General features: G+C 73.8%; 95 protein-coding genes (2 of these 95 running past the window's edge). 44 read left to right on the top strand and 51 right to left on the bottom strand.

The window, feature by feature from the left end:
* Window positions 1-69, top strand: partial view of a ScbA/BarX family gamma-butyrolactone biosynthesis protein gene (locus tag OG294_RS31550; RefSeq protein WP_327069963.1) — the 3' portion only. It extends 855 nt beyond the left edge of the window; only the last 69 of its 924 coding nucleotides appear in the window; its start codon lies off the left edge, out of view; it ends in the stop codon at window positions 67-69.
* 261 nt (window positions 70-330) lie between these two features.
* Here the strand turns inward: OG294_RS31550 and OG294_RS31545 are convergent, their stop codons facing one another.
* Window positions 331-1,419, bottom strand: a complete 1,089-nt coding sequence (locus OG294_RS31545) for a polyprenyl synthetase family protein (protein WP_327069962.1) — start codon at window positions 1,417-1,419, stop codon at window positions 331-333.
* Between the two features lie 181 nt (window positions 1,420-1,600).
* Between OG294_RS31545 and OG294_RS31540 the strand changes: the two genes are divergently transcribed.
* Window positions 1,601-1,852 carry a Smr/MutS family protein gene (locus OG294_RS31540; protein WP_327069961.1) on the top strand — a complete coding sequence of 84 codons (252 nt, stop codon included), beginning with the start codon at window positions 1,601-1,603 and terminating at the stop codon, window positions 1,850-1,852.
* Between the two features lie 86 nt (window positions 1,853-1,938).
* On the opposite strand, the gene OG294_RS31535 is transcribed toward OG294_RS31540, so the two are convergent.
* Window positions 1,939-2,817: an SURF1 family cytochrome oxidase biogenesis protein gene (locus OG294_RS31535; RefSeq protein ID WP_327069960.1), complete on the bottom strand. Its 879-nt coding sequence runs from the start codon at window positions 2,815-2,817 to the stop codon at window positions 1,939-1,941.
* Window positions 2,818-3,030: 213 nt separating this feature from the next.
* Here OG294_RS31535 and OG294_RS31530 point away from each other — a divergent pair, with 213 nt between their 5' ends.
* Window positions 3,031-4,068 carry a GlxA family transcriptional regulator gene (locus tag OG294_RS31530; RefSeq protein ID WP_327069959.1) on the top strand — a complete coding sequence of 346 codons (1,038 nt, stop codon included), beginning with the start codon at window positions 3,031-3,033 and terminating at the stop codon, window positions 4,066-4,068.
* Between the two features lie 5 nt (window positions 4,069-4,073).
* Window positions 4,074-5,465: an MFS transporter gene (locus OG294_RS31525; RefSeq protein WP_327069958.1), complete on the top strand. Its 1,392-nt coding sequence runs from the start codon at window positions 4,074-4,076 to the stop codon at window positions 5,463-5,465.
* A gap of 67 nt (window positions 5,466-5,532) precedes the next feature.
* Here the strand turns inward: OG294_RS31525 and pntB are convergent, their stop codons facing one another.
* Together pntB and OG294_RS31515 are read right to left on the bottom strand one after the other, a co-directional pair.
* Window positions 5,533-6,969, bottom strand: a complete 1,437-nt coding sequence (gene pntB / locus OG294_RS31520) for a Re/Si-specific NAD(P)(+) transhydrogenase subunit beta (protein WP_327069957.1) — start codon at window positions 6,967-6,969, stop codon at window positions 5,533-5,535.
* A 6-nt stretch (window positions 6,970-6,975) separates the two neighbouring features.
* A complete protein-coding gene (locus tag OG294_RS31515; RefSeq protein WP_327069956.1) occupies window positions 6,976-8,556 on the bottom strand; it encodes a Re/Si-specific NAD(P)(+) transhydrogenase subunit alpha in 1,581 nt (526 codons plus the stop codon).
* Between the two features lie 696 nt (window positions 8,557-9,252).
* Here OG294_RS31515 and OG294_RS31510 point away from each other — a divergent pair.
* The 6 genes from OG294_RS31510 (at window position 9,253) to OG294_RS31485 (ending at window position 17,986) form a co-directional block, all read left to right on the top strand.
* Window positions 9,253-11,028 (top strand): NAD(P)/FAD-dependent oxidoreductase, encoded by a 1,776-nt coding sequence (locus OG294_RS31510; RefSeq protein WP_327069955.1) that lies wholly within the window; start codon window positions 9,253-9,255, stop codon window positions 11,026-11,028.
* A 4-nt stretch (window positions 11,029-11,032) separates the two neighbouring features.
* Window positions 11,033-12,073, top strand: a complete 1,041-nt coding sequence (locus tag OG294_RS31505) for a lysine-2,3-aminomutase-like protein (protein ID WP_327069954.1) — start codon at window positions 11,033-11,035, stop codon at window positions 12,071-12,073.
* A gap of 53 nt (window positions 12,074-12,126) precedes the next feature.
* Complete coding sequence (locus tag OG294_RS31500) at window positions 12,127-13,383, top strand: hypothetical protein (RefSeq protein WP_327069953.1); 1,257 nt, start codon at window positions 12,127-12,129, stop codon at window positions 13,381-13,383.
* 34 nt (window positions 13,384-13,417) lie between these two features.
* Window positions 13,418-14,380, top strand: coding sequence for a DMT family transporter (locus tag OG294_RS31495; protein WP_327069952.1), 963 nt, complete (start codon window positions 13,418-13,420; stop codon window positions 14,378-14,380).
* Entirely contained in the window at window positions 14,373-16,790 is a 2,418-nt protein-coding gene (locus OG294_RS31490; RefSeq protein ID WP_327069951.1) for a penicillin acylase family protein, read from the top strand. The genes OG294_RS31495 and OG294_RS31490 overlap by 8 nt, the downstream gene beginning before the upstream one ends.
* Window positions 16,791-16,855: 65 nt before the next feature.
* Window positions 16,856-17,986 carry a M24 family metallopeptidase gene (locus tag OG294_RS31485; RefSeq protein ID WP_327069950.1) on the top strand — a complete coding sequence of 377 codons (1,131 nt, stop codon included), beginning with the start codon at window positions 16,856-16,858 and terminating at the stop codon, window positions 17,984-17,986.
* 71 nt (window positions 17,987-18,057) lie between these two features.
* Here the strand turns inward: OG294_RS31485 and OG294_RS31480 are convergent, their stop codons facing one another.
* On the bottom strand, window positions 18,058-19,494 hold the full coding sequence (locus OG294_RS31480; protein ID WP_327071736.1) for a M1 family metallopeptidase: 1,437 nt from the start codon (window positions 19,492-19,494) through the stop codon (window positions 18,058-18,060).
* 256 nt (window positions 19,495-19,750) lie between these two features.
* Here OG294_RS31480 and OG294_RS31475 point away from each other — a divergent pair, with 256 nt between their 5' ends.
* Both OG294_RS31475 and OG294_RS31470 read left to right on the top strand, forming a co-directional pair.
* The gene (locus OG294_RS31475; RefSeq protein WP_327071735.1) at window positions 19,751-21,445 is read left to right on the top strand and encodes an ABC transporter ATP-binding protein; all 1,695 of its coding nucleotides are present in this window, start codon (window positions 19,751-19,753) and stop codon (window positions 21,443-21,445) included.
* Between the two features lie 14 nt (window positions 21,446-21,459).
* Complete coding sequence (locus tag OG294_RS31470) at window positions 21,460-23,199, top strand: ABC transporter ATP-binding protein (RefSeq protein WP_327071734.1); 1,740 nt, start codon at window positions 21,460-21,462, stop codon at window positions 23,197-23,199.
* 83 nt (window positions 23,200-23,282) lie between these two features.
* On the opposite strand, the gene OG294_RS31465 is transcribed toward OG294_RS31470, so the two are convergent.
* The 5 genes from OG294_RS31465 to OG294_RS31445 are packed head-to-tail and all read right to left on the bottom strand — an operon-like array spanning window position 23,283 to window position 35,884.
* On the bottom strand, window positions 23,283-25,199 hold the full coding sequence (locus OG294_RS31465; protein ID WP_327069949.1) for a hypothetical protein: 1,917 nt from the start codon (window positions 25,197-25,199) through the stop codon (window positions 23,283-23,285).
* A complete protein-coding gene (locus OG294_RS31460) occupies window positions 25,196-28,771 on the bottom strand; it encodes a vWA domain-containing protein (RefSeq protein ID WP_327069948.1) in 3,576 nt (1,191 codons plus the stop codon). The genes OG294_RS31465 and OG294_RS31460 overlap by 4 nt, the downstream gene beginning before the upstream one ends.
* On the bottom strand, window positions 28,768-30,018 hold the full coding sequence (locus tag OG294_RS31455; RefSeq protein WP_327069947.1) for an AAA family ATPase: 1,251 nt from the start codon (window positions 30,016-30,018) through the stop codon (window positions 28,768-28,770). Before OG294_RS31455 ends, OG294_RS31460 begins: the two co-directional genes overlap by 4 nt.
* Window positions 30,019-30,077: 59 nt before the next feature.
* Window positions 30,078-35,021: a DNA-binding protein gene (locus OG294_RS31450; RefSeq protein ID WP_327069946.1), complete on the bottom strand. Its 4,944-nt coding sequence runs from the start codon at window positions 35,019-35,021 to the stop codon at window positions 30,078-30,080.
* Window positions 35,018-35,884, bottom strand: a complete 867-nt coding sequence (locus tag OG294_RS31445) for a DUF4132 domain-containing protein (RefSeq protein WP_327069945.1) — start codon at window positions 35,882-35,884, stop codon at window positions 35,018-35,020. The genes OG294_RS31450 and OG294_RS31445 overlap by 4 nt, the downstream gene beginning before the upstream one ends.
* Window positions 35,885-36,235: 351 nt before the next feature.
* On the opposite strand from OG294_RS31445, the gene paaI reads away from it, so the two are divergent.
* The 6 genes from paaI (at window position 36,236) to OG294_RS31415 (ending at window position 41,846) form a co-directional block, all read left to right on the top strand.
* Window positions 36,236-36,736, top strand: coding sequence for a hydroxyphenylacetyl-CoA thioesterase PaaI (gene paaI, locus OG294_RS31440; RefSeq protein ID WP_327069944.1), 501 nt, complete (start codon window positions 36,236-36,238; stop codon window positions 36,734-36,736).
* Entirely contained in the window at window positions 36,733-38,088 is a 1,356-nt protein-coding gene (gene paaK / locus OG294_RS31435) for a phenylacetate--CoA ligase PaaK (RefSeq protein ID WP_327069943.1), read from the top strand. Before paaI ends, paaK begins: the two co-directional genes overlap by 4 nt.
* Window positions 38,089-38,338: 250 nt before the next feature.
* Window positions 38,339-39,874 carry an AMP-binding protein gene (locus OG294_RS31430; protein ID WP_442789253.1) on the top strand — a complete coding sequence of 512 codons (1,536 nt, stop codon included), beginning with the start codon at window positions 38,339-38,341 and terminating at the stop codon, window positions 39,872-39,874.
* Between the two features lie 134 nt (window positions 39,875-40,008).
* On the top strand, window positions 40,009-40,215 hold the full coding sequence (locus tag OG294_RS31425; protein WP_327069941.1) for a DUF4287 domain-containing protein: 207 nt from the start codon (window positions 40,009-40,011) through the stop codon (window positions 40,213-40,215).
* A 175-nt stretch (window positions 40,216-40,390) separates the two neighbouring features.
* Complete coding sequence (locus OG294_RS31420; protein WP_327069940.1) at window positions 40,391-40,597, top strand: MbtH family protein; 207 nt, start codon at window positions 40,391-40,393, stop codon at window positions 40,595-40,597.
* 139 nt (window positions 40,598-40,736) lie between these two features.
* A complete protein-coding gene (locus OG294_RS31415) occupies window positions 40,737-41,846 on the top strand; it encodes a PP2C family protein-serine/threonine phosphatase (protein WP_327069939.1) in 1,110 nt (369 codons plus the stop codon).
* Between the two features lie 122 nt (window positions 41,847-41,968).
* On the opposite strand, the gene OG294_RS31410 is transcribed toward OG294_RS31415, so the two are convergent.
* Window positions 41,969-43,267, bottom strand: coding sequence for a nucleotide disphospho-sugar-binding domain-containing protein (locus OG294_RS31410; protein WP_327069938.1), 1,299 nt, complete (start codon window positions 43,265-43,267; stop codon window positions 41,969-41,971).
* Window positions 43,268-43,344: 77 nt separating this feature from the next.
* Window positions 43,345-44,013, bottom strand: coding sequence for a rhomboid-like protein (locus OG294_RS31405; protein ID WP_327069937.1), 669 nt, complete (start codon window positions 44,011-44,013; stop codon window positions 43,345-43,347).
* Window positions 44,014-44,331: 318 nt separating this feature from the next.
* Between OG294_RS31405 and OG294_RS31400 the strand changes: the two genes are divergently transcribed.
* Window positions 44,332-45,108 (top strand): DUF427 domain-containing protein, encoded by a 777-nt coding sequence (locus OG294_RS31400; protein WP_327069936.1) that lies wholly within the window; start codon window positions 44,332-44,334, stop codon window positions 45,106-45,108.
* A gap of 46 nt (window positions 45,109-45,154) precedes the next feature.
* On the opposite strand, the gene OG294_RS31395 is transcribed toward OG294_RS31400, so the two are convergent.
* Both OG294_RS31395 and OG294_RS31390 read right to left on the bottom strand, forming a co-directional pair.
* Window positions 45,155-46,474 carry a cysteate synthase gene (locus OG294_RS31395; RefSeq protein ID WP_327069935.1) on the bottom strand — a complete coding sequence of 440 codons (1,320 nt, stop codon included), beginning with the start codon at window positions 46,472-46,474 and terminating at the stop codon, window positions 45,155-45,157.
* Between the two features lie 218 nt (window positions 46,475-46,692).
* Window positions 46,693-46,908 (bottom strand): MbtH family protein, encoded by a 216-nt coding sequence (locus OG294_RS31390; RefSeq protein ID WP_327069934.1) that lies wholly within the window; start codon window positions 46,906-46,908, stop codon window positions 46,693-46,695.
* 644 nt (window positions 46,909-47,552) lie between these two features.
* On the opposite strand from OG294_RS31390, the gene melC1 reads away from it, so the two are divergent.
* Window positions 47,553-47,957 carry an apotyrosinase chaperone MelC1 gene (melC1, locus tag OG294_RS31385; RefSeq protein ID WP_327069933.1) on the top strand — a complete coding sequence of 135 codons (405 nt, stop codon included), beginning with the start codon at window positions 47,553-47,555 and terminating at the stop codon, window positions 47,955-47,957.
* 58 nt (window positions 47,958-48,015) lie between these two features.
* Window positions 48,016-48,843, top strand: a complete 828-nt coding sequence (gene melC2 / locus OG294_RS31380) for a tyrosinase MelC2 (protein ID WP_327069932.1) — start codon at window positions 48,016-48,018, stop codon at window positions 48,841-48,843.
* A gap of 205 nt (window positions 48,844-49,048) precedes the next feature.
* Here the strand turns inward: melC2 and OG294_RS31375 are convergent, their stop codons facing one another.
* Complete coding sequence (locus OG294_RS31375; RefSeq protein WP_327069931.1) at window positions 49,049-51,043, bottom strand: translation factor GTPase family protein; 1,995 nt, start codon at window positions 51,041-51,043, stop codon at window positions 49,049-49,051.
* A 343-nt stretch (window positions 51,044-51,386) separates the two neighbouring features.
* On the opposite strand from OG294_RS31375, the gene OG294_RS31370 reads away from it, so the two are divergent.
* From OG294_RS31370 to OG294_RS31360, 3 genes are all read left to right on the top strand, one after another.
* Window positions 51,387-52,745, top strand: a complete 1,359-nt coding sequence (locus OG294_RS31370) for a glycoside hydrolase family 18 protein (protein ID WP_327069930.1) — start codon at window positions 51,387-51,389, stop codon at window positions 52,743-52,745.
* Window positions 52,746-52,922: 177 nt separating this feature from the next.
* Entirely contained in the window at window positions 52,923-53,318 is a 396-nt protein-coding gene (locus OG294_RS31365; RefSeq protein ID WP_327069929.1) for a nuclear transport factor 2 family protein, read from the top strand.
* A 123-nt stretch (window positions 53,319-53,441) separates the two neighbouring features.
* A complete protein-coding gene (locus tag OG294_RS31360) occupies window positions 53,442-54,248 on the top strand; it encodes an alpha/beta fold hydrolase (RefSeq protein ID WP_327069928.1) in 807 nt (268 codons plus the stop codon).
* A gap of 139 nt (window positions 54,249-54,387) precedes the next feature.
* Here the strand turns inward: OG294_RS31360 and hypE are convergent, their stop codons facing one another.
* The 20 genes from hypE to OG294_RS31265 all read right to left on the bottom strand — a co-directional run bounded on the left by hypE (window position 54,388) and on the right by OG294_RS31265 (window position 73,154).
* A complete protein-coding gene (gene hypE / locus OG294_RS31355) occupies window positions 54,388-55,374 on the bottom strand; it encodes a hydrogenase expression/formation protein HypE (protein WP_442789371.1) in 987 nt (328 codons plus the stop codon).
* Window positions 55,375-55,450: 76 nt separating this feature from the next.
* Window positions 55,451-56,623 (bottom strand): hydrogenase formation protein HypD, encoded by a 1,173-nt coding sequence (gene hypD, locus OG294_RS31350; RefSeq protein WP_327069926.1) that lies wholly within the window; start codon window positions 56,621-56,623, stop codon window positions 55,451-55,453.
* On the bottom strand, window positions 56,620-56,913 hold the full coding sequence (locus OG294_RS31345) for a HypC/HybG/HupF family hydrogenase formation chaperone (RefSeq protein ID WP_327069925.1): 294 nt from the start codon (window positions 56,911-56,913) through the stop codon (window positions 56,620-56,622). The genes hypD and OG294_RS31345 overlap by 4 nt, the downstream gene beginning before the upstream one ends.
* A 14-nt stretch (window positions 56,914-56,927) precedes the next feature.
* Window positions 56,928-59,249: a carbamoyltransferase HypF gene (gene hypF / locus OG294_RS31340; RefSeq protein WP_327069924.1), complete on the bottom strand. Its 2,322-nt coding sequence runs from the start codon at window positions 59,247-59,249 to the stop codon at window positions 56,928-56,930.
* Complete coding sequence (gene hypB, locus OG294_RS31335) at window positions 59,246-59,974, bottom strand: hydrogenase nickel incorporation protein HypB (protein ID WP_327069923.1); 729 nt, start codon at window positions 59,972-59,974, stop codon at window positions 59,246-59,248. Before hypB ends, hypF begins: the two co-directional genes overlap by 4 nt.
* Before the next feature lie 5 nt (window positions 59,975-59,979).
* Window positions 59,980-60,360 (bottom strand): hydrogenase maturation nickel metallochaperone HypA, encoded by a 381-nt coding sequence (gene hypA / locus OG294_RS31330; protein WP_327069922.1) that lies wholly within the window; start codon window positions 60,358-60,360, stop codon window positions 59,980-59,982.
* A 184-nt stretch (window positions 60,361-60,544) separates the two neighbouring features.
* Complete coding sequence (locus OG294_RS41220; protein WP_442789252.1) at window positions 60,545-60,649, bottom strand: DUF6893 family small protein; 105 nt, start codon at window positions 60,647-60,649, stop codon at window positions 60,545-60,547.
* A gap of 46 nt (window positions 60,650-60,695) precedes the next feature.
* Window positions 60,696-61,226 carry a hydrogenase maturation protease gene (locus OG294_RS31325; RefSeq protein WP_327069921.1) on the bottom strand — a complete coding sequence of 177 codons (531 nt, stop codon included), beginning with the start codon at window positions 61,224-61,226 and terminating at the stop codon, window positions 60,696-60,698.
* Entirely contained in the window at window positions 61,223-62,614 is a 1,392-nt protein-coding gene (locus OG294_RS31320; RefSeq protein WP_327069920.1) for a hypothetical protein, read from the bottom strand. Before OG294_RS31320 ends, OG294_RS31325 begins: the two co-directional genes overlap by 4 nt.
* The gene (locus OG294_RS31315) at window positions 62,611-63,273 is read right to left on the bottom strand and encodes a DUF6084 family protein (protein WP_327069919.1); all 663 of its coding nucleotides are present in this window, start codon (window positions 63,271-63,273) and stop codon (window positions 62,611-62,613) included. The genes OG294_RS31320 and OG294_RS31315 overlap by 4 nt, the downstream gene beginning before the upstream one ends.
* Window positions 63,270-63,911: a DUF5947 family protein gene (locus OG294_RS31310; protein ID WP_327069918.1), complete on the bottom strand. Its 642-nt coding sequence runs from the start codon at window positions 63,909-63,911 to the stop codon at window positions 63,270-63,272. Before OG294_RS31310 ends, OG294_RS31315 begins: the two co-directional genes overlap by 4 nt.
* 2 nt (window positions 63,912-63,913) lie before the next feature.
* Entirely contained in the window at window positions 63,914-64,384 is a 471-nt protein-coding gene (locus tag OG294_RS31305) for a hypothetical protein (RefSeq protein ID WP_327069917.1), read from the bottom strand.
* Window positions 64,381-66,165 carry a nickel-dependent hydrogenase large subunit gene (locus tag OG294_RS31300; RefSeq protein ID WP_327069916.1) on the bottom strand — a complete coding sequence of 595 codons (1,785 nt, stop codon included), beginning with the start codon at window positions 66,163-66,165 and terminating at the stop codon, window positions 64,381-64,383. Before OG294_RS31300 ends, OG294_RS31305 begins: the two co-directional genes overlap by 4 nt.
* Window positions 66,166-66,305: 140 nt before the next feature.
* Window positions 66,306-67,391, bottom strand: a complete 1,086-nt coding sequence (locus OG294_RS31295; protein ID WP_327069915.1) for a hydrogenase expression protein HypE — start codon at window positions 67,389-67,391, stop codon at window positions 66,306-66,308.
* Between the two features lie 254 nt (window positions 67,392-67,645).
* Complete coding sequence (locus OG294_RS31290) at window positions 67,646-67,870, bottom strand: hypothetical protein (protein WP_327069914.1); 225 nt, start codon at window positions 67,868-67,870, stop codon at window positions 67,646-67,648.
* A gap of 142 nt (window positions 67,871-68,012) precedes the next feature.
* On the bottom strand, window positions 68,013-69,281 hold the full coding sequence (locus tag OG294_RS31285) for an MBL fold metallo-hydrolase (RefSeq protein WP_327069913.1): 1,269 nt from the start codon (window positions 69,279-69,281) through the stop codon (window positions 68,013-68,015).
* Between the two features lie 9 nt (window positions 69,282-69,290).
* The gene (locus OG294_RS31280; protein ID WP_327069912.1) at window positions 69,291-70,013 is read right to left on the bottom strand and encodes an HAD family hydrolase; all 723 of its coding nucleotides are present in this window, start codon (window positions 70,011-70,013) and stop codon (window positions 69,291-69,293) included.
* Window positions 70,006-70,866 carry a carbohydrate ABC transporter permease gene (locus OG294_RS31275; protein WP_327069911.1) on the bottom strand — a complete coding sequence of 287 codons (861 nt, stop codon included), beginning with the start codon at window positions 70,864-70,866 and terminating at the stop codon, window positions 70,006-70,008. Before OG294_RS31275 ends, OG294_RS31280 begins: the two co-directional genes overlap by 8 nt.
* Window positions 70,863-72,176: an extracellular solute-binding protein gene (locus tag OG294_RS31270; protein WP_327069910.1), complete on the bottom strand. Its 1,314-nt coding sequence runs from the start codon at window positions 72,174-72,176 to the stop codon at window positions 70,863-70,865. Before OG294_RS31270 ends, OG294_RS31275 begins: the two co-directional genes overlap by 4 nt.
* A gap of 63 nt (window positions 72,177-72,239) precedes the next feature.
* The gene (locus OG294_RS31265) at window positions 72,240-73,154 is read right to left on the bottom strand and encodes a carbohydrate ABC transporter permease (RefSeq protein ID WP_327069909.1); all 915 of its coding nucleotides are present in this window, start codon (window positions 73,152-73,154) and stop codon (window positions 72,240-72,242) included.
* A gap of 356 nt (window positions 73,155-73,510) precedes the next feature.
* Between OG294_RS31265 and OG294_RS31260 the strand changes: the two genes are divergently transcribed.
* Genes OG294_RS31260 through OG294_RS31250 form a run of 3 tightly spaced genes read left to right on the top strand, consistent with a single transcriptional unit; the run spans window position 73,511 to window position 79,482 of the window.
* Window positions 73,511-74,818 (top strand): amidohydrolase family protein, encoded by a 1,308-nt coding sequence (locus tag OG294_RS31260; protein WP_327069908.1) that lies wholly within the window; start codon window positions 73,511-73,513, stop codon window positions 74,816-74,818.
* Window positions 74,818-76,317, top strand: coding sequence for a DHA2 family efflux MFS transporter permease subunit (locus tag OG294_RS31255; RefSeq protein ID WP_327069907.1), 1,500 nt, complete (start codon window positions 74,818-74,820; stop codon window positions 76,315-76,317). Before OG294_RS31260 ends, OG294_RS31255 begins: the two co-directional genes overlap by 1 nt.
* 57 nt (window positions 76,318-76,374) lie before the next feature.
* Window positions 76,375-79,482 carry a helix-turn-helix transcriptional regulator gene (locus OG294_RS31250; protein ID WP_327069906.1) on the top strand — a complete coding sequence of 1,036 codons (3,108 nt, stop codon included), beginning with the start codon at window positions 76,375-76,377 and terminating at the stop codon, window positions 79,480-79,482.
* Window positions 79,483-79,524: 42 nt separating this feature from the next.
* On the opposite strand, the gene OG294_RS31245 is transcribed toward OG294_RS31250, so the two are convergent.
* From OG294_RS31245 to OG294_RS31230, 4 genes are read right to left on the bottom strand one after another with little or no spacing between them, the layout of a single operon-like run.
* Window positions 79,525-80,742: a cytochrome P450 gene (locus OG294_RS31245; protein WP_327069905.1), complete on the bottom strand. Its 1,218-nt coding sequence runs from the start codon at window positions 80,740-80,742 to the stop codon at window positions 79,525-79,527.
* A complete protein-coding gene (locus OG294_RS31240) occupies window positions 80,739-82,409 on the bottom strand; it encodes an FAD-dependent monooxygenase (protein ID WP_327069904.1) in 1,671 nt (556 codons plus the stop codon). The genes OG294_RS31245 and OG294_RS31240 overlap by 4 nt, the downstream gene beginning before the upstream one ends.
* The gene (locus OG294_RS31235; protein WP_327069903.1) at window positions 82,406-85,726 is read right to left on the bottom strand and encodes a ferritin-like domain-containing protein; all 3,321 of its coding nucleotides are present in this window, start codon (window positions 85,724-85,726) and stop codon (window positions 82,406-82,408) included. The genes OG294_RS31240 and OG294_RS31235 overlap by 4 nt, the downstream gene beginning before the upstream one ends.
* A gap of 22 nt (window positions 85,727-85,748) precedes the next feature.
* A complete protein-coding gene (locus OG294_RS31230) occupies window positions 85,749-87,272 on the bottom strand; it encodes a flavin monoamine oxidase family protein (RefSeq protein ID WP_327069902.1) in 1,524 nt (507 codons plus the stop codon).
* Window positions 87,273-87,493: 221 nt separating this feature from the next.
* Between OG294_RS31230 and OG294_RS31225 the strand changes: the two genes are divergently transcribed.
* The 3 genes from OG294_RS31225 (at window position 87,494) to OG294_RS31215 (ending at window position 90,370) form a co-directional block, all read left to right on the top strand.
* Complete coding sequence (locus OG294_RS31225) at window positions 87,494-88,603, top strand: methyltransferase (RefSeq protein ID WP_327069901.1); 1,110 nt, start codon at window positions 87,494-87,496, stop codon at window positions 88,601-88,603.
* 3 nt (window positions 88,604-88,606) lie between these two features.
* Window positions 88,607-89,863: a tryptophan 2,3-dioxygenase family protein gene (locus OG294_RS31220; protein WP_327069900.1), complete on the top strand. Its 1,257-nt coding sequence runs from the start codon at window positions 88,607-88,609 to the stop codon at window positions 89,861-89,863.
* Between the two features lie 93 nt (window positions 89,864-89,956).
* Entirely contained in the window at window positions 89,957-90,370 is a 414-nt protein-coding gene (locus OG294_RS31215; RefSeq protein WP_327069899.1) for a GlcG/HbpS family heme-binding protein, read from the top strand.
* A gap of 123 nt (window positions 90,371-90,493) precedes the next feature.
* Here the strand turns inward: OG294_RS31215 and OG294_RS31210 are convergent, their stop codons facing one another.
* Window positions 90,494-92,578, bottom strand: coding sequence for a serine/threonine-protein kinase (locus OG294_RS31210; protein WP_327069898.1), 2,085 nt, complete (start codon window positions 92,576-92,578; stop codon window positions 90,494-90,496).
* Between the two features lie 149 nt (window positions 92,579-92,727).
* Window positions 92,728-92,868, bottom strand: a complete 141-nt coding sequence (locus OG294_RS31205) for a hypothetical protein (RefSeq protein WP_442789251.1) — start codon at window positions 92,866-92,868, stop codon at window positions 92,728-92,730.
* A gap of 29 nt (window positions 92,869-92,897) precedes the next feature.
* On the opposite strand from OG294_RS31205, the gene OG294_RS31200 reads away from it, so the two are divergent.
* From OG294_RS31200 to OG294_RS31185, 4 genes are all read left to right on the top strand, one after another.
* The gene (locus OG294_RS31200) at window positions 92,898-93,530 is read left to right on the top strand and encodes an HAD family hydrolase (protein WP_327069897.1); all 633 of its coding nucleotides are present in this window, start codon (window positions 92,898-92,900) and stop codon (window positions 93,528-93,530) included.
* Window positions 93,531-93,625: 95 nt separating this feature from the next.
* A complete protein-coding gene (locus OG294_RS31195; RefSeq protein WP_327069896.1) occupies window positions 93,626-94,804 on the top strand; it encodes a helix-turn-helix domain-containing protein in 1,179 nt (392 codons plus the stop codon).
* Between the two features lie 252 nt (window positions 94,805-95,056).
* Window positions 95,057-96,004 carry a terpene synthase family protein gene (locus tag OG294_RS31190; RefSeq protein ID WP_327069895.1) on the top strand — a complete coding sequence of 316 codons (948 nt, stop codon included), beginning with the start codon at window positions 95,057-95,059 and terminating at the stop codon, window positions 96,002-96,004.
* Between the two features lie 131 nt (window positions 96,005-96,135).
* The gene (locus tag OG294_RS31185; RefSeq protein ID WP_327069894.1) at window positions 96,136-96,885 is read left to right on the top strand and encodes a ricin-type beta-trefoil lectin domain protein; all 750 of its coding nucleotides are present in this window, start codon (window positions 96,136-96,138) and stop codon (window positions 96,883-96,885) included.
* A 31-nt stretch (window positions 96,886-96,916) separates the two neighbouring features.
* Here OG294_RS31185 and OG294_RS31180 read toward each other — a convergent pair whose 3' ends face one another.
* Window positions 96,917-97,696 carry an alpha/beta fold hydrolase gene (locus tag OG294_RS31180; protein ID WP_327069893.1) on the bottom strand — a complete coding sequence of 260 codons (780 nt, stop codon included), beginning with the start codon at window positions 97,694-97,696 and terminating at the stop codon, window positions 96,917-96,919.
* A 113-nt stretch (window positions 97,697-97,809) separates the two neighbouring features.
* Here OG294_RS31180 and OG294_RS31175 point away from each other — a divergent pair, with 113 nt between their 5' ends.
* The gene (locus OG294_RS31175; protein ID WP_327069892.1) at window positions 97,810-98,430 is read left to right on the top strand and encodes a TetR/AcrR family transcriptional regulator C-terminal domain-containing protein; all 621 of its coding nucleotides are present in this window, start codon (window positions 97,810-97,812) and stop codon (window positions 98,428-98,430) included.
* A 101-nt stretch (window positions 98,431-98,531) separates the two neighbouring features.
* Here the strand turns inward: OG294_RS31175 and OG294_RS31170 are convergent, their stop codons facing one another.
* Window positions 98,532-98,807 (bottom strand): helix-turn-helix transcriptional regulator, encoded by a 276-nt coding sequence (locus OG294_RS31170; protein ID WP_327069891.1) that lies wholly within the window; start codon window positions 98,805-98,807, stop codon window positions 98,532-98,534.
* 108 nt (window positions 98,808-98,915) lie between these two features.
* Here OG294_RS31170 and map point away from each other — a divergent pair, with 108 nt between their 5' ends.
* Window positions 98,916-99,683: a type I methionyl aminopeptidase gene (gene map, locus OG294_RS31165; RefSeq protein WP_327069890.1), complete on the top strand. Its 768-nt coding sequence runs from the start codon at window positions 98,916-98,918 to the stop codon at window positions 99,681-99,683.
* Window positions 99,684-99,815: 132 nt separating this feature from the next.
* The gene (locus tag OG294_RS31160; protein ID WP_327069889.1) at window positions 99,816-100,655 is read left to right on the top strand and encodes a methyltransferase domain-containing protein; all 840 of its coding nucleotides are present in this window, start codon (window positions 99,816-99,818) and stop codon (window positions 100,653-100,655) included.
* Here OG294_RS31160 and OG294_RS31155 read toward each other — a convergent pair whose 3' ends face one another.
* A complete protein-coding gene (locus OG294_RS31155; protein WP_327069888.1) occupies window positions 100,656-101,915 on the bottom strand; it encodes a DUF6879 family protein in 1,260 nt (419 codons plus the stop codon).
* Window positions 101,916-102,116: 201 nt separating this feature from the next.
* Between OG294_RS31155 and OG294_RS31150 the strand changes: the two genes are divergently transcribed.
* A complete protein-coding gene (locus tag OG294_RS31150) occupies window positions 102,117-102,299 on the top strand; it encodes a hypothetical protein (protein ID WP_327069887.1) in 183 nt (60 codons plus the stop codon).
* Between the two features lie 339 nt (window positions 102,300-102,638).
* On the opposite strand, the gene OG294_RS31145 is transcribed toward OG294_RS31150, so the two are convergent.
* Window positions 102,639-103,691 carry an NAD(P)-dependent alcohol dehydrogenase gene (locus OG294_RS31145; RefSeq protein WP_327069886.1) on the bottom strand — a complete coding sequence of 351 codons (1,053 nt, stop codon included), beginning with the start codon at window positions 103,689-103,691 and terminating at the stop codon, window positions 102,639-102,641.
* A 103-nt stretch (window positions 103,692-103,794) separates the two neighbouring features.
* Between OG294_RS31145 and OG294_RS31140 the strand changes: the two genes are divergently transcribed.
* Window positions 103,795-104,637, top strand: coding sequence for a helix-turn-helix domain-containing protein (locus OG294_RS31140; RefSeq protein WP_327069885.1), 843 nt, complete (start codon window positions 103,795-103,797; stop codon window positions 104,635-104,637).
* Window positions 104,638-104,657: 20 nt separating this feature from the next.
* Here OG294_RS31140 and OG294_RS31135 read toward each other — a convergent pair whose 3' ends face one another.
* Together OG294_RS31135 and OG294_RS31130 are read right to left on the bottom strand one after the other, a co-directional pair.
* Entirely contained in the window at window positions 104,658-105,680 is a 1,023-nt protein-coding gene (locus OG294_RS31135) for an NADPH:quinone reductase (protein ID WP_327069884.1), read from the bottom strand.
* A 137-nt stretch (window positions 105,681-105,817) separates the two neighbouring features.
* Complete coding sequence (locus OG294_RS31130) at window positions 105,818-106,081, bottom strand: dsRBD fold-containing protein (RefSeq protein ID WP_327069883.1); 264 nt, start codon at window positions 106,079-106,081, stop codon at window positions 105,818-105,820.
* A 194-nt stretch (window positions 106,082-106,275) separates the two neighbouring features.
* Between OG294_RS31130 and OG294_RS31125 the strand changes: the two genes are divergently transcribed.
* From OG294_RS31125 to OG294_RS31115, 3 genes are all read left to right on the top strand, one after another.
* Window positions 106,276-106,494, top strand: a complete 219-nt coding sequence (locus tag OG294_RS31125) for a hypothetical protein (RefSeq protein WP_327069882.1) — start codon at window positions 106,276-106,278, stop codon at window positions 106,492-106,494.
* Window positions 106,495-106,633: 139 nt separating this feature from the next.
* Entirely contained in the window at window positions 106,634-107,911 is a 1,278-nt protein-coding gene (locus OG294_RS31120) for a serine hydrolase domain-containing protein (protein WP_327069881.1), read from the top strand.
* Between the two features lie 108 nt (window positions 107,912-108,019).
* Window positions 108,020-108,586: a GNAT family N-acetyltransferase gene (locus OG294_RS31115; protein WP_327069880.1), complete on the top strand. Its 567-nt coding sequence runs from the start codon at window positions 108,020-108,022 to the stop codon at window positions 108,584-108,586.
* Here the strand turns inward: OG294_RS31115 and OG294_RS31110 are convergent.
* From OG294_RS31110 to OG294_RS31095, 4 genes are read right to left on the bottom strand one after another with little or no spacing between them, the layout of a single operon-like run.
* A complete protein-coding gene (locus tag OG294_RS31110) occupies window positions 108,548-109,780 on the bottom strand; it encodes an ABC transporter permease (RefSeq protein ID WP_327069879.1) in 1,233 nt (410 codons plus the stop codon). The genes OG294_RS31115 and OG294_RS31110 overlap by 39 nt on opposite strands.
* Window positions 109,777-110,463: an ABC transporter ATP-binding protein gene (locus OG294_RS31105; RefSeq protein WP_327069878.1), complete on the bottom strand. Its 687-nt coding sequence runs from the start codon at window positions 110,461-110,463 to the stop codon at window positions 109,777-109,779. The genes OG294_RS31110 and OG294_RS31105 overlap by 4 nt, the downstream gene beginning before the upstream one ends.
* Window positions 110,460-111,851, bottom strand: a complete 1,392-nt coding sequence (locus OG294_RS31100) for a peptidoglycan-binding protein (protein WP_327069877.1) — start codon at window positions 111,849-111,851, stop codon at window positions 110,460-110,462. Before OG294_RS31100 ends, OG294_RS31105 begins: the two co-directional genes overlap by 4 nt.
* Window positions 111,835-112,566, bottom strand: a complete 732-nt coding sequence (locus OG294_RS31095; protein ID WP_327069876.1) for a hypothetical protein — start codon at window positions 112,564-112,566, stop codon at window positions 111,835-111,837. Before OG294_RS31095 ends, OG294_RS31100 begins: the two co-directional genes overlap by 17 nt.
* 120 nt (window positions 112,567-112,686) lie before the next feature.
* Between OG294_RS31095 and OG294_RS31090 the strand changes: the two genes are divergently transcribed.
* Both OG294_RS31090 and OG294_RS31085 read left to right on the top strand, forming a co-directional pair.
* The gene (locus OG294_RS31090; protein WP_327069875.1) at window positions 112,687-113,403 is read left to right on the top strand and encodes a response regulator transcription factor; all 717 of its coding nucleotides are present in this window, start codon (window positions 112,687-112,689) and stop codon (window positions 113,401-113,403) included.
* A protein-coding gene (locus OG294_RS31085) for a HAMP domain-containing sensor histidine kinase (protein WP_327069874.1) crosses the window boundary here: on the top strand, window positions 113,393-113,793 show its start. The gene runs 1,510 nt beyond the window's last position; 401 of the gene's 1,911 nt are visible here — the first part of the coding sequence; it begins with the start codon at window positions 113,393-113,395; its stop codon lies off the right edge, out of view. Before OG294_RS31090 ends, OG294_RS31085 begins: the two co-directional genes overlap by 11 nt.

Below are 113,793 nucleotides of genomic sequence, written 5' to 3'. Positions count from 1 at the left end.
CTGGTCACCGCCCGCCAGCACGACCGGACGGTCTTCTCCGCGACCCTCACCTCCCACGCCCTTCCGTAGCCCGGATGCCCCCGCCGGGCCGGCGAACCCGCCTCTCCCCGCGCGGATTCGGGGGCGGCCAGCCCGCTGCCAACCCCCACCGCTTCAAAGCCGGGCGCTGAACACCCGAACCGCTACGGCCTCCCCCAGGACACCAGCAGGGACCCCACTTCGCACGGAGTCCCTGCTGCTCCTGCGGGGGTGGCGTGCCGGCCGGCCAGCGCCGCAAGCACGGCGGCCGAGCCGTTCCGAGTCCCGACGGCAGGGCCGGGCCTCGACCGCTCACCGGACCCGGTCGACGCTCCACAGCGGCAGGTACTCGAAGACGGTGACCGCCTCGTCGCGCCAGCGGGGCCGCCAGCGGGCGGCCCCGGCGGAGGCCTGCTCCGCGTGGCGGCGCATGGCCGCACGCAGGGCCGCGGGGACCTCGTGGCGGTGGGCGATGTCGCGGACGGCGGCGATGGTCTCCTCGGGGCAGGCCTCGTCCCCGAGTGCGGATTCCACGACGGCCCGCTCGGTGTCGGTGGCCGCCCGCAGGATGGCGGCCACGGTGTAGTTGCGGCGCCCGTCACGGATGTCGGTCCCGGTGGGCTTGCCCATGGTCGCCGCGTCCCCGAAGAGGTCGAGGTAGTCGTCGCGCATCTGCCCGGCGATCCCCAGCAGCCGGGCGTAGCGCCGCAGTTCCGCGTCGTGGTGGGCCGGCTGCCCGCCGGCGGCGAGCAGTCCCAGCTGCAGGGGGGCCAGGACCGAGTAGCGCGCGGTCTTGTAGTCCGCCACGCCGTGCAGCACGTCCTCGTCCGGGATCGTGGTGAAGTCCCGCTCCATGTCGGCGATCTGGCCCACGAAGGTGGCCGTCATCGCCCGCGTCTGCGCCTCCACCGTGGCCTGGCGCACCGCGAGCGGGGCCGTGGAGTCGAGGAGCACCTGCAGCGAGAGGGCGAGCGCGAGGTCGCCGGCCAGCAGGGCGAGCCCCAGCGCGGCCTGCGGCTGGTCGGGGAACCGCTCGCGGTAGGCGTAGTAGGTCGACGGGCCGCCCCGCCGGGTGGGGCTGTTGTCGATGATGTCGTCGTGGATCAGCCCGTGGGTCTGCAGCAGCTCGATGCTCAGCGCCGCGGCGTCCAGCCCCTCGACGGGCTCGTCGGTCACCAGGCGGGCCGCCTCGTGCAGGAGCACGACGCGCATCCGCTTGCCCCCGCGCAGGGACAGGTCCCGCAGCAGCCGCACGCAGTCGGGCGTGAACCGGCTGAACGACGGCGCGTCCAGGGTGGTGTCCAGGCGCTGGAAGTACTCCTCGAAAAGCGCGTCGAACCGCTGCCCGTGTCCGGCGATACGGGCCCGGATCTGCTCGGTGGGGACGGCTGCACTGGCCACGGGGCATTTCTCCTGTTCGAGGGACTGGTGACACGGTCGCAGAATCCGGGGGTACGGCGAAATCCGCGGGCGCCGGGCCGGTGGCGGCGGCGCCCGGGCCGGTTAGGGTACGGCCGTGATCACCGATGAGAAGCCCCAAGCGCCCTGCCCCGTGCTGCCGAACCGGCGCGGGTGATCGCGGATGCGGAGCCTCGATCTGCACCCGATCTTCCGGAACAACCGTGACATCGAACTGGCGATGCGTCAGTTCCTCTTCGCTGCCGCCCAGTCGGGCGACCCGGTCGCCGAGCTCATCCCCGGGAAGGGCTCGGGGCAGCTGATGCGGCGGGTGCTGGCGTTCCTGGACCAGAAGCACATCCGCAAGCTGTACGTGCGGCGCGAGCTGGACCCGCGGAATCCGGGTCGGGTGCTGGTGCACTTCCGGGAGGGGTGAGGGCACCCCGGGCGGGGTGGACACGCCGAGGCCCTGTGGCGGCGGGGCGGGGCGCCGGCACAGGGCCTGGGGGACGGAGCCAGGGCCTAACGCGGAGCGGGGTCGGGCTCGGCGGCCGGGACGGAGGCAGCCTCGGGGGCCGCATCCGGGTCGGGGGCCGGGCCGGCCGCGGCGGCTTCGTCGGCGGCCTGCTTCTCGCGGGCCTCGCGGATGTCGCGGCGCAGCAGCACGACCCAGCCGGTCGGGATCAGCGCGGCGAACAGCCACCACTGGATCGCGTACGGCAGGTGGACGCCCTGGCCGACCACCGCGTCGTCGTTGGTGGTGGTGACGTTGGGGGCCGGCACCAGCTCGGCCTCGTCGGCGGCCGGCGGGTTGGGGTTGGTGGAGACCAGCTCCAGGTAGCCCGCGACCACCGGCTGCTTCAGGCGCGCGGCCTGGTCGCTGCTGTTGATCCGCATGAACATCCGGTCCGGCAGTCCGCTGAGCTCGCGCCGGAAGGTCTCGTCGGGACGCAGCCGGCCGGTCACGGTCAGCTCGCCCGAGGGGGCCGGCGGCACCGTCGGGTAGCTGGTGGCGTCCGTCCCCAGGGCGACCCAGCCGCGGTTGACCAGCACCGTGTCACCCGCGTCGGTGACCAGCGGCGTGACCACGTAGTAGCCCATCGTGTCGCCGTCGGCCGCGGTGCGCTGGCGGATCACGAACTCGTGCGCCGGGTCGTAGTGCCCCGTCGCGGTGACCTGGCGGTACGTCTCCGAGGCGGGCACCGTCCCACCGGGGTGCGAGACGACGTCCATCGCGACCGGCGGCGCCTTCATGGCGGCGGCGGTCACGACGTTCTGCCGGTTGGTCTGCTCGTAGCGGTGGTACTGCCATCGTCCGAGCAGGACCATCGCCGGGATGATCGCGAAGAAGACGAGGGTCAGGATCACCCAGCGTCGGGTCATGAGGATTCGGAACAGCACCTGGCGACGCTATCTCCCTTTACCTCCCGACCACGAACCGGCCCCGCCTCGGCGGGGCGGACCGGTGGGCTGACCGGTGGGGAACCGGGGGGAACCGGCCGGCGGCGCGGTGGTACGGGCGGGGCGGGAGACCGGCCGGCGGCGGGGCGCCGGGATCATGTCCGGAATCCTGTGATGCCTGGCAGCCGGACGGGCAGGCGTAGGGTGACCGACATGCCCGCTCCGCTGCGACAGGTCGTGATCATCGGCTACGACCAGGCCGAACTGCTCGACATCGCCTGTGTCAGCGACACGCTGGACGCCGCCAACCGGCTGGGGGCCGAGCCCGGCTACCGGGTGCGGCTGGCATCGGTGCAGGGGCGGCCGGTGCGGTCGGCGAGCGGGCTGGCGCTGGTGAGTCAGGCCGCGGTCGAGCAGGTGCGCGGGCCGCTGGACACGCTGGTGGTCGCCGGTGGCCTGGGCCATGCGGAGGCGGCCGGGGATCCGCTGCTGCTGCAGCAGGTGCGCCGGCTGGCGGCGGGCAGCCGGCGGGTGGCCTCGGTGTGCACGGGGGCGAGCGTGCTGGCCGCGGCGGGGCTGCTGGACGGGCGACGGGCCACCACGCACTGGGCGTACGCGCGGGGGCTGGCCGAGCGGCACCCGAAGGTCACGGTGGACCCGCGTCCGCTGTACGTCGTCGACGGCGAGATCTGCACCTCGGCCGGGGTGACCAGTGCCCTGGACCTGACGCTGGCCCTGGTGGAGGACGACCACGGCCCCGAGCTGGCCCGCTCGGTCGCCCGCTGGCTGGTCACCTACATGCAGCGGCCGGGCAACCAGGCCCAGGTGTCGCCCCATGTGCAGGACGCCCCGCCGGCCCACCGGCTGTTGCGCCAGGTGGTGCGCCACATCGCCGGCCAGCTGGACGCCGACCTGTCCACCGCCGCGCTCGCCGCCCGCAGCGGCGTCAGCGAGCGGCACCTGTCGCGCCTGTTCCTCGACGAGCTCGGCGAACCGCCCGCCCGCTACGTCCGCGCCGCGCGGACCGAGGCCGCGGCCACGCTGCTGACGAGCACCGCGCTGCCGCTGACCGCGATCGCCCGGCGCTGCGGGTTCCGCTCCACCGAGACGCTGCGCCAGGCGTTCCAGGCCCGGTACGGCACCACGCCCTCCGCGCACCGCGCCGCGCTGGGCCGGGCGCGGTGGGCCGAGGGTCCCGGGCCGTCCGGGACCTTCGCCTCTGGGCGGGGCATGGGGGGCGGCGCAGCATAGGGTGAATGTCCGCGACCATTGATCATGCCCCTTATACGTCGTTCCACCGCCGATTGGCGCTGGCCTGCTCGGGCGGGCCGTTGCTGGACGGGTACATCCTGAGCATCGTCGGAGTGGCCCTGATCGGCATGAAGCCGGAGTTGGGGCTGAGCACCGCGGAGGTGAGCCTGATCGGGGCCGCCGCGCTGATCGGGATGTTCGTCGGCGGTGCGCTGTTCGGGATGCTGACGGACCGGATCGGGCGCGAGGTGATGTACACCGCCGACCTGCTGGTGATCGCCGCCTGCTCGGTGGGCTCGTTCTGGGTGACCGACGTGTGGGCGATCGTCGCGCTGCGGTTCGTGCTGGGGATGGCGGTCGCCGCCGACTATCCGATCGCCACCTCGCTGCTCGCGGAGTGGCTGCCGATCAAGGACCGGGGCCGGCTGCTGGGCAAGCAGATCATCGCCTGGTACGCCGGTTCGGTGCTCGCCTACGTGGTCGGCTACCTCTTCCTGCAGCTGGGCGGGAACGGCAGCTGGCGCTGGATGCTGGCCAGTTCGGCGGTGCTCTGCGCGTTCTTCCTGGTGGTGCGGCGCGGCTCGCCGGAGTCGCCGCTGTGGCTGGCCCAGCACGGCCGGGAGCAGGAGGCCGTCGCGCTGGTGCGCCGTCATCTGGGACGCGAGGTGACGGCCGAGGAGCTGCGGGGGACGCCGGCCGACGGCGGCGAGCGGCTGGACCCGGGGTCGCTGCGGGTGCTGTTCAGCCCCGCCTACCGGCGCCGGACGCTCTTCTGCTGCCTCTTCTTCCTGTGCCAGGTGGCGCCGCTCTTCGCGATGCTGACCTTCGGTCCGGCCATCCTGGGCTCCTTCGGCATGCCGGGCGGCACCGTGATGGACACCCTGGGCACCGGAGTGATCAGCCTGGTCTTCCTGCTCGGCTGCTACCCGGCGCTGCGCGCCATCGACCGGCACGGGCGCCGGCCGACCATCATCTGGTCGTTCGCCCTGATGATGGTGCCGCTGGTCTTCCTCGGGGTCTGGCCGACGGCTCCGGCCCTGCTGGCGCTCTTCGCGCTCTGCGCCTACGCGTTCCTGTGCGGCGGGCCGAACGTGCTCGACTGGACCTACCCCAATGAGCTCTTCCCGACCTCGGTGCGGGCCACCGCCGTGGGCTTCGCCACCTCGGCGAGCCGGATCGGTGCGGCGGTCGGCACCTATCTGCTGCCGATCGCGCTGACCGGGGTCGGCATCGGCCCGACCATGCTGATGGCCGCCGCCCTCACCGCGGTCGGCCTGCTGGTCAGCGTGCGGTGGGCGGAGGAGACCAAGGGCGTGGGGCTGCAGGCCTCGGCGGAGGCCGTGCCCTCGCCCCGGCCGGCCGAGGCCGGCGCGAGGACAGCGGCGCTGCGGACCTGACACCTGGCACCTGACGCGCTGCGAGGCCCAAGGGCCTGTCCGGTCGGCAGGACCGGCCGGGCAGGCCCTACCGCGCCGCGACCGGCTCCGGGACGGCGGCCAGGGCCTGGAGGATGTCCTCGACGCTCTGCTTCGCGTCGCCGAAGAGCATGCTGCTGTTCTCCCGGAAGAACAGCGGGTTCTGGACTCCCGCGTAGCCGGAGGCCATCGACCGCTTGAAGACGACGACCTGTTCGGCCTCCCAGACGCGCAGCACCGGCATGCCGGCGATCGGGCTGGACGGGTCGTCGGTGGCGGCGGGGTTGACGGTGTCGTTGGCGCCGATGACCAGGACGACCGAGGTGGCGGCGAGGTCGTCGTTGATCTCGTCCATCTCCAGCACGATGTCATAGGGCACCTTCGCCTCGGCCAGCAGCACGTTCATGTGCCCGGGCAGCCGGCCGGCGACGGGGTGGACGCCGAAGCGGACCGCGACGCCGCGCTCGCGCAGCCGGCGGGTCAGCTCGGCGACCGGGTGCTGGGCCTGCGCCACCGCCATGCCGTAGCCCGGGGTGATGACCACCGAGCTTGCCCGGGCGAGCAGTTCGGCCGCCTCCTGGGCGCGGATCTCGCGGTGCTCGCCCTGTTCGGCGTCGCCGGTCGAGGGGGCCTCGATGCCGAAGCCGCCCGCGATGACGGACAGGAAGGAGCGGTTCATCGCCTTGCACATGATGTAGGAGAGGTAGGCACCCGAGGAGCCGACCAGCGCGCCGGTGACGATGAGCAGGTTGTTGTCGAGCAGGAACCCGGCGGCAGCCGCCGCCCAGCCGGAGTAGCTGTTGAGCATCGAGACGACCACGGGCATGTCCCCGCCGCCGATCGAGGCGACCAGGTGCCAGCCCAGGGCGAGCGCGAGCAGGGTGACCATGATCATCAGGCCGAGGCCGGGGCTGACGGTGAACCAGATCGTCAGCGCCGCGAAGGCGACGAGCGCACCGGCGTTGAGCGCGTTCTTGCCGGGCAGCGTCAGGGGGCGCGAGGCGATCCTGGCGGAGAGCTTGAGGAAGGCGACGATGGAGCCGGTGAAGGTGACGGCGCCGATGAAGATGCCGATGAACACCTCGGCGTGGTGGATGCCCAGCAGGTCGGCGGCGATGCGGGTCTGTGCCGACCCGTGCGACTCGACCTCCAGGTAGCTGTCCCAGCCGACCAGCACCGCGGCCAGGCCGACGAAACTGTGCAGGACGGCGATGAGTTCGGGCATCTGCGTCATCTCGACCTGGCGCGCCCGCCACAGGCCGAGCGCGCCGCCCAGGGCCATCGCGAGGACGATCAGCACGACCGCACCGGCCGTGATGCTCTGGGCGGCCACCACGACGGTGGCGACCAGGGCCAGGGCCATGCCGGCGATGCCGTAGCCGACCCCGGCCCGCGAGGTGCGGTGCTGGGAGAGCCCGGCCAGGCTGAGGATGAACAACAGGGCGGCGACCAGGTCCGCGGCGTGCGAGGCTGTCGTGGCGGTCATCGGGACTCAGCGCCTTTCCGGGTCCGTCGAGAACGTCGAGAACATGTTCAGCATGCGGCGGGTGACGGCGAAGCCACCGAAGATGTTCACACTGGTCAGCAGGATCGCCACGCAGGACAGCACGGTGACGAGCACGCTCTCGTGCCCGATCTGCAGCAGGGCGCCGATCACCACGATCCCGGAGATCGCATTGGTCACCGACATCAACGGGGTGTGCAGGGCGTGGTGCACCTTGCCGATGACGTAGTAGCCGATGACCACCGCGAGGGCGAACACCGTGAAGTTCTCCGCGAGTTGGGCCGGTGCCCAGGCGACGACGGCGAACAGTGCCAGCATCCCGGCGCCGATCAGGCCGAAGCGGGCCGCGGGGGTGAGCCGCGGCGGCTTCGGCGCCGCGGGGGCCGGAACGGCGACGGTCGGCTGCGCGGCGGGGGCCGCCGAGACGGCCACGGGCGGCGGCGGCCAGGTGGTCTCCCCCGCCCGCACCACGGTCACCGCGCGCTGGACCACGTCGTCGAAGTCGATGACCAGGCGCCCGTCCTTGCCGGGCGTCAGCAGCTTCAACAGGTTGACCAGGTTGGTGCCGAACAGCTGCGAGGCCTGGGCGGGCAGCCGGGCGGCGAGGTCGGTGTAGCCGATGATCGTGACGCCGTTGTCGGTCACCACCACGCGGCCCGGCACGGTGCCCTCGACGTTGCCGCCCTGCACGGCGGCCATGTCGACGATGACGCTGCCGGGCTTCATCACCGCCACGTCCGCGGCGGTGAGCAACCGCGGAGCGGGGCGGCCGGGGATCAGCGCGGTGGTGATGACGATGTCCACCTCGCGCGCCTGCTCGTGGTAGAGCTCGGCGGCGGCGCGGTCGTAGTCGGCGGAGGTGGCCTTGGCGTAGCCGTCGGTGCTCGCCTCCTGGGCGACCTGGACGGCGAGGTACTCGCCGCCCAACGACTTGACCTGGTCGGCGACTTCCGGACGCGGGTCGGTGGCGCGCACGATCGCGCCCAGGCTGGAGGCCGCGCCGATGGCGGCCAGGCCCGCCACCCCCGCCCCGGCCACCAGGACCTTCGCCGGGGGGACCTTGCCGGCGGCCGTCACCTGACCGGTGAAGAAGCGCCCGAACACGTGCGCGGCCTCGATCACCGCGCGGTACCCGGCGATGTTCGCCATCGAGCTGAGCACGTCCATCGACTGCGCCCGCGAGATCCGCGGCACCGCGTCCAGCGACAGCGCGGTGACCTGGCGCGCGGTCAGCGCCGCCAGCAGGTCGGGCCGCTGGGCCGGGGCGAGCAGGCCGACCAGGGTCGCGCCGTCACCCAGCCGGGCGATCTCCTCGGTCGACGGGGCGTTGACCTTCAGGACGGCGTCGGCCGCCCAGGCGTCGCCGGTGCTCGCGCCGGCCTCGGCGTAGGCCTCGTCGGTGAAGCCCGAGCCGGCGCCGGCCCCGGGTTCGACGACGACCTCGTAGCCGAGCGCGAGCAACCCGCGCACGGTCGACGGGGTGGCCGCGACACGGGTCTCGCCAGGGGCGGACTCGGCGACCACACCGATGCGCTGCGGGGGGTGGTGCGTGGAGCCGTCTGCAGACATCTCGTGGCTCTCTCTCGTCACAGGAGCTGTTGCCGGGGATCTGCGATCAGGGGAGGGACCTCCCCTTGGCCGCAGGAACCTACACGCCCGGGACCGGCGGGCTAAGGAGGCGGAGCCGTGACAAGTTTCACCACGGCGCCGGAGCGCCCGATGGGTAGGAGTGCCTGATGGCGAGTCAGGGCACCCGCAGCCGACCGGAGTCGACGTCGGATATATCACCCGAAGCCGGACTTCCGTGACTGCCGCACCGGCAGGAAAACCGCTCTTGTCGTGTCCATGTGATTACAGTAGAGTCACTTCGTGTTGGCGTTGGTGACGGGACCAACTGTTCCGCCGACGAACCACCCGGCCCAGTTGTGCCGCTCCACGGCCGGCATCGCACTCTCCTGACGGAGGGCGAGCCATGCGCACTTCCTCTACCACCGAAGGCTTTTCCAGGGCACTGCCCTGCGTTCACCAGGCACGCTGAACGACCGAACAGGCCGGGATCCGACGGGCACGGATGCCGGCCGTTCCTTCGCGACCAGCCCCTCGGGCGATCCCCACGGCAGGGGACCGCCCATCCGCACCGATTCGTGGGCGATCCGCATCACCCGCGAATTCGGGAAAGGGGCTGGGTTTCCGCTGCGTCCGGCCGTTTCCCGCAGGCCGGACGGCGGCCACCACCCACATCTTCGCCGAGGAGACGGGCGCGCCATGAAAATCATGATCACCTTGCCGGTCGCCGACATGACGAAGTCGGATTTCCTCCGGCTCGGGAACATCGTCCACCGCCCCGATCTCGCCGGCCGGTCGGAGGAGCACCTGCTGGAAGAGCTCGCCGCCCACGGCGCCGACGGGCTGATCACCGCCAGGCGGCCGGCGCCGGAGACGCTGGCCGCCTGGCGGCGAAGCGGCCCGGGGCGGCGGTTCCTCGCCTACACGATCGGCATCCCACCCCGCGACGCCCCGGACGACCTGGCCGAACTCCAGCTCACCGGGGGAGACTTGGCGGCCGTCGGGGACGCCCTGCGCTGGATCGAGCGGCAGAGCACCCTCGGCCGGCTGCCCCACCCACCGCACGGAAGCCGCCCGGTCGACCCGCCGCGATCGCGGGACGTGGTGCTGATCGGGGCGGGGATCGTCAACCTGATCACCGCGCTCGCCCTGCTGGAGGACGGCTTCCGGATCACCGTCCTGGACGGCTCGCCGGCCCCCAGCGAGAAGGACTGGCAGGCCTACGGCTGCACCCACGCGGGCGACGACGCACGGATGTTCACGCTCACCGAGATGGACGACTACAGCAACCAGGACCCCTTCGGCCGGCCACTGGACCTCTTCCGGGTCCCGGTCGACCGGTGCGGCTGGCGGGCGTACGGCGACCGGCCGCTCTCCCCCGCCGAGCAGGACTTCCTGCGCGACTACGAGCGGATCCCCTCCTGGCTCGCCCGCGGCTACAACGACGACATCTTCGGCTTCGCGGCCGAGGCGCTGGACGGCTGGCGCACCCTGCAGCGCGAACACCCGGAGCTGTTCGCCGAGTCGGCGCTGACGCACGGCATCCTGCGGCTGTACGGCGACCGGGACCACCTGGCGGCCTCCCTGGAACGGCACCGGCGGATCGGCGCGCTGCAGCGGGAGCTGACGAACCATCAGCTCGTCGCCGAGTACCCCGGCCTCGCACACGCCATCGGCGAGGGCGAACTGGCAGGCGGCTTCCTGGCGTTGGGCTTCACCGTGAACGTCCACAAGTTCTGCCGGGCGCTCATCGAACGGCTGGAGTCGCTGGGGGCCGTCTTCCAGTGGGACACCACGGTCGCGGGCGTGCAGCGGGACGCCCGCGGCACCGTCACCGGCCTCGACGCCGGCCGCGAACTGCCGCCCGGCGCCCATGTCGTGGCCTCCCCCGGCGCCTACGGTCACGCCGTGCTGGCCGGCTCGGCCTGCGAGGCGAAGATCCACGGCGTGCTGGGCGGCTGGAGCCGGATCAGCAACGCCTCGGTGGGGCTGTCCCAGTCGCTCAAGGTGGCCCGCAAGGGGCACGTGACCGAGGACGCGAACATCACCGTCGCGGTGGACGGCGACGGCCGCGACGTGCTGATCGTCGGTTCGGGCTACGGCTACCTCGGGGAGGCCGTCGAGGAGCCCGACCAGGCGCAGCTCGACACGATCCGGCTCGGCATCGCCGACACGATCACCCGGCTCTTCCCCGGGCACGGCCCGCTGCCGGCGTCCGCGGACCCGGCGGACAACTACGGCTTCAAGTACTGCGTACGCCCGTGGACCGCCACCTCGCTCGGCCTCTACCACGCCGAAGCCACTGCCTGGGGAAGCGAGTTCGTCATCAACGGCGGCCACAACACCGGCGGGTTCGCGCAGTCGCCCGCGGTCGCCGGCGCCGTGCTGGCCACCCTGCGCGGCGAGCACCACCCCATGCACGCGCTCTACCACCCGCGGCGCCTGGCGGCGTTCGCCGACGACCGAAGGAGCTGAACCCATGGTTGCCTCGCGCCCCATCCGCACGGCCAAGGAGCTGCTGGCACAGCAACTGATCGAGGAGGAGCAGCTCGCGACGATCGCCGACGTCGCGAAGCAGTACGCGGTGAGCATCACGCCGGCCATGCACAGCCGGATCGTGGACCTGGACGATCCGGTGGCCCGGCAGTTCGTCCCCAGCAGCGCCGAACTGGTCACCACCCCGGAGGAGCGCGAGGACCCGATCGGCGACGACCCGTTCACACCGGTGCCGGGGATCACCCACCGCTACCCGGACCGGGTGCTGCTCAAGCCCGTGCTGGTCTGCCCGGTGTACTGCCGCTTCTGCTTCCGCCGGGAGGTGGTGGGCCCGGGCGACTCGCTGCTGAAAGAGGACCAGCTCAAGGCCGCGCTGGACTACATCCGCGCCCGGCCGGAGATCTGGGAGGTGATCTTCACCGGCGGCGACCCGCTCATCATGTCGCCCGGCCGCCTGGAGCCGATCCTGCGCGAGCTCGACGCGATCGAGCACGTCAAGGTGATCCGCTTCCACACCCGGGTGCCGGTCGTCGATCCGGACCGGGTGACGCCGGAGCTGGTGGCGGCACTCACGCTGGACACCCCGGTCTGGGTCGTGGTGCACACCAACCACAGCCAGGAGATCGGCCAGGAGGCGCGCCGGGCGCTGCGGCTGCTGGCCGGCTCCGGCATCCCGCTGCTCAGCCAGACGGTGCTGCTCAAGGGGGTCAACGACACGCCCGAGGCGCTGGAGGACCTCTTCCGCACCCTCATCATGAACCGGGTCAAGCCGTACTACCTGCACCACGGCGACCTGGCCGTGGGCACCAGCCACTTCCGCACCACGATCGAGGAGGGGCAGGAGCTCGTGCGCCGGCTGCGCGGCCGGGTCTCGGGCGTCTGCCAGCCCACCTACGTGCTGGACATCCCCGGCGGCCACGGCAAGGTGCCCATCGGCCCGCGCTACCTCGGCGAGGACGGCGCCTCGGTCACCGACCCGTGGGGCGTGGCGCACGCCTACCCGCCCAAGGCCCCACAAGAGTAGGAGGACCGACCGGCACGGCCGACCGAGGGCGCTACGGAAAGGCAGGCACGCCCATGAGCAGGACGATCCTGGCGAACATCAACAGCGACACCATGGCGGACCACCCCGGCGCCGCGTACCTGCGGGCGATGGCCGTGGTCAGCCCCCGGACGCTGTGGGAGGCGCGGCCCGGCGACTGCGTGGTGCTGCTCGCCCCGTGCGGGCAGCGCTTCCGCGAGTACGTCGCCGGCATCACCGGGGTGCCGACCGGGCAGGTCGAGATCGTCGAACCGCAGGAGATCACCTCGGCGCACGCGCTGGACGTCGCCGAGCAGCGCGGCGCCGTCCCCGGGATCGTCGCCCGCGGCGAACTCGACTGCTTCGCGCTGGACCGGCGGGTGCTGGACTTCGTCCGGCGGCACGGCCTGCGGCTGCACCCGTACGCCGAACCCCCGGCCGACGAGGTGCTCGCCACGGTGCGGCTGCTCAACACCAAGTCCGGGTTCCGGGCGGCGGCGCAGCGGCTCGGCCTGCCGCTCGCCGCGGGTGGCCACGCGGCCACCCGCGCCGAACTCCTCGACCGGGCCGGTGCGTTCCTGGCCGGCCAGGACGCGGTGATCATCAAGCCCGACCGCTCGTCCACCGGCTTCGGCAATGTGGTGGTCCGGGCCGAGCCGCGGGCGTCGCTGGCGGAGCGGCTGCTGGCCGCCGTCGCGGAGCAGGGCGAATGCGGCTGGGTCTACGAGGAGTTCCTGCCGCTGACCGCCTCCCCGAGCGCCGAGCTGATCGCCGAGGAGGCCGGCGTCCGCGACTACTACAGCTGCGACCAGCGCACGGTGAACAACGCCTGGACCGGCATGGTCACCCCCGCCCGCGAGGACGCCGCCTACCAGGAGCTGCACAAGGCGGCCACCGTCTTCGCCGACTGGCTGCACGGCCAGGGCTACCGGGGCGTCTTCGACGTGGACGGCGGGGTGTACGACGGCGGCAGCGACGGGGTGACCACCCAGGGGGTCGTCCTGACCGAGTCCAACGTGCGGGTCACCGGCGGCACTTACCTGGAGAAGCTGGCCCGGCTGCTGCGTCCCGGCGAGGCCCCGGTGCACTGGCGGGCCGACGGGCGCCGGGTCCCGGACTCCCGACTGGACTTCCCCACCGCGGTGCGCCGGCTGGAGTCCGAGGGCCTGCACGGGAGTTCGACCGCCGTACGCGCGGTGCTCAGCACCGACACGCACCACCTCGACGGCAAGTGGCGCTACCTGGTGGTGGGCGAGAATGCGGAGGTGGTCGCCGAGGCGGAACGCACCGTCGAGCTGGCCCTGGAGCTCTGAGCCCGAAACCCCCGAAGGGAAGGTGCGGAACCCCATGTCGCCTGAAACCACCCAGCCCCCGGGCCGGACACTGGTCCTGACGGATACTCAGACCAAGAGCGCGCGGCCCGGCTCCTTCCTGCGCCGCTCGGGCGGGACGCTGACGCTGATCGGCGCCTCGGCGATCTGGGGGCTGTGGACCACCGCCGAGAAGTACTCCCTGCGGGGGCTCCCGGTCATGACGGTGCTCGCCGTCTCGCTGGGCACCGCGACGGCGCTGCTCTGGCTCGTCCTGCTGCGCCGCGGGCACCGGCGCCCGCCCCGCGACCAGCTGCGCCGCCTCGCCCTGCTGGGCCTGTTCGAGCCGATGCTCGGGTACGGCGCCATCGGCCTCGGCCTGTCCCGGATCCAGGCGACCGAGGCGTCGATCCTGGACGGCACCGAGGCGTGCTTCGTGGTCGCGCTGGTCGCGCTGGTCAGCCGGCGGCCGCCCACCCTGCGCGGGGTCGGCGGCGTGCTGCTCGGCCTGGTCGGCGTCGCCGCCCTCGGCGGCAGCAGCGCCCTGCTGGGCCTGCGGGCCGGCGATCTGCTGGTGCTGCTCGGCGCGTTCGCGGCCGCGACGGCCACCCTGATCACCGACCGGGTGGTCCGGGACACCGACCCGCTGGTCGCCACCGCCTACCAGTTCACCTTCGGCCTGCTCTTCACCGTGCCGCTGCTGGTGGGCCAGTGGATCGTGGACGGCCGCCTGACCACGCCGCAGGCCGGCCCGCAGCACTGGCTGGTCGCGGCGGCGGTCTGCGGCGCAGGGCTGGCGAGCGCGTTCCTGATGTACAACTACGCGGTGACCCGCACCCCGGTGACCACGGCGGGGGTCCTGCTCAACAGCATCCCGGTGTTCGGGATCGTCTCCGCGGTGGTCTTCCTGGGCGAGCGCATCGGCGCGTGGCAGTACGTCGGGGCGGCGCTCGTCCTGGCGGGCATCTTCCTGTTCAGCGAGGCGGACACCGATGGCTGATCCGGGCGTCGCGGACGGCGGGCCGCAGTACCCGCTGCCCGGCCTGCAGGAGCCCGTGGAGGTGCTGACCGACACCTTCGGGGTCCCGCACATCTACGCCGCCGGCGAGGACGACCTCTTCCGCGCCCAGGGCTTCAACGTCGCCCGCGAGCGGCTCTTCCAGCTCGACCTGTGGCGCCGGCGCGGGCTGGGCCGGCTGGCCGAGGTGTTCGGCCCGTCCTACCTGGCCAGGGACCGGGCCGCCCGGCTCTTCCTCTACCGCGGCGACCTGCGCGGCGAGTGGCTGGCGTACGGGTCCAGCACCAAGCGGGTGGTGACCGCCTTCGTCGCGGGGATCAACGCCTTCGTCGACCGGTGCCGCGAGCAACCCGGCCTGCTCCCGGTGGAGTTCCGCGAACTCGGCTGCGCCCCCGCCCGCTGGCGGCCCGAGGACGTGGTGGTGATCCGCAGCCACGGCATGTTCGCCAACGTCGAGCAGGAGGTCGCCAGGGCGCGGATGCTGCGGGACTTCGGCCCCGCGGTGGAGGAGTTGCGCCAGGTCCTGGAGCCCGCGCACACCGCGACCGTCCCGGACGGGCTGGACCTCGCGGCGATCCCGGACGACGTGCTCGACGTCTACCGGCTGGCCACCTCGATGCCGGTGCTGGGCGAGGAGGACCTGCCCGGCCCGCGCACCCACGCCGAGGGCAGCAACAACTGGGTGGTCGGCGCCCGCCACACCGCGACCGGCCGCCCGCTGCTGGCCAACGACCCGCACCGCGCCCTGGAGCTGCCCTCGCTGCGCTACCTCGCGCACCTGTCCGCCCCCGGGCTGGACGTCATCGGCGGCGGCGAGCCCGCGCTGCCCGGCGTCTCGATCGGCCACAACGGGCACGTCGCCTTCGGCCTGACCGTCTTCGCGATCGACCAGGAGGACCTCTACGTCTACCGGACCAACCCCGAGGCGCCGCACGAGTACTGGTACGCGGGCCGCTGGGAGCCGATGCGGGTGGTGCGCGAGAAGGTCCGGGTGCGCGGCGGGGAGGAGGCCGAGGTGGAGCTGCGGTTCACCCGGCACGGGCCCGTCGTGCGCGAATGCCCGCGGGAGCACACGGCGTTCGCGGTCCGCGCCGCCTGGCTGGAGGCCGGCATGGCCCCCTACCTCGGCAGCATGGAGTACCTGCGGGCCCGCAGCGCGCAGGAGTTCGTCGACGCGCTGAACCGCTGGGGCTCCCCGGGCGAGAACCAGGTCTACGCCACCCCGGACGGCAGCATCGGGTGGCGCCCCGCCGGCCTGGTCCCGATCCGCCCCAACTGGGACGGCACCCTGCCCGTCCCGGGCGACGGATGCTACGAGTGGGCGGGCTTCCACGACGCCGATCGCCTGCCGGGCCTGACCGACCCGCCCGAGGACTGGATCGCGACGGCGAACGAGATGAACCTGCCGCCCGGCTTCCTGCGCCGGGAGCCGCCCGTCTCCTACGAGTGGGAGCCGCGGTTCCGCCGGGACCGGATCGCCGAGGTGCTGCGCGGTGCGGCGGGCCTGCGGGTGGCGGACTGCGTCCGGCTGCAGGCCGACACCGTCAACCTGGCCGCCCGCCGCCTGCTCACCCACCTGGACGGCCTCACCCCCGCCCCTGAGCTCGGGCCGGACCCCGCGCGCGCGGTCGGGCTGCTGCGGGCCTGGGACTGCGACGAGACCCGGGAGTCGGCCGCCGCGGCGCTCTTCCAGGTCTGGCTGCGCCGGCACCTGCGCCCGGACCTGCTGCGCCACACGCTCTCCGACGCGGTGGCCCCCGACGCGCTGCCCGGCCTGGTGCGCCTGCTGGCCGCCGACGAGACCCTCGGCGTCGACATCCGCACCGACCTGCTGCTGCTGGACCGCCTCGCCACCGACCGCGCGGCCCTTGTGCGCGTGCTGACCTGCTCACTGGCCGCCGCCTGGGCCGAGTGCCGCGAACTGCTCGGCGCGGACCCCGGGCGCTGGCGCTGGGGCCGCCTGCACCACGCCGCACCGGAACACGTGCTGGCCCCGCTGTTGGAGCGCCCGTGGGTGCGGCTGCCCGAGCGCGAGCGGCCCGGCAGCGGCGAGACCGTCCAGTGCACCTACTACGACGCCGACTTCCGGCAGACGGACGGCGCGACCTTCCGGATCGCCATCGACGTCGGGGACTGGGACCGCTCGCTGGCCATGAACGCCCCCGGCCAGTCCGGCCGCCCGGAGTCGCCGCACTGGGCCGACCTGTACGACCGGTGGGCCGAGGGCGGGGCGTTCCCGCTGCTCTACAGCCGCGCGGCGGTCGAGGCGCACACCGGGAGCCGCTACCGGCTGGTGCCGGCCGGGACGGCGGCAGCAGGTGCGGCCCCGGCGGATACGGCGCCCGCGGGGGCGGCGCGCGGCGGGTCGGCGCCCGCGCGGAGGAGTGCGTAACAAACGTTTGGTATGTAGAGTGACGGCGCTGCCGCCCACCGCACCGGCCCACAGGAGACGCTCGCATGCCCGACCCGGACCGCACCTCCCCCACCACGCTCTCGGCCGACCGGCTGCGGCAGGCCCGCGAGCTCGTCGCCCGGGCCGGCCTCGACGCCCTGGTGGTGTCGCCGGGCGCGGACCTGCAGTACCTGACGGGCTATCACGCCGCGCCGCTGGAACGCCTCACCTGCCTGGTCCTGCCGGTCGCGGGCGAGCCGTTCCTGCTCGTGCCGGCCCTGGAGGAGCCCGCCGCCAAGGCCTCGCCCGCCCCCGGCCTCGGCCTGGAGATCGTCGGCTGGCAGGAGACCGAGGACCCGTACGCGATCGCCGCCGGGCGCCTGCCCGCGCGCGCCGCCGTCGCCGTGGACAACCACATGTGGGCGGAGAAGGCCTTCGCCTTCCAGGCCGCCCTGCCCGGCGGGCGCCAGACGCTCGCCGGGCCGGTGCTGAGCGAGCTGCGGATGCGCAAGAGCCCGGCGGAGATCGCGGCGCTGCGCGAGGCGGGCGCGGCGATCGACCGGGTGCACGCCCGGATGGGCGAGTGGCTGCGGGTGGGCCGCACCGAGCGCGAGGTGGGCCGGGACATCGCGGAGGCGATCGTCGCCGAGGGCCACGTCCGGGCCGACTTCGTGATCGTCGGCTCGGGGCCCAACGGCGCGAGCCCGCACCACGAGCTGTCGGACCGGGTGCTGTGCGCCGGGGACCCGGTGGTCGTCGACATCGGCGGCACCACCGCGGCCGGCTACTGCTCCGACTCCACCCGCTGCTACACCCTCGGCGAGCCCCCGGCCGAGTACCGCCGCCTGTACGAGGTGCTGCTGCGCGCCCAGCGGGCGCAGACCGCGGCCGTACGGCCCGGCATCACCGCCGAGGAGCTCGACGCGGTGGGCCGGCGGATCATCACCGAGGCCGGCTTCGGCGCGGAGTTCCTGCACCGCACCGGCCACGGCATCGGCCTGGAGACCCACGAGGAGCCCTACATCGTGGCCGGGTCCGCGCGGCCCCTGGAGCCGGGCATGGCCTTCTCGGTGGAGCCCGGCATCTACCTGGCCGGGCGCTACGGCGCGCGGATCGAGGACATCGTGGTCTGCACGCCGGAGGGCGGCGAGCGGCTCAACCTGACGGAGCGCGACTTCACCGTCCTGCCGGGCTGACCCGAGCGGGTGCCCGCCCGCCATCGGGGCCGGCCGACTGCAGTCGGCCGGCCCCGATGGCGGGGCGCGGGTCAGTGCTGCTGCTGGGCGGACTTGATCTGCTGCCAGGAGCGGGGCTCGGCGGCGGGGGCGGCGGTGGACAGGCGGGCCTTGGCGGCCGTCGGGAGGGCGGGCTTGGACGGGGTGTAGAGCCAGGCCTGGAACAGGTCGCCGAGCTTCTTGCCGGAGACCTTCTCGGCGAGCGCCTGGAACTGGGCGATCGTGCCGTTGCCGTAGGCGTGCTCGGCGGGCCAGGCCTTGAGGAGCTTGAAGAACGCGTCGTCGCCGATGGTGTTGCGCAGCACCTGGATGGCGAGCGCACCCCGGTCGTACACCGGGTCGGCGAACTGGTTCGCCGCGCCGGGGTCGCCGGGCTTGACGGTCCAGAAGGGGTCGTCGGCCGGGTGCGAGGCGTAGACGTAGTCGGCGAGCTGCTGGGCGGTGCCCTCGTCCTCGTGCTCCGACCAGAGCCACTGGGCGTAGGTGGCGAAGCCCTCGTTGAGCCAGATGTCGCTCCAGCGCTCCAGCGAGACGCTGTCGCCGTACCACTGGTGCGCCAGCTCGTGGACGACCACCGAGGGGTTGGCGCCGTTGGCGAACTGCGCCGGGCTGTAGAAGACCCGGGTCTGGGTCTCCAGCGCGTAGTGGGTGGAGACGTCGGGGACGTAGCCGCCGGCCGAGCTGAACGGGTACGGGCCGAAGTAGCCGCTGAGCCAGTCGACCAGCTCGCCGGTGCGCTCGACGCTGGCCCGCGCGGCGTCGGCGTTGTCGCCGAGGTCGGGGCTGTAGGCGTTGACGACGGGGATGCCGCTGGGGCTGGTGCCGGTGGTGATGTCGAACTTCCCGATGGCCAGGGTGGCGAGGTAGGTCGCCTGTGGCTTGTTCTCGCGCCAGTTGTAGCGGGTCCAGCCGAGTGCGGAGCTCTGCGAGGTGAGGACGCCGTTGCTGATCGCCTGGGTGCCGTCGGGGACCAGGACGGAGACGTCGAAGGTGGCCTTGTCCGAGGGGTGGTCGTTGCTGGGGAACCACCACCAGGCGGCCTCCGGCTCGTCGGCGATCACCGCGCCGTCCGGCGTGCGCAGCCAGGCGTCGAACCCGTACCGGTCGACCTTGGACGGCACGCCGGAGTACCGGACCACGATGGTGGCCGAACTCCCCTTGGCGAGCGGCGCGTCGGGCGTGATCTGCAGCTCCTGGACCCCGGTGTTCGTGAACTTCGCCGGATGGCCGTTGACCAGCACCTGGCTGACGTCCAGCGCGAAGTCCAGGTCGAAGCGGGAGAGGTCCTGGGTGGCGGTGGCCAGCAGCGTCGCGGTGCCCTCCAACTGGTCCGTGGCAGGCTGGTACTTGAGCCGCAGGTCGTAGTGCGAGACGCGGTAGCCGCCGTTCCCGTAGGTCGGGTAGTACGGGTCACCGGCTCCTGGTGCCCCCGGGGTCGGGGTGGCCGCCGAGGCCGGGACGGTCAGCATCAGGGTGGCCGCAGCCGCAGCCGAGACGAGCAGCTTCTTGCGCACGGGAATCCTCCGGTTCGGTCGTCGGTTGACGCTGTCCCGGATCCCTGTCCCGCCGGGAGGCCCGGTACGCGCATTCCGTGAAGTGTTCATGCTAAGAAACACGCCAATGATGTGCTTGCACCGGATTGCTAGGGTGCGAACCGTGACCTACGTACCCGCCGGTCCCGTCCCGGACAGTCGCAGTGCCGCCCGGTTCCTCGCGTGGCTGACCATGCGTCAGCGGCGTCGGATCGTGGTGGGAGCAGTGGTGAGCACGACCTGGATGTGCTCCCTCATGCTGCCGCCGTACCTGATATCCAGGGCCATCGACGAAGGGCTCCAGCGGCACGACTCCGGGGCGCTGGCGCGCTGGGTCGCCCTGCTGGTCGGGGTGGGGATCGTCAACGCGTGGCTGGGGCGCATCCGTCATCGCACCATGACGATGATCCGGATGGAGACGGCCTTCGAGACCACCAGGGCCGTGGTCGCCCGGGCCGCCGTGCTGGGCGCGACGCTCGGCCGCCGGGTCTCGGTCGGGGAGGTGGTCACGATCGGGGCGGGCGACGTGGGGGAGATCGGCCAGGCCCTGACCGTGACCGGGCTGGGGCTCGGCTCGGTGATCGCCTACGTCGGGGTGGCGGTGCTGCTGCTCTCGGTCTCGCCGGTCCTGGCGGCCGTGGTCCTGCTCGGCGTCCCGGTCCTGGCCCTGATCATCGGCCCGTTGCTCGGCCGGCTGCAGAAGGCCGAATCCGTCTACCGCGGGCAGCAGGGCGAACTGACCGCCCGGGTGGGCGATCTGGTCAAGGGCCTGCAGATCCTCAACGGCATCGGTGGCAAGCAGCTGTTCGCCGACCGGTACCGGCGGCACTCGGCCGAGCTGCGCCAGGAGGGCTACCGGGTCGGGGCGGTGACCAGCTGGGTGCAGGCCCTGGGGGCCGGCCTGCCCGCGCTCTTCCTGGCCCTGGTCACCTGGCTGGCGGCGCGGATGGCCGCGACCGGCTCGATCACCGTGGGCCAACTGGTCGCCGTCTACGGCTATGTCGCGGTCCTCGCCGGGCCGGTGTCGTTCCTGATCGAGGGCGGCTACGGCCTCAGCCGCGGCCTGGTCGCCGCCGCACGCGTGGTCCGGATCCTGACGATCGAGCCCGAGCAGGCGGACGGCCCGCACCCTGCGGAGCTGCCCGACGCGTCCGCGACGCTCAGCGACCCCGCATCGGGGGTGGTGGTCTCCCCCGGCCGGCTGACCGCGCTGGCCGGCAGCCGGCCCAGGGACCTGGTCGCCGTCGTCGACCGGCTCGGCCGGTTCGCCGACGGAGCGGTGACCTGGGGCCCGACCGGGCTGCGGGACGCGGCGCTGACCGAGGTGCGGCACCGCATCATGGTCGCCGACAACGATGCCGAGATCTTCGCCGGCACGCTGCGCGAGGTGGTGTCCGGGGCCGGGAGCCCGGACGACGACCGGATCACCCGGGCACTGCACCAGGCGGTCGCGGACGACATCCTGCTGGGCCTGCCGCAGGGGCTCGACTCCGGGATCCGGTCCCAGGGCGCCAATCTCTCCGGCGGGCAGCGCCAGCGCCTGCGCCTGGCCCGCAGCCTGCTGGCGGATCCGGAGGTGCTGCTGCTGGTGGAGCCGACCTCGGCGGTGGACGCGCACACCGAGGCCGCCATCGCGGCGCGCCTGCGGGCGGCGCGCAGCGGTCGCACCACGGTGGTGGTCACCACCTCGCCGCTGCTGCTGGAGCAGGCCGACGTCGTGTACCACCTGGTCGACGGCCAGGTGGCCGCGGTGGGCAGCCATCGCGAACTGCTGGACGGGCCGGGCGGGTACCGGGCCCTGGTCTCCCGCGAGGACGGCGGCGAGGTCCTTGGTACGGACGGCGGGGTGCACGCGGCGGACGGCGTGCGCGCGGAGGCCGCGCGGTGAGCGCCGGACCCACGGTGCCCGCCGGGCAGCTCCCGGTTGCCGGGCCCGCGCAGTTCCGCCGCGCCGCGCTGCGCCTGGTCCGCCAGGACGGCCGGACCTTCGCGGTCGTCCTGGCGCTGAACCTGCTCGCCGCCGCGGCCGGGCTCGGTGCGCCCTGGCTGCTCGGCCGGATCGTCGACCAGGTCAAGGCCGGCCACGGGGTGGCCCGGATCGACCGGCTCGCGCTCGCGATCCTCGGCTTCGCCGTGGCGCAGATCCTGCTCACCCGGTTCGCCAAGTACACCAGCCACCGGCTGGGCGAGCGGGTACTGGCCCGGATCCGGGAGCAGGTGGTGGAGCGCACCCTCGCGATGCCCGCCACGCTGGTCGACCGGGTCGGCCTCGGCGACCTGATGGCCCGTGGCACCGGCGACGTCGCGGCGGTCGGCACCACGCTGCGCGACGCCGGGCCCGAGGTCCTGGTGGCCGCGGTCCAGGCGCTGTTGATCGTCGGCGCCGTCTTCGCGGTCGATCCACTGCTCGGGGCCTGCGGTGTGGTCGGCCTGTCCGGCATCCTGGTCGCGTCGCGCTGGTACCTGCGCCGCGCCCACCCGGCCTACCTGGCGGAGGGCAGCGCCAACTCGGCGCTCATCGAGGTGCTCGGCACCACCGTCACCGCCGCCCGCAGCGTCGAGGCGCTCGGACTGCAGGCGCGCCGCCTGGCGGCCTGCGAGGAGGCGATCGGCGCCGCGCGCGGTGCCCGCCGGGGAACGCTCGCGCTGCGCAGCGTCCTGTTCCCGGTCGTGGACGTCTCCTACGTCATCCCGGTGGCGGGCATCCTGCTGCTCGGCATCGCGCTGAGCGACCGCGGAACGGTGACCATCGGTGCGGTGATCTCCGCGGTGCTCTACCTCTGGCAGTTGGTCGATCCGCTGGACAAGATCCTGATGTGGGCGGACCAGATCCAGCGCGGCGCCGCCTCGTTCGCCCGGATCGAAGGGCTCGATGCGGCGCCCGCCGCCCGGGAGTCGACCGGAGCCGAGCCCGCCGGCGACCGGATCACCGTGGTGGACGCCCACTACGCCTACCACGGCGGGCGCGACGTGCTGCGCGGCATCACCCTGACCGTCCGGCCCGGCGAGCGGCTGGCGGTGGTCGGCCCCTCGGGCGCGGGCAAGTCCACGCTGGGGCGGCTGCTCTCCGGGGCCGACTCCCCTCGCTCGGGCTCGGTCGCGGTCGGCGGAGTGCCGCTCGCGGAGCTGGATCCGCAGCGCCTGCGCAACCAGGTCGTGCTCGTCACCCAGGAGCACCACGTCTTCCTCGGCACGGTGCGCGACAACCTCAGGCTGGCCGCACCCGACGCCACGGACGCGGAGCTGCGCGAGGCGCTGGAGGTCGTCGACGCCGACTGGCTGCACGAACTGCCCGACGGCCTCGACACGGACCTCGGCACCGGCGGCCACCGGCTGGACGCCGGGCAGAGCCAGCAGCTCTCGCTGGCCCGGGTGGTGCTCGCCGATCCGCACACCCTGATCCTCGACGAGGCGACGGCGCTGCTCGATCCGGCCACGGCGCGGCACACCGAACGGGCGCTCGCCGCGGTGCTCGAGGGCCGCACGGTGATCGCGATCGCCCACCGCCTGCACACGGCCAGGGACGCCGACCGGGTGGCGGTGATGGAGGAGGGCCGGCTCACCGAGCTGGGCACCCACGACGAGCTGATCGCGCAGGGCGGCAGCTACGCGGCGCTGTGGCGCTCCTGGCAGCCGGCCTGACGGGCGGACCGACACCGGCCCGCCCGCCCCGGGCTCCCTTCCGCGGAGGAAGGGAGCCCGGGGCAGCGGCAGCAGCAGCGGCCTCAGGCGGACTGCCAGGTGGCGCGGACGAGTTCGCGTTCGGCCGCGGTGAGGTGGACCGCCGCCGCCAACCAGGCCTGCGCGTAGTGGTCCTCGTCCGGGTCGCCGAGACGGCCGAAGACGTCGCGCCCGCGCCGGTCGGCGGCGGCCGCCAGGGTGGTGGTGAGGTCCGCGGCGGTGCGGAAGCCGGTGCGGCGCAGCGCGGCGGCGTCGGTGGCCGCGCTGCCGTTGCGGGCGGACTCGACGACGGCGCGCCGGCCGCCGGTGATCGCCAGCTCCACCTGGCGGCGGACCCGCCACAGCGGGGAGTCGTCCGGCGGCAGGTCAGCAGCCGGCGGGTCGGCCGGCGGCGGCGCGGCCGGGGCGGCGCACACCTCGGCGCCCGGCAACTGGGCGCCCTGCAGCAGGTCGTAGCCGAGGTCGGCGCGCCCCTGCCAGCGCGGCGGCAGGATGAGGGTGGCCTCGGTGCCCGGCACCGGGGCCACGGCCAGCGGACGCAGGGTGGCGGCCCGGTCCGGGTCGACCCGGGCCAGCACCCGGACCCGCAGGCCGGGTCGGCCGGCCAGTCGCGCGAGGTTGGCGGTGTGCGCGAGCTCCGGGTGCCCGTTGGCGGCCACCAGGCGGACCAGCGGACCGTGCGGCGCACCGCTCGCCGGGTCCAGCTCGCGGGCCAGCACGGCGTCACCGGCGGCGCCGAGCAGCACCAGGTCGCAGCCGACCGGCCGGCGCAGCAGCTCGGTCTGCTCCGGGTCGCCGAGCGGGTCCTCGGCGAGCCGTTCGGCGGCGGCCAGCGCCAGCGGCCGGGCGAACAGCGCGGCCACCGGGCCCTCGCCCCAGGGCGGCGCCGCCACCGGGGTGGCCCGCACCCCGCGGCCGGCCCCGAGCCGGCCGTCGCCCGAGACGGTCGCCCCCGAGATCAGCAGGCCGCCGCGGGAGAGCCGGGCGTGGTCGAGCCCGACCGCCCCCAGCGCGAGGGGCGCCGCGCCGGCCCCACGGGCGCGGGCCGCGCCGCCGGGCTTGACGTCGGCGACCGACAGCCACCGGCCGTCGTCGGTGACCAGATGGGTGACCACGCCGCCGTACCCCGTGGCGGTCAGCACCGGTTCGCGGCAGGCCCCGTACACCCGCAGCGCACCGCCAGGGCGGTAGGCGCGGCGGGCGCTGCCGAGCACCCCCGGATCGACCGGGCCGGAGCGCACCAGGGCCGTGCTGAGCAGCAGTTCGCGCAGCGCGGCGGCCAGGTCGGCGGTGCGATGGCCGCGGTGGCCGGCCCGGGCGCTGCGCAGGCCGCGGACCACCCGCAGCGCGGCGGCCTCGGCGCGGTACAGGTCGGCCAGCCGGGCGGTGTGCGCGGCCCGCAGCAGCTCGGCCTGCGGGACGGCCCCGGCCGCGGGCACGCCCGCGCCGAGCACGGCGGCAGCCGCCGCCCAGAGCACCTCGGCCGCGCCGCGCTGCGCCGGGGTCGGCTCGACGGGGGTGCGCGGGGATGCCGTGAGCAGCGTGGACTCCTCGGCGGGGGCGGGGTGTTCGGGCTCCCCCGCCGCCTCCGGGGCCTGGGACGCAGCGAGCGGGCAGCAGCTCAGCACCGCCGCCCGGTGCAGGCAGCGCGGCGCGAGCAGGCAGCTGCACCGGGCCTGCTCCGGCTCGGTGACCGCACCGCCGGGGCCCGGGGCCAGGGTCACCAGGGCGTCCTCGCCGCAGTGGACGACGACCGCACCCGGGGCGCCCGCGTCCGGTGCGGGCCGCGGCGTGCGGGCGGCGTACTGCTCGACGGCGGCGTCGAGCCGCTTGCGCAGCCGGGTGGTGAGCGCCTCCACCGCGGCGGCCAGCACCTCGGGGGCGACGGGCGGCAGGCGGAGGTCGTCGGCGGCGGGTGGGGTCGCCGGGGCGGGGGCGGTGGTCACTGCGTCTCCGGTCATCGGGTGTCGCCACGGAGGCGTTCGCCGACCCAGCGGGCCAGGGCGAGGGGGCTGAGGGCGGCCACCGGCATGCCGGCGGCGACGAGTTGCCGCGCGACGGGGACCGAGTAGCGCGGGGTGCCGGTGTCGTCCAGGGCCGCGCAGCCCAGCAGGTGCACCCCGGAGGACGCCAGCGAGCGGACCTCGCCGAGCAGGCCGCCCAGCGGACCGCCCTCCTCGAAGTCGCTGACGACCACCACCAGGGTGCGGCTGGGCACGGTCACCAGGGAGCGGGCGTGGGCCAGCGCGCCGGCGATGTGCGTACCGCCGCCGACCCGGACCTCCAGCAGCAGCGAGAGCGGGTCGCTCACCCGGTCGGTGAGGTCGGCCACCTGGGTGGAGAAGGCCAGGAAGTGGGTGGAGAGCGTCGGCACCCCGCCCAGCACGGCGGCGGTCAGCGCGGACCAGATCACCGAGGCCTCCATCGAGCCGGAGACGTCGACCACCAGGATCAGCCGCCAGTCCGCCTCCCGCCGGGAGCGGGTGCTGAACACCGGCCGCTCGGGCACCACGACCGTGCGGCCGTCCGGCAGCCTGCGGGTGTGCGCGAGGTTGGCGCGCAGGGTGCGCGGCAGGTCGATCCGGCCGCCCGGACGGCGGGTCGGGCGCGGGGTGGCCAGGCCGGTGAGCGTGGGGCGCAGCCGGGTGGCCAGCTCCCGGGACAGCTCGTCGACCAGTCGGCGCACCAACGGGCGCAGCCGGGCGAGCAGGTGCTCGGGCATGCCTCCGGCGAGGTTGAGCACCGAGGTCAGCAGCTCCATCGAGGGGCGGACGGCCGCGGGGTCGAGCTGGGTCAGCACATCGGTGCGACCCGCGTCGGCCGCGGCGGCGAGCACCTCCTCACGGACCTCGGGACCGAACAGCGCCGCCAGCTCCTCGGACCACTCGCGAGCGGTGGGGAAGGAGGCCTCCCGGCCGCCGCCGTTGCCGCTGCCGCCGTTGCCGCGGTCGAGGTCGGCGGCTCCCTCGCCGCGGCCCGCGCCGTACAGCTCGTCCAGGGCGTGCGCGTAGCGGCGGGCGCCCTGGGGCAGCCGCTCGGGTTCGCGGCCGAGCAGCAGCCGCCAGCGGTCGGCGGGCGGGATTCGATCGGGCGACTCGTTCGCCTCTGATAGAACCAGAGTTGACGGCACGTCAGGTGAGCCGGTGACGGCCGGCAGCGGCAGGCCGAGGGCGGTGAGGGCGCCGGCGGCGGCGGTGTCCGCTGCCGCCCAGAGGGCGAGCAGCTCGGCCGGGGCCGCGAGCGTCAGGTCCGGGCGCTCACCCAGGCGTTCGGTGACGGTCTCCAGCAGGCGGGTGCGCGCGGCCGGGCTGAGCGCGTCGAAGCCGGCCCGCAGGGCGGGCAGCCGGGTCAGGAAGCCCTCGTCCGACAGGCCGTCGATCCGGCCCAGCAGCGGGCCGAGGGCGTCCGGCGCGTACTGCAGCAGCGGACCACCGGCCGTCAGCAGACCGGTCAGCTGCCGGGCCAGCCGGCGCCGTCCGGCGGGGTCGCCGGCCGTGTCGAGCCAGCCCGCGGCGCGGGCACCCAGCCGGGCGGCCGGATCCAGGTCGAGCAGCACCCGGGCGGCGAGCGCCGCGCCCTGGAGCAGCGGCGAGCCGCCGGCGGCGAGCGTGTCCAGCGCCTCGTCCAGGCTCAGGCCGAGCCGGTGGTCGCCGGCCCGGGTGGCCAGCGCCACCAGCGCGACCGCGTCCGCGGGATCGTCGCTGCCGGCCAGACCGGGCAGGCCGCTGACGGCCGCATCCAGCAGCGTGGCGGCGAGTTCGGCGGCCTCGGCCCTGGCCGGTGCGCCGGCGCCGGGCAGATGGCCCAGCCGCAGCGCCTCCAACAGGTCGAGCGCGTCGAGGAGTTCGGGCAGCGTTGCGGCCGTCGGCAGCACTTGCGCCGCCTCCGTGAGCCGTTCGGCGACCAGCGCGGGCAGGTCGCAGCTCGCCGCGGCGCGCAGTCCGGCCAGGACCTGCTGCGCGGTCGGTCCGCCGTCCGCCACCGCCGTGCGCGCGGCCTTGCGCAGGGTGCCCGCCGCCGCGAGTTCGGCGGTGACCCCGCGCACGCCGGTCAGATCGAGACGGGCGGCGGTGGACGGCGTCCAGGCCAGCTGCCAGCGGGTGGAGAGTGCGGCGCTGTCCCCCGTGCCCGCCACCGCGAGCGGCTTGCCGTAGTCGATGCCGCAGACCGCCAGGCGCTGCAGCAGCACCTCGCGGCGCCGGTCCAGCGGGGAGCGCAGCGGCTCCAGGCGCAGCTCGCGGGCCTCGGGGTCGTCCGGACCGGGCAGCCGCAGCTCGGCCAACTCGGCCTCCACGGAGGGGCCGAGGCCCGAGCGCGGGGTGCCGGGGGCGAGCCGGCCGCGGTCGGCGCCGACCAGCACCGCCTCCAGCGCCTTGGCCAACGCCCGTCCGCGGCCCAGCAGTTCGCCCTGGCCGAGGACGGCGGTCACCGCCTCCAGCAGCTCACCGCGGCCGGGAGCCGGCAGGTCGCGCAGCCGGGCCAGGTCACCGGCCAGCCGCAGCGCCTCGGCGGCCTCGCCGGTGCCGGCCGGGTGGCCGGCGGCGCGCAGCTCGCGGCACACCTCGGTGATCGCGCGGGCCGCCGCGTCCTGCACCCGCCCGGGGTCGCCCTGCGCCGCCAGCACGGCCTGCTGCCAGCGCGGGTCGCGGATGCCCGCCGGGTAGCCGGAGCGGGCGTCGAGCAGGTCGAAGGTGTACGGGACGAGCGAGGTGGTCGAGGTGGCGGGCTCGGACCGGGGTGCGGGTACGGGGACAGGTACGGGTACGGGTTCATCGGGCTGGTCGGCGGCGGTGAGTGCGGGGCCGTGGAAGGCTCCGACCACCGCCGCGACCCGGCGGCCGTCCGCGCCCGCGCGGGCGATCACCCGGCGCATGTGCGCCTCGCGGGCGAGGTCGTGGACCGCCACCCCGCCGTGCTCGGCGGCGTCGCGGCGCAGCGCCCAGCCGACGGCCAGCGCCGCGCGCCGCACCTCGGCCGGGTCGCTGCCCGGAGCGCGGACCTCGACGGAGCGGTCCCACAGGTCGTCGCCCGCGCGGCCGGTGCCGGCGGCGTCCAGCGCGTCGGCGTAGCGGGGGGCGGCGGGGCCGGTGGGGGCGGTGGGCTCCGCGGGGCCGGGCCGGGTGTCCGGGGCCTCCGCCGACCAGCCGGGGTCGGCCAACGGGAGGTCGCAGCAGAGCACCTCGACACCGTGCTCGCGCGCCCAGCGGATCGCGGCGAGCTCCGGCGAGAAGTCGGCGAACGGGTAGAAGCCGAGCGGTCCGCCCTCGCGCGCCCCGGCCAGCGCCACCGGGGCGACGGTGCCGGGGTCGGCCAGGTGCGGGAGCCAGTGCTGGAAGTCGGTCGGCAGCTCGACGCAGAGCACCTGCGGGTCGGCCTGCGCCAGCAGCGCCGGCACCACCGCGGCCAGCGCGGGGCTGTGGTGCCGGACACCGATCAGATAGGGCCGGGTGCAGGCGGCGAGCGCCGCGACGGCCGCCCGCGGGTCGGCGCCGTCCACCGGGGTCGTCAGGGGTACGGGGCTGGGGTTGGTCACCGCAGGTTCTCCCGGAGGTCCCACAGGCGGCGCCAGAGGGCGGAGCCGTCCTCGGCGCGGCGGCGGACCGGGCCGTCCCAGTAGCCGAGGAGGCGGGTGTGGTCGGCCGGGTCGTCCTTGCGGACGGCGCCCAGCAGGTGGCCGGGGACGAGGTCGAGGACGTCGCCGGCGGGGAGGTAGGCGCGGGCCAGGCCGAGGGAGGCGGCGACCTGCACGGCCTCGGCGGTGGAGAGCACGGTGCTGGGGCGCTCGACGTCCCAGCCCTCGGCGGAGCGGCCGGTGCGCAGGTCGCGGAAGACGGTGACCAGGACGTCGAGCACGGCGTCGTCCACGCCGAAGGCCGCGCCGGCCCGCCGCACGGCGGCGGTGGCCTGGGTGCGGACCAGCTCGGTCTCCCGGGCCGGGTCGGCAATCGGGTGCACCGTCTCGAAGTTGAAGCGCCGCTTGAGCGCGGCGGACATCTCCGAGACGCCGCGGTCGCGCAGGTTCGCGGTGGCGATCACGGTGAAGCCGGGGGCGGCGGCGACCGTGGCGTGCGGGGTGCCGGCCAGCTCCGGGACGCTCACCCGGCGGTCGGAGAGGATCGACACCAGCGCGTCCTGCACCTCGGGCAGGCAGCGGGTGACCTCCTCGATCCGGGCGACCTTTCCGGTGCGCATCGCGGTCAGCACCGGCGAGGCGACCAGGGCCTGCGGGGTGGGGCCCTGGGCGAGCAGCAGCGCGTAGTTCCAGCCGTAGCGGAAGGCGTCCTCGGTGGTGCCGGCGGTGCCCTGGACGGTCAGTTCGCTGCTGCCGCTGACGGCGGCCGACAGCAGCTCGGAGAGCATCGACTTGGCGGTGCCGGGCTCGCCGACCAGCAGCAGCCCGCGCTCACCGGCCAGGGTGACCACGCACCGCTCCACCAGGGCCCGCTCGCCGATGAACTTCGGGGCGACCACCAGCTTCGCGGGCAGCGCACCGTCCTTGCGGCGCTTGGGCGCCAGGGTGAGCGCCCGGCCCTCGCTGCCGCAGACGAAGGTCACCACCGCGCTCGGGGTCAGGGCCCAGCCGGGCGGGCGCGGGCCCTCGTCGTGGGCGGCGAGGAAGGCGAGTTCGGCGGCGTGGCGCTCCTCGGCGGGCAGGACCTGGCGGGCCGGCGCCGCCTCGGTGCCGGGAGCGGTCGTCGGGACGGCCGCGGGGTCGGTGGCGGGATCGGTGGTCGGGACGGCCGCGGGGTCGGTCGTGGCGGGGGTGGCGGTCGGGGGCATGGGTGTGGTCCTCGGTCCTCGGGTCGCAGGGTTGGCAGGTCGTGGCGGGAGCCGGGCGGTCAGCGCCGTCGGCCGCGGCGGGCGCGGGGCGTGCGCAGCTCCTCGAAGCGCGGCAGGTCCCCGTCGAGCAGCCGCTGCCAGGCCCGGCGGTACAGCGCCGCCGCCGGCTCGCCGGGCACCTGGGCGCTCGACGGGGTGCTGTCGAACATCGGCAGCTTCCAGGTCTCCAGCGGCAGGCGCGGGCTGCTCTGCTCGCTCCAGCCGCCGGGCAGGAAGAGCGTGCGACCGGCGCGGGTCCGGGTGGCCTGCACGACCAGGTCGCTCGCGGCCAGCTCGGCCCGGGCCGCCTTCAGCCGGGCCGGCTTCCAGCCCGTCCAGCGGGCGGTGTTGCGGTCGGTGGGGTCGGGCATGGCCAGCAGCATCAGGTACAGCACGGCGGCGTCCGCGCCCAGGCCGTGCCGTTCGGTGACGGCCGCGACCAGGTCGGGCACCGAGCGGGACGGGTCCTGCGGCCACCAGGTGCCGTCCGCGCCGCGTTCGCCCGCGGCCGGGTCCCCGGGGTCGGCGAGCAGGGCCGCGAAGTCCGCCGAGCCCACCGCCTTGAGGGCGGTCTCGGCCGGGAAGGGCTGGGCCCCGTCGGCCCGCAGCACCGGCAGGTACGGGTCCTCGCCGGCCGCGTCCAGCAGGGCGGTGCGGATCGCGGGGGCGGGCTGGTCGTCGTGGGTGGACAGCAGCACCGCGCCGTAGCGCTCGTAGCCCTGGCCGGTCTCGGTCGGGGCGCCCGCGATCCTGCGGAAGCCGGACAGGCTGACGTACCGGCCGAGGTCCAGCAGCAGGTCGGGGTTGGCCAGTCGGGCCCGGACGGCGTCGAGCGCGGCCGGCAGCGTGCTGCGCAGCGGGTCGCCGGCGGGCAGCCGGTGGGCCAGCCAGCCGGCCATGGTGACCACGGCGACCAGGGTGGCCGCGGTGAACCCGGTGCGGGTGGGGTCGGTCGGGTGCGCCCGGTCGCCCTTGACGGCCCAGACCAGGTCCTCGGTCAACTCCCGGGTGGTGGCCGGGTCGAGCACCGCGGCGAGCGCCTGGCGGGCGGAGAATTCGGTGCGCACGGCGCGGCCGGCCTCGGCCAGCAGCGCCTCGGGGACGGCGACCCGGCGGCCGATCAGCTCGTTCCACACCCGGGCAGCCGCCTCGGCGTCCGGTCCGCCGGTCCACAGCTGCTCCGGGTCGGCGGGCAGCAGGGCGGCGAGCAGCCGGCGGCGGGTGAGCGGGGGCAGGGCGCGCAGCTCGTCGCGGGCCACGGCCGCGTCCGCGACCTTCAGCCCGAGCAGGGCGCGGGTCCCGGGGGGCAGGAAGTTGCGGTGCCAGCCCTCCAGCCGGGGCAGGCCGGCCACCACCAGCGCGGCCAGCGTGCCGGTGACGCCGGTGAGTTCGGCGAACCGCGCGGCGGCCTCGGGGAACCACGGGGCCGGCCCGCGCTCGGCCGCGACGGCGAGCACGGCCTCGGCGCGCCCGTCCGGCGCGGTGGCCACCGGCGCTGCGTCGGCGAGCAGTTCGTACGGGGCGGGCACCGCGAACCGCTCGGCCGGGTCGTGGAACAGCGCGGCGCACTCGATGTCCCCGTTGACCTGGGTGCTGTTCTGGGTGACGAGCAGGAAGGCGCCGTCGCCCAGCGGCAGCAGCCGCACCGGGTTGCCGTGCCGCCCGCCGGTGGCGCGGCCGGCCGTCCGCGCCGCGGGCAGCCGCAGCCGGACGCTGCGCCAGCGGGCGGCGCCCGCCGGGCTGGTGAGGCCGAGGCCGGCCAGCACCTCGACGAAGCCGCGCAGCGCCGTCCGGTCCTCGGCGGTGGAGGACGCCGTGACCGCGCGCAGCGCGACGGCCTCGGCCAGCGCGGGCAGCTCGGCCCAGAGCAGCCGCTGGTAGGGCGCCTGCGGGGCGTCCAGGTGCAGGGTGCCCGGCGTCGCGGCCGGGGCCCCGGGGCGGGCCGCCCGGGTGAGGAACCAGAGCTGCTCGGCGCCGCCGCGCGAGTCCTGGCCCCCGTACCAGCCGCCGAGCGCGCCGAGACCGTCGAGCGCAAGCCCGAGCGACGCGTCGTCGGGCCCGGGCGCCTCCTCGGCCGGGGCCGCGCCGCCGGCGAGCTCCAGCTCCAGCCGCTCGGCGACGGCGGCCAGCCGCTGCCGCGGGCCCACCGCGCTGCGCACCACGCCCGCGATGCCCGCGATCAGCGCCTCGTCGGTGACCTCGGGCAGCAGCGCGCGGATCTCGGCGGCCAGCTCGGCCGGGCGCTCCGGGTCGGCCGCGCCGGCGGCCTCGAGCAGGGCGGCGGCCGTCTCGTCGGACACCTGGCGCAGCGCGGCCGAGCCCTGCGGGTCGCGCGGGCGCAGGTAGTGCCAGTAGCGCAGCGGGGGCAGGATCAGGGTGCCCTGGGCGTAGGCGCCGGGGGCGGCGTCGGTACGGGCGGTGGCGGTGGTGACGCCGTCCGCGTCGACCAGCCGGATGCCGTAGCTGCCGTCGCGGACCACGGCCTGCGGCCGTGCGGCGCCCGGGAAGTGCACCAGACGCAGCGGCGTGCCCCGGTGCGGCGCCAGGGTGACGGCACCGCCGGCCAGGTCCTCGCCGCGGTGCGAGCCGTCCGGCAGGTGGATCGTCCGCCAGCCGAGCAGGCCGCCGTCCCCGGTGGGCGCGGGCTTGACCCAGCCGGACTCCAGCACGCTCCCCGAAGGCGCCCCGCGCAGCGCGTCCGCGAGGAAGGCGGGCGCGCTCGCCCGGCCGACGGTGTCGGTGACCGGGTCGTACTCGTGCCAGGCCGACTGCCGGGTGCCCTCCGGGTCGGCCCACACCCAGCAGGACCGTCCGTCGCCGATGACGGCGCGCTCGGCGGGCAACGCGGTGTCCCCGGCCCGCACCACGCCGTGGCCGGTGGTGCGGCCACCGCCGGGCAGCGGCAGGCCGTGGGTGTCCAGCGAGCCGAGCCAGTAGGTGCGCATCCCGCGGCAGCCGGTGCCCTCGGGCATGGTGAACACCTGGTCGGCGGCGGTGTGCCAGTAGCCGAGCACCTGGCGGTTGTTGGCCTTCGAGCGCCACTGGACCAGCAGCGAGCCGTCCACGTAGTGGAAGCCGCGCTCGGCCGGGTCGCCGGCCGGGAACCGCAGGTCGTGGGTGAGCACGGTGCCCTCGGCGTCGAGCACCCGGGCCTGGGAGGCGCCGGAGGCGATCAGGTGCGGCCAGGCGTCGGCGACCACGATCTCGTCGATGTCCTTGCGCGGGACCAGCTCGGCGGCGGCCTGGTCCCAGGCGGGCCAGCCGAGTTCGTCGAGCAGCCCGGCCCGCAGGCAGCCGGCCAGCAGGGCGCCCAGGTCGGTGCCGGCCACCGCCCGGACCTCCTCCTCCGCGAGCGCCAGGACCTCGCCCGGCAGCCAGCCCAGCCGGTCGAAGGCGTTGGCCAGCCCGGGCAGGCCCACCGCGGTGGAGCCGCGGGCGACCTCGGCCATCCAGGCGGCCAGCAGCGGGCGGCCACCGGGCGAGCGGGCCAGCAGACCCAGGGCCTGGCGTCCGGCCGGGCCGTTGCCGAGCCGGTCGGCGCCGCTGCGGAAGGCGGCGTGGAAGCGCGGGTCGGCGGCCAGCGCAAGCAGGTCGCGCCGGTGCTCCTCCTGCGCCCAGTTGTCCAGCCGCAGGCTGGTGCGCTCGGTCGGATCGGCCACCGGCACGCCGAGGGCCAGCAGTTGGTCCAGCAGGTCGAGGTCGGTCTCGGGGATCCGCAGGGCCGTGCCCGCCGCCGCGAGTTCGGCCCGCAGCTGGTCGACCAACCGGTCGACCAGCGGATAGAGCGCAGGGATCCGGGCCCGGCCGCCCCAGCGGCTGCCGTGCCGTTCGAGGAAGCGGCCGAACCATCCGGCGGTGCCGTCGCACGGGCGCTGCCCGGCCGGCAGGGTGCCGTCGCACAGGCCCGCCACCGCCCCGGTCTCGGCGAGGATGTCCAGCCAGAGCGTGCCCGACTCGTCGTCGTGGGCGCTCGGCATCAGGTCGAGCAGCCGGCCGCGGACGGCCGGGTCGCGCCGGCCCAGGGACACCAGGGCCGCGCGGTGGCGCTGCCACCAGCCGGTGGCGGCACGCAGGGTGGCGGGCAGCTCCAGCAGTTCGGCGAGGTACGCGCCCTCGGCGGCCTCCGGGTCCAGCGCGGCCGCCCGGGCCAGCCGGCGCAGGTCGGTGGCCATCACCGCGGACGGCTCCAGGCCGCCGGCGGTGCGGCGCAGGCACAGGTGCCGGAACCGCTCGAAGGCCTCGGCGGCCGGCACCCGGGCACCGAGCTCCTTGGCGTACCCGGACAGCACCTTGACGGGCAGCGCGCCGGCCAGCGCGAACTCCAGGAAGACCGCGTCCAGGCGCTGTTCGTCCACCGGCAGGCCGTGCTGGGCCTCGGCCTTGCGGGCCCGGGTGAACAACTGGGCGGCGTACTGCGGGTTCTCGGCGCCGAGGAAGACCCGGCCCGCCTGCTCGTAGAAGGTCGGCAGGAAGTGCGGCACGGCCGCGGCCAGCCGCTCGCCCAGTGCCAGGTAGCCGTCCAGGGCGGCCTTGGGCCGGCCGGCGGCCTGCCGGGCGAGCCGCTCCACCTCGGGGACCACGCCCAGCGCGTGGTGCCCGTCCTGCGGGTGGTGCGCGAGCACCCACTCGGGGAAGCCCAGCGCCTGGCGCAGGCCGAGGCCCACCTCGGCCGGGGCGCCGTCCGGCTCCAGCCCGAGGAACCCGGCGACCAGGTCCTCCGCCGCGCCCAGTTCGGCCGGCACCAGCCGCACCACGACCCGTCCGTCCAGGCCGGGGTGGCGGTAGCCGCGGGTGGTCAGCGGCACGGCGCGCTCGCCGGCGCCCTCGGTGCCCGGCGGCAGGACCGCGCCGGCCCGCAGCAGTTCGGCGGCCCGCGCCTCGGTCGTCGTCACAGTGCTGTTCCCCCGGGCGTTCGTGGGTGTCGTGGTGGGTGTCGTGGTGGGTGTGTCGGCGGGGGTGCTCATGCCTGCTTGACCTCCTCGACGGTGCGGCCCGCGTACAGCGCGGCGGCCATCCGCATCCCCTCCGACCAGGCGACCGGGCCGACCTCGCGCAGCGTCAGCGCCCGGCCGTCCGCGTCCCGCCAGCTCAGCGCGCCGGTCTCGGCGACGCCGTCCCAGTACGGCTCGCCGATCCACACCGCCGGCTCGACCGTCTGCCCGGCATCCCGCACCCGCCCGGTCGCGTAGCCGCCCGAGACCCGGTAGCCGAGCGAGGTGGCGCGGGCCGCCAGGCCGAACCGCGAGGAGAACCGGCCACCGGCGAACTCCCGTACCTCGGTGGCCTTCTCCGGCTGCTCGGCCGGCTTGCGCCAGGTCGCCCGGTGGATCTGCTCGACCCCCTGGACCACCCCCAGCTCGGCGGCGAACTCGCGCAGCTCGTCCAGGTCGGCCAGCAGCACGGGGTGCGGCAGCGTCACCGTGGCGGGCGCGATGCGCACCGTCTCGCCGTCCAGGTCGACCAGCCGCAGCTCGCCCTCGGGCGTCGCGTCCCGCAGGAACCCGACCTCCTCGGCCCCCTCCCCCACCACCGCGAGGTCGCGCAGCGCCGCCTGCCAGGCCTCGTCCGGCCACACCCGCGCCAGCAGCCCGGTCGGCACCGGCAGCGAGGAGACCATCCAGGCGTCCACCTGCTCGCGGCAGGAGACGGCGTGGCGCTCCAGCCAGGTCGCGAAGCGGCGCAGCCGGTCCGTCTCGGGGTGCTCCCGGACCGCCTTCGGCAGCGACTTCAGCACCCTGCCACCGGAGCGACCGCGCGTCGAGCGCGCCGTCACCCTGCCCTCCACCAGGGCGACCTCATACCCGTCGCCCGCCGCCAGCCAACCCATAACGGACCCACCTCGTGTTCGACACGTCGTCAGAAACCCCGCAGCTGAACGGGGGTCCGGACACCCGTTTCGCGGTGATGGGGGAAAGCTAGCGCCCGACACGGACAACGGCCGACGGGTCGGCGGGGCCGCGGCGGCCGCGGGCGGCGGGGTCTGCAGCGAGGTGCGGATGCTCGCTGTACGCACCAGGCCGGGCAGCAGTCGATCATGACGCAGATCACAGGCCGGGGCCGGGCGGCGACCGTCCGTGCGGCCGGAGTGGCGACCCTTGACATGCCGTGGGGATGCTGGATTACTAGGCCGTGCCGCAGACAGACCGAATGGTCGGTCGGTACCAGGGTGGTGGATCGCATGACACAGACGTCCGTGACACAGGGCCCCGACCGGGCGCTCGGGCCGGTGGAGACGATGCTGGCCGCCGACCAGGCCTCGCGCGGGCTCGGCATCGAGCTGCTGGAGCACGGCACCGGACGGGCCGTGGTGCGGATGACGGTGACCGCGGCGATGGTCAACGGGCACCGGATCGCCCACGGCGGCTTCCTCTTCCTGCTCGCCGACACCGCGTTCGCCTGTGCCTGCAACAGCCACGGGCCGGTCACCGTGGCGGCCGGCGCGGACATCGAGTTCGTCGCCCCCGCCCACCTGGGGGACGTGCTGGTGGCCACCGCGCGCGAGCGGGTGCGCTACGGGCGCAACGGCGTCTACGACGTCACCGTGCTGCGCGGCGACGAGGTGATCGCGGAGTTCCGCGGCCGCAGCCGGGACCTGCGCACCCCGGCCCCACCCGCCGCGGCCCCGTACCCACCGGCAGGCGGTCCGGCGACCGGGCAGGACGGGGAGGCGGGGCAGTGACGGGCGGAGAGCCGACCGGAGCGTCGGCCGGGCCGGTGCGACGCCTGGGCGAGCCGCTGCCCGCCGAACTGCTCGACGAGGCCGAGAAGTTGCCGCCCGAGGAGCTGCGAGCCATCCAACTCACCCGGCTGCAGGCCACCTTGCGGCATGCTTACGATCATGTCGAGCTCTACCGCCGCAAGTTCGACGCGGCCGGGGTCGGCCCGGAGGACTGCCGCAGCCTGGCGGACCTGGCCAGATTCCCGTTCACCACCAAGGCCGACCTGCGCGACACCTACCCCTTCGGTATGTTCGCAGTGCCGATGGACCAGGTGCGCCGGCTGCACGCCTCCAGCGGCACCACCGGACGCCCGGTGGTGGTCGGTTACACCGAGCGCGACCTGGACATGTGGGCCCGGGTGATGGCCCGTTCGATCCGCGCCGCCGGCGGCCGCCCCGGACACAAGGTGCACATCGCCTACGGCTACGGGCTCTTCACCGGCGGCCTCGGCGCCCACTACGGCGCCGAGCGGGCCGGCTGCACGGTGATCCCCGCCTCCGGCGGCATGACGGCCCGTCAGGTCCAGCTGATCCAGGACTTCCGACCCGAGATCATCATGGTCACCCCCTCCTATCTGCTCACCCTGCTCGACGAGTTCGAGCGCCAGGGCCTGGACCCGCGCGCCACCTCGCTGCGGGTGGGCATCTTCGGCGCCGAGCCGTGGACCGAGGAGATGCGCCGCGAGATCGAGGCGCGGATGGACATCCACGCCGTGGACATCTACGGCCTGTCCGAGGTGATCGGCCCCGGGGTGGCCCAGGAGTGCGTGGAGACCAAGGACGGCCTGCACGTCTGGGAGGACCACTTCTACCCCGAGGTGGTCGACCCGCTCACCGACCGGGCGCTGCCGGACGGCGAGCACGGCGAACTGGTGCTCACCTCGCTCACCAAGGAGGCGCTGCCGGTCATCCGCTACCGCACCCGCGACCTGACCCGCCTGCTGCCCGGCACCGCCCGACCTGCCTTCCGCCGGATCGAGAAGATCACCGGCCGCTGCGACGACATGATCATCCTGCGCGGGGTCAACCTCTTCCCCAGCCAGATCGAGGAGATCGTGCTGCGCACCCCCGGCGTGGCCCCGCACTTCCAGCTCCGACTGACCCGGCAGGGACGGCTCGACCAGCTGACCGTCCAGGTGGAGGCGGCATCGCCCGCCACCGGCGCCGAGCAGCGCGAGACCGCCGCCCGGGCGATCGCCAGGGCGGTCAAGGACGGGATCGGGGTGAGCGTGGCGGTGGCGGTCGTCGACCCGGAGACCCTGGAGCGCTCGGTCGGCAAGATCCGCCGGGTCAGGGACCTGCGCGGGGCGTGACGCCGGGCCGGCCCGCCCGCCCGCACGCCTACCCGGGGTCACCACGCCGTCACCATGGCGCTTGATCTTGCGTGTGGATACGATTACCGTACGTATGGTTGCCTTAAGCAACCAGCCGTACGGAGACGGGGCATGCCCGGGCCCGAGCAGATCTGCTGGTCCGTCACCACAGGCTGACACCAAGGGATATGACGAAGGGCCGACGATGCGCAGGGGGAGCGCGCGCCGACCGCAGAAGGGACCGGCCGCCATGTCTGGCGACGACCAAGCATTTGGCATGTACGTGGAGGAAAATCTCAACGCGCTCGCGCGCTGGCCCGAACGGGAGGCGGTGGTCCACGGGGAGCGGCGGATCAGCGCGGGCGAGCTGCGCGAGCTGATCTACCGGATGGCCCGCGCGCTGCTCGACCAGGGACTCGGGAGCGGAACGACCATCACCCTGCTGAGCGGCAACCTGCCCGAGACGATAGCGGTGCGCTACGCGGCCAACCTGATCGGCTGCACGGTCAACCACCTCTACAACAAGCTCTCGGCGGACGTGCAGGCGGCCATCGTGCGCGACATCGAGACCACCGCGCTGATCGTGGACCCGCGACTGGCCGACCGCGCCACCGAGCTGCTCGACCTCGCACCGGTGTCCACCGTCCTGACGCTGGGCCCGGCCGGGGTCGGCAAGGACCTGCTGGAGCTGGCCGCCGGCCAGTCGGCCGAGCCGCTGGCCGCGCGGGCCAAGCCCACCGACATCATGAGCATCCGCCACACCGGCGGCACCACCGGCCACCCCAAGGGGATCTGCACCACCTTCCGGCAGGCCGAGGCGTTCCAGCGGAAGCTGGAGGAGCTGGCGGAGGTGGAGCGCCAGCTCGTCTGCACCACCCTGGCCCACGTGGCCGGCCACCTGGCCGACCGGACCCTGGGCGGCGGCGGCACCGTCGTGCTGCTGGAGGACTTCGACGCCGCCGAGGTGCTCGCCACCGTCGAGCGGGAGCGGATCACCCAGCTGTTCGTCCTGCCGCCGCTGCTCTACCAGGTGCTCGACCACCCGGACGCGGCCACCACCGACACCTCCAGCCTGCGCAGCGTGGTCTACGGCGGCTGCCCCGCCTCCCCCGCCCGGCTGCTCGACGCCCTGCGGCGGTTCGGCCCGGTGCTCTTCCAGTTCTACGGTCAGAACGAGGTCGGCGGGATCAGCACGCTGGGCACCGCCGACCACGACCCCGAGCGCCCCGAACTGCTGCGCTCGGCCGGCAAGGTGCTGCCCGGCGTCGAGGTGGAGATCCGCGACCCCGAGGGCCGCGCGCTGCCGACCGGCGAGCTCGGCGAGATCTGCGTGCGCTCCGACGCCGTCATGGAGGGCTACTGGAAGCAGCCCGAGCTGACCGCGGAGGTGCTGCGCGGCGGCTGGCTGCACACCGGTGACCTCGGCCGCTTCGACGAGGAGGGCTACCTCTACATCCTCGACCGGCTGAAGGACATGATCATCGTGGTGGGCGGCCACGTCTACACCACCGAGCTGGAGGAGGTGCTCAACGCCCACCCCCAGGTCCTGCAGAGCGCCGTCTTCGGCGTCCCCGACGCCGACCGGATGGAGCAGGTGCACGCCGTGATCGTGCTCGCGCCCGAGGCCACGGTGGACGAGGCCGAGCTGCGTGCGATGGTGCGCGAGGAGCGCGGCGCGATGTACGAGCCGGCCCGGATCACCTTCGCCGAGGCGCTGCCGCTCACGGACGTCGGCAAGCCGGACAAGAAGCTGCTGCGCCGCCGGGCGGAGGAGCAGGCCGCCTGACCGGACGCCGGCCGCCGGTGCGCGCCGGGCTCCGCGGGGTACTCCCCCGCGGAGCCCGGGCGCCGTTGTCAGCGCCGGCCCCTAGCCTGGGCGCATCGTCCTCACGGACCCCGCTCCCCGGAAGGAACCCGCTCATGACGGCACCGGTGAAGGGCCCCGCCAGCTACTTCCCCTCGATCGAGCAGAAGTACGGCCATCCGGTCGCGCACTGGCAGGAGCTCATCCGCAGTTCGCCCCTTCGCAGGCACATGGAACTCGTCGCCTGGCTGAAGACCGAGCACGGCCTCGGCCACGGCCATGCCAACGCCCTCGTCGCCCACACCCTCGCCGAGGGCCGCTGATCCGAGGGGATGCACCGGCAACGCTCGGCGAATTCATCCCCAGTTCGCGTCGTCGCGGTCTTCCGTTCCGGGCCGGTGGCCACACTCGGCCCCGGCCCGAGCACCATGCCCGCCCCTCGGTGGACGCACCCGGAAGTCCACACGCCCGAGCGCACCTGACGATGAGGACAGAGCGATGACGAACCCGTTCGAGGATGTCGACGGCAGCTACCTGGTGCTGGTGAACGACGAGGGGCGGCACTCGCTGTGGCCCGCCCGAACCGAGGTGCCGCGCGGCTGGACCGTGGTGCACGGCCCGGCCGTCCGCCAGGACTGCGTGGAGTACGTGGAGGCCAACTGGACCGACATGCGCCCCGCGAGCCTCGCCCGCGCGACGACCTGACGCCACCGGCGGGTGAGCCGGTGGGCCGTGACCGCCCGTTGACGGGCGGTGTCCGGGAGGGGCGGGCGTGCCTGGCCGCGGGGCGGGGCGGCGGATACGATCGATAGAGCCCCACCTCTCCCGGGATGCGTGGTCGCCCATGACATCGATCTCCGAACGGCTGCCCCGCTACGTGCGGCTGGCGCCGTGGGCGCTGATCGCCGCCGGGCTGACCTGGAACGCCCTGGCCCCCGTCGAGTACTGGGGTGATCCCATGCTGGCCGCGGCGGCCGTGACGGCCGGGACGCTGCTGTCGTTCCGCGAGACGGTGCTCGTCAGCTTCGCGATCGTCGTCGGGATCCTGGTGCTGCTCGCCCATGACGGTTCGGTCGGCAACGACTCCGGCTACCTCGAACTGGCCAACACGCTGCTGGCGGTGTCCGTCGGGTTCTGGCTCAACCAGGTGGTGGCCCGGCACGGGCGGCGGCTCGACCTGCTGCAGTCGGTGGCCCGCGCGGCCCAACTGGCCGTGCTGCCTTCGCCACCGCCCGAGGTCGGGCCGCTGCGGGTGGCCACCGGCTACACCGCGGCCCAGACCGAGGCGCTGATCGGCGGGGACGCCTACGCCGTGCAGCAGACCCCGTTCGGGGTGCGGCTGCTGATCGCGGACGTGCGGGGCAAGGGCCTCAAGGCGGTGACCGCCGTCTCGGTGCTGCTCGGCGCCTTCCGGGAGAACGCCGAGCGGGCGCCCGATCTGGTCACCCTGGCCGACAGCGTGGAGCACGCCCTGCTGCGGGAGGTCGCGCACAGCGACGAGGAGCTGCGGATGGAGGGCTTCATCACCGCGCTGCTCGGCGAGTTCGATCCGCTCCGGGGCGAGCTGCGGCTGCTCGACTGCGGCCACCCCGGCCCCTACCTGCTGCCCGCGGGCGGGGGCCGGGTGCGCCGGCTCGACGCCGGCGATCCGGGGGTGCCGCTCGGGATGGCCGCCCTCGGCGGCCCCCGCCCGCGGCCCGACCACTGGCCGTTCGCCGTGGGCGACACGCTGCTGCTGGTCACCGACGGGGTGACCGAGGCCAGGAACGGCGCCGGGGAGTTCTACGACCCCCTGCAGCAGCTGGCCGGGCTGGGACACCGGGACGCGCCGCGGGAGCTGGTGGCGGCCGTGACCCGGGACGTCGAGCGGTGGACCGGCGGCCCCCGGGACGACGACATGGCGCTGCTGGCGGTGACCTGCCGGGCCGACGGGGCCGGGTCGGGCGGACCCTGACCCGCCCTGGCACGGCGGGACCGCCCGACACGACAGCCCCGCCGGCCGAGGCCCGCCCGGGCCCGCCCGGCGCAGCACGCCCGCCCGGCCCGGCAGGCCCGCCCGGTGCAGCGGGCCCGGCGTCACCCCAGGGCGGCCACCAGCTCGGCGATCGCGTCGAGCGGCCGGTGCGCGGCGAGTTCGGCGCTCAGCGCCCGGGCCCGCTCCCGGAACGCCGGCTTGCCGAGCACCTGGCCGACGGCGTCCGCGAGGTCGGCCTCCGCCGGGCGTCCGGTGCGCAGGTCCAACCCGGCGCCGCTCCACTGGACCCGGGCGGCGACCTCGGGCTTGTCCTCGCCGGCGCCCGCGACCACCAGCGGCACGCCGTGCCGCAGCGCCGTGTGCACGCCGCCGTAGCCGCCGTTGCTGACCAGCACGTCCGCGTGCGGCAGCAGCCGCTCGAAGGGCAGGTAGCCGGCCACCCGGACGTTGCCGGGCAGCGTGCCCAGCCGCTCGGCCAGGGCCTGCGGACCGTCCGGGCGGGCGGTGACCGCGACCACCAGCGCCTCGTGGTCCGCCAGCGCCCGCACCGCGGGGACCAGCAGCTCGGTCAGGTCGTCGTGGGCCAGGCTCCCCTGGGTGACCACCACCAACGGCCGGTCGTCCGTCAACTCGTGCCACCAGGAGGGGGTTTCGAACTCGGCGGCAGCGAGCGGCGGCAGCGCGCCGATGCACCGGAAGGACGCCGGGGCGTCGCTGCGCGGGTACTCGAAGCCCGGCACGGTGAGCTGGAGGTAGTGGTCCGGCGCCCGGACGATCGTGTCGGTCCGGGGCCCCTCGGGGAGGGCGACCCCCACGCTGGCGAAGAGCGCGGCGGCATACTGCCGCAGCGGTTCGCCGCGCCTGGTCGCCTCCGCGTTCAGCGCCAGGTTGCGCTGCCGCCCCTGCTCCCCCGCCAGCGGCGGCAGCCCGGGGCCGAACGGCGCGGTGTCCACGCTCTGCAGGGTGGGCGGGGCGGTGCCGATGCTGACGACGGCCGGCCGCTCGCCCTTCGGCCGCGCCAGGGCCAGCCCCAGCATGCCTTGGAAGAGGCTGTCGCCGATCACCGCCGTCGCCGGGAACTCCGCCAACAGCGCCTGCAGCGCCTGGTACTGAGCGGGTATCGGGTCGATGAAGATGTGCCGGACGTCGAAGAGGGCGCGCTCGGGACCGGCCGGCAGCTCCGCCCGCCCGGGGAAGGCCGCGTTGATGTCGCGGTCGTCGAAGTCGGCCACGGGCGGCAGCGCGACGAACCGCGCGCCGGTGGCCCCGGCCGCCTCGGCGAACCGGCTGCCGCCGAGGAAGGCCACCTCGTGGCCGCGGGCGACCAGATCGGCCGTGATGGCCAGCAGTGGACCGGTGTGGCCGTGCGCGGGCATGGCGACGGTGATGATGCGGGACACAGGTGCTCCGTGATCGGGTGGGCTGATGGTCGGGCTGGTGGTCGGGCCGGCGGGTGCCGGGTCGGGGTCGGCCGGCTTCAGGGGTCGCCCTCCCGGCCCGCCGGGCCCCGGCGGCGCCGCTCGGCGCACGCGAGCGCGCCGGAGAGGGCCAGGCCCGCGGCGAGCGCGAGCAGACGGCCGACGGCGGCGCAGTCGCCGTCCCCGATCCCGTCCAGCAGGTCCGGCCAGGCCAGGGCCAGCAGCAGCAGCCAGCCGGCCCGCAGCCACACCGGCCGGGCGCGGCAGAGCGCCACCGTCATCGCCGTGACCACCAGGTAGGAGGGGCCGGTGTCGAGCTCGTGCGCCGCCACGGCCGGCAGCGCGTCGTGGTGGATCCGCCACCACACCAGCGCCTCGGTCAGCGCCGTGACACCCACGTGCACGAGCACCAGCGACACCACGGCTCGGGCCGGGCCCAGCAGCTCCACCACCGTGAAGGTGGCGAGCGCGAAGAGCGGCCACACCCAGGCGGAGTCCGGCGGGACGAAGGCCGAGACCACCAGCGCCCCGACCGGATGGCCCGCGGGCCACGGGTGCAGGTTCGCCAGGTTGGCCGACGACCACTCCTGCAGGTGGTTCAGCCGGCCGGGCGACAGCAGCGCCTCGACCGGCCACCCGAGGGCCAGCGCCGCCACGTACCAGGACGCCGGGTTTCGCAGCAGGGTGCGCCGGGCGGGCGCGGCGGGGGCGGCCCTGAGCAGGGACATCGGTGCTGGCTCCAGAGGATCGGTGCGGAGGCGACGAGCCGCATGATCGCCGACCCGGATCGACAAAAACTTGCCGTCCGCTTGCCGCCCCCGGCTGCCGCGCCTCGGGCCTGGTTCCCGGGGGCGCGCCATCGCGGCCGCGCGCCCCCGGATGAAGGCCACCCCCGACCCCACCGGGGGACCTGGGCCGTGTCTCACAATTCGCGTCGGATCAGCGCGCGGCGTCGGGCGCCCGGCGTCGCGCGCCTGACGGGAATTGTGAGACACGGCCTAGGCTGGGAGACGGACCACGCCCCGCCCGAAGCAAGGGAGCCCGCGGTGAACGACCAACCCGAGCCTGCGGCCTATCCGCAGGTCAACGTCCAGGTCGACCAGGTCGAACCGGTGCCCCGGCGGATCCGCGCGGTGCTGGCCGGCGAGACCGTTCTCGACACCACCCGGGCCCACTACGTCTGGGAGGTGCCGTACTACCCGCAGTACTACATCCCGCTGGCCGACGTCCGCGCCGGGCTGCTGGTGCCGGAGGAGGGGGACGCGGCCTTCGAAGAGAGCTCGCGCGGCACCGCCCAGCGGCACGGGCTGCGCCTCGGCGACGAGTGGCGGCCCGGCGCGGCCAAGGTGCTGCCGCAGTCGCCGGTCCCCGGGCTCGGCGGCACCGCGCGCTTCGAGTGGGGCGCGCTGGACGCGTGGTTCGAGGAGGACGAGCAGGTCTTCGTGCACCCGCGCAGCCCGTACGTCCGGGTGGACGCGTTGCGCTCGACCCGCACGGTGCGGGTCGAGCGCAACGGCACGGTGCTCGCCGAGTCGTCCTCGCCGGTGCTGGTCTTCGAGACCGGCCTGCCGACCCGGTACTACCTCGACCGCACCGACGTGGACTTCCGCTCCCTGGTCCCCAGCGACACCGTCACCGCGTGCCCCTACAAGGGCACCACCACCGGGTACTGGTCGGCCCGGATCGGCGGGCGGCTGCACCCGGACCTCGCCTGGTGCTACGACTTCCCCACCCATCAGCTCGCGCCGATCGCCGGCCTGGTCGCGTTCTACAACGAGCGGGTCGACCTCTGGGTCGACGGCCGCAAGCAGGCACGCCCGTAGCGGCCAGAGCCCGTCCGGCGGATCTTGCCGGGCGCGCGACGGAGCGTCACAGGGCCAGTGAGTCCAGCACCATGGCGGCCGTGGCCGCCGGTTCGCCGGCGGTTCCGACCAGCCACGCGTCCGGTTCCGGGCCGTGCCGGCCGACGAGTTCCCGGGTCCGGCGCCGGCCTCCGCCGGTGATGTTCAGCAGCACCCGCGCGTCGCGGGGCACCCGGCCGGCCGCGACGGCCTCGCGCAGGCAGGCCACCGCCACCGCCGCGGCCGGCTCGATGTCGATGCCCTCGGTCTCCTCGAAGAGCGCGCCGGCCGCCCGGGCCGCGGCGCCGTCGGCGACCAGCACGTCGCCCGCACTGTCGGCGAGGATGTCGCGCACGCCGCCACGGACCGCGAACGGCGGTGCGGCGTTGACGAGTTCGGGCGCGTGGACGTCTTCCTGCCCCGCCGTCCCGCGCTGCCCGGCGGCCCCGCCGTCGCCCGGACCCGCCGCGACCGCACCGCCGGTGGCCTCCCAGTGGCGCCAGAGCCGGTGCAGCGGCGCGAACTCGCTGTTCTGGCAGAGCAGCATGCGCGGCACGCTCCCGCCGCCGGGCTGCGCGGCGATCCGGCGCGAGGCCTCGTGGGCGGCCACCGCCCCGGTGCCGCTGCCCACCGCCTGGACGTAGTAGTCGGGCAGCCGGCCCATCGCCTCGTACCCGGCGAGCATGACGACGGCGAGTCCGTCGCGCCTGGCGACGTTGCGCACCCCGCCCTCGGGGAAGAACACCGGATCGGCGGCCAGCAGGCCCTGGCTGTAGGCGATCGCGTCGTTGTAGGTGCCGCCCTTGACGGCGACGATCCGAACCCGCCTGCCGATGCCGTGCAGGGCGTCGATCACGCCCAGGTCGGGCAGCGCCCGGTCGGGCACCACGAGCACACAGGGGAGGTCGACCTGGTCGGCGGCCAGCGCGAAGGAGGCCGCGGTGTTGCCGGCGGACGCGACCACCATGACCCCGGCGTCCTCGGGGGTGCGGGCCAGGACGGTGAAGGCTTCCAGCTCCTTGAACGTCCCGGACACCAGGTGGCTGCCCCGTTCCGGCCAGTAGCCGTTGAACGCCACCCAGAGATCGGTCAGACCCAGTGCCGCTCCCAGGTTCTGACATCGGTGCACGGACGGCAGGCTCGAACCCGGGATCTCCCGGGCGACCGGCAGCCACTCCCGGTACCGGAAGATGCCCGACGCCCCGGCCGAGACCGGCAGCGCGGCGGCCCGGTAGTCGGTGCGCAGCAGCGCGGCGTCCGCGCAGCCGCGGCAGCTCGTGATCAGTCCGTCGTCCGCGGAGCGCGTCCCGCACTCGACGCAGACGACGGCATAGTGTTCCCCGTTCAACGCCCGTCCCCCTGCTTGTTCTTGGCTGCCCAGCAGCCTTTGCCCCCGCGCGCGGCCGGCGCGGGGGCAGTGCCCCGACCCGGGGCAGCACGAACCGGCCCGGCCGAGGCATGGCGGCGGGGCTGCGGTGTCGGTCAGCGCTCGCGGTGCCGGGCGGCGCGTCGGTGGGACGCGCCGCCCGGCACCCGCGGCCGGCCCGGCAGGCCGGCCGGCGCGCACTACTCGGCGGCCTCCATGGCCTCGATCAGGCTCGCGGGCCGCATGTCGGTCCAGTTCTTCTCGACGTAGTCCAGGCACTCCTGGCGCTTGGCCGCCCCGAAGACCTGGTTCCAGCCGTCGGGCACCTCGGCGAAGGCCGGCCACAGCGAGTGCTGTCCCTCGCCGTTGACGAGCACCAGGTAGTCGGCATCGGGATCTTCAAACGGATTCGTCACCGCGTCGCCCTTCTCGGAAGCACATTGTTCGGAAGCACAGTGTGGATCGCGGTCGGTGGCAGCCACATCCGCTCTGGGGAACCCCCGTTCCACCGCGGCTCCACTATGGCCCAGGGGTCGTGACCGATCAAGTCTTGTTGATCACCCGCCGACGTGCCCGCTCGACGCCGACGGGACCCCGGCCGCCGGTCCGCGGCTGCGCCCCAGCTGCCCCCGGTGCCCCATCGGGAAGCGCGGTCGGGCAGCAACACCCCTGCCATCACGCCATCCTGGCGACGTAAGGACGGTCACAAAGGATCCGTCAAGACCGCAGACCTTCCTGCCACAGAGCATCTTCGACGCAAGATCTTCCACGCTCCCGCGTGGAACCACCCAGTAAAAGGAAGTTCTCACTTTGGTAAAAGATGCAACTTTCTCCACACGATGTCCAGAAACGGTCACCCCGCCAACTCCGGACGACCTCACTCGCCAAGCCCCCTCCACGCCCTGATAGGAATGAGCCGGACGGACCGATCGCGACCCATGCGTCATCGCGAGGCAGCACAACGGTGGTGCCGACGCCCTTTCTTGACGGTCCGTCATCAAATCGGGGGGCCGATTCAGCCATTCCAGTCACGCGCACTCAGCAATGGGGGGACACAGCCATGTCCGACAAGACGAGTACGACCGAACTCACCCGCCGCCGCATGCTCCAGGGCGCCGCCGTCGCCCTGACCGCCACCGCCGGCACGGCCCTGCTGGGCCTGTCCAAGCCCGCCGCGAAGGCCGCTGCGGCCGACGGCGGCAGTGCCACCTTCGACGAGGTCTTCCAGGGCCGCCACATCCAGGGCATGCCGATGAGCGGCGGCATGGCCGGCATGGCCGGCATGCACCACGGCTCCGGCTACATGGTGCTGATCGACGGTCAGGAACTGCACGTGATGCGCAACGCCGACGGCACCTGGATCAGCGTCATCAACCACTACCAGACCTTCAGCACGCCGCGCGCCCTCGCCCGCGCCGCCGTGAACGAGCTGCAGGGCGCCACCCTCACCCCGATCGACCTCTGAGCCCGGCCTGCCACCGCACGTCCGACTCCGCACCCCGAACACGTCACAAGGAGCACCCATGGCAGTCCGCAAGAACCAGGCGACCCTGACGGCCCAGGAGAAGCGCGACTTCGTCAACGCCGTCCTGGCGCTCAAGAAGCAGGGCGGTTACGACGCCTTCGTCACCACGCACAACCAGTTCATCATGAGCGACCAGGACGACACCGAGCGCACCGGCCACCGCTCGCCGTCCTTCCTGCCCTGGCACCGCAAGTTCCTGCTGGAGTTCGAGAAGGCCCTGCAGGCCGTCAACCCGGCTGTCTCGCTGCCCTATTGGGACTGGACCACGGACCGCACCCCGAACGCCTCGCTCTGGGGCCCGGACCTGCTGGGCGGCGACGGCACGGGCTCCGGCGGCCGGGTGACCACCGGCCCCTTCGCCTACGCCGCCGGGAACTGGCCGCTGACCGTACGCCCGGACAGCCGCCCCTACCTGGTCCGCAGGCTCGGCGGCGACACCCCGAACCTGCCCACCCGGGCCGACGTGGACAGCGTGCTGGCCATCACCCCGTACGACGCCGCACCGTGGAACAGCGACTCCGACGGCTTCCGCAACAACCTGGAGGGCTGGCGGGGCGTCAATCTGCACAACCGGGTGCACGTCTGGGTGGGCGGCGCGATGAGCACCGGCATGTCGCCCAACGACCCGGTCTTCTGGCTGCACCACTGCATGATCGACCGGCTCTGGTCGGCCTGGCAGAGCCGCCACCCCGACCAGGGCTACCTGCCCACCGCCACGACCCAGGACGTGGTCGCCCTGGGCGACCCGATGAAGCCGTGGAACGACACCGCCCCGGCGGCCCTGCTCGACCACACCGTCTTCTACACCTACGACAGCGCGTACTGATCCCGGGGCGCACCACGGGGGCCGGACACCGGAGTTGGCGTCACCCGATCGATCGATCGCCAACAGCCCACCGGATTCAGCAGTATGGAGACGAATCATCTCCGAGAGGACGTCACCCTACGGCTTCGTCGGGCATTCTCCGCGCTGGCCGGCACGGCAGCCGTGGCGCTCCGCCCGCGGGCGGAGCGCCGGCTCCAACTCCCCTTCACAGCCGCCCGAAGGTCCTCAGCAGGTACTCCTTGCGGTCCAGCGGGTTGCTGTCCGTCCGCTGCCGGGTCGGTACCGCCCCCACCACCGGGGTGAAGCCGTGGAAGCGCGTGAGCAGCACGCCCTCCCCCGCGCTCAGCCCCGGCAGCTGCTGCTCGAACTCCCGCGCCGTACGGGCCGGCAGCTGCCCCTCGACCAGGTAGCTGCCACCCCGGAGCACGGTCGTGGCCACCGTGGCCCCGCACTCGGCCAGGGTGAGCAGCACGGTGCTGACGTGCTCGGCCGGCACCTCCAGCTCGAAGCCGTTCACCGGCTCCAGCACCTGGGTGCCGGCCTGCCGCAGCGCGTTCATCAGCACCAGCGGGGTCAGCCTGCGGAAGTCTCCGGCCGTGCTGATCGGGCTGGCGAAGCCGGTGCGGGTCAGCGTCACCATGACGTCGAGCACCTCCCAACCGTGCAGACCCTGCTGGAGGGTGGCCCGCACCGCCTCCTCGATCCCCTTGTGGAAGGCGGCCGGCAGTGAGCCCGGTTCGACCGCGCGCCGGAAGACCGTCCCCGAGCCCGGCTCGCCGGGCTCCACCCGCAGACCCACGGTGGCCCAGAAGAGCGTCCGGCTCTGCGAGCCGATCTCCTCCACCGCCGCGCCGATCCCGATCGGCCGCTCCACGCAGATGATCCGGGTGTCCTCGAAGACCACGTCCAGTTGGTGCTCCTCGGCGAGCGTGGCCTTGATGACCTCCTTCTGCACCTCGCCGTAGAGCGAGACCGACACCCGGGGCTCCGCCTGCGTCCGGTCGACCCGCACATCGATGAGCGGGTCCTGGTCGGCCAACTGCTGCAGGGCCTCGTAGAGTTGGGGAGCATCCCCGGGCCTGGTCGGCCGGATGACGGTCTCCAGCGTGGGCGGCGCGAACAGCTGGGGTCCGCCCGGGCCCGCCCCCTCGCCCGGCCGGTCGCCGATCCGGTCGCCGATCCGGATCCCCTTGAGCCCGCGCAGCTTGGCGATGTCGCCCGCCACCGCCGTCCGCTCGACCAGCGCGGCACCCCGCTCGAAGACCTCCACCGCCGTGCAGCGGCCGGTCAGTCCGGTGACCGCGCCCTGGCGCTCGGGCCGGTGGAAGGCGACGTCGGCGCGCGCGGCCAGGGTTCCCGAGTGCAGCCGGACATAGGCGGTCCGCTCGCCGGCCCAGCCGCGTTCGATCTTGAACACCGTCCCGCGCAGCGCACCGTCCCCGCTCCCCGAGCACTGCGGCAGCAGCCGCGCGATCGCGTCGGCCAGTTCGGCGACCCCGGTCCCGGCCAGCGCCGAGCCGAAGAAGACCGGGTGGACCTCGCCGGCCCGGACGCAGCGGGCGAGGGCGTCCTCGTAGTCGGCGGCGGTCGGCTCCGGCCCCTCACCGAGGTAACGCGCGAGGAAGGCGTCGTCGTGGTCACCGAGCAGCTCCGCCAGCTCCCCGGCGAAGTCCTGCTGCGCAAGCTGCCGGGCGCTCGCCCGCGCCAGCGGCGTGCCGAGCCCCGTCACCCGGCTCATCAGGACGGTGGCGGGCGTGAGTTCGGCGCGGATCTCGGCCAGCAGCTCCGACTCCCGGGCACCCCGGCGGTCGATCTTGTTCACGAAGACGAGCACGGGCATCCGCAGCCTGGCCAGCGTGCGCATCAGCAGGCGGGTCTGCGCCTGCACGCCCTCGACCGCCGAGACGACCAGGACCACGCCGTCGAGCACGCCAAGGGCCCGCTCGACCTCCGCGATGAAGTCCGGGTGACCGGGGGTGTCGATGAGGTTGACCTTCACCTCGCCGACGGTGAAGGAGACCACCGCCGACCGGATCGTGATGCCGCGCCGGCGTTCGAGCTCGTGCGAGTCGGTCTGGGTGTCCCCGCGGTCGACGCTGCCGATCCGGTCGATCACCCCGGCGGTGTGCAGCAGCCGTTCGGTCAGGCTGGTCTTACCGGCATCGACATGGGCCAGGATCCCGATGTTCACGCTTGTCATGACGTGCTTCTCCACGCTGTTCGGTCGTCAGTTCCATCACCGGAGCAACACGGATCTTTCGGGACATGACGCTCTCCTCAGCGGTGGCGACGACGGGGGCCGAACAGACCGGACCTTATCGGGGCGCACCGTGCCAAGCACCTGGTTTTCCCGCGCCGTTCGGCGTGCGGTTCGGCGTGGGAGGGCCATTGACCCGGCGGGCGGCGGACTATACCTTCCCTCTCATTGGTCTATGCCAATGCCGCTTCCCGCTGCCCGCACCCAGCACCGCCGGCGCGCGCCCTTGGCATCGCCAATTCCCCCACCGTTGCTCCTGCTTGAGGCATCCCGCCGAGGAGAGTCCATGCCAGCGCTCCGCCGTTTTGCCACCCGCCCTTCCGCGATCCGCAGAGCCGCCGTCAGCGCCGCGGCCGCGGCCTGCGCCGTCGCCCTGCTGGGCGCCGCCCCCGCCGGTGCCACGGCATTCGCCCGGACGGGCAGCCAGGCAGGCGACCACCACCGCGATGGCGACCAGAAGGCACTGACCGGCTACTTCACCCAGTGGGGCATCTACTCCGGCTTCTTCGAGAAGAACCTGATCACCAGCGGCGACATCAAGCACCTCACCGAGCTGGACTACGCGTTCAGCACCGTCTCGCCGGACGGCCAGTGCGCCAGCGCCGACACCTGGGCCGACTACCAGCGCCCCTTCACCGCCGACGAGTCGGTGAACGGCCAGGCCGACCAGCCCGACCAGGCGCTGAAGGGCAACCTCAACCAGCTGCGCGAACTCAAGGCCGCCTACCCGAAGCTGAAGATCGTGATGTCGATCGGCGGCTGGTCCTGGTCGGGCCAGTTCTCCCAGCTGGCCGCCACCGCGGCCGGCCGGCAGAAGTTCGTCTCCTCCTGCGTCGACCAGTACCTCAAGGGCGACATCCCGGGCCTGCCGGCGGGCGCCGCGGCCGGCATCTTCGACGGCTTCGCGGTCGACTGGGAGTACCCGGGCGAGCCCGGCAACGGCAACCCGTACGGCCCGCAGGACACCCCCGACTACACCGCGCTGATGACGGAGTTCCGCCACCAGCTGTCCGGGCTGAGCCGGCAGGCCGGCGCCGGGCACTACCTGCTCACCGCGAACACCTCCGCCAACCCCGCCTTCGCCGCCAAGCTGGAGCTGCGCAAGGTGGCCAAGGTGGTCGACTGGTTCAACGTGATGACCTTCGACTACCACGGCAGCTGGGAGAACACCGGCCCGACCGACTTCTCCTCCGCCCTCCACCAGGACCCGGCGGACCCGAACCCGGCGAACAACCGGTTCACCGTGGACCAGGCGGTGAAGTACTACGAGAGCCAGGGCGTGCGAGCGGGCCAGATCGGCCTGGCGATCCCCTACTACGCCCACGAGTGGACCGGCGTCGCCCCGGGCCCCAACGGCGACGGCCTGTTCCAGCCCGCCACGGCGGGGGTGGCCACGACGCCGGACTACAACCAGGTGCTCACCGCCCCGGGGCAGACCTACTGGGACCCGGCGGCGGACGAGCCCTACAAGTACGACCCGGCCACCGGCACCTTCGCCAGCTACGACGACCCGACCTCGGTCCGGATCAAGGGCCAGTACATCCGCCAGCAGGGGCTGCGCGGCACCTTCGTCTGGTCGCTGGACGGCGACACCGCGGACGGCAGCCTGACCGCCGCCCTCGGCGAGAGCCTCAACGGCCACTGACCCCCGGGGCCGTTCGGGGGCGCCCCCGAACGGCGAGCGCGGACCACGGCATCATCGTGGTCCGCGCTCGCCGTTTCGCCCCTCACAGAAGAAGCGTGCGCGCCGCACGCAGATGCGCTACAGTTCAGGAGAAGCGTGCGCAGCGCACGCAAAACCCCTGACTCCCCGGAGCTCGCCATGACCCGCACCGACATCACCAGCGCCCTGACCGACCTGCTCTTCAACCCGGAGCTGCCCCTGGACGAGGCCGCCGACCGCCACTTCGCCCCCGAGTACCGCCAGCGCACCGACGGCAGCTGGGCCGACCGCACCGAGTTCCTGGAGCACATCGCCCACCTGCGTGCCGTGGTCGCCTCCGGCTCGGTCGACGTGTACGAGGAGCTGGCCAACGGCCATCTCTACGCCGACCGGCACGCCGTCACCGTCACCAAGAAGGACGGCTCCACGGTCCGCATGGAGGTCTACCTCTTCGGCGAGTTCGCGCCCGACGGCCGGTTCGTCCGGATCGAGGAGACCACGCTGCTGCTGTCCGGCGGCGAGGCCGACCGGAACCTCGGCAGCGCCCGGGCCTGAGGTCCCGCGCAGCGCCCGGCCGGCGGAGGCCGGCCACCCCGGCCGGGCGTTGATTTTCAGACTATTGACACGGATTCTCACAAGTCAGTGACTAGCCGGTAACTTGGGCCTATCCTCACGGCCATGGACCTCGTACACGAGCGCCGGGGCGACGGCCCGCCCCTGCTTCTGCTGCACGGCATCGGACACCGCTGGCAGGGCTGGAAGCCCGTCCTCGACCTGCTCGCCACCGAACGCGAGGTGATCGCCGTCGACCTGCCCGGCTTCGGCGCCTCGCCCACCCTGCCCGCCGGGATGCCCTACTCCATCGACAGCGCCATCACGGTACTGGGCGACTTCCTGAACTCGATCGGTGTCGAACGCCCGCACGTGGCCGGGAACTCGCTGGGCGGCCTGTTCGCCCTGCACGCCGCCCGGCACTCGCTGGCCTCCTCGGTCACCGCGCTCTCCCCCGCCGGCTTCTACCGAAGGCCCGGCTTCCTCTACGCGGCCGGCATGCTCAGCCTGCACCGCTTCGCCGCCCGCACCCCCGAGTCGGTCCGCGCCTCGCTGGCCCAGCGCCCCCAGGCCCGCAAGCTGATGTTCGGCGTGATCTACGGCCGCCCCGAACGGCTCGACCCCGACGAACTGATGCTGGACACCCGGGCGATGCTGGAGGCCCGCGGCTTCCATCAGACCCTGCGCGCCGGGCTCGGCGAGCACGTCGCGCGCTTCCCCGTGGGCATCCCCGCCGACATCCCGCTCACCATCGCCTGGGGCACCGAGGACCGGCTGCTGCTGAACGGCCAGGGCCGCCGGGCCCGCCAACTCCTGCCCGCCGCACGGTTCATCCCGCTGCCCGGCTGCGGCCACGTGCCGATGGGCGACAACCCCGCCCTGGTGGCCCGGGTGATCCTGGAGGGCAGCAGCTCGCCCCTGCTCACCGGCTGACCGTGCCGGACCGAGCCTGGTCTCCCCGAGCACGCGACCGATCGCCCTCGCAAGCGGGTTCGTCCTCGGGGACGTCCGGATCGAGAACGGCCGGCGGGACGGTCGCCCGCCCCGCCGGCCCGGGCCACAGCCTGGATCCCTAACAGATCCGCGGCAGTTGCTCACCGAGCGGCAGGTCGACCACCCGGGTGCCGCCGAGTGCGGTGCGGGCCACCACCATGCCCGGGTGCTCGGCCACGCACTCGCCGATCACCGCCGCCCGCGCGCCCAGCGGGTGGGCCCGCATCGCGGCCAGCACGGCCTCGGCGTGCTCGCGCGGCACGAAGGCCACCAGCTTGCCCTCGTTGGCCACGTACATCGGGTCCAGCCCGAGGATCGCGCAGGCGTTGGCGACCTCGGGCGGCACCGGGATCGAGCGCTCGGTCAGCACCACGCCGACTCCCGCCGCCGCCGCGATCTCGTTCAGCGCGGCGGCCACCCCGCCCCGGGTGGGGTCGCGCAGCACGTGCAGGTCCGGGGTGACGGCGAGCATCGCGGTCACCAGGCCGCCCAGCGCGGCACAGTCGCTGCTGATCCCGACGCCGAACTCCAGCCCCTCCCGGACGCTCATGATCGCCACGCCGTGCAGCCCGATCTCGCCGCTGACGATCACCACGTCACCCGGCACCGCGCGCTGCGGGTGCAGGTCGACGCCCGGTGGGATCAGGCCGATGCCGGCGGTGTTGAGGTAGATGCCGTCGCCGTGCCCTGCCTCCACCACCTTGGTGTCGCCGGTGACCACCGCGACCCCGGCCGCCCGGGCGGCCGCCCCCATCGCCTGCGCCACCCGGCCCACCAGGGCCATCTCGACGCCCTCCTCCAGGATCACCCCGCAGGAGAGGTAGGTCGCGCTCGCCCCGCTCATGGCCAGGTCGTTGACGGTCCCGTTGACCGCCAGGTCGCCGATGCTGCCGCCGGGGAAGAAGAGCGGTCGCACCACGAACGAGTCGGTGGAGAACGCGAGTCGGGCCCCGCCCAGGGTGAGCTCGGCCGAGTCGCGCAGTGCGGCCTGGGCACCGCCGAAGGCCGGGGCGAAGATGTTCTCCACCAGTTCGGCCGACATCGCCCCACCGCCGCCGTGCCCCATCACCACCCTCGGGTGGTCGCGCAGCGGCAGCGGGCAGGTCCAGCCGGCGAAGTCGGGCGCGGCCAGGGTCCGGGTCTCAGCCAACGGGGCTCGCCTCCAGCGCGGTCGGAGGCACAGCCCCAGCCGCGGTCGCAGCGGCGGTCGCAGTCGCAGCGGCCGGCGCGCCCAGCCGCCGGTAGAGGTAGTACGCGGCGCAGGCGCCCTCGGTGGAGACCATGGTGGCGCCCAGCGGATTGCGCGGCGTGCAGACGGTGCCGAACGCCTCGCACTGGTGCGGCTTGATCAGACCCTGCAACACCTCGCCGCTGCGGCAGAGTTCGGACTCGCGGGTGGTGATCCCGGTGACGTCGAACCGGTGCTCGGCGTCGAACTCGCGGTAGCGCTCGCTCAGCCGCCAGCCGCTGCCCGGGATCACCCCGATGCCGCGCCAGGCGCGGTCGGCGACCTCGAAGACGTCCTGGAGCATCGCGCGGGCCGCCGGGTTGCCCTCGGGCCGCACCGCGCGCTGGTAGGCGTTCTCCACGGTGTGCTCGCCGCGCTCCAACTGCCGTACCGTGCGCCGGATCCCCTCCAGGATGTCGAGCGGTTCGAAACCGGTCACCACGATCGGCACCTTGTGCCGCTCGGCCAGCTGCGGGTACTCCTCGGTGCCCATCACGCTGCACACGTGGCCCGCGGCCAGGAAGCCCTGCACCCGGCAGTCCGGCGAGGTCATGATCGCCTCGATGGCGGGTGGCACCAGCACGTGCGAGACCAGCATGCTGAAGTTGGTGATGCCCTGCTTGCGGGCCTGGTGCACCGTCATCGCGTTGGGCGGCGCGGTGGTCTCGAAGCCGATGCCGAAGAAGACCACCTCGCGGTGCGGGTTCTCCCGGGCGATCCGCAGCGCGTCCAGCGGCGAGTACACCACCCGCACGTCGCCGCCCTCGCCGCGGACCCGGAACAGGTCGCGGTCGGTGCCCGGCACCCGCAGCATGTCGCCGAAGGAGCAGAAGATCACCTCCGGCCGGCCGGCGATCTCCAGCGCCTTGTCGATCACCTCCAGCGGGGTGACGCAGACCGGGCAGCCCGGTCCGTGGATCAGCTCCACCTCGTCCGGCAGCAGCTGGTCGATGCCGTGGCGGATGATGCTGTGCGTCTGGCCGCCGCAGACCTCCATCACCGCCCAGGGCCTGGTCACCGTCGCCCTGATGTCCTCCAGCAGGACGCGGGCCAGCTCAGGGTCCTGGAACTCCTCCAGATACTTCACCGCTGCACCTCCGCACTCGCCCCGGCAGCCGCCGCTGCCTCCCAGGGATCACCGAACTCCTCCTGCAGCAGGCCGATTTCGGCGAAGAGCTCCAGCGTGCGGCAGGCCGACTCCTCGTCCAGGCGCTGCAACGCGAACCCGACGTGCACGATGGCGTACTCGCCGACCTGCAGGTCGGGCAGGTACTCCAGGCAGACGTCCTTCACCACACCGCCGAAGTCCACCACGGCCATCCTCGCGCCGTCGCGTTCCTCGATCTCCAGCACTCTGCCGGGCACCGCAAGACACATGGGACCATCTCCTCTCAACCGGCGGCTCGCGCCGCAATGATCAGCTGGCCGAGCGCCAACCCGCCGTCGTTCGGCGGCACCCGGTGGTGCCGCAGCACCGTGAAACCGTCCTCGCGCAGGCCGCGCGCGCAGGCCGAGGAGAGCACGGCGTTGGCGAACACCCCGCCGCTCAGCGCCACCTGGTCCGCTCCGTGCCGCTCACGGGCCGCCGCGCAGAGCGCACGGACCAGCGCGGCCACGCCGGCGTGGAAGCGCGCGGCGATCAGCCCGGCCGACGCGCCGGCCCGCAGGTCGGCCAGCACGGCGGCCAGCACCGGAGCCGGCTCGGCCACCAGCAGCAGGTCCGAGGCGTCGTCGCCCGCGCGCAGACCGAAGGCGTACGGCTGCGCCGGGCCGTGCGCTACCGCCGCCGCCTCCAGCTCCAGCGCCGCCTGCGCCTCGTAGCCGGCCCGCTGGCAGACGCCCGCCAGCGCGGCCACCGCATCGAAGAGCCGCCCCATACTGGAGGTCGGCAGGCAGTTCAGTGAGCGCGCCAACTGCTGTTCCAGCACGCGGCGTTCCTCCTCGGAACAGGCCCGCACACAGGGCAGGTCCGCCTCCCACGGCAGTCCCGCGGCGTGCAGCTGGGCCAGCGCCGACCGGTACGGACGGGCCACCGCCGCATCGCCGCCCGGCAGCGGCACGTACCCCAGGTGCGCCAGCCGCCGGAATCCGTCGTAGTCGGCCAGCAGCACCTCGCCGCCCCAGATCGCGCCGTCCTCGCCGTAGCCGGTCCCGTCGAAGGCGACGCCGATCACCGGCTCGTTGCCGGTGAGCCCGTGCTCGGCCATCACCGCCGCGACATGGGCGTGGTGGTGCTGCACCCGCACCAACGGCCGCCCGCGCGCGGCGCGCCCGGCCTGCCGGACCGAGCGGTAGCCCGGATGCCGGTCGGCGGCCAGCAGCTCGGGCACGACCCCGGTGACGGCCGTCAGGTGGGCGACGGCGCGGTCGAAGGCCCGCAGGGTGGCCAGGTCGTCCATGTCGCCGATGTGGGCGGAGAGCCAGGCCGACTCGCCCCGGGCCAGCGCGAAGGTGTTCTTCAGATCGCCGCCGACCGCGAGCACCGGCCGCACCGGCACCGGCAGTTGCACCGGCAGCGGGGCCCAGCCGCGCGAGCGGCGCAGCGGCAGCACCTCGCCGTCCACCACCCGCAGCACCGAGTCGTCGCAGGGCACCTGGATCGGCCGGTCGTGCATCACCCAGCCGTCCACCAGCGGGGCCAGCTTGGCGCGGGCCTCCGCGTCGTCGGTGACGATCGGCTCCCCGGCCAGGTTGGCGCTGGTCAGCACGAGCAGTGCGGGGCCCGGCGGGTCGCCGGGCAGCCCGAGCAGCAGGTGGTGCAGCGGGGCGTAGGGCAGCATCACGCCCAGGTCGGCCGAGCGCGGTGCGACGGCCTCGGCGAGCGCGCCCGCCCCGGGCCGGCGGCGCAGCAGCACGATCGGGCGCTGCGGCCCGGTGAGCAACTCCCGCTCCGCCGCGTCGAGTCCGACCAGGGGGTCGAGCTCGGCCAGGGAGCGGGCCAGCACCGCGAACGGCTTGTCGCCGCGGTTCTTGCGCCGCCGCAACCGGGCCACGGCCTCGGCGTCGGCCGCGTCGCAGGCCAGGTGGTAGCCGCCGATGCCCTTGACCGCCAGGATCGCCCCGGCGGCCAGCAGGTCGCGGGCCCGCTGCACCACGCCGGGCCCGCGGTGCAGCGCCCGCCCCGGCCGGACCAGGGCCAGCTGCGGCCCGCAGTCGTGGCAGGAGATCGGCTGGGCGTGGAAGCGCCGGTTCCCGGGGTCGGTGTACTCGGCGGCGCAGCGCGGGCACATCGGGAAGCCGGCCATCGTGGTGGCGGCCCGGTCGTAGGGCAGCCCGGTGATGATGGTGAAGCGCGGGCCGCAGTTGGTGCAGGTGATGAACGGGTGGCGGTGGCGGCGGTCGGCCGGGTCGGCGAGTTCGGCCAGGCAGTCCGCGCAGGTCGCGGTGTCCGGCGGGATCAGCGTGCGGACCCCGCCGGTGGCCTGGGAGGGCACGATGGCGAAGCCGGTGCCACCGGTGACCGCGATGCTCTCCTGCGCCACCGCGGCCACCTCGGCCAGCGGCGGGGCATCCGCCCCGATCCGGTGGCAGAACGCCTCCAGCGCCGCCGGCAGCCCCTCCACCTCGGCGAGCACGCCCTCGCCGGTGTTGGTCACCTGTCCGCTGAGGCCCAACTCGGTGGCCAGCCCGTAGACGAACGGCCGGAACCCCACCCCCTGCACGATCCCCCGCACCAGGACCCGCCGCCGCTCGGCCTGCCTCGTGTCCGTCAAGAGTGGTCCGCCAAGGGCGCGCCGTGCGCGTGTCCGGCCGGGCGGCCCATCACCGGGCGGTGCACCGGCTCACCCGCCAGCACCGCCAGCGCCCGGTCCAGCAGCGTGCCCACTCCCTGCCCGGTCCGTGCGGAGGTGAGCACCACCTCGACCCCGGGGTTGACCCGCCGGACGTTGGCCAGGAAAGCAGCCTCGTCGAAGCCGACGGCCGCCGCCAGGTCGGTCTTGGTGACCAGCACCAGGTGGGCGAGCCCGAAGGCCGTCGGGTACTTGAGCGGCTTGTCCTCGCCCTCGGTGACCGAGGCGAGTGCCACCCGCAGCGACTCGCCGAGGTCGTAGGAGGCCGGGCAGACCAGGTTGCCGACGTTCTCCACGAAGAGCAGCCGGGTGGCCTGCGGCAACCAGCCGTCCAGGTGGCCGCGGAGCATCACCGCCTCCAGGTGGCAGAGCCCGTCGGTCAGCACCTGCTTGACCGGCACGCCCGAACGGCCCAGCCGCAGCGCGTCGTTCTCGGTGGCGAGGTCCGCGGTGAGCGCCGCGACCGGCACGCCCCGCTCCCGGGCCAGCCCCAGTTCGCGCTCCAGCAGCTCGGTCTTGCCGCTGCCGGGACTGGAGAGCAGATTGACCGCGATCGTGCCGCGGGCGGCCAGTGCGGTGCGCAACTCCTGGGCGCTGTCGTCGTTCCGGGCGAGGACCGCCTGCTGCAGGTCAACCGTACGGCACATCGGGTTCAGCCTTCCTGGTCGGCTCGGGCGAGCACCGGGTCCGCGGCCCAGCGCACCTGAAGGATCTGCAACTCCCGCCCGGCCAGCAGCTCGGTGCGGGCGCCCCCGCACCCCGGACAAGCCAGGTCGGGCGGCATGCCCACCGCCCATTCACGCCCGCAGTCGACGCAGCGGGCCCGGGCCGCGACCGGCTCGACGGTCAGCGTCGAACCCGCCAGCACGGTGTCGGCGCAGGCGAGTTCGTAGCAGAAGTCGAGCGCCTGCGGCACCACGCCGGCCAGTTCGCCGACCTGGAGCAGGACCTCCTCGACGGCCTGCGCACCGTGCTCGGCGGCCGCCTGCTCCACCTGCTCGATGACGGCCAGCGCGATGGACATCTCGTGCATCGACCCTCTCCCCCGTTGTCCGGCAAGGCGGTTGGCTTGATGGCCCGGGAAACGGACCGGCGCGGTGGCCGGACGGCGGGCGGCTCCATTACAGAGCGCGGTGGCGGCAGCGGCTCGAAGCCGCGCCGCCACCGCGCCCGGGAGGTACGCCATTCGCAGCAGTACCGGCAGGCGAGAGGGTGTCTCACATGCGCAGCATCCGCAGATAGCGCTTGAGGTCGGGCAGGTTCTGCCAGACCAGCGTGCCGAGCGCGGCCAGCAGGGCACCGCGGAGCAGGACTTTCAGCATGGATGACGCCTCTCTCTTCGCTTCTCTCTTCGCTCTTCTCAACTCTTCACCGGCCGGCCGGTGCCCGGTCGGCCGCGGCCGGTGCCAGCAGGTCCCGGACCACCGTCACCGCCTCGTCCACCGCGGCCGCCACCGGCGCGCTCAGCCCGATGCCCTCCGCCAGCGAGGCGGGCTCGCAGCCGACCACCAGCACCCGCGCGGGCGGTGTGCCGCCGGTGCCGGCGCTGAGGGTGGCCAGCAGGGCGAGCACCGCGTCCGGCCCCATCCGGTGGCCGTCCAGCAGCGCGGGCCCGGCCTGCTCCACCGGCTGCTCGCCGGCCTCGATCAGGTAGACCGTGCCCGGCGCCCCGCCCCGTGAGGTGGCGTCCAGCAGCACCAGCATCCGGTAGCCGTCCAGGAGTTGGTAGGCGAGGTGGACCCCGCGCACCCCGAAGTCGACCAGCTCGACCCCGGCGGGCAGCGGGTGCTCCCCCAGCCGGCGCACGGCCTCGACACCGAAGCCGTCGTCACCGAGGAAGATGTTGCCCACCCCCGCGACCAGCACCCGGTCCGCAGATCCTGACTGATGCTCCGTCATTTCTCCTCCAGCGGGGCGACCTCGTCCGGCTGGAAGTACCGGAACCGCCCCTGGGCCCGCCACAGGTCGGCCCCCGGGTCACCGTCGACGGTCACCGCGAGGTGCACCGAGCCGTCCACGTCGTGCAGCACCGCCTCCACCAGCGCGGTGCGCCCGTGCAGGAACAGGTCCTGCGCATCGGTGCGCCGCCGCCCCGGCTTGAGCAGCACCCGGCTGCCCGCACCCACCGAGCGGCCGTCCACCACCACCCGGTCCCGGTCCGGATCGACCTCCCGGTCGTTGCCCGGGTCCCACCACGGCTGGTCCTGGTCGGCCGCGGCAGCGGTGGGCCCGGTGACCTCGCGCAGCGCGCGCACCGCGCCGTGCAGCCGCTCCAGCACCTCGGCGGGCATCGAGTCGGCCAGGTCGATCACCGCGCCGGCCCGCTCGTCGGTGCCGCGCGCCTCGCGCTTCTCCCGGTCGGTGAGCGCGGCCGTGCGCAGCGCGAGGATCTCGTCGATCTCGGTGGCGTCGTAGAGCACGCCCGGGCTCTCGGGGGCCACCTGCGGATGGTCCTCCAGGATGATCGGCGAGGAGAGCACCACGTCCTCGCGCCCCGCGCCGCCGACCAGCACCGGCCAGGTGTGCTCGTTGCGGCACTCGGCCACCGCCGCCCGGGCCCACTGCGGCGGATCGGTGGCGGACAGGAAGGCGCCGTGGTCCAGGCCGAGCAGCAGGTGCGCGGAGACCAGCGAGTACGGCAGCGCCTCCTCGCGCCGCCCGCCCGCCGGCGGCAGCCACTCGCAGGTGTTCGCCACCTCCGCGGTCAGCCGCAGCGCCCGGTAGGGCCCCGGGATCTCCTGGGTGCGCAACCGCAGGACGCCGTCGAGTTGTTCGCGCCGGCGCAGCAGCCGCCCGACGGGGGCCGAGTCCGGCGCGCCTCCGTCGTGCAGCAGCTCCTGCTCCTCCCCGGCCGCCAGCCGGAACGGGTGCAGCACGCCCTCCCCGGCCAACTGCTCGACCGGCACCAGCAGTTCGATCCGCTCTTCGACCCCCTCGTGCCAGGGCTGGAGCACCCGGTCGGCCAGCTCCAGCTCCTGGACGGTCTCGAACCGGCCGTCGGGCAGGGCGCGTTGCACGGTGCGCTGCTGGGCCCGCAGGAACCGCAGCTGGACCGCGAGCTGCGCCCCGCGCTTGGGCTCCATCACGCACTCGGTGCGCTGGCCGCTGTGCTCGGCACTGTCCTGCCCGTAGCCGGGCGGCACCAGGACGCCGAACTGCCAGCGCAGCCGGTTCTTGGCCGCCGAGGCCCGGTAGGGGTAGAGCACGTAGCCCTCGAAGAGAACCGCGTCGGCGATCTGCCGGGCCACCGCGAACCGTGCGTCGACCTCCGCCGGCAGCGTGGTCACAGCGCCACCTCCTCGATCAGGTCCGGTGCCACCGCCGGTGCCAGGCTCAGCAGTTCGCGCACGGTGGCCTCCCAGGACGGCAACGCCCGCCGGGAGCGGTAGGCGAGCAGCTCGTCGATCAGGTCGCCGGGCAGCCGCAGCCAGCCGCACCCCGGGAAGTGCTGCTCGATCGCCTCCTGCCAGACCCGCACCGGCATCCGCACCACCGCCTCCTTGTCCCAGGGCACCGGAGAGACCTGGAACCCGCCGGGTCCGGCGAAGGCGGTGCCGGAGAAGAGCAGCAGCAGCGGCACCTCGCCGCTCGCAAGGGCCCGCAGGTAGCGGCCGGCGGCCACCTCCAGGTCGTAGCTGCACGGCACCACCAGGTCCGTCTCGGTCTCGCCCTCGAAGCCGGGGACCATCAGCGAGACCTGGGCGAACTGGATCGGATTGAGCGTCTCGCCCCAGCGCGAGCGCTCGCCGAACAGGTCGGCGAGCTTCTCGCCCTCGGCCTCGCCGTAGGGGCGGCGGGCCGGTTCGATGCGCAACTGGCAGCGCAGCGCGAGCGCGTGCACCCGCACGCCCGGGGCCGCGGTGATCCGCAGGCGGAACACCAGCGTCGGCACGGCCGCATACGCATCGGCGCGAACCCCGGCGCACGAGAAGGCGAGTTCGGTCATGACAGGACCTCCGCCGGTGCCGTCGCCGTGCGTTCGGCCAGCCGGGCGAAGAAGCCGTCCAGCTCGGCCCGGGCCTGCGAGCCGCCGTCGAAGCCGTGCCAGCACAGCCGCAGCCGCCCCACCAGCTCGTAGCAGACGTCGATCGGGACCAGGTAGCAGTGGATCCCCTCCGCCGTGCGGCGCAGCAGCAGCGCCTCGGTGTCCGGGACCAGCTCGGCGGCCAGCCGGCTGCCGTCGAGCAGCGCCTGCGAGGCGGCCTCGTCGAGTTCGCTCTCGGCGGCGCCGGCCGGGCTCGGATAGAGGGTGACCAGCCGGTCCAGCGCGGTGTCCTTGAACAGGAAGGCGCAGCTGACCGGGATCCGCAGCGCCTGCCAGTCCTGCTCGGTCAACCGGTGCTCCGAGTCGGCGAGGTAGCGCTCCGACAGGCCCCGGTAGCGACCCTCGGCGGCGCCCGGCTGGCGCAGCAGCAGCGCGCAGGCCGTGCAGACGCAGACCAGCGAGCGCTCGTCGCGGTCGGCCAGGTGCCGGTGCTCGCCGGGCAGCCGCACGTCGCAGAACTCGCACCGCTCGGGCTGCGGGGGCGCCGGTTCACGCAGCCGGCGCAGCAGCGCGGTGCCGGGGCCCACGAGCTGACGCATGCTCACCTGGCCTCCACCGTGGGACGCGGGCCGATCTGCAACAGCACCGGCTGCTTGGCCAGTTCGACCGCGCTGACCTCGGGCGCGAAGCAGGCCAGCGCCTGCTCGACCCGCTCCTCGCCCTGGGCGGCACCGCAGCCGCATCCGCCGCCGCCCTCGCCCTCGTCCTGACGCAGCGTCAGCACGCCGGTGGCGGCGTCGAAGTCGCGCACCACCCAGCCGGGCGCCGCCGCCAGCGCCCGCCCGATCCGGGTGGGCACGTCCTCCGGGTGCAGGTCGTGCAGCACCAGCAGCCCGGCCGCCAGCTCGTCGCCGAGCGCCTCGGCGGGCAGCAGGGCCGCCATCCGGGCCAGCCCCGCGCCGTAGAACTCCATCAGGGTGCGCACCAGTTCCTCGGCCGCCTCGCCCTGTCCGGCCTCGGCCAGCTGGTCGAGCACCTGCTGGACCCGCAGGCCCACCTGCTCGGCGGTCATCCGCCCAGCCCGCTCAACCCGGTGGGCACGTGCATGGTCTGCACGGTCTTCCCGCCGCCGACGTACATGTGCACCCCGCAGGGCAGACAGGGGTCGAAGCTGCGCACCGCCCGCATGATGTCGATGCCCTTGAAGTTCTCCGGGGAGTTCTCCTCGAAGATCGGCGTGTTCTGCACCGCGTCCTCGTACGGCCCGGGGGTGCCGTAGCTGTCCCGGACGCTGGCGTTCCACGGGGTGGGCGGGTACGGGTGGTAGTTGGCGATCTTGCCGTCCCGGATCACCATGTGGTGCGAGAGCACCCCGCGCACCGCCTCGGTGAAGCCGCAGCCGAGGCCCTCGTCGGGCACCTCGAACTTCTCCCAGGTCTGGGTCTTGCCCGCGCGCACCTCGGCGAGTGCCTTCTCGGTGAAGTGCAGGGCGGCAGCCGCCGCGTAGGCCTGGAAGTAGGTGCGGGCGCGGTTGCGCTCGATCGCGTTGCTCCACTGCGGGATCTTCCACTCGAAGGTGGTCTCCGGCTTGGTCATCGACTTCGGCAGGTTGATCACCACGCTGTGCCCGGTGGCCTTGACGTAGCCGATGTCGACCAGTCCGGAGAGCGCGGTGGACCAGAGCCGGGCGAGCGGGCCGCCGCCGGTGTCCAGCGCCAGGTGCTCCTTGCCGTCGAACCAGCGCGGCGACATGACCCAGCTGTACTTGTCGTCGAAGTTGCGCTTCTGCGGCTGCGGGATGGTGTGCTGGTTCCACGGATGGCGCGGGTCGACCGGGTTGCCGAGCGGGTCGTGGGTGACGAACAGCTCCTGGCCCTGCCAGTCCTCGTAGTACGAGCTGCCGAGCAGGATCCGGATGCCGAGGTTGATCTCGGTCAGGTCGTTGGTGACCAGCTTGCCGTCCACCACCACGCCCGGGGTGACGAACATCCGCCGGCCCCAGTCGGTCATGTTCCGGTAGGTGAAGTCGCAGTGGTCGGGGTCGTTGAGGCTGCCCCAGCAGCCGAGCAGCACCCGGCGGCGGCCGACCTCCTCGTAGCCGGGCAGCGCCTGGTAGAAGAAGTCGAAGAGGTCGTCGTGCAGCGGCACGACCTTCTTCATGAACTCCACGTAGCGCATCAGCCGGGTCAGGTAGTCGGTGAAGAGCTGGACGGTGGCCACCGTGCCGACGCCGCCCGGGTAGAGCGTGGAGGGGTGCACATGGCGGCCCTCCATCAGGCAGAACATCTCCCGGGTGTAGCGGCTGACCTGCAGCGCCTCGCGGTAGAACTCGCCCTCGATGGGGTTGAGCGAGCGCATGATGTCGGCGATCGTCTTGTACCCGTGGTCGCCGGCGTGCGGCGCCTCGGTGCGCTCGGCCAGCTCCAGCACGCCGGGGTTGGTCTCGCGGACCATCTTCTCGCAGTAGTCGACCCCGACCAGGTTCTCCTGGAAGATGTTGTGGTCGAACATGTACTCGGCCGCCTCGCCGAGGTTGATGATCCACTCGCCCAGGTGCGGCGGCTTCACCCCGTAGGCCATGTTCTGGGCGTAGACCGAACAGGTGGCGTGGTTGTCGCCGCAGATGCCGCAGATCCGGCTGGTGATGAAGTGCGCGTCACGCGGGTCCTTGCCGCGCATGAAGACGCTGTAGCCGCGGAAGACCGAGGAGGTGCTGTAGCACTCCGCGACCCGCTTCTGCTTGAAGTCGATCTTCGTGTGGATGCCGAGACTGCCCACGATCCGGGTGATCGGATCCCAGGACATCTCCACCAGGCCGCTGCCGTCGCCGGCCGGCTTCGTCGTCGCTGTCATCGTCTTGTCGCTGCCCTTCTGCGCACTGGGGGGGTCGAGCGGTTCATCGGAAAAGCGGAAAAGCGGGGTGTCGGGTCGAAGCGGGCGGGTGCGCAGGTAGGCCGCACGCGCACGGCGTGCGGCCTACCTGGATCCCCGCGTCACCAGGGCGGGCGGTAGCCGGTCGTCAGCTTGCGACCGGTCTGGCGCCACTTGGGCTCCTTGTCCACCGTCTTCGTGGTGATCGAGCGCAGGCGGCGGATCACCTGGCCGTACGCCGAGCTGGCGTTGCTGGAGACGTGCGAGCCGGGCGGCGGGTCCATGAACGGCATGAACTTGTCCGGGAAGCCCGGCATCGTGCAGGCGATGCAGATGCCGCCGACGTTGGGGCAGCCGCCGACGCCGTTGATCCAGCCGCGCTTGGGGACGTTGCACTTGACCACCGGCCCCCAGCAGCCCAGCCGCACCAGGCACTCGGGGCGGCCGTACTCGGTGGCGAACTGGCCCTGCTCGTAGTAGCCGCCGCGGTCACAGCCCTCGTGCACCGTGGCACCGAAGAGCCAGGTGGGGCGGAGCTTGTCGTCCAGCGGGATCATCGGCGCGGAGCCGGCCAACTGGTAGAGCAGGTAGGTCAGCGTCTCGGCGAAGTTGTCCGGCTGGATCGGGCAGCCGGGCACGCAGACGATCGGCAGGCCGGCCTTGGACTTCCAGTCCCAGCCGAGGTAGTCCGGCACGCCCATCGCGCCGGTCGGGTTGCCCGCCATCGCGTGGATACCGCCGTACGTGGCACAGGTGCCGATGGCGACCACGGCGGTGGCCTTGGGGGCCAGCCGGTCGAGCCACTCACTGGTGGTGATCGGCTGGCCGGTGGCGGGATCGTCGCCGAAGCCGCACCAGTAGCCCTCCGGCTTGATCGCCTCGTTGGGGATCGAGCCCTCGACGACCAGCACGAAGGGGTCGAGTTCGCCGCGGTCGGCCTTGAAGAACCACTCGACGAAGTTGTCCGCGCCCTGCACCGGACCGCACTCGAAGTCGATCAGCGGCCAGTGGACGGCGATCTTCGGCAGTCCGGGCAGCGCGCCGGTGACGATCTCCTCGATGCTCGGCTGCATCGCGGCGGTCAGCGCCACGGAGTCGCCGTCGCAGCTCAGGCCGGCGTTGATCCAGAGAATGTGCACCGGCGGCTGCTCGGCGCCCTGGGGGTCGCCGCGGCCTGCCTCAGCCGCGGTGGTTGCTGTCGCACCCATGAGGATGCCTCCTCAAGAAACGGGACGAGGCCGACAAAACGGTCTCGCTCCCCTTCTTAGCAGCCCCCGGAGCTCTTCGTACGGGTGAACGGCCGCGGCGGTACCCCGAACAGCGGCAGCCGCACTGGGCCGACCGGGTGGGCACCCGCGCGTCGCCGGACGCACGACGGGCCGGTGGCGACCCGTTCGGTCGCCACCGGCCCGTCAGCCGGTCAACGGGGCCCACGGCCCCGGAGTCCCAGAAGCCCGGAGTCCTAGAAGAAGGAGTCCCGCTCGATGATCTCCTCGCGCTCGACGATCTCCTCGCCGCCGAAGAAGCCGCCCAGGAAACCGGGGCGCTCGACGATGGTCTCGCGCTCGATGATCTCCTCCCGGCCGAAGGCGCCCCGACGCACGATCTCCTCGCGCTCGATGATCTCCTCGCCCCCGAAGAACCCGTCGCGCTCGATGATTTCCTCGCGCTCGTAGTACTCCCGCACGGTGTCTCCCCTGCCCGGTTTCTTGTTGCTGACGTGCCGACAGGCGTGAACGATAACGCATCCGGCTGAGCGTTCCCGGTACGGCTCCGTCACGCCCGCGTCCTGATCCCGTCACAGCGCCGGGCAGCGGAGAACGAGCAGGTCAGAGCTTGTCGCCACCGAAGGTGTAGGAGCTCCCGTAGGCCGCGAGCACCCGGCGCACCCCGCGCGGCGGGTGCAGCCGGGTGGGCGCGGTGGTGTGGATCGGAAAGACCGTACCGGGGCGCAGCCGCTCCAGCATCCGGTGCAGGTCGTCCTGGCTCGCGTGGCCCGAGCAGCCGATCTGGCGCAGCGGGATGCCCAGTGCGGTCAGCCAGTCGGCGAACGGCGCCCAGCGCGGCTCGAAGGGGCCCAGCGGCTCGCCGTTGGCGTGCACCAGGCAGGCCGGCGGGTAGCCGTCGCCGACCGGCAGGTCGAGCAGCGAGGGCAGGTCGTTCGGGTCCGGCATCAGCACGTAGCGGCCCGGCTCGGCGTGCACCTCGGTCAGCGGCACCTCGGCCGGCGAGAGCGCCTGCGGGACGCCGACCAGGCGCAGGAAGGCCGCGATCTGCTCGGTCCAGACGATCCGCCGCCCGGCCGCCTCGGCGATCTCCAGGAAGGCCCGCACCCGGTCGATGTCGCGCGGGTAGAGCGAGAGCAGCACCAGGCCCGGGGTGCGCTCCAGCGCGGCGGCGAAGTCGCGGGCCACGTCCTGCTCGTCACGCGGGCGCTCGGGGCTGTCCCAGCCGAGCGTGGTGCCCTCGGTGACCAGCACGGCGCTGTCGGCCGCCCGGTCGACGAAGTCCCAGGAGCGCTGCGGGTGGTGGCCGTGGAAGCGGTAGTCGCCGGTGAAGGCCAGGGTGCCGTCCGGGGTGTGCACCAGGTAGCCGCTGGCGCCGGGGACGTCGTGGTCGACCGGCACGCACTCCACCTCCAGCGGGCCCACGGTGACTTTCTGATTGCACGTCAGGCGCTGCCAGTCGGGCTCGGCGTGGGTCAGGCCCTGCCCGGTGGCGGCCAGCGCGGTGAGCACGTCGACCGCCTCGGTGTGCGCGTACACCGGGACCTCGGGGCGCACGAAGCCGGCCAGGCCCACGTGGTCGATGTGCGGGTGGCTGACGAAGACCGCGGTCTCACCGGTCGGTTCGGCCAGCGGGGAGCCCGGGCCCAGCGCCTCGGGCGCGAACAGGCCGGGCAGCGCGGGCGCGGCGCCCAGCCGCAGCCGGTCGGCCAGCTCCCGGCCCGGGCGCTCGCGCACCGGCCGCCGGAACAGGTCGCCGCCGGAGGGGATGTCCATGCCGATGTCCAGCAGCACCCGGTGCCCGTCCTGCTGGACCAGGACCTTGCTGCCGCCGATGACGCCGACGCCGCCCCAGAATTCGATGGTGGCCATACGGGGGGATCAGTTCCTTTCGATCGGAGCCCGGGACGCGGCCCAGGTCCGGATGGAGTCGAGCAACCCCTCGACGGTGGGGGCGATCGCGTCGGCGGGGCCGTCGGCCCGGCCGAAGCGGTCGATGTAGGCGCTGTGCGCGCCGATCTCGCGGCCCGGCTCGATGTCGTTGCGCCAGTGGTCGCCGATCACGCACAGGCGGCCGGCCTCGGCGCCGGCCCGCTCCTCGTGCAGCAGCCGGCGCAGGCCCTCGGGCTTGCCGGTGCCGGAGACCACGGCGTCCAGCAGCGGCGGCAGTTCGAGCCGGTCCAGCAGCGCCTGCAGGCCCGCGGCCGGGCTGTTGGTGGCGAGCACCACCCGCACCCCCGAGGCGCGCAGCTCGGTGATCAGCTCGGCGTAGCCGGCGGGGACTTCGAGCGGACAGCGGACGGCGTCCAGCATCAGCTCGCGGGTCGCGGCGAAGGCCCGGTTCAGCTCCTCGGTGGCCAGGCCCGCCCGGCGGCCGAGCACCGCGACGGCCTCCCAGCCGTCGATGGCCCCGGCCAGGGCCCCGCCTGCGGCCTTGGCGCCGATCTCCAGGAACTCCTCCACCCCGCCGAGAAGTTCGGCGCGGGCGGCACTCGCGAGCGGGCGAGCGGCCTGCTCGGCGTAGTGCCGGATCGGCGCGTCGCCGCGGTACAGGGTGCCGTCGAAGTCCGTGATCAGTACGGGATGTGACGCTGTCTCAGCCACGGACACCACCTGCCGTCGACATGGCGCCGGTGACGAAGTGCCGCTGCAGCGCGAGGAAGAAGGCCAGCACCGGCACGGTGGTGAAGACGACCGCCGCGGCCAGGCCCGGGTAGTCGGTGCCGTCGGCGCCGGCGAAGGCCGCCAGGCCCACCTCGACCGGCTGCACGCTGGTGTCCTGGGTCATGATGAACGGCCACAGGAAGGAGTTCCAGCAGCCCAGGAAGACCTGCAGGGCGATGATCAGCATGGCCGGGCGCACCAGCGGCATGCCCACCGACCAGAGCATCCGCAGCCGCCCGGCGCCGTCCAGCTCGGCGGCGTCGAACAGCTCGCCGGGCAGGCCCAGGAAGAACTGCCGGACCAGGAAGATCCCGAAGACGCTCGCGCCCCAGGGCACGATCTGGATCCAGTACGTGTTCAGCCAGTTGATGTCACTGGCGATGACGTAGTCGGGGATGATCAGCACCGTGCTCGGCACCATCATCACCGCCATCACCAGGGTGAACAGCACGCCCCGGCCGCGGAACTTCATCACCCCGAAGGCGAAGCCGGCCAGCAGCGAGGTGGCCAGCGCCAGCACCACGGTGCAGGAGCCGATCAGCAGGGTGTTCAGGAACAGCCGCACCCAGGGCGCGGCGGCCCAGGCCCGGGAGTAGTTCTCCCAGTGCCAGTGCGGCAGCAGCAGGTCGGCGATGCTGCTGGACTGCGAGGCCGAGTTCAGCGAGGTGGCCAGCACGTAGTAGAAGGGGAACAGGAAGCAGAGGCCGATCAGCACGGCCGCGCTGCGGCGCAGTACGCCGCGCGGCCCGAGGGGGCTCCGGCCGCGCGGCACCGCCGTGGACGGGACGGTCACTGGTTCGCCTTCTGGTCGGCGACGGCGGCCTGCTGGGCGGCGTTGGCCGCGGACTGCGGGTCGGCGCCCTGCTCCAGCACCTTCTGCAGCGCGACGACCTCCTCGCCCTCCGCCTTGGCGACCCACGGGTAGGCGGGCTGCGCGATCGCGTAGTCCAGCGCCGCGGCGGCGGTCTTCATGTAGGGGTTCTTCGCCAGGAAGTCGCCCATCTGGTCGAGCGCCTTCGGGGTGACCGGCAGGTAGCCCGTGGTGCTGGACCACTGCGCCTGGCTGCTCGCGGAGGCCAGGAACTGCATGTACTTCCAGGCCGCCGCCTGCTGGGCCTTGCTGGCCGAGGCGAACATCGCGATGTTGGTGCCGGAGATGATGTTGCTCGGCTTGCCGGTGGAGCCCGCCGGCAGCACCTCGGTGCCCAGGGTGAACTTGCCGCCCACGGCCTGGTTCTCGAAGTAGTAGCCCGCCGCGCTGGACAGGTCGAAGGCGCCCTTCTTGGCGCCGAGCGCGGTCTCGCCCGGGTAGTTGGTGCCCACCGCGAGCGCGCCCGACTTCTTCAGGTCCGCCAGGTAGGTCAGCGCCTGCACGGCGGCCGGGCTGTTGAGCTGCGGGGTGCCGTCGGGGGCGAAGTCCGGGGTGCCGTTGGCGGCGCAGAGCGCCTGGAACATGTTGGTGCCGCCGCCGGGCGCGGCGGTGGTGCCCGGGTCGACGCTGATGCCGGTCACCCCGTCGGTGCTCACCGCCTTGGCGGCGGTGGCGAACTGGTCCCAGGTGGTGGGTGCGCTCTGGCCCTTGGCCTGCAGCATGTCCTGGTTGTAGAAGAGCACCTGGACGCTCTTGTTGAACGGCCACATCCACAGCTTGCCGTCGGGCAGCCGCAGGTCCTTCTGCACGCCCTGGTAGAAGTCGGTGAGGCCGGCCGGGTTGTCGCTGCCCGCGAACTGCGCGACGGGCAGGATCACCTGGCTCTTGGCGAAGTCGGCGGCCCAGCTCTCGTAGACCTGGCCGATGGTGGGCGGGTTGTGGGCCGCGACGCCGGCCGTCTCCTTGGCGTGCAGGGTGCCGTAGTCGGGCTGGAACTCCAGGTTGACCTTGATGTTCGGGTTGGCCTGCTGGAAGGCGTTGGTCAGCGAGGTGAGGGTGCTCTTCTGGGTGCCGCTGATCATGATCTGCATGAAGGAGATCGTGGTCGTGCCGCCCGAACCCGCGTCGGAGCTCTTGGAGCTGGAGGAGCAGGCGCTCAGCGCGCCGAGCACGGTGGCGGCGGCGAGCACACTGGCGGCGGTCCGGCGCAGTCTGGGGCTGGAGGAGATCACGAGGGTTTCCTTACCTACGGAGGGGACGGACGGGGCAGGGAAGTCAGGGCGGGCAGGCACGGTTCAGAAGTCCGCGGCCAGGCGGCCGCCGATCCGGCGCTGGAGCACCGTGAAGGCGGCGGTCACGATGAACAGCACCACCGCGAGGGCGGCGCCGTAGCCGGTGTCGAACAGCACGAACGCCTCCTGGTAGAGGAGGTAGCTGAGGGTGGTGGTGGCGTAGGCCGGGCCGCCGTGGCTCATCTCGTAGAACTGGGTGAAGGCCTGCAGCGAGCTGATGCTGGTGATCACGATCGAGAAGAGCGTCACGGGGCGCAGCTGCGGCCAGGTGACGTACCAGAACTCCTGGCGGGCGCTGGCGCCGTCCATCCGGGCGGCCTCGCTGAGTTCGGAGGAGACCACGGCCAGGCCGCCGAGGAAGAGCACGACGGTGAAGCCCACCTCGTGCCAGAGGCTGTAGACGATCACCGAGGGCATCGCCCAGGTGCTGGAGAAGAGGAACTGCGAGACCGGCAGGTGCAGGTCCTTGAGGACCATGTCCACCAGGCCGAACTGCGGGTTGAAGAGCCAGACCCAGGCGAGCGAGGTGGCCACGATCGGCGTCGCGTGCGGTGCGAAGACGGCGATCCGGGCGGCGGTCAGCGCCCGCCCGCCGCGCTGCAGCAGCAGGGCCAGCGCCAGGGATATCGCGGTGCCGCCGATCACCATCGCGCCGCAGTAGTAGAGCGAGTTCCAGGCGCTGGTCAGGAAGCTGGGCGAGGTGGACTGGAAGAGCTGCCGGTAGTTGTCCGTCCCGATGAAGGTCGACATCGAGGGGTTGAGGGTGTTCCAGTGGAAGGTGCTGATGTACAGCGTGTAGGCGGTCGGTCCGATGATGAAGACCGAGAAGATCAACAGCGCCGGCGCCGTGTACAACCAGCCGGCCCACCCCTCACGCGGCCGGTTGATCCGGCGGGACCGCTTGCTCAACTGCGCCATCGCACCTTCTCTTTGTCTTCGTTCCTGCTCAACGGCCAAGAGTGAAACGCGCGTAGACATACCCCGGATGTCCATGTCATGAACACTCGGCGAAGCAGTATCGGATACCTGATGACCTATGAGATCCTGAAATATTGGGCACCCTGCAGCCTTCCGCCGGGACCCCGGGGCTGGGCCGGGCCCGCGCCGAGCCGCACCGGAACAGCTGCCCAACCCCCCTTTCCAGTACGCCTCGAAAGACCTTGACACTCCGTCAGACAGCCCTTTAATCTCGTTTGTGGCCGATCAATTCAGAATGCCGGAAAGCGCATTCTTCATATTTAACGTTCAGCCTTGCGATCGGCAGGGGGTCCTCGTTGAACCACCAGCAGCAGGCTTCCGACACCGGAGCATCACCGCAGGTCATCGCCCTAATCGGCGGCCGCCTGGTGGACGGCACGGGCGCGCCGCCCAGCGCCAGTGGCGTCATTCTGATCGAACACGGCGTCCTGACCAGGCTGGCGCCCGACGGCGCCACCGAAATCCCGCCCGGTGCCGAGATCGTGCACTGCGAGGGGCAGAGCATCCTGCCGGGATTGATCGATTCCCACACCCATGTCGAACGCGACATTCCCGACGTCCTGGGCGCCTTCCTGCGCGACGGGGTGACCAGCATCGGCAACACGGGCAGCGGTCCGCAGCTGGTCCCGCAGCTGCGGGCCGCCGGACGCGAACCGGGCGCCGCCCGGACGTTCCTGGCCGGGCCGGCGATCACCGCGCCCGGCGGCTACCCGGTGATCCGCGGCGACGGCTCGGCGGCGCGCGGCGTCGACTCGCTCCCGCAGGCGGTCGCCGCCGTGGACGAACTGGCTGCACTGGGCGTGGACTTCATCAAGATCACCCAGGAGCCGTTCGACTTCGACTTCCGCCACCCCGGGCATCTCCCGGTGCTGGAGCCCGAGTTGATCAAGGCGGTGGCCCGGCGCGCCGCCGAGCACGGTCTGCCGGTGCGCTCGCACGTGCACCACGCCGACCAGCTGGAGGTGGCGCTGGCCGCCGGGGTGACCAGCGTCGAGCACCTGCTCTTCCCGCTGCCGCCGGACGTCGGCCATGTCGAGCTCCAGCGCACCGGCGCCCTGCACCTGAGCGCGCTGCCCGATCTCGCCCGGCAGCTGGACGCGATGGTCGAGCAGGGCATCTACCTGGTGCCGACCATCGGCAACGAACTGGCCGGCATCCGGATGGGTCTGCCGGAGCTGGGCGAGGCAGCCCTGCGCGAGATCGAGGCGTTCATGGTCGCGGTGCTCGCCCGCTTCGTCGCCGCCGGCGGCACCGTGGCACTCGGCAGCGACTGGGTCGGCCTGCCCGGGGTGCCGCCCGGGCTGCCGCGCGGCGAGCTGCGGTACCTGCTGGCCGCCGGCCTGTCCCCGCTCCAGGTGATCGAGTCCGCCACCCGGCACGCCGCCGCGGTCTGCGGGCAGCGCGAGACCCTCGGCGTGCTGGCCCCCGGAAGGCGGGCCGACCTGCTCGTGGTCGGCGGCGATCCGAGCACCGACCTCGCGGCGCTGGACGACCTGCGGCTGATCGTCAAGGACGGCCGTATCGTCCACCGCGCCGGCGCCCCCGAGGTGCCGCGCCAGGCCGCCTCCGCCGACCACGCCGCCCCATTCCGGCCGGCCGGCTGATGGGCTCCCCCGCGCCCCGCGCCGACGAGCGCCCCGCCGGCGGCTCGCCCTGGAAGACGCTGGTCGCGGTCTCGGTGGGCTCCTTCATGACCATCCTGGACGCCACGGTGGTCAACGTCGCCGTCCACGCGCTCCAGGAGACCTACGCGGCGCCGACCGCCGAGGTGCAGTGGGTGGTCAGCGGCTACGCGCTCGCGCTCGGCATCGCCACCCCGCTGGCCGGCGAGCTGGGCGAGCGCTTCGGCGCCAAACGGGTCTTCCTCGCCTCGCTGTTCGCCTTCGCGTTCGCCTCGCTGCTCTGCGGGCTGGCGCCGACCCTGGGCCTGCTGATCGCGGCCCGGGTGCTCCAGGGCCTGGCGGGCGGCTTCGCCCTGCCGCTCGGCTCGGCCCGGCTCTTCACCGCGTTCCCGCCCGAGCGACGGGGCGTGGCCTTCGGCGCCTTCGGGCTGGTGCTGGTCTTCGCCCCGATGATCGGGCCGCTGGTCGGCGGCGTCTTCGTGGACGCCGGTCTGATCAGCTGGATCTTCTTCATCAACGTGCCGATCGGCCTGCTCGGCGTCCTGCTCGGCAGCCGGTTCCTGGCCCCGGACGAGCCACGCCCGACCACCCCGCCCCGGGTGGACCGGGCGAGCGTGGCCGCCGTCTGCCCGGGCTTCGGCGGGCTGCTGCTGGGCGCCTCGCTGCTCGGCTCCGGCAACGGGCGCGGTGCGCTGGTCGCCTTCGGCGTGGGCGCCTTGGCGCTCGGCTTCCTGGTGCTGCACCAACTGCGCGGTTCGGGCCCCGGCCTGTTCGACTTCCGGCTCTACCGGGTGCGCACCTACGGGATCGGCAGCGCGATCAACGCGCTCAGCCAAGTGCCGTTCTTCGGCACGCAGTTCCTGCTCCCGCTGAGCATCCAGGTGGTGCACGGGTCGAGCGCGCTGGACGCGGGGCTGGCCCTGCTGCCACTGGCGATCAGCTCCGGTGCCACCGGGCTGCTCGGCGGGCGGATCCGCGACCGGCTCGGCCCCCGGCTGCCGATGACCCTCGGCTTCCTGCTGCTGGCCGGCGGCATCGCGCTGCTGCGCACGTACGCCGCCGACCCCGCCCCCGCCGCGCTGATCGGACCGCTGGTGCTGGCCGGCGCCGGCGCCGGGGTGATCCCGCCGCTGACCCAGGTCACGGCGCTGGGCGAGGTCCCGCGTGCGGCCGTCGCCCGCGGAATTTCCCTGCTCCAGGCCACCCAGCGGGTCTGCCAGGCGCTCAGCGTGGCGGTGCTGGCCACCATCGTGGCGCGCGCGGTGAGCGGCCTGGGCAGCGCCCGCGCGGACAGCCCCGGCTACCGCGCGCACTTCGCCACCGGGGTGGCCGCGGGCTACACGCTGGCCATGGTGCTGGCGCTCTGTTGCGCGGTGCTGGCCACGCTGCTGCCCGGCTGGCCGGCCCGCACCGCCACCGGCGCCGGGGCCGCCGACGGCCAGGACACGGACGTGGACCGGGTGCCGAGCGTGGGCGGTTGAGGCTCGATGTGCGGCTGCACGGCCCGGGCGGCCGGAGTACCGGACCAGGGACGGACGGTGGCCACGGAGCACCGCGACCAGGCGCGCGCGGCCGGCGCCGTCCACCCCGAGCCGGTTCGCGGTGAGCAGGCCGGACCGCCGCTGCGCGGGCGGGCCGAAGAACTGGCCCTGCTCGACCGGCTGGTGGAGCGCACCCTGAGCAGCTGCCGCGCCGCCGTCGCCCGGATCAGCGGGCCCGGCGGGGCGGGCAGGTCCCGGTTGCTGCGCGAGGGCGAACTGCTGGCCGCCGCCCGCGGCTTCCGGATCGCCCGGCTCACCGCGCCGCCTCCCGCACCCCTGACCGCCCCCGGGTGGACGCAGTCCGCCTGGCGGTCGGTCCCGCTCGGCGCCGCCGGGCCGCTGGCGGCGCTGGTGCCCGTGCTCGCCCGGGCGCTGGAGGTCCGGGTGCCCTCGGGCGCCGAGGAGTGGGACGAGCCGCAGGCCGGCCGGGCGCTGCTCGGGCTGCTGGACGGCCGGCTCCAGCAGGGCCCGCTGCTGCTGAGCTGTGACGGCGGGGCGGGCTGGCCGGCGCTGCTCGGGCAGCTGGTGGCGGCCCGGCGCGGTGCTCCCCTGCTACTGCTGACCACCGGGCACGAGGGCCACCCGCCGGGCCTGCGGCAGTGGCCGGGGCCGGGGCCGGGGCCGGGAGAGCGGTCCGGTCCGGAGGACGGACAGCTGCTGCGGCTGGTGCTCGGGCCGCTGTCGGCGGTGGCCGTCGGGCAGCTCTGCGCCGACCTGCTGGGCGCACCCCCGGACAGCGGCCTGGCAGCGCTGCTCGGCCTGGCCCGGGGCCGGCCGGGCGAGGTGTTCGAACTGCTCGGGGCGCTGGAGCGGGACGGCGCGCTGCGGCCCGGCGCGGACCCGCTCCAGCTGTCCGCCGGCGCAGCGGACGGCGGCCCGGCGGACGGCGGCCCGCCGCGCCGTCTCGGCGAGCTGATCGCGCGTCGGCTCTGCGCGGCGCCGGGCCGGGTGCGGCTGCTGTTGGAGGCCGCCGCCGTGCTCGGTCCGGCGAGCCTGCCGGACGAGGTGGCGCAGATGCTGGACGAGCCGGTGAGCGCGCTGGTCCCGGTCTTCCGCGAGGCGGCCCGCACGGGGCTGGCGCACTGCGAGAGCGAGTACCTGACGTTCCGGCACGAGCTGGTGCGAAGTGCCCTGCTGGCCGGGCTGCCGCCGGCGGTGCGGGCCGCCATGCACCGTCAGGCGCTGGCCGTCCAACTGGCCGGCGGGCGCTCGGCCGTCGCCGTCGCTCCGCACCTGCTGCACGGGGCCTACCGCGGCGACCCCGTCACCGGTCCGCTGCTGCGGCTGGCGGCGGCCCAGTCACTGGCCCGCGACCCGGCGACGGCGGCCGAGCTGGCGCTGCGCGGGCTGGACGTGCTCGGGGTGGGCGAAGGGCTGGACGAGGGGCTGGGCGAGAGGCTGCTCGCAGAACCTGAGGCGGGTGCGGGCCCGGGCGCGGCGGGTGCGCCGGACGCGGCGGGCGACGGGGCGCTCGCGGCGGCGGAGCTGTCCGCGCTCGCCGCCGAGGCCTGCGTACGCTCCGGCGCGCTGGACCGGGGCCGTTCGCTGGCCGAGGCCGCGCTGGCCCGCCCCGCCGTGCCGGTGGCCGCCGCCGCCCGGCTGCGGATCGCGCTGGCCGACGCGCTGATGCTGCTCGACCGGCCCGCCGGGGCGCTGGCCCTGGCGGAACGGGCGGCCGGTGATCGGGGCATCCCCTCGACGGTGCGCCAGGAGGCGCTGCTCACCCAGGCCGCGGCGCTCGCCCAGGGGCCCGGCGAGCCGCACCGGGAGCTGGCCCGGCTGCTGCGCCGGGCACACACCCAGGGGCTCGACCTGCGGGCGGCGGTCCGGCTCGCCGACGGGGTCCTCGCCTGGCGGGCGGGGCGGCCCGAGGCGGCGCTGCAGCTCGGGCAGGAGGCGGTGGCGCTGGCCGCGCAGGGCTGCGCGACCGCCTGGCACACCCCGGCCGAGCCGATCCGGGCGCTGCTGCTGGTCCAGGCCGGCTGCCCGGACGAGGCCGCGGCGGCGATCGACCCGACGGCGGCCGACGGGTCGGCGTCGAGTGGCCCGGCAGCGTCGAGCGGCCCGGTTGCGGCGCGCCGGCCGGTGACGGTCGGCCCGTTCGTCCCGGAGCTGATCCGGCGGATCGTGCTGGCCCGGCTGGCGCTGGCCGAGGGCGCCCTGCAGCGGGCGGACGCCGAGGCCCATGCCGCGCTGCGGCTGGCCGAGCGAGCGGCCACCCCGCACTGCGCGGCGCTGGCCCGGCGGGTGCTGGCCACGGTGGCGGTCCACCGCGGCGACCACCCGGCCGCCGTCGAGCACACCGCCGCGCTGCGCGCCACGGCGGCGGCCCAGCGGCCCGTCCCGCCGCAGACGCCCGCTCCGGGCCTCGGCGCCGACCCCGCGACCGCGGCGGCCTGGTTCGAGGCCCAGCTGCTGGCGGCCGACGGCGACCTCGGCCCGGTGGGCCACGCGCTCAAGGAGCTGGCCGCCGACGAGGCCGCCCTCGGCCGGCTGACCCTGGACGAACCGGCCTGCGTGCCCTGGCTGGTGCGCGCGGCGCTGGCCGCCGGTGAGCCGGAGCGGGCCGCCGCGGTGCTGGCCGCGGTGCGGCGGCTGGCCGAGGCCAACCCGGCGGTGCCCGCTCTGCGGCCCGCCGCGGAGCACGCGCGCGGGCTGCTGGAGCACGACCCGCGGGCGCTGGCGGTCGCCGCCCGCGACCACCGGGACGCCTGGGCCCGCGCCTCGGCGGCCGAGGACCTCGGCGTCCTGCTCGGCCCGGCGGACCGCCCCCGGGCGGTGCGCAGCCTGGGCCAGGCGTTGGAGGCCTACCAGCGTCTTGGCGCCGAACGGGATGCGGCTCGGGCCCGGCGGCGGCTGCGCGCCCTCGGCGTGCGGCGGCGGCACTGGACCCGGGCCGAGCCGAGCCCGGCCACCGGGTGGGCGAGCCTGACCCGGACCGAGCGCACGGTGGCGGGGCATGCCGCCGCCGGGCTGACGAACCGGCAGATCGCCGCCCGGATGTTCCTCTCGCCGCACACCGTCGCCTTCCACCTGCGGCAGATCTTCCGCAAGCTGGGCATCCACTCCCGGCTGGAGCTGGCCCTGCGCGCGCCGGCCGAGTGACGACCGGCCCGCCAGGGCCTGTCAGACCAGCCTTAGCACGCCTCACCAGCGCAGCGGCAGCCGCTCCGGCCCGTGGAAGAGCAGGTCCTGGGCGTAGCGCACCGGCTGCTCCAGCAGCTGCGCGCCGGCCAGCCGCCCCAGCAGCTCGGCCAGCGCCAGCTCCACCTCCGCGCGCGCCAGCGCTGCGCCCAGGCAGTAGTGGATGCCGAGGCCGAAGGCGAGTTGCGGTCCGATCTGGCGGCGGTGCAGGCGTGGCGTGTCCGGATCGGCGAACTGGCCCGGATCGCGGTTGGCCGCACCGAGCAGCACGGTGACCTTGGAGCCGCGCGGCACCAGGTGGTCCCCGAGCCGCTCGTCGCGCTGCGCCCAGCGGGTGACGGCCTGGACCGGCGGGTCGTAGCGGGCCAGTTCCTCCACCGCCTCCGCCAGCAGCGCGGGGTCGGCCCGCAGGTGGGCCAGCAGCTCCGGGTTCCGCAGCAGCGCCAGCACCGACTTGCTGATCAGGTGGGTGGTGGTCTCGTGCCCGGCCGTCAGCAGGTGGACGCAGGTGGCGGCGATCTCCGTCTCGGCCAGGCCCTCGTGGCCGAGCAGCAGGCTGATCAGGTCGCGCCCCGGCCGCGCTCGCCGCGAGCCGATCTGCTCGCGGAAGTACCAGGTCAGCTCCCGGGCGGCGGCGTCGGCCTGCGCCGCCCCCTCGGGCGCCTGTCCGGCCCGCGAGCTGCTGCCCTGCTGGAGGCGCAGCGAGGCGGCGCGCAGCCAGCTGCCGTCCCCGGCGGGCAGCCCGAGCAGCTCGGAGATCACCAGCACCGGGAAGGGTGCGGCGAAGTCCTCGACCAGGTCGAGTTCTTGACGGTTCATCAGCAGATGGCGTGCGATCGCCGCCAGTCTGGGCCGCAGGCCGGCCACCATCCGCGGGGTGAACTCCCGGCTGAGGATGGCGCGCAGCCTGGTGTGGCGGGGCGGGTCCAGGAAGACCAGCCAGTCCTCCACCATCTCCCGCACGGCCGTGTCCGCGATCGCCCGGTGGGTGAGCGGGGTGTTGCCGCCGGGGATCCGGCGGCCCAGCCGGGGACTGCTCAGTGCGCGGGCGGCCGGGGCGTACCCGAAGACGTAGTAGCTGTCCGGTCCGCTCCCCTCCCCCGGCACCCGGTGCACGGTGGCGGCCTCGCGATAGCTGCGGTAGAGCGGGTAGGGATCGGCTATCCGCTCGGCCGGCCAGCCGGCCAGCGTGAAGGGGGGCAGCGCCGCGGGGGCCGTCACCGGGCACCCCGTACCGCGTCCGCCAGTACGCCCGGGTCGCGCGGCGCCTCGTCGTCGCGCCAGGCGACGTGGCCGTCGGGGCGGACCAGCACGAAGCGGCGCCGGTAGAGGTCGGCCATCTCCTTGTCGGCGCAGCCGGTGACCGTCAGCGGGACCCTTCGGTCGGCGAACGCCCGCACCACTCCGTCCAGTTGCGCCGGTTCGCGGCCCTGCGCGGTGAAGTCGAGCAGCTGGAAGCCCCGGCCGAACAGGTCCAGGACGGAGTGCCCTGGGGCCAGCCAGGCGTGCGGTGCGCGGGAGCCCGGGCGGCTGTTGGGCCGGTCCAGCGGCTCGTCCGGGTCGGCCGGCACCCGGTCCGGCAGCACGATCGCCGACTCGTACCGGTAGCCCATGTGGATCATCGGGGCGTCGAACTCCCGCCGCACCGCGCTCTCTTCGAGCCGCCGGGCCAGCTCCGCGCGGGCCAGCTCGCCGCGCGGCCCGTCCTCGTGCAGAGCGGCCGGCAGCTCGCGGCCCATGGTGCGGGCCAGGTTGCGGTTGGCCTCCTCGACCGCCTCGACGGCCACCGGCCGGCGCTCGGCGCGGTAGCTGTCCAGCAGCCCAGGGCCGGCCCAGCCGGCCAGCGCAGCGGCCACCTTCCAGCCCAGGTTGGCGGCGGCGGCCAGCCCGGTGTTCAACCCGAAGCCGCCGGAGGGCGACAGGGTGTGGGCGCTGTCGCCCACCAGCAGCACCCGCCCGTGCCGGAACTCCTCGGCCACCCGGTGGGTGAGGTGCCACTCGTGGTCGGAGAGCACCTCGATCGGGGTGTCCAGGGCGATCGCCCGGCGCAGCAGCTCGATCGCGGGAGCCGCCGCCTGCGCGCTGCCGTCGACCCGCACCGAGAGCCGGAACAGCCCGTCGCCGTCCATCGCGCGCATCGGGAAGCGCAGCGTGTCCGAGAGCAGCAGGAAGTAGAAGAGCGCGTTGCGCTCGCCGAGTTGGGCGCGCAGTTCGGGAGCCCGGAACAGGATGTTGCGGAACACCTGGGTGGGGAAGCGGGCGGGCGCCGGGATCGCACAGGCCTTGCGGACCGGCGAGGCGGCGCCGTCGCAGGCGATCAGGTAGCGGGCCCGCAGGGTGGTGCTCCGCTGCCGGGCCAGGTCGGTGGCGGTGGCGGTGACGCCGTCCTGGTCCTGGGTGAAGCCGTCCAGCCGGCAGCGCAGCCGCAGCGGCCCGTGGGGGTGGTGGCCGACCGCGTCGGCGAGCAGCGGCGAGAGCCAGTGCTGCGGGCAGATCGCGTCCGGCTCGGGGGTGTGCCGGAACGGCGGGCGGGTCAGCGCGCTGCCGAACCGCAGCCGGTAGACCTCGTGGCCGCCGACCCGGGTGACCCAGGCACTGTCCAGGGTGTGCTCGGGCGGCCAGCCGGCCGACCGGATCCGGTCCGCCAGGCCCCAGCGCCGGTAGTACTCCATCGAGCGCGGGCCGATGTTGCTGACCTTGGGGTGGCTGACCGAGCCGTCGCCCGCTTCGAGCACCACGCAGGCCACGCCGTGGGCACGCAGGTCCAGCGCCAGGGTCAGGCCGACCGGGCCGCCGCCGACGATCAGCACCTCGGTCTCCTGCTCCGGCCCGGTCGATGGCGCGGTCGGTGAGTGGGGGGTCGCTTCGTGCAGGGGTGCGTCGCTCATGGGTGTGTCGTGTCCTTCCGGAACAGCTCGACCAGGTAGGCCAGGGTCCCGAGGACCTGGTCGGGGACGAGCGGACAGCTGCGGGCCGCGTGCGCCAACCGCTCCAGCCGGGCGACCAGTTCGCGCCGGGTGGCGGCCGGCGGCCCGGCTAACGGGTGCGGGGCGCCACCCGGTTCGAAGGGCGGCCCGGCGGTCCGGCCCGGCACCCCGGAGGGCAGGTTGACCAGCAGTTCGGCGAGCGGACGCACCAGGCCGTTCATCACCTCGATCGAGGCGTTCATCAGTGGCGAGCGGCGCAGGCTGGCGGCGGGCAGCTCGGCGAAGTGCTGGACCATCAGCTGGGCCATCAGCGCGTAGGCCTCGTTGCCCAGCTCGGCCACCTGCCGGGCCACCGGATCGGTGATCAGCTGCTGGGCCGCGCTGCCGGGCCGCAGAGTGGGGTTGCGCAGCACCGGGTAGGCCAGGCGGGGCGCCGGGCCCGGCTGGGCGGCCCCGTGGTCCGGATCGAGGGCGGTGAGCAGGCCGGCGAGCCGGCGGAAGGAGTCGTGGTGCGACTCCTCCCCCGGCGGACGGTCCGGCGCCAGCACGCCGCCCTCGCCCTGCTCGGTCACGAAGTCGACGGCGAACAGCGCGCTGGCCAGGTCGTCGACCTGGAGCTGGTAGTCGGGGTGGCGGGCGTTGACCGAGCGGCGCAGGAAGACGTGGTGCTCACCGCCGCCGGGTCCCGCCTTCGCCGGGAAGAGGTCGGGGATGGTCCGCAGGCCGTGCCGGATCGCGGCGTAGAGCTCGCTGATCGAGTGGTAGGTCGTGCGCTGTCCGGCGGCGGGGCCGTGCCCGGTGGCGGGGTCGTGCCCGGTGGCGGGGTCGTGTCCGGTGATGCCGCGGTGCGGCCGGTCGCCGTAGCGGGGGTCGGCCAGCAGCCGGTCCGGCTGCTCCAGTTCGACGAACCGGTGCACGGCGGCGGGACCGAGGCCCTCCAGGGCGAAGTCGAGCGGGATCGGCAACCGGTGGTTGAGCGTGCCGAAGTCGATCACCGGGAAGGCGAAGGGCTCCCCCAGGGCGATCAGCAGGTTGTTGACGACCAGGAAGTGGGTCATCTCCTCGCGGGCCACCCGCAGCAGCGTGCTGCGGATCGAGTCCTCCAGCGTCTCGCCGCCGTCCCCGCAGACCACGGCGAGCCGGTGGGCGCTCCAGTGGCCGCGCCGCTGGTAGACCAGCCCCGCGCCGTGGGTGGGCAGCGAGTAGGCGGCGTACAGGTACTGCAGGGTGACGGCCAGTTCGATCGTGACAGCGTCGCGCACCGCCGCGACCAGGTCCTCGCGGCGGCTCAGCTCGGGGCCGGCCCGCCGCGGCGCGGGCCTCGCTCCGCAGGTCAGCAGCCGGCGCGGGGCGCTGCGGGCCCGCAGGTGGCCGAGCAGCAGGCGGGCCCTGGGCGCGGAGAGGTCGCGGGTGGGCGGCATGTAGTAGGTCCTGGACCTGTTGGCCGGATCGGACATCTGCCAGCAGAGCCGGGCGTAGGTCTCCACCCGGGCCTCGTCGGCCAGGCTGAAGACCTCCTCCTTCATGAAGGTGGAGGTCAGCTCGTAGTAGGCGAGGACCTCGCGGTGCAGCAGCTCGAAGGTGATCCGCTCGGGCGGCAGCTCGTCCAGGTGCCAGTCGTCCGGCAGCACCCGCAGCGCGAGCGTGCCGGTGCCCGACCAGTAGCGCAGCGCGTCGGCGTCGTCGTAGTGCGCTGCGGCATCCGGCAGTTGGGCACCGGCGGCGGTCAGCTCCTGCGGCAGCGGCTCGCCCGGGGCCGCGAGGAGCAGCCGCGCGCAGCCGGCCCGGGCCCCGCGCAGCACGAGGTGGCCCGCGCCGTCGGGGCCGGTGTCGAGCAGGCAGTCGGCCGCCCACGCGTCCGCCTCATCCGTCTCCGCCGGCTCCTGCTCCTGCTCCTGCTCCTGCTCTGCCGGCCCGCGCTCCGCGGTGGCCCCGGCGCGCAGCCGCGCGACCCGCAGCCCGGCCAGTTCGGCGGGCCCGAGCAGCGGCAGCGCGGCCGGGTTGGCGTACTGGCGCACCCGGATGCCCGTCACCGGTGCGGGCCGGCCGCGGACCAGCGAGCGGACGGTGACGGTCAGATCGTGCTCGCCGTCCCGGGCGTGCCGGGGGTGTTCGACGATCAGCGCGGCCTGGTCGGCCTGAACATTGATCTCCCGCTCGCGCAGCACCGTGCTCCGCGAGCCGTCGCCCGGCACCCAGTCCAGGCGCAGCGCCTGGTCCTCCACCGCCGGCCCGTCCTGCCGGGCGACGGTGAGCAGCCGGCCGGGCGGCGCACCGAGCCCGCCCGGCAGGACGGCCACCAGCTGCGCCCCGTCCGCGGTGCGCAGCTCCCAGCGGCCGGGGTTCTCGTGCTGCTCCGCCAGGGCGTGCGGATCCGCGCCGATCAGGTTGACGCCGACCAGCCGCTCGCCCACCTGCACGGTGAGCTGGCGGGGCAGCGGGGCGAGCGGGTCGGGCCGCCCCGGCGGCGCGGTGAGCAGCCGGCCCGCCGGGTGGCTGCGCGGCTCGCCGTGGCGCCAGGGGGCGATGGTGCCGGTCAGCGTCCACTCGACGGGGCGTCCGGTCGGCAGCGGCCCGGGCGGCGCGGCGAGCGCGAACTGGACGACGAGCCCCGCCACCCCGGGCTGGGCAAGCGCCGCACGCAGCTCGTCGACCAGCGGCGACCGGTGCTCGGGCGCGGCCGGCGGCCACTGCAGCACCGCGTTCTCGACGGTGAACTGGTGGACCGTCTGGCGCGGCAGGCGCGGCCGGGCACCGCCCGGCTCCGGGCCGAAGCGGTGCCAGCGCGGCGGCTGGAAGCCCTCGACCTCGCCGGTGCAGAGGTAGCCGATGTCGTGCGAGCGCCCGCTGCGGCCGAAGCAGAGCCGGCCGACCATCAGCGTGGTGGTCCACGAGGAGGCCGGATCGACGTCGAAGACCCGGGCGCGGTTCACCGTGGTGGCGAAGTACTCGTTGTAGTGGCCCCACAGGTCCACGCTGCGGCCGAGCACCGGGTCGGCCGCGACCTGCTCGCCCGGGGTGCGCTCGGCGCCGACCACGGTGGCGGCGACGGCGAAGTGGCCGTTGCCCGCCAGGTGCGCGCCGGGGGCGTCCAGCAGCCCGAGCCCGGCCAGTTCACGGTGGTACTCCGCGGCCGGGCGGGTCACCGGGAACGGCCGGCGCTCCCCGGTGAGCGCGGTGTTGTCCGTCAGGTCGACCAGACCGCTGCGCGCGCCGGTCGGCAGCTGGGTGGTGGCCGTGCCGGCGAAGTGCAGGCGCGGCAGGTCGAACACGCTCATCGGCCGCTCCCCGCACGCCGCGTCACGCCGGCTCCTCGACCACGGCGGCACAGGCGCCCTCGGCCGCCTCGCCCTGCTGGTGGCCGTCGATCAGCCGCACCGCGTGCTGCGCCGACTCGATCGCCCCCTCGATCCAGGCGGGGTGGCTGGAGCAGTGCTCGCCGGCGAAGAAGAGCCGCCCCTGGGGCCTTGCCACCATCTCCCGCTCGGCCTCGCAGGAGTCGGCGTCCTTGCCCCAGCGGACCGCCGCCGCCCCCAGCGAGGAGGGTTCGGTGCCCCAGACCTGGTCGGCCACGCCCAGCAGCATGCCCGGCCGGCGCAGCTCCGGGTGCACGGCGGCGACCTCGTCCAGCACCGCCGCGAGCCGGGCCCGGCGGCCCAGCCGGCAGAGCCGGTCGGCGTCCTGGCCGATGGTGTAGCTGGCGAGCAGCGCGGCGCCGAGCTTCGGGTCGCCCTCCACCGGCGGGTAGTAGGTCTGCCGGCTCAGCCCGCCGGTGAAGGAGGCGCCGCCGGTGATGCCGTCCCGCTCCCAGAACGCCTCCCGGCAGTGGAAGGCCACCTTGGTGGCCGCCCAGTAGCGCTGGCCGTGGATCGCGGCCAGCTTCTCCTCGTCCAACCCGGCCAGCTCCAGGCCGCGCAGCACCGAGAACGGTATGGTGCACAGCACGTAGTCGCAGAGCCGCCCGGCGGACCCGAAGCCGTGCCTGGTGTGCACCTGGACCCCGTGCTCGGCCACCGCCAGCCCGGTGACCTCCTTGCCGCAGCGCACCGGACCGCTGATCCGCTCGCGCAGCCGGTGGACCAGCTGGTCCATGCCGCCACTGAGCCGCATCAGGGTCGAACTGGTCTCGTTGACGATGTCGTCCACGAAGCGGTAGAGCCGGCCGCGGCAGCCGGCTCTGATCCCCGGGTGGTCGGCGAACAGGGCGCGCAGGTCTATCAGTTCGCCGCCGGCCCCGGGCGCCCGCACGTAGTCGGTCAGGTCGATCCCGGCGACCAGGCCCATCAGCTCGCCGTCCAGGCCGCGCCGGATGCTGTCCCGGAAGTCGCTGGGGGCAAGGGCGTTGACGCGTACCGCCATCCAGGCACCGAAGAGCAGGGTCTGCTCGTCGTACTCCTCGAAGCGGCCTGCGGGCAGCCGACCGCGCAGCTCCTCGACCAGGATCTCGGAGGCCTCGCGGATCCGCCGGTGGCCCTGGCTGGTCTGGACGTAGGCCGCGTCGTCCTGGAAGAGCGTGGTGAACTCGCGCAGCTGGTCGGCGAGTCCGAGCTTGCGCAGGTAGCGCATGGTGCGCCGGTGGGTGGTCGGCACCCGCATCGCGCCGAGCTCCACCAGCGGGCCCTCGCGGCCCGGCACGAAGCGGTGGGTGCGGACCCGGCCGCCGACCTGGAGGTGCCCCTCCAGGATCTCGACGCTGTGGCCGAGCCGCTCCAGTTCGTAGGCCGCCACCAGGCCGGCCACCCCCGCGCCGATGACGGTGACGCGCTTGCGCGGCTGCCACGGTCCGGGCGGCCTCACCTGTTGGGCCGGAGAGTCAGGCGACATGCTCTTCCCCCTACCTTGAGCGGACCGCCCCAGTGTCGGGACTGCCGGGGCGCGGCCACATCCCCGAGACTGACGGCGGGTTGACGGCATCCGAGGGACGGGCGGGCGGTCCTGGGGCGCCGGTCGGGTCGCCACCCCACACGAACGGATGGTTTTTGGCGGCCCGCCCCGAACCACCCCGCCCGGACGGCCATGCTGGAGGCCGTCGAAGGGAGTTCGCGATGGAACGCACGGCGGCCGACGCTCACGTTCCCGGTGCCCCGGTTCCCGAGGGCGGGCCGGGCGGATCGGGCCTCATGCCCGGCCCGTTGGAGCGCGCGGTCTACGGCCTGTTCGTCAGCAGCTCGCTGGATCTGGCGGCCCGGCACGGCGTGTTCGCCCGGCTCGCCGAGCACGGCCCGAGCGGTACCGCCGAACTGGCCTGCGCCCTCGGCCTGGACGAGGACACGCTGGGCCGACTGCTCACCGTGCTGCGCGCCTTCGGCGTGCTGACCGCGGACCCGCGGGGCCGCTACAGCGTGCCCGCCGCCTCGCTCCCCTTCCTCGATCCGCGCGAGTCCCGCTACCTGGGCGGCTTCCTGCGCCACCTGATGGAGAGCACCACCGAGCGGCTGCGCCGGCTGGACGCCTGCCTGACGCTCGGCAAGGCCGGCGCCGAGGCCGCGCTCGCCGAGCCGCTGGACGAGCCGTTCGCCGACCTCTACCGGGACGCCGAGTCCACCGACCGGTTCCTGGACGCGATGTGGCAGCTCAGCTTCGACGTCTCGGCCGAGCTGGTGGAGCTCGCCCAGCTGGAGGGCGCCCGCCACCTGGTCGACGTCGGCGGCGCGGGCGGCCCGTTCGCGGTCGCCGCGCTGCTGCGCCACCCGGGGCTGCGGGCCACCGTCTTCGACCTGCCGCAGGTGGGGCCCAAGCTCGCCGAGACCGGCGCGGCCTACCGGCTCGGCGAGCGACTGTCCTTCAGCGCGGGCGACTTCCACCGCGCCGAGCTGCCGGCGGGCGACTGCCTGGCATTCGGCTACATCCTCTCGGACTGGGCCGACGACACCTGTCTCGACCTGCTGCGCAAGGCCTACCGGGCCTGCGCGCCCGGCGGCGTGGTGCTGGTGATGGACCGCCTCTTCGACGAGAGCGGCTACCTGCCGCCGGCCACCGCCGCGATGAACCTGGCCATGCACGTGGAGACCCAGGGGCGGCACCGCACCGGGGCGCACTACCTCGAACTGCTCCGGGCGGCCGGCTTCACCGGGTGCGAAGTGCGCCACACCAGCCGGGAGAAACACCTGGTGCTGGGCCGGCGGGCGGCCGGACCCGGCGGAGCGGAGCGGTGAGCGATGGACTGCCAGAACTTCGGCCCGGGTCTCGCACCGGACCGCCCCGGCCGGGTGGCGGAGATCGTCCGGCTCCAGCAGGCCCGCGGCCGCGCGGCGCTGACCGCGACCGAGCGGGCGCTGCTGGCCGACTGGTACGAGCAGACGGGCCCGGCAGGCCCGGCGGGCTCAGCAGGTTCGGTGGGCTCAGCGGGCTCGGCAGGCTCAGCGGGCTCCGCAGGCGGGGAACGCGGCCCGGCGGGCGAGGAGGAGGAGCGCACCGTGATCGCGCTGCTCACCCGCCCGTTCAGCCGCGAGGAGATCCCCGAGTACTACCGGTACACCAGCCTGCACGTCTACGACTGGTTCCTGCGCCCCTACCAGGCCGATCCGCTGCCGGCCGGCATCACCGCGCTGCGGGCCACCCTGCTCGACCTCGCCGCCAAGGAGGCCGAACCGCCACCGGAGCTGCCCGCCTTCGGGACGGCCGAGTCGACCGAGCGGCGATCACGACTGGCCGCGCTGATCAGCGAGTTGGACGAGCTGCTGGCGCAGACCGTGGCACGGAGCGAGGCGCCCTGGCCCGGCTCGCCGACTCCCGGGCTGCGGCGCCGGCTGAGCGTGCTGACCGGCTGCACCGGGTTCCCGCAGTCGCCGGAGCACCACGAGCACCTCTTCCTGCGCTCGGTCCACGCCTGCGAGGTGGTCTTCTACCTGGCCAGGTGGACGGCCTGCCAGGCGATAGCCGCGGTGCTCGCGGACGATCTCGACCGGGCGATACTGCGCACCCGGCAGACGGCGTCCTGCGCCGAGCTGCTGAACGGCATCCTGCACGTGCTGCGCACGCTCTCCCCCGAGCAGTTCATGACCTTCCGCGCGGCCACCGGCGCGGCCAGCGCCGTACAGTCGCTCAACTACCACCTGGTGGAGCTCGCGGTGTACGGGTACGACCCGCGCAAGGCGGAGGTCTTCCTTGGCATCGCCCACCTGCACGAGCTCAACAGCCGCCCCTACCGCGATCTGTGGCCGCTGCGCTCGGCCGTGCGCGCCACCGACGCGCCGGAGCTGACGGCCGCCTTCGAGGCGGTCGAGCGCGCCCTGCTGACCTGGCGGGGCCGCCACTACGGCTTCGGCGCCCGCTACCTGCCCCGCCAGTTGAAGGGCTCCGGCGGCACCGAGGGCGCCGGCTACCTCAAGCGGATCGTCGACAAGGACCCCTGCCGGCCCGGACCGGTCGGCGGCCCGCCGCCCGAGGCGATGTTCCGCTTCGCGCTCCGCTGAACCACCCCGCCCCCGGCGCGCCTGACTGACTCCTATCCTCCCACCCCCTCAAGCTATATGACACATCGTCACCTACCTCAGGAGTATGGACAGATGACCACCGCACCGATCATCTCCGCCGCCCAGGCCCGCAAGATCCTGGACGCCGCCCTGACCGAGGCGGCCGCCCTCAAGGTCGCCGTCGCGGTCGTCGTGGTGGATGCCGGCGGCAACCAGCAGACCCTGGCCCGGATGGACAGCGCGACCTTCTGGGCCACCACCGTGGCCACCCACAAGGCGGTCACCGCCGCCGGACTCGGCGTCCCCACCGCCGACTTCGGCAAGGTCGCCGGTGGCGACCCGGTCCTGCTCGCCACCATGGCAGCCCAGCCCGGCTTCGCCCTCCTCCCCGGCGGCATCCCGATCTTCGTCAACGGCGCGATCGCCGGCGCCATCGGCGTCGCGGGCGGCACCCGCGGCGAAGACCAGCCCATCGCCGAAGCCGGCGCCGCAGCCGCGGCCAGCTGACCGCCCACACCGTCCCCCGGCCCCCGCTCCGGCCCGCGCCGCAGCGGGGGCGCTGCGCTGCCCCGGCCGGCGGGTCGGCCGGCTCGATGCACCGTCATCGCCCCCCGGTCGCCGGGGGAACGGTCACTGGTTGCCCGAGTAGTTCTGCGGGCCCGCCGCATCGACTGCGGCGTACGCTGCGGCGTCCGTCCATGGCGCAGCGCTCTTGTCGGTGCCCAGGCTGATGTAGATGGCCAGCGAGTGGATCAGATAGCGGTGATGGTTGGTGACATAGCCGGACTGGGTGGCCTGGTCGGTGTTCTCACGATCGTTGCAGATCTGGGAGCCCGCTCCGGTATCCGGACACCAGAGGCCCCAGTCACCGTCGTACGCGTGAGAGAGGGAGTTGTGGCTTGCCGTGGCGGTCTGGGTATCCGCCATCGGCTCCACTTCGACGTCCACCATGATGTGTGACTGTGAGTCGGTGTAGGTCCCGACGATCTGGTTGACGCAGCTGCCATTGCGCAGCACGGTCTGTACGGCTTGGCTCTCGTGGCTGGTCAGGCAGCTCTGGGACGATCCGCTGTTCCTGGTGTAGACCACGCCTTTCGAGTCCGTGAACGAGTCGGGCAGCAGCGCCTCGCTGGTCAGCGGGGTCTGATCGATCCGGGAGCTGTCGAGCGAAGCCGGATCGAAGGACGGGGTGGTGGGGGCCAACGTGGGCGGAGCGTAGGTCGGCGCGACGTACGTCGGCGGGGCGTACGTCGGCGGGGCATAGGTCGGCGCGACGTACGTCGGCGGGGCGTACGTCGGCGGGGCGTACGTCGGCGGGGCATAGGTCGGCGGGGCGTACGAGGTGGGCGGTGCGGTCGGCGTGGGGCCCGGGGCGGCGTTGGCCTGACTCCTGGGCGCCGTGCAGAGCCGCACCTCCTGGCCGGCGGGGCCGACGAGGATGGTGCTGTCGGTCGAGCCGTCCCACCCGGCGAGGCCGGCGCAGGCGTTGGTCTGCCCGGTGGCGGCGGAGAGCTGCTGGAGCACCTTCCGGTCGGCGGCTGCGGAGAAGCAGGGAACCTCCGCCCAGCCGTGCTGGGGATCCTGGTGCAGGCAGTCGCCCTGATGCGCGGAGGCAGCGTCGCCGGACAGGCCCATCGTGTCGGTCACGAAGGCGGCGAAGCCCTGATTCCCGTGGTAGAGCCAGGCAAGGATGCCCACGATGACGGCCAGGCTGAGCAGGAGGCCGGCCCGGGCCTCGGAACGAGGAGCGGGCCGCGCCGGCCGCGCCGGTCTCTGGGGAGGCGGCACCCTCGTGCGTCCGTCCCCCTTGAGCCCCTCCCCCTTGAGGCCCTCGCCCCTGAACCCCTCCCCCGGGAAGACCTTGGTGGGAGGGGACGGCGGCAGGACCACGGTGGTCGGCTCGTTGAGCAGGACGCGCGCCTTGGCGATGGTCGGCCGATCAGCGGGGTTCTTCGCGATCAGCTGGGTGATCAGCGGTGCCATCCACTCGGCGCGCCGTGGCGGTGGAGCCTCCTCGCTGAGCACCGCATGGAGTGAACCGAGAAGGGTCTCGCGCCGGAACGGCGAGATTCCCTCCAGTGCGTGATAGAGCGTCACCCCGAGCGAAAAGAGGTCGCCCGCGGTGCCGCCCTCCTCGCCGCGGGCTCGTTCGGGGGCCAGATATTCAGCCGAGCCGATGATCATGCCGGTTGTGGTCAAGCCACTGTCGGGCTGGAAGTGCGCGATCCCGAAATCGGTGAGCAGAACGGCCCCGTCGTCGGCGAACATGACGTTGGCGGGCTTGATGTCCCGGTGCACGATCCGCTTGCCGTGCGCGGCTTCGAGCGCATCGAGCAGTGCGGTGGCGATCCGCTTGACGGTGGCCACCGGCAGCGGGCCGTCGGCCAGCACCTCATGGAGCGAGCGGCCGTCGATGAACTGCATGACGATCCACGGGACTTCGTGCTCGATCAGGAAGTCGTAGACAGTGACGATGTTCGGGTGGTCGCGCAACTTCTGGGCGTTGCGCGCTTCGCGCTGGGCCCGTTCGAGGTGGCGCTCGTACTCAGCCTCACTGGAAGCGAACGGGAGCCGGATCTCCTTCATGGCCACGGACGCGTCGCCGAGTCTCAGGTCATGGGCCAGCCAGACCCGCCCGGCTCCGCCGGCCCCCAGCACCTTGACCAGCCGGTAGCGTTCGGCGATGACGGCCCCAGGTTCCGCGTCCAGCCTCATGCAACACCCCCCGATGTCTCACGAGTCGCCACGCCGGAGTCGGGCCAGCGAGTGCGAACGGGGTACTTCTACCGCGATGTTGGCCACGGGTCAACCAACCGTATCCGGTCGCGGGTGACCTGACGGCCCGGGAGCGGCGCACAGGAGGATCAGTGAACGACGCCCCACCCTTGGAGGGCATCGAGCACGCGCACCGCGTAGAGCACGCCCATCCGCTCAGCCGCCTCTTCTCGGGTCAGCCACGCGACAGCCGTCGACTCCAGCGAGAACGGTCCAACATCGTCCTCCACCAGCGCCGCTCCCCCGCTACGCTGCCCTCATGGCGATCAAGGCTGTCGTGTTCGACGTAGGGGAGACCCTGACCAGCGACACCCGGTACTGGGCGGACTGGGCCAGCTGGCTGGGCATCCCGCCACACACCATGTCCGCGCTGGTCGGTGGCGTCCTCGCGCGGGGCCTCGACAACGCCGAGGCGATCCGGATCCTCAAGCCTGGCTGCGACGTGCCAACGGAGTGGGAGGCCCGGCGGGCCGCAGGCCACGACGAGCACCTCGACGAGACGGACCTGTACCCCGACGTTCGCCCCGCCCTCCAGCAACTGAAGGAGAGCGGGCTGTGGGTCGGTGTCGCCGGCAACCAGAACCAGCAGGCCGGCCAGTCGCTCCGCAGGCTGATGCTGCCCGTCGACGGCATCGCGACCTCAGCCGAATGGGGCGTCGCGAAGCCCAGCAGCGCCTTCTTCGAGCGCATCATCGACTGGGTGCCCGCAAAGCCAGGGGAGATCGTCTACGTCGGCGATCACCCGGCCAATGACATCACCCCGGCTCGCGCGGCCGGCCTTCGCGCAGCACACCTTCGTCGCGGCCCAATCGGTCTCACCATCACCGCCGCTGATGCCGACTGGACGGTCGACTCCCTCACTGAACTGGCTGCCTTGCTGGCCCGAGTATGAATAATCGCCCCAGCACTGCGTGATGGGACAGTTCTGGTGCCCGGGCCGTGAGACCTGGGTACCGTTCCGAGTGGTCGCACGGAACGGAGACCGATATGCCCAGTACTGTCCTTCTCGGGTACCGGATCGCTTCAGCTCGCGCGATGACAGGCCTGACTCGCAGCCAAGTGAGCCAAGTGTCAGGCGTTTCGGTCAGCATGCTGCGGAAGATCGAGGGCGGCGAGCGCGCCCCCAGCGACGCGCTGCTCGACGCGCTCGCCGAGGCCCTGGGGACAACGGCCGATGAGCTTCTGGGAGGACCCGGCCGGACGGACAGTCGCGTCCACCGGATGATCCCCGACCTCCGGGGCACACTCGCATCCTACGACTCGCCGGACGACGGCCCGGTACGGCCGATCGAACAACTGGCGATCACGGTGGATGAGATGACCGAGCACCGCGTCAACTCCCGCTATGGGCAGCTGATCGAGCTGGCCCCTGCGCTACTCGGAGAGCTCTTCCGTGCCATCGACCAGGCTGCTGGCGTTGAGCGGCGGCGGGCGGCCCGGCTGGCCGTCCTTGCGCTTCGCTCAGCCGACGCTGTCGCATACAAGTACGGGTACGTGGACCTCTCCGCACGGCTCATCGAGCTCATGCGGTGGGCAGCCGGAATCACCGAGGACGCCGTCCTTGATGCGGTCGCAGCCTATGTGCGCACCGAGGTCTTCTTCGCCTCCAATCGCCTCAGTGCGGGTCTTAAGGCACTCCAGGGGGCTGTCGATCGGGTCTCCACACCGGGGACGGTCGCGCTCTCGGCTGCTGCTGCGGCGCTGCACATGCGGGCAGCTGTCGTGGCCGGCCGGATGCGGGACGCCGGGCAAGCCCGAGAGCATCTGGCCAGCGCCGAACTTCTCGCGCGGCAGCTCCCGGAGCAACTGTACGACGGGACCGCGATCGGTCCGGACTCACTGCAGATCCACCGCCTGTCCGTCGCGGTCGAACTCAATGATTCTGCAGACCTCAGCCATGCCGTCTCCGAGGCGAGTCGCTGGGCACCCCCGCGCGATCTACCGGCTGAGCGTCGAAGTCACTACTACATCGACCTCGGTCGGGCGCAGGTGCAACTTGGCCAGCGTGAGCACGCCCTTGAGTCGCTGCAGGTCGCCCGCCGGATTGCGCCTCAGCACGTCCGAGAGCACGGGCAGGTCCGCTCGGAACTGGCCACCCTGCTCCGACTTTCCCGGGGGCGGAACGAGGAGCTGCGGGCGTTCTGTCAGTGGGCACACGCGGCCTGACGATGTGCCACCGATTGTGGCACTTGGCCCCTTGACGGCGGTCGATGATCCCCACGTGACCACAGCAGCAGCAGCTCCAGTCGAAGCCATCATCCCCGTGCGCCTGCACGGCCAAGCGTGCATCACCTGCGGCCGCACAGAGGGCCCTCTCGCCTTCGTCGGCTACGTCCACACGCAGTCCGGCAAGGCACGACTGGGATGGCCGGTCGTGGCGTGCCCTGAGCACCTTCGCGAAGCCGAGGTGGCCCAGTGATGCCCCTGAGGCCCAGTCCCCCGATCGACGCCTGCCACACCGACCTCTACGTCAGCGCCGCCACCTTCCTCACCGAGTACGGCCTCCACCCCGACCCCGCCGCCTACCTCACGCACGGGTACGTGGACCTGTGCCTGTCCGCCTGGCCGACCGCGTCCGCTGCCGAACTCGACCTCGCCACCCGGTGGGCGCTGTGGACGTGGATCGTCGACGACGTCTTCGACGCAGAGCTGCTGAGCGAATCGCGGCAGGTGGTGGGCGAGTTCGCCCTCTCCCTCCTCCTGGTCGCCGGTGGCAGCACTCGCCCCGGGCACGGCGACCACCCCGCCGTCCACGCGCTCGCCGGCCTCGCCGCCGACACTCGCGCGACGATGCCCGCCCACTGGTGGCAGCGCTACCTGGCCCACCTGGAGAGCTGGGTCCACGCCGCCTCCGCCAAGCTGCTCGACTTCGTCCAGCCCCAGCGCACGCCCACCCTCCGCCAGTATCTGACGATCCGTCCAGTCGACGGTGGCATGCTCCTCGCCGCTATGTGGTGCGAACTGGCCGAACGGTGCGTCACACCCGACTGGAACGACGCCCTCGTGCAGTCCCTCCTGCGCAGCTTCTCCACCGTCGGATGCCTGATCAACGACCTCGCCGCCGGCAACGCCGACTCCTTCACCGCCGCGGGCGCCCTGTGCGCCAGCCAGAGACTGCCACCAGCCCAGGCGCAGAAGCAGGTGCGGGACGTACTGGACGCCGAAGAGCGCCGCTTCTGGTGGCTCTACATGGCCGTCCGCGACGACGAACTCCACACCACCACCCACCACTTCGCCCGAGCGCTCGACCACTTCCGTCACGCCCTCGCCAACTGGACCCGAGTCAGCTCGCGCTACACGACCGCCCCCGCCCCGGTGGGCGAACCGACCGACGCATCAGCTGAAATGAATGGCAAGTTCTTGTAGCCTCACATCCGTTGACGCCATCTCCGTGGCACTGCGATGCTCTGGGCAGCACATATGAACGTCTGAGCAGCACCCCCTCACCCGATCACCACGGAAAGGGCTCAACTCTCATGCGCCGTACCGCTGCTGTCATGATGACAACGCTGCTGGCCTCCGCCGCGGCCCTCACCCTCCCCGCCGCTGCCCAGGCGGCGGCCCCGACGAGCACCAAGGCGGCGCCGGCCACTGCCCAGGACGGCGGGTGCAGCGCCTTCAACAACGGTGGCGGCTCGGCCATCGGGATCTGTACGGGCATCAACCCCCTGCAGTCCTGGCACGTGCAGGCGACGTGCACGTGGTACGTCAACGGCACGGGCCCGTACGTGATGATCGCCCAGGGCGCCACGATCGTCGGCACCGGCCAGAGCATCGCGTTCTGCGGCATCGACAAGACGATCTCGTTCCCGCAGGTCGTCTTCACCGGCGTGGTGACCCCGCCGCCCCCGCCGGTGGCCGGGCCGCAGGGCCAGATCACCGGGTATGTCGGCAAGTGCATCGACGACGCGGGCGCGAAGACCAACAACGGCAACCCGATCCAGATCTACGACTGCAACGGCAGCAACGCCCAGCACTGGACGGTCGGGGTCGACGGGACACTGCGCGTGCTCGGCAAGTGCATGGACGTGACGGGCGGCGGCACCGCCAACCACACCATGGTGCAGCTCTACGACTGCAACGGCACCGGCTCGCAGCAGTGGAAGCCGCAGCCCAACGGCTCGCTGCTCAACCCGCAGTCCGGCCGCTGCCTGGACGACCTGGGCTTCGGCACCAACAACGGCAACCAGCTCGGCATCTGGGACTGCAACGGCGCGGCCAACCAGAACTGGGCGCTGCCCCACTGAGCCACCCCGCACGGCCTGACGGCCCCGGCCGTCAGGCCTCCAGCGCCCCCAGGGGCATGAACTTCGCCGCCTGCTCCTCCGCCAGGAAGTCCAGCAGCAGCTGGTTCACCAGTGCCGGCTTCTCCAGCGGCGCCACATGCGAAGTGCCCGGGACCACCGCGAGCTGGGCGTCCGGCAGTGCGGTGGCGACCGCAGCGCTGTGCTCCACCCGCACGCCGTCGTCGTCGCCCTGCATCACCAGCACCGGCATCGACAGCTGCGCCAGCCGCTCGAAGCCGAAGTCCGGCTCCTCGCGCCACATCTGCAGCCACTTCTCGAAGACGACCGGGAAGTGCTCGGGCCCGTCCGGCGAGAGCGGCTCGTACTGCGGGCGGAGCATCGAGTCGAGCAGCACGGTCCCGGCCGCGCTCAGCAGCGCCTGATCGGCCTCCGTTCCGCCGTCACGCCGGACCCCCGAGCTGATCAGGACCAGCTTGCGGACCAGGTCGGGCCGCCGCAGCGCGAGCCAGAGCGCGACCTGGCCGCCGGCGCTCCAGCCGACCAGGTGCACCGGCCCGGTCCCCAGCTCGTCCAGGAAGGCCGCGGTGTCCTCGGCCATCAGCTCGCTGGTCACCGGGCCGGGCAGGTCGTGGGTCCGCCCGTGTCCGCGGCGCTCCGGCGCGTAGACCCGGTAGCGCTCGGCCAGCGCGGACACTTGGGCCCACCAGCTGTCGGCGGTGACGCCCCCGCCGTGCAGCAGCACCACCGGCTCGCCCTCCCCCTGCACCTCGTAGTAGGTCCGCAGGCCACCGGTCGTCAGGTACTCACCCATGATCTCTCCCCCTCAGGCGACTTGAGCATTGCTCAGGAGCATCATAGGCACACCGCTTGAGCTAAGCTCAAGTAGATCGACCGGTCGACAGGAGAGGAATCGGGCCAAGGCTCATGGCGCTGCACCGCGAGGACGTCATCGAGGCCGCGCTCGATCTGCTGGACGAGGTCGGGCTCGACAAGCTCACCACCCGGGCGCTGACCACCCGGCTCGGCGTGGCGCCCGGTGCGCTCTACTGGCACGTGAAGAGCAAGGCGGAGCTGCTGTCCGCGATCGCGGACCGGATCATGCGCGAGGCCTACGGAACCCCGGGCAACGCAACGGACGACGCCCCGGGCGACTGGGTCGAGCAGACCACCGCCTTCGCGCACCGCACCCGCCGCGCGATGCTGGCCCGCCGCGACGGCGCCCGGGTGGTGGCCGGCCACCTCCCGCTGACGGCCGCCGCACTGGACGCCAGCGAGGCGGGCCTGGCCCTGCTGCGCGCCACCGGCCTGCCGCTCGCACAGGCGGCGTACTTCGGCCACACCGTCGCCAGCTACGTCACCGGCTTCGCCCTCCAGGAGCAGGCCGCGCCCACCCCGGCGCCCGACCTGCCGGCGATCGAGCCGGAGCGCTATCCGCACATGGCGGCCTGGGCCGCCGAGAAGCCGGCCGAGAAGGACGCGGCGTTCACCGCCGGCCTCGCACTGATCATCGGCGGCCTGCGGGCCGAACTCGCCGCGGACGCCTGAACCGCAGGCGCCCGAATCGCAGGCGCCCGAACCGCGAGCATCCGAACCGCGGACGCCCGAACCGCGAGCGCACCCGCCGCCGGCGCGCCCGAGCCGAACGATCAGGCGGAGAGCAGCGCCTGCCCCACCGGCTCCACGATCGCGCAGTGCGTGGCGACCTCGTCCAGTCGCAGCCCCAGCGCCGCGGCCAGCGCGACCACCGTGAAGAACGCCGGGGTCGGCGCCCGGCCGGTCTCGATCTTGCGCAGCGTCTCGGCCGACAGCCCGGCCTGCGCCGCGACCTCGACCATGCTGCGGTCGCCGCGGGCCCGACGCAGCAGAGCGCCGAGCCGTTCGCCGCGTTCGCGTTCCTGCGGAGTGAGAGGAGTACGCACCATGGCCGTTATTCTAATGCCGTGATACAAATACCGGTATAAGAATTGGCAGGGCCGGTGCCGCGACATGTCCGCACCTGGCCCGACCTGGCCCGATGGAGGCGACCGGAGATGGTGGAGATCAAGTCGGATGCGTCGCTGGACGCGATGCGCGCGGCCGGCCGAGTCGTGGGCGAGGCCCTCGCGGCCGTGCGCCGAGCGGCGGACGTGCGAGTCTCGCTCAGGGAGCTGGACGAGGTGGCGCGCGAGGTCCTGCGCGAGGCGGGCGCCGACTCGCCGTTCCTGAACTACCGCCCGAGCTTCGCCGACACCCCGTTCCCGGCGGTGATCTGCGCCTCCGTCAACGACGCGATCGTGCACGGCATCCCGACGGACTACCGGCTGCGGGACGGCGACCTGGTGAGCATCGACTGCGGCGCCCTGCTCGGCGGCTGGGCGGGCGACGCGGCCGTCAGTTTCACCGTCGGCACCCCGCGCCCGGCCGACCTGGCCCTGATCGAGACCACCGAGCGCGCGCTGGCCGCGGGCATCGCCGCCGCGGTGGTCGGCGCCCGGCTCGGCGACATCTCGCACGCGATCGGCAGCGTCGGCCGGGCCGCCGGCTACGGGATCCCGGCCGACTTCGGCGGCCACGGCATCGGCCGCCGCATGCACGAGGACCCGCACCTGCCCAACGACGGCCGCCCCGGACGCGGCATGCGGCTGCAGCACGGCATGGTGCTGGCGATCGAGCCGATGTTCCTGGCCGGGGGCCGCGGCGACTACGACACCGCCCCGGACGGCTGGACCCTGGTCACCACCGACGGCAGCCGCGCCGCCCACGCCGAGCACACGGTCGCGATCACCGACGAGGGCCCGCGCATCCTGACCCTGCCGTGACGGGCCGGGCGGCCGGGCGGCGACCGGCCGGGCGACACGCCGCCCGGACCCCCGATCTCTTGACATCAAGATAAATCAGGGAGCAAGCTCTCCCTGTAGATATCTTGATGTCGAGATACTTGGGAGCCCGCCATGTCCGCTGCCGACGCCACGCCCGCCAACGCCCCCGCCAACCCCTCGGCCAACGCCCCCGCCTGGGACCCCCAGCAGTACCTCCGGTTCGCCGACGAGCGCACCCGCCCGCTGCGCGAGCTGCTCGGCCGGGTACCGGAGCTGCCCGCCGACCCGGTCGTGCTCGACATCGGCTGCGGACCGGGCAACTCGACGGCGGGCATCCGCCACCGGTGGCCGGCCGCGAAGATCACCGGCATCGACAACTCCGCCGAGATGCTCGCCACCGCCCGCTCCGCGCAGGGCGAGCCGAGCGCCGACTACCTGCTCGCCGACGCCGGGACCTACGACCCCGCACCGGCGGCGCCCGACCTGATCGTCTCCAACGCCACGCTGCAGTGGGTCGACGGCCACCTCGGCCTGCTGCCCCGCTGGGCCGCCGCGCTCAAGCCGGGCGGCGTGCTCGCCTTCCAGGTCCCGGGCAACTTCGAGGCGCCCAGCCACGTGCTGCTGGGCGAGCTGCGCAGCAGTGCGCGCTGGCGCGACCGGCTCGGCACCGAGGCCGTCCGCGCCGGGGTGCACGAGCCCGGCGCCTATCTGGAGGCGCTGCTCGCCGCGGGCTGCACGCCCGATGTCTGGGAGACCACCTACAGCACCCTGCTGACCGGACCCGACCCCGTCCTCGAATGGACCAAGGGCACCGCGCTGCGCCCGGTCCTGGCCCGGCTCACCGATCCGGCCGAGCGCGCCGCCTTCCTGGCCGAGTACGCCGCCCTGCTGCGCGAGGCCTACCCGGCCGGACCGCACGGCACGGTCTTCCCGTTCCGCCGGATCTTCGCGGTGGGCGTGCGCACCGCCTGATCAGCCCCGCCCCTCCCGGCCCTGGCCCTGGCCCTGGCCCGGACCGTCGCCCTCGCCGGACGCCTCGCCGGGCACCTCGCCCGCGCGCTCCGGCTCGGTGAGCCCGCTGCGCTCCGCGAGCACTCCGCCCTGGAACCGGCTCTCCGCGCCCAGGGTGAGCAGCACGTCGGCGATGTGCCGCCGGCAGGTGCGCAGCGACATGCCGAGCCGGCGCGCGATCACCTCGTCCTTGACCCCCTCGGCGAGCATCCCCACCAGCGCGCGCCGCAGGCTGTCGCCGACCTCGCGGTAGGCGGCCTCGCTGGCGCCGTGGAACGGCGTGGCGGTGGCCCAGAGCTGGTCGAAGACCCGGCACAGGTAGCCGACGATGTCCGGGTCGCGGACCAGCACCGCCCCCTCTCCCGAGCCGCCCTCGGCGCGGGCCGGCAGGAAGGCCACCGAACGGTCGAAGACCACCGCCCGGTCGGGCAGCTCGGGCGCGGTGCGGTACTGGGCGCCGGAGGCGGTCAGGGTCTCCACGTAGCTCTGGGTAGCGAGGTTGGCGCGGGCCGAGTGCTGGTAGAGGGTCCGCATCCGCACGCCCCGCCCCAGCATCGCCAGGTCACGGCTGACCGCCTCCGCCAGCCGGCCGGGCTGCCGGCCGCCGCCGGGCTGGATGGTGAACACCTCCTCGCGGCACCGGGCGGACTCCTCGGTGAGCATCGCGGAGACGGTGCGCAGGTCCGGCAGCCGGTCGGTGCCGACCTGCCGGCCGCGCTCGCGCAGCGAGGAGCGGTAGCGCGGCATCAGCGCGTGCAGCTCGTCGCGGATGGCCTGCGCGTGCGAGCTGGCCTCGGCGATCCGCGCCTCCAGCGGGCCGAGCGCCTCGGCGGCGGCGGCCTCGGGGCTGGTGGGGATGAGCAGCTCGGGGCGGCCCGGCGCCGGGCGGAGCAGGCGCAGCGCGAGCAGCGTGTGCCGGGCGTGGCGGACCTGCTCGGGGGTCAGGCCGGCCGGCCACGCCGCCGTCCCGCCGTCGCCGGAGGCACCGCCCGGCACACCACCGGCCGCACTGCCCGACGCGCCCGCGCCCTCGTCCGCACCCTCGCCCACGGCCTCGCCCGCACCCTCGCCCGCGGTCCCGGAACGGCCCCCGGCGGAGCTCCCGGGCGAGCCCCCAGCGAGGCCCTCGTCGAGGCCCCCGTGGGTGAGTACGTGATCGAACAGCGCGAGGGCCGTCATGTCGAGCTCCGGCAGCTGCTCGAACTCTGTACCGTTTTGCACGATTCACCCCTGTTTGCGACCCCCGAAACTCTCTGCCATGCACGCTATTGCCATCCTGCCCAGCTGGAAAAGCGCACCCCCGGCAGGGTGGACTGGTCTCCCGGGTCCGGGCAACGCTCCCACCACCCGGCATCCAACGCTCGACCGGCCAGTTGCGCCGCCGACGCGACCTTGACGACTCCGACTCACAGGAGCTGGCCCGTGGCCTCGATCCTCCGCCGCTGCGGCACCTCGGTGCTGCTCGCCGCCGCCGTTCTGATCCCCGTCGGCGCCGCTGCCCACCTCGGTCTGCCCGCCAAGGCGACGACCAACCACGGCCGGACCGTCGCCCTCCCCGACACCAGCTGGGGCGACGAGTACAAGCCGAAGCCCGTCCTGAACTGACCGGTTCCCCGACCGGCCCGTCCGCGCACCACTCTCAAGGAGTATCCCGGTGACCCTCGTCCCCTCGCCGAGCGCCGCCCTCAGGCTGTCCCGTCCCGTCCCGCGCCCCTGGGCGGACGACAACGGCTGGCTGATCGACCCGGCAGCCTGAGCAGCAGTCTGCCGGACACCTCCCGGGCCCGACCGGCCCGGCGGTGGCCTTCGTACAGCACCGAGCACACACAGCACGCGCAGCACACAGAGCACAGAGCACAGAGCACAGAGCACAGAGCACATGAAGGTACCCCTGCCCGGCGTCCGGGCAGGGGTACCTTCATGTGGTCACCGGCGGACGAGCCGTCAGATGGTGGCCGTGTCGATCACGAAGCGGTAGCGCACGTCGCTCTTCAGCACGCGCTCGTAGGCCTCGTTGATCTGCGCCGCCCCGATCACCTCGATCTCCGAGCCGATGCCGTGCTGCGCGCAGAAGTCCAGCATCTCCTGGGTCTCGCGGATGCCGCCGATCATCGAGCCGGAGAGCGACTTGCGCCCGGGGATCAGCGCGAACGGCGCCACCTCCATCGGGTGCTCGGGGCCGCCGATCTGCACCAGGGTGCCGCCGGTGCGCAGCAGGCTCAGGTAGGCGTTGAGGTCGAGGTTGGCGGAGACGGTGTTGAGGATCAGGTCGAAGCTGCCCGCCAGCTGCTCGAAGGTGGCCGGGTCGCTGGTCGCGTAGTAGTGGTCCGCGCCCAGCCGCAGGCCGTCCTCGCGCTTGCTCAGGGTCTGGCTGAGCACGGTGACCTCGGCGCCGAGCGCGTGGGCGATCTTGACGCCCATGTGCCCGAGGCCGCCCAGGCCGATGATGGCGAGCTTGGTGCCCGGTCCGGCGTTCCAGTGCGCGAGCGGCGAGTAGAGGGTGATGCCGGCGCACAGCAGCGGGGCGGCCTCGTCCAGCTCGATGCCCTCGGGGATCCGCAGCACGTAGTTCTCGTCCACCACGATGTGCGTCGAGTAGCCGCCGTAGGTGGGCTCGCCGTCGCGACCGCGGCTGTTGTAGGTGCTGAACTGCCCGCCGGAACCGGTGCAGTACTGCTCCTCACCGGCCTTGCAGTTCTCGCACTCGCGGCAGGAGTCGATGAAGCACCCGACGCCGACCCGGTCGCCCACCGCATACTTGCCGACCGCCGAACCGACCTCGGTCACCACACCGGCGATCTCGTGACCCGGCACCATCGGGTAGGTGCCCACGCCCCAGTCGGCGTTGACCTGGTGGATGTCGGAGTGGCAGATGCCGGCGAACTTGATCTCGATCAGGACATCGTGCTCACCCACCGCGCGGCGCGGGATGGTGGTCTTGGCGAGCGGGGCCTTCGGGGCGGGGGAGGCATAAGCAGCGACAGTGGTGTGGGTCATGACCAGAAGTCTGCCAAGCACCGAGGGGCCGAACCAGGCCGTCCTCCGCCTACGATCGCTGTGCGTACCACTGGCAGTATCACCCTCGTCCATACTTGACGTCATGGACCAGCGCACCGAACTGAGTGAGTTCCTCCGTTCCCGCCGGGCCCGGCTTCGCCCCGAGGACGTCGGGCTCGCCCACTACGGCGGCCGCCGCCGGGTACCCGGGCTGCGCCGGGAGGAGCTGGCCCAGCTGGCCGGGGTCAGCGCGGCGTACTACACCCGCCTCGAGCAGGGCCACGGCGAGAACGTGTCGACCGCCGTGCTGGACGCGATCTCCGGCGCGCTGAGACTGGGGCAGGCCGAGCGCGAGCACCTGGCCCGGCTCGTCCGCCCGGTGCGCCGGCGCGGCTACACCGCCACCAAACCGCAGGTGCTGCGGCCCGAGCTGCAGAACCTGATGGACACGATGGAGACCGTGCCCGCCTACGTGGTGGGCCGCTGGCTGGACGTGCTCGGCTGGAACCGGGCGGCGGCGGCGCTGTTCGGCGACTTCGGCGCGATGCCGGCCGAGCAGCGCAACCTGGCCTGGCAGACCTTCCGCAACCCGGCCCTGCAGGAGGTCTACGCCGACTGGCCGGGCAAGGCCGCCGACATCGTCGCCTCGCTGCGGCTGAGCGCCGGGCGCTACCCGAACGACCCGCGCCTCGGTGCGCTCTACGACGAACTCTGCGAGTCCAGCGAGGACTTCCGGCGGCTGTGGGACACCCACAACGTGTCGGAGAAGGGCCACTGCGCCAAGGAGCTGCGGCACCCGGTGGCCGGCCCGCTGACCCTGCAGCACGAGGCGTTCCGGCTGCCGGGCGACCCGGACCAGACGCTCTGCACCTATCACGCCGAGCCCGGTTCGCCCTCGGCCGAGGCGCTGCGCCTGCTCACCACCGGCACGCTCCAGTCCGCCTGACGCAGCGTCAGCTCCGGGCGTCAGGCCTCCGGGGCGACGGTCACCAGGACCTTCCCCACCACCGCGCCCTCGACCGCCGCGTGCGCGTCGGCCGTCTTCTCCAGCGGGAAGCGGTGCAGCGGCAGCCCGGCCGCCTCGCCGACCCGCAGCGCGCCGTCGGCCAGTGCGGCCGAGACCGCCGCCACGGCGTGCGCCTTCGCTTCGACGGGCATCGTGTAGACCAGCACGCCCTGCCAACGCAGGTTGGCGTCCATGATCTCGCGGACCGGGACGCGCACCTCGGCGCCGGGGTTCGCCGCGTAGCAGGCGATCACGGCGTCCGGCGCGGCCACCGCGTGGTCGAGCACGGCGTTCTGCTCGGCCGCGACCTCCACGATGACGTCCACCCCGCCGGGCGCCAGTGCGCGGATCGCGGTGGCGGCGTCCTCGGCCCGGTAGTCGACCACGTGGTGCGCACCCGCCGCGCGGGCCAGCGCGGCCTTGGCCGGGCTGCTCACGGTGGTCAGCACGGTGGCCCCGGCCCAGCGGGCCAGCTGGATCGCCGCATTGCCCACCGCGCCGGCCCCGCCCGCCACCAGCACGGTGCGGCCGTCCAGCGCGCCGGGCGCCAGCCGCTCGGGGCCCCGGTCGGCCACCGTCAGGGCGCGGTGCGCGGTGATCGCCGGGATGCCGAGCGCGGCACCCAGCTCGAAGGAGGCCGCCGCCGGGAGCGCCACGGCCTGCTGCTGCGGCACCACCGTGTACTCCTGCGCGGTGCCGTCGGCGCGCAGCCGGGCAGCCTCCCAGATCCAGACCCGCTCACCGATCCGGCCCTCCGCCACACCGGCCCCGATGGCGTCGATCACCCCCGCGCCGTCCTGGTTCGGCACCTGCGCGGTGATCCCGGGGGCCAGGCCCGCGGTGCGGCTCTTCCAGTCGGTCGGGTTGACCCCGGAGACGTGCACCCGGACCCGCACCTGCCCGGGGCCGGGCTCCGGCAACGGCCGCTCGACCAGGGCGAGGACCTCGGGGCCGCCGCCGGCGGTGTAGACGATCGCCTTCATCTTCTGTCAACTCCGGTGCTCGGGTGCGGGCATGGCTGAGGGCCCCGGGTCGGGGCGCTCCCCGCGTGCACGCTACCCGATCACCGCGGCGCGACACCGGCGGCGGGGCGGGGCGCCCGCACTGCCGGACCTGCCGGTCAGTACACCAGGTAGGCCGGGCGCCGGCCCTCGTCGTCGATCTCGCCGGCCGCCTGTGCCCGCAGCTTGTGCGACAGGTCGTCCAGCGCCCGCCAGGCGGCCACCTCCTCACCGATCCTGGCCAGTGGCCGGTCCACCGAACTGCGGACCGCCTCGCCGTGGCCCGCCAGCCCCGGGGCCCTGCTCCCGACCAGCCTGGCGTCACACCGCGTGTTCACGCCGTCTTCCTCGAAGCTCAGCTCGACATCCCAGTTGTTTCGCATGACGCGCCTCCTGCTCCCTACCAGCCTGAACCCGCCGCCCCGCCCCCGGCAAGCGGCCACCGACCATGATCGGCCGCCCCCGGCGGGCCCCCGCCCCGGCCGACGCGCCCAGCACCCGTCCCCCTTGTCCGCACCGGCCCGACTGCGGATGATCTGACGGTACGTCCGTTCCGGACGCCCCCCGAGGAGCCGCCATGCCGACCCTGCCCGAACCGCCCGAGCTGCCTGAGCCTCCCGAGCTGCCCGAGCCGCCCGAGCTGCCGGACATCCCGGACCTGCCCGACATCCCCGACCTGCCCGAAGCGCCGCAGCTGCCGGTGCCCGGCGAGCTGCCCGACATCCCCGACCTCCCGGAGCCGCCCGACCTCCCCGAACCGCCGAACCTGCCGGAGCCGCCGCAGCTGCCCGAGTAGGACCTGAGTCAGCGTCAACTTCCGTCCCAGGGAGGAGAGACGGCCGTCCTTCTCCATCCGGGGATCGATGCCACCGGCTCGGCGAAGCTGTGATGCTGGGCAGGCGCCGGGCCCCCGGCGCCCACCGAGAGGGAGCAGCATGCCGTACCGCTCGCCCACCCCCAAGCGCCGCCGCCGCGGCCTGCCGCTGGCCGCCGGGCTGCTCGCGGCCACCACCGTCCTCGCGTTCGCCCCGGCGGCCGGCGCCACCGTGCCGCCGACCGCCGCACTCTCGCTCGCACCGGTCCAGGGCCGGCCGGACACCCGGCCCGACACCGCCGCGCTCCAGCAGGAGCTGACCGCGATCCTCGCCCAGGGCGGCGCCACCAGCGCGATCGCCGAGATCCGCGAGAACGGCCAGGTCGCCTGGCGCGGCTCCGCCGGAGTCGCCCGGCTCGGCAGCAGCGCCCCCGCGCCGCTGGACGGGCGGTTCCGGGTCGGCAGCGTGACCAAGACCTTCCTGGCCACGGTGGTGCTCCAGCTCTCCGCCGAGGGCAGGGTGGGCCTGGACGACCCGATCGAGCGCTACCTGCCCGGCGTCGTCCCGAACGGCGGGGCGATCACCGTGCGCCAGGTGCTCAGCCACACCGCCGGGATCTACGACTACACCGACGACCCCCGGTTCGCCGAGGACACCGAGGCCGAGCAGGAGCAGCTGGCCACCACCGGCCGCTGGACGACCTACACCCCCGAGCAGCTGATCTCCGTCGCCACCAGCCACCCGCCGTACTTCGCCCCCGGGCAGGGCTGGCACTACTCCAACACCGACTACCAGCTGGTCGGCGAGCTGATCGACAAGGTCACCGGCCACTCCTGGCGCACCGAGGTCCAGCAGCGGATCCTGCGCCCGCTCGACCTGCGCCACACCTACCTGCCCGGCACCGCCACCCGGATCCCCGGCCCGCACGCCCACGGCTACCTCCCGCTGGCCACCGGCCCCGCCGACATCACCGACCTCAACCCCTCGGTGGCCGGCTCGGCCGGCGAGATGATCTCCACCACCGACGACCTGGCCCGCTTCAACGCCGCGCTGCTCGGCGGCCGGCTGCTGGCCCCGGCCCAGCTGGCCGAGATGACCAGCACCGTCCCGGCCGGCCAGGGCATGGACTACGGTCTCGGTCTGATGCGCGCCACGCTGCCCTGCGGCGAGGTCTGGGGCCACACCGGAGGGATCTACGGCTACCTCACCTACCTGGTCGGCGACCGCAGCGGCACCCGCCAGATCGCCCTCTCGGTGACCCCGGACGACCCGGCCCGGTTCACCGCGGTCGCCCAGGCCATCAACGCACTGGTCGGCCAGACCTTCTGCGCCGCTCCCACTGCCCCGGCACCGAGCCCCCGGGGCGGCGCCGGCCCGCAGCTGAGCCTCACCCGCTGACGAACCGCACAACGGCACCGACGCCTGGACCGGACACCACTGGGCCGGGGCCGGGCCCGGACACCCCTGGGCCGGGGCCGGGGCCGGGCACCCCCTAGGCTCGCCGCCATGACCGAACTCCTCACCCCGCGCCTGCGGTTGCGCTCCTGGCAGCCCTCCGATCTGACCCTGCTGACCGCCCTCAACGCCGATCCGGAGGTGATGCGCTTCATCGGCGACGGCTCGGTGTTCACCCCGGAGCAGAGCGAGCAGCAGTGGCTGCGCATCCAACGGCTCTGGGACGAGCGGGGGTTCGGGATCCACCCGGTGGAGCTGCGGGAGAGCGGGGAGTTCCTGGGCTGGGTCGGGCTGGCCGTCCCCGCGTTCCTGCCGGAGATCCTGCCCGCCGTGGAGATCGGCTGGCGCCTGGCCCGGCCGGCCTGGGGCCACGGCTACGCGACCGAGGCCGCGCAGGCCGTGCTCGCCCGTGCCTTCGACGAGCTGGGGCTGGAGCGGATCGTGAGCATCTGCCACGTGGACAACCACGCCTCGGCCAACGTGATGACCAAGCTCGGCCTGACCCTCGACCGCCGCACCACCGTGCCGAGCCACGGTGGTGCGGTGAAGGTGCTGGCGCTGACCGCCGAGGAGTACCGCTCAGGTCGAGGCCAGCGCCTCGGTGGGGGTCAGTCGTGAGGCGCGGATCGAGGGGTAGACGCCTGCCACCACGCCGACCAGGACCGCCCCGCCGATGCCGCCGAACAGCACCGGGAGCGGGATGACCAGCGGCCAGCCCTGGGAGGCGGTGTAGCCGAAGGTCGCCAGGGCGCCGATGGCGGTGCCGGCGATGCCACCGAGCCCCGACAGCGCCACCGACTCGGTGAGGAACTGGCCGCGGATCTGCCCCCGGTTGGCGCCCAGGGCCCGGCGCAGTCCGATCTCCTTGCGTCGCTCCAGCACCGAGATGACCATGGTGTTGGCGACGCCGATCCCCCCGACCAGCAGGGCCACGCCCGCGAGGCCGAGGAACAGGGCGGAGAAGGCGGTCTGGGTCTCCCGTTTCGCGGCCAGCGCGTCGGAGGGCCGGCTGACCTGCACCAGTCCCGGCTGCTGTGGATCGATGGTGGCGGGCATCACCGCGCGGACCGCTTCGATCTGCGACTCCTGGGACTGGACGTAGATCACCGTGGGGTTGCCGTCGAAGCCCAGCTGGGCCTTGGCCGCGTCCCAGCCGACCAGGACCGAGTGGTCGATGTCCGGCGCCAGCGGCACCGGGGCGAGGATCCCGATGACGGTGAACCAGCGGTTGCCGAGGTAGACCTGCGGGCCGGGCCCGCCGGGCGGCAGCGCGGTGATGCCGAGCCGGGTCGCAGCGGCGGCACCCAGCACCGTGGTGGGGAACTTCTCGGTGGCCGCGTCCAGGAAACGGCCCGTCCGGACCGTGCCGTTGACCGCCTGCAGCAGGTTCAGCCTGCTGGCCAGGACGGCGAGGCCGGTGTCGTGGTCGGGGTCGATCCGGTCGGAGCGGGCGACGGTGGTCTGGGTGTTGGCGACCGCGCTGGCGATGGTCACCGGGCCGATCCGGGCGACCATGTCCGGCGATTCGGGCGGGAAGACCACCGGCGGGTTCTGGCCGGGATTGGCCGTGGCCTGCAGCATGTTGGTGCCCAGCGCCGACAGCCGCACCAGCAGGGCCTTCTGGCTGGACGCCGGGATGCCCATGACGATGATCATCGTGGCGATCCCGATGGAGATGCCCAGGGCCGACAGCGCCGCCCGCGCCTTGCGGGTGCGGATGCCCAGCAGTCCGAGGCCGAGGACGTCGGCCGGGGCCAGCCGCACCGGCTTGGTCCGGTCCGCGACGGACCGGTGAGTGCCGCCGTTGCTCATGCGCCGACCCCGGTGCGGCGGTCGGACACCAGGTGCCCGTCCAGGATCTCGATCTGACGTGGCATCAGTTCGGCGATGCCCCGGTCGTGGGTGATGATCGCGATGGTGGTTCCCTCGTCGTTCAGCTTGGTCAGCAGCGTCAGGACCGCTCGGCCGTTGGCCGTGTCCAGGGCGCCGGTGGGCTCGTCCGCGAGCACCAGGGCGGGTTCGTTGACCAGCGCGCGGGCGATCGCCACCCGCTGTCGCTCGCCACCGGAGAGCTGGTGCGGCAGGTGTCCGACGCGGTGGGCCAGTCCGACCCGGCCCAGTGCGTCCAGGGCCAGCGGGCCCCGCCGGCGGCGCGGCACTCCGGCGTAGAGCAGCCCGGTGGCGACGTTCTCCGCGGCGCTGAGTCCGTCCGTGAGGTGGAACTGCTGGAACACGAATCCCAGCCAGCGTCCGCGCAGCGCGGACAGCCGGCGGTCGGAGAGCCGGGCGATGTCGTGGCCGCCGATCTCCACCGTGCCGCTGGTCGGCCGGTCCAGGGTGCCCATGATGTTGAGCAGGGTGGACTTGCCCGAGCCGGACGGTCCGACGATGGCCAGCAGTTCACCCTCGTCGATGGTCAGCGAGACGTCGTCCAGGGCCTTGACGCCGCCCGGATAGGCCATTCCGGCCCCGCGCACCGCAAGCACCGCGGTCATGAGGTGGTCACCACCTCGGTGCCCGCCGCGATGCCGTTCCCGGTGATCGCCACCATGCCCTTGGCGAACATGCCGGTCTGGACCGCCACCAGCCCGCCGCCCTTCAGCTGCACGGCGTAGCCGCCGCCGCTGAGCGCGAGCAGCGAGCCGACCGGAACGGCCAGCACCCCGGTCGCGGTCGCGGAGACGAAGGCCACCTGGACGGTGGCCGAGTCGAAGTTCTTCACCTTCGAGGGGTCGTCGACGGCCACGGTCACGTCGACGGTGGGCGGGGTGTTGAGTCCGGCGCCCGTACCGGAGGTGCCCTTGGCGCTCCCCTGGACGGCGGTGCCGATGCCGCTGACCGTGCCCGGTGTCGTCGAGCTGTCGGGCAGGCTGACGGTGACCTTGTCGCCCTGCTTGATCGAACCGACGTTGGCCGGGTCCACCGGCACGGTCACCACCTTGTCGGTCGGCGTGACCGACATCAGTGCCTCGGCCCCCTGCTCGCCGAGCTGCGTCTGCAGGGAGCCGACCCGGATCGCGCCCGGCAGGACCACCACGTCGCCGATCCCGAGACTTCCGGTCGGCTGCAGGCCGGCGTCCTTCTGCCAGTGCTTGACCGCGGCGATCAGGGAGGTGGTGACGACCCCGTCGCCCGTCCCCACCGTGACCTGGGTCGGCGCCGCGGGCGTGCTGCTGCCCGCGGCCGGGGCGGTGGCCGGGGCCGTCGGCCCGCCGGCGGGCGCTCCCGTGCTGCCCGCGGTCGCAGGTGCACTCGGCCCGCCGGAGGGGCTCGTGCTGCTCCCGGCGGCAGGGGCCGCCGGTGCTCCGCCGCCCTTCGGCGAGGGTGCACCGCCGCCGGATCCCGGGTCGGCCGCGGGCTGGGTGATCACGGTGCCGACCTTCGGCTGCGTCCCCACGTCGTAGCCGAGCGCCTGCAGGTTGCTCGCGACCACTTGGACGTCGCGGCCCACCAGGCCGGGCTTGTCGAGGGTGCGGAAGAGCGGGGTGCCGCCGTAGAAGAGCGGCACCGGCTGGTCGTTCACCCGGTACAGCTGCTGCCCCCTGGTCACGGTGGTGCCCGCGGCGGGCAGCGCGGTGATGATGCCCTGCTTGGCGCCCATCAGGGTCTGGGGCGTGCCGAATCCCAGGGTGCCGCTCAGGGTCTGGGAGTTCGACAGGTCCGTCCTGACCACGGCGACCGTCTGCACCTGCGCGCTGCTGCTCGCGGCCTTGGCCGGCCTGGCATGGCCGCGCAGCCCCACCGCGCCCGCCCCGATGCCGCAGACCGTCACGACGAGGGCGACGGTGACGACCACGCGCCGCCTGCGGCTGCGCCGCGCGGGCGGATCGGCGGCGGTGGCGTCCTCGGTGCCGGCGCGAGCGGCGTCAGTGCCCGCTGCCACTGAACGCCTCCATCTTGCAGGCCGAGATCACCTGGGTCTGCTGCGCCTGGGGCATCGTGGGCTGCCCGTCGAAGCTCCAGCCGCTGTCCCCGCTGCCGGGCGTGCCGTAGGCCTTGACCTTCAGCCCCTTGCTGTTGATGCAGTTGACCCAGGCGCTGAAGTCGGCGCTGTAGTTCGGGTTGAGCTTCGGATCCGTCTCCGGCGGCATCAGCGGCATCCTGGACTGGCAGGCGGTGAGGGCGGACTGGGGGATCGAGGTGCCCGGGGGCGGCTGCTTCTGGACGGGCTGTCCGGGGTAGCCGATCCCGCCGGTCAGCGGGACTCCGTTGTCGCCCAGGCAGTTGTAGTAGCCCGTCCAGAGCTGCACGTCGTGCTCGGGAGTGTCGTCCAGCCGCTCCTGGGGGCGGTCGGCGCTGGACGCGGGGGACGGCGCACCGGAGGCCGCCCCCGTCGCGGGGGACGCGCCCGCGGTGGGGGAGGCACCCGCGACAGGGTCCGCGCCCGCGGCGGGGTCCGCGCCCGCGGCGGGCCGGCTCGGCGCCGCGGCACTCGGCAGCGAGGCCACGGCGGCGCCCTGTGCGCTGCTCCGCGCACCCGAGCCGGACCCGCACGCCGTCAACGCGGCCAGCGGGAGCAGAGTCGCGGCGGCGAGCACCGCGGTCCGCAGCAGCCGGCGCTCCGCGCGCCGGGAACGATCATCAGTTGGCTTCGGCATGGCTGCGATGATCGCCAACGGATGTGTGGAACCTGTCAGGATGTCTTTCGATTCCGGTGCCGTGACCTGACGCGAGGTCACGGCACGGGGCACCACAGCGGCCCACCTATGATCGAACGCGTGAGCGCATATGTGCTGGTGGCCGAGGACGACCCGAAGCAGGCCGAGCTGGTCCGCCGTTACCTGGAGCTGGAGGGTCACACCGCCGCCGTCGTCCACGACGGACGCGCGGCCCTCGACGAGGTGCGGCGACGCGAACCGGACCTGCTGATCGTCGATGTGATGATGCCCCGGGTCGACGGCCTCGACGTGTGCCGCATCCTGCGCCGCGAGTCCGAGCTCCCGATCCTGGTGCTGACCGCCCGTTCCGCCGAGGACGACCTGCTGCTCGGGCTCGACCTGGGCGCCGACGACTACATGACCAAGCCGTTCAGCCCCCGTGAACTCATGGCCCGGGTGCGGGTCCTGCTGCGGCGCACGCAGCGGGCGCAGGTCCGCGGCACGGACGACCGGGTGCTGCGGGTCGGCGACCTCACGGTGGACCCCGACCGCCACGAGGTCCGCGTCGCCGGCACCCTCGTCCCGTGCACACCAGGGGAGTTCGACCTGCTCGCCACCCTGGCCCCGCACCCCGAGCAGGTCTTCAGCCGGGCGCAACTCCTCGGCGGCGCCAGCGGGTTCGGCTCCTACACCTCCGAGCGCACCGTCGACGTGCACATCATGAACCTGCGGCGGAAGATCGAACCCGATCCCCGGCACCCGGTGCGCCTGCTGACCGTCTTCGGCGTCGGCTACAAGCTCACCGACGGCACGGGAGGGCGCCGCCATGCGCCGTAGGGTGCCGCTGCGCAAGAGCCTGCTGGTCCGGCTGCTGGCCGCCTCGATCCTGGTCGCCGTCTGCTCGGTGGCGGCCACCGCCTGGCTGGCGGTGAACACCACCTCGCACGAGATCCAGCAGGAACAGGTCCAGACCCTGTCCGACGACGCCGGCATCTACGAGACCCTGCTCGGCTACGCGGCGACCCACCAGAACTGGGACGGCGCCGGCCCCGTGCTGGCGGACCTGGCCAGGCGCACCGGCCGTCACATCGCCCTGACCGGCCAGAGCCGCCAGCCCATCGGCGACTCCGCCGCCCCGCCCGCCTCGCCGGTCCCGTCCAAGGCGTCGGCGGTGATCGACCCGCTCGACGTGGACCAGACGCTGGCACCGGGCGGCACCACCACCCG

This window comes from Kitasatospora sp. NBC_01302 (genome assembly GCF_035976515.1).
GTDB lineage: Bacteria > Actinomycetota > Actinomycetes > Streptomycetales > Streptomycetaceae > Kitasatospora.
Note: the sequence above shows the minus strand (reverse complement) of the source record. Positions and strands in the feature narration are given on the sequence as shown.

What these genes read in the sequence shown, in the direction of transcription:
- OG294_RS31540 (WP_327069961.1), top strand. Translation starts at nt 1,601, where the DNA reads ATGCGGAGCCTCGATCTGCACCCGATCTTCCGGAACAACCGTGACATC.
- OG294_RS31530 (WP_327069959.1), top strand. Translation starts at nt 3,031, where the DNA reads ATGCCCGCTCCGCTGCGACAGGTCGTGATCATCGGCTACGACCAGGCC.
- OG294_RS31525 (WP_327069958.1), top strand. Translation starts at nt 4,074, where the DNA reads ATGTCCGCGACCATTGATCATGCCCCTTATACGTCGTTCCACCGCCGA.
- pntB (WP_327069957.1), bottom strand. Translation starts at nt 6,969, where the DNA reads ATGACCGCCACGACAGCCTCGCACGCCGCGGACCTGGTCGCCGCCCTG.
- OG294_RS31515 (WP_327069956.1), bottom strand. Translation starts at nt 8,556, where the DNA reads ATGTCTGCAGACGGCTCCACGCACCACCCCCCGCAGCGCATCGGTGTG.
- OG294_RS31510 (WP_327069955.1), top strand. Translation starts at nt 9,253, where the DNA reads ATGAAAATCATGATCACCTTGCCGGTCGCCGACATGACGAAGTCGGAT.
- OG294_RS31505 (WP_327069954.1), top strand. Translation starts at nt 11,033, where the DNA reads ATGGTTGCCTCGCGCCCCATCCGCACGGCCAAGGAGCTGCTGGCACAG.
- OG294_RS31500 (WP_327069953.1), top strand. Translation starts at nt 12,127, where the DNA reads ATGAGCAGGACGATCCTGGCGAACATCAACAGCGACACCATGGCGGAC.
- OG294_RS31495 (WP_327069952.1), top strand. Translation starts at nt 13,418, where the DNA reads ATGTCGCCTGAAACCACCCAGCCCCCGGGCCGGACACTGGTCCTGACG.
- OG294_RS31490 (WP_327069951.1), top strand. Translation starts at nt 14,373, where the DNA reads ATGGCTGATCCGGGCGTCGCGGACGGCGGGCCGCAGTACCCGCTGCCC.
- OG294_RS31485 (WP_327069950.1), top strand. Translation starts at nt 16,856, where the DNA reads ATGCCCGACCCGGACCGCACCTCCCCCACCACGCTCTCGGCCGACCGG.
- OG294_RS31480 (WP_327071736.1), bottom strand. Translation starts at nt 19,494, where the DNA reads ATGCTGACCGTCCCGGCCTCGGCGGCCACCCCGACCCCGGGGGCACCA.
- OG294_RS31475 (WP_327071735.1), top strand. Translation starts at nt 19,751, where the DNA reads ATGCGTCAGCGGCGTCGGATCGTGGTGGGAGCAGTGGTGAGCACGACC.
- OG294_RS31465 (WP_327069949.1), bottom strand. Translation starts at nt 25,199, where the DNA reads ATGACCGGAGACGCAGTGACCACCGCCCCCGCCCCGGCGACCCCACCC.
- OG294_RS31455 (WP_327069947.1), bottom strand. Translation starts at nt 30,018, where the DNA reads ATGCCCCCGACCGCCACCCCCGCCACGACCGACCCCGCGGCCGTCCCG.
- OG294_RS31450 (WP_327069946.1), bottom strand. Translation starts at nt 35,021, where the DNA reads ATGAGCACCCCCGCCGACACACCCACCACGACACCCACCACGACACCC.
- OG294_RS31445 (WP_327069945.1), bottom strand. Translation starts at nt 35,884, where the DNA reads ATGGGTTGGCTGGCGGCGGGCGACGGGTATGAGGTCGCCCTGGTGGAG.
- paaI (WP_327069944.1), top strand. Translation starts at nt 36,236, where the DNA reads ATGACACAGACGTCCGTGACACAGGGCCCCGACCGGGCGCTCGGGCCG.
- OG294_RS31430 (WP_442789253.1), top strand. Translation starts at nt 38,339, where the DNA reads ATGTCTGGCGACGACCAAGCATTTGGCATGTACGTGGAGGAAAATCTC.
- OG294_RS31425 (WP_327069941.1), top strand. Translation starts at nt 40,009, where the DNA reads ATGACGGCACCGGTGAAGGGCCCCGCCAGCTACTTCCCCTCGATCGAG.
- OG294_RS31420 (WP_327069940.1), top strand. Translation starts at nt 40,391, where the DNA reads ATGACGAACCCGTTCGAGGATGTCGACGGCAGCTACCTGGTGCTGGTG.
- OG294_RS31415 (WP_327069939.1), top strand. Translation starts at nt 40,737, where the DNA reads ATGACATCGATCTCCGAACGGCTGCCCCGCTACGTGCGGCTGGCGCCG.
- OG294_RS31405 (WP_327069937.1), bottom strand. Translation starts at nt 44,013, where the DNA reads ATGTCCCTGCTCAGGGCCGCCCCCGCCGCGCCCGCCCGGCGCACCCTG.
- melC1 (WP_327069933.1), top strand. Translation starts at nt 47,553, where the DNA reads ATGTCCGACAAGACGAGTACGACCGAACTCACCCGCCGCCGCATGCTC.
- melC2 (WP_327069932.1), top strand. Translation starts at nt 48,016, where the DNA reads ATGGCAGTCCGCAAGAACCAGGCGACCCTGACGGCCCAGGAGAAGCGC.
- OG294_RS31375 (WP_327069931.1), bottom strand. Translation starts at nt 51,043, where the DNA reads ATGACAAGCGTGAACATCGGGATCCTGGCCCATGTCGATGCCGGTAAG.
- OG294_RS31370 (WP_327069930.1), top strand. Translation starts at nt 51,387, where the DNA reads ATGCCAGCGCTCCGCCGTTTTGCCACCCGCCCTTCCGCGATCCGCAGA.
- OG294_RS31365 (WP_327069929.1), top strand. Translation starts at nt 52,923, where the DNA reads ATGACCCGCACCGACATCACCAGCGCCCTGACCGACCTGCTCTTCAAC.
- OG294_RS31360 (WP_327069928.1), top strand. Translation starts at nt 53,442, where the DNA reads ATGGACCTCGTACACGAGCGCCGGGGCGACGGCCCGCCCCTGCTTCTG.
- hypE (WP_442789371.1), bottom strand. Translation starts at nt 55,374, where the DNA reads ATGGGGCACGGCGGCGGTGGGGCGATGTCGGCCGAACTGGTGGAGAAC.
- OG294_RS31345 (WP_327069925.1), bottom strand. Translation starts at nt 56,913, where the DNA reads ATGTGTCTTGCGGTGCCCGGCAGAGTGCTGGAGATCGAGGAACGCGAC.
- hypB (WP_327069923.1), bottom strand. Translation starts at nt 59,974, where the DNA reads ATGTGCCGTACGGTTGACCTGCAGCAGGCGGTCCTCGCCCGGAACGAC.
- hypA (WP_327069922.1), bottom strand. Translation starts at nt 60,360, where the DNA reads ATGCACGAGATGTCCATCGCGCTGGCCGTCATCGAGCAGGTGGAGCAG.
- OG294_RS41220 (WP_442789252.1), bottom strand. Translation starts at nt 60,649, where the DNA reads ATGCTGAAAGTCCTGCTCCGCGGTGCCCTGCTGGCCGCGCTCGGCACG.
- OG294_RS31325 (WP_327069921.1), bottom strand. Translation starts at nt 61,226, where the DNA reads ATGACGGAGCATCAGTCAGGATCTGCGGACCGGGTGCTGGTCGCGGGG.
- OG294_RS31315 (WP_327069919.1), bottom strand. Translation starts at nt 63,273, where the DNA reads ATGACCGAACTCGCCTTCTCGTGCGCCGGGGTTCGCGCCGATGCGTAT.
- OG294_RS31310 (WP_327069918.1), bottom strand. Translation starts at nt 63,911, where the DNA reads ATGCGTCAGCTCGTGGGCCCCGGCACCGCGCTGCTGCGCCGGCTGCGT.
- OG294_RS31305 (WP_327069917.1), bottom strand. Translation starts at nt 64,384, where the DNA reads ATGACCGCCGAGCAGGTGGGCCTGCGGGTCCAGCAGGTGCTCGACCAG.
- OG294_RS31300 (WP_327069916.1), bottom strand. Translation starts at nt 66,165, where the DNA reads ATGACAGCGACGACGAAGCCGGCCGGCGACGGCAGCGGCCTGGTGGAG.
- OG294_RS31295 (WP_327069915.1), bottom strand. Translation starts at nt 67,391, where the DNA reads ATGGGTGCGACAGCAACCACCGCGGCTGAGGCAGGCCGCGGCGACCCC.
- OG294_RS31285 (WP_327069913.1), bottom strand. Translation starts at nt 69,281, where the DNA reads ATGGCCACCATCGAATTCTGGGGCGGCGTCGGCGTCATCGGCGGCAGC.
- OG294_RS31265 (WP_327069909.1), bottom strand. Translation starts at nt 73,154, where the DNA reads ATGGCGCAGTTGAGCAAGCGGTCCCGCCGGATCAACCGGCCGCGTGAG.
- OG294_RS31255 (WP_327069907.1), top strand. Translation starts at nt 74,818, where the DNA reads ATGGGCTCCCCCGCGCCCCGCGCCGACGAGCGCCCCGCCGGCGGCTCG.
- OG294_RS31240 (WP_327069904.1), bottom strand. Translation starts at nt 82,409, where the DNA reads ATGAGCGACGCACCCCTGCACGAAGCGACCCCCCACTCACCGACCGCG.
- OG294_RS31235 (WP_327069903.1), bottom strand. Translation starts at nt 85,726, where the DNA reads ATGAGCGTGTTCGACCTGCCGCGCCTGCACTTCGCCGGCACGGCCACC.
- OG294_RS31230 (WP_327069902.1), bottom strand. Translation starts at nt 87,272, where the DNA reads ATGTCGCCTGACTCTCCGGCCCAACAGGTGAGGCCGCCCGGACCGTGG.
- OG294_RS31225 (WP_327069901.1), top strand. Translation starts at nt 87,494, where the DNA reads ATGGAACGCACGGCGGCCGACGCTCACGTTCCCGGTGCCCCGGTTCCC.
- OG294_RS31220 (WP_327069900.1), top strand. Translation starts at nt 88,607, where the DNA reads ATGGACTGCCAGAACTTCGGCCCGGGTCTCGCACCGGACCGCCCCGGC.
- OG294_RS31215 (WP_327069899.1), top strand. Translation starts at nt 89,957, where the DNA reads ATGACCACCGCACCGATCATCTCCGCCGCCCAGGCCCGCAAGATCCTG.
- OG294_RS31210 (WP_327069898.1), bottom strand. Translation starts at nt 92,578, where the DNA reads ATGAGGCTGGACGCGGAACCTGGGGCCGTCATCGCCGAACGCTACCGG.
- OG294_RS31200 (WP_327069897.1), top strand. Translation starts at nt 92,898, where the DNA reads ATGGCGATCAAGGCTGTCGTGTTCGACGTAGGGGAGACCCTGACCAGC.
- OG294_RS31195 (WP_327069896.1), top strand. Translation starts at nt 93,626, where the DNA reads ATGCCCAGTACTGTCCTTCTCGGGTACCGGATCGCTTCAGCTCGCGCG.
- OG294_RS31190 (WP_327069895.1), top strand. Translation starts at nt 95,057, where the DNA reads ATGCCCCTGAGGCCCAGTCCCCCGATCGACGCCTGCCACACCGACCTC.
- OG294_RS31185 (WP_327069894.1), top strand. Translation starts at nt 96,136, where the DNA reads ATGATGACAACGCTGCTGGCCTCCGCCGCGGCCCTCACCCTCCCCGCC.
- OG294_RS31180 (WP_327069893.1), bottom strand. Translation starts at nt 97,696, where the DNA reads ATGGGTGAGTACCTGACGACCGGTGGCCTGCGGACCTACTACGAGGTG.
- OG294_RS31175 (WP_327069892.1), top strand. Translation starts at nt 97,810, where the DNA reads ATGGCGCTGCACCGCGAGGACGTCATCGAGGCCGCGCTCGATCTGCTG.
- OG294_RS31170 (WP_327069891.1), bottom strand. Translation starts at nt 98,807, where the DNA reads ATGGTGCGTACTCCTCTCACTCCGCAGGAACGCGAACGCGGCGAACGG.
- map (WP_327069890.1), top strand. Translation starts at nt 98,916, where the DNA reads ATGGTGGAGATCAAGTCGGATGCGTCGCTGGACGCGATGCGCGCGGCC.
- OG294_RS31160 (WP_327069889.1), top strand. Translation starts at nt 99,816, where the DNA reads ATGTCCGCTGCCGACGCCACGCCCGCCAACGCCCCCGCCAACCCCTCG.
- OG294_RS31145 (WP_327069886.1), bottom strand. Translation starts at nt 103,691, where the DNA reads ATGACCCACACCACTGTCGCTGCTTATGCCTCCCCCGCCCCGAAGGCC.
- OG294_RS31140 (WP_327069885.1), top strand. Translation starts at nt 103,795, where the DNA reads ATGGACCAGCGCACCGAACTGAGTGAGTTCCTCCGTTCCCGCCGGGCC.
- OG294_RS31135 (WP_327069884.1), bottom strand. Translation starts at nt 105,680, where the DNA reads ATGAAGGCGATCGTCTACACCGCCGGCGGCGGCCCCGAGGTCCTCGCC.
- OG294_RS31130 (WP_327069883.1), bottom strand. Translation starts at nt 106,081, where the DNA reads ATGCGAAACAACTGGGATGTCGAGCTGAGCTTCGAGGAAGACGGCGTG.
- OG294_RS31125 (WP_327069882.1), top strand. Translation starts at nt 106,276, where the DNA reads ATGCCGACCCTGCCCGAACCGCCCGAGCTGCCTGAGCCTCCCGAGCTG.
- OG294_RS31120 (WP_327069881.1), top strand. Translation starts at nt 106,634, where the DNA reads ATGCCGTACCGCTCGCCCACCCCCAAGCGCCGCCGCCGCGGCCTGCCG.
- OG294_RS31115 (WP_327069880.1), top strand. Translation starts at nt 108,020, where the DNA reads ATGACCGAACTCCTCACCCCGCGCCTGCGGTTGCGCTCCTGGCAGCCC.
- OG294_RS31110 (WP_327069879.1), bottom strand. Translation starts at nt 109,780, where the DNA reads ATGAGCAACGGCGGCACTCACCGGTCCGTCGCGGACCGGACCAAGCCG.
- OG294_RS31105 (WP_327069878.1), bottom strand. Translation starts at nt 110,463, where the DNA reads ATGACCGCGGTGCTTGCGGTGCGCGGGGCCGGAATGGCCTATCCGGGC.
- OG294_RS31095 (WP_327069876.1), bottom strand. Translation starts at nt 112,566, where the DNA reads ATGCCGAAGCCAACTGATGATCGTTCCCGGCGCGCGGAGCGCCGGCTG.